Raw genomic sequence first — 115,343 nt, 5'->3', positions numbered from 1 at the left:
AATTGATCCAACAATGGGGTTATATGGAATATCTGATCCCGCAATGTCTTGGAGGCCAGTTTGTTTCACTAGACGTGGCATATTTTTTGGCAAAATCCATTTGTAGACGAGATGTGACCACCGGTATTGCCTTAGGCTTACCACTTTTGGGGGCGCTACCTCTTTGGATCGCAGGAAGTGAGGACCAGAAAAAAAATTTAGTTGCCTCTCTTCGACGCGGGGAAATCACTGCCTGCGCTTTAACTGAAGAAGCGCATGGCTCTGATATTATGGCAAATGAAGTATTTGCTCATTCTTCTAGTAATGGATGGATATTATCCGGGAAAAAGTGGTGTATTAATTTTGCTACTTTAGGGCATAATGTGACCCTTCTTTGTCGGACCCATCCTCGAGGAGGGCCGTTAGGTTTCTCGGTTTTTTTTATAGACAAATCGAAAATTCAATCTGGGTTTGTACCTACGCCTAAACTTCCTACACTTGGGGTCAGAGGTTTAGACATCAGTGGCTTTTCTTTGGATAAGGTTTTTTTGCCTCCAGAGACATTAGTTGGGGATGAGAAACGCGGATTAGAAATCATCTATAAAACCTTACAGGTTTCCCGCACTTTATGTGCATCTTTTTCTGTGGGTGCTGCAGATACCGCTTTGCGATTGGCACTTTCTTTTACTCAGCAACGCCAATTATATGGTAAAACGGCCTATGAAATTCCTGTTGTAAAACAACGTCTGGGAGAGCAATTTACTCAGTTACTTATTGCTGATTGTACTGCTTTAGCAGTCGCCCGGGCTTCCTCCATCATTCCTGAGAAATTATCGTTTTGGTCTGCCATCATTAAATTTCTTATTCCCAAAATAACCGAAGAACTCGTCGAACAATGCGGTACAGTGATGGGTGCTCGTGCTTATTTGCGTACCACAAAGTGGGCCATGTTTCAAAAAATCAGGCGTGATGTTCCAGTGATCGGTTTATTTGATGGAAGTAGCCAGGTTAATTTATCCGTGATTGCAGGTAGTTTATTACCACAAGCCGGAATGAGAGGAAGTTCTTCTTCAAGCCAGACACAACGGTTGGAACCTATCTTTAATCTCGACTGTATTTGTCCAGAATTCTCTATGGATGGTTTAGGTCTTTTTACCCATACTGAAGACGATATTTTGGCTGGTTTATTCCGATTACAATCACCGCAAATCGATTCATTAATTAAAGCAGTTCGTATTGAACTCAAACGATTGGATCGGCATGTAATTGCCTTACAAGAACAAAAACAATTCGATCCGCGCAGCTTGGCCGCTTTTCGGCTGGCAGAGCAGTATTGTTGGATTTTTGCAGCCAGTTGTTGCATTCATTTTTGGCATTATAATCAAAAACTAATGACTGAGGAACTCGGGGGGGTTGTTTGGATCAATTCAGCAATTCAATTCATTCTTAATAAATTAAATGCCCATTCAAGTGTTGATAATAAACTGCAGGAGTCTATGGCGGAGTATTTAGCTTTATTTTCTGAACAAAATAAAATGTTCTCTGTGATCCCCATAAAAATACCTGGTTAAAGTGCCTCGCTAGATTCAGGTTTTGCAGTTATTATTGTTTATTGTATTCATGTAGGTTAGTCAAAAGAATGAATTGGAAAAGATTATTAATCGCAGCAATCACTAGAAAAAAGTATCAGGCTTTTATTAAAGATACGAAATACCCTGAGCGTTCGCGCGAAAAATTGTGGCAACAAGAGATTATACCTTTATTAAAAAAATCTTCTTATTGGAGTGCTGCATTGAAAAGCATCCACACTTTAAACTTGGATGATTTTCCAATTACTACCTATGAAGATTATGAAGAAGACCTCTTGGCCGCACAATATAGCCTTATTCAGCCCTTTAATGGTGAAAATTTAATTTTTTGGTCAGAGACATCAGGAACAGCAGGTGTTCGAAAATATTTCCCAATAACTACTTCGTTCCAGACCCAGTTTCAACGTACGATGCCGCCTTATATCTATAACTTGACACAGCGATTTTCTGGATTATTTCAAGAAAAAATAATGTATCTGGTTGCAGTGGATGCTCATCGAACATCTCCAGCAGGCATTCCTTCAGGTTGGATTAGCAATTTCAATTATCGTAATTTACCTTCTTTTATTAAACGTTTTTATGCTCTACCTGATGAAGTATTTGATAATACAGAAGTCTATACACAATGGTCTGCTTTGTATGCTTTAGCATCGGATCTTAGCGCAATATTTGCAGTAACTCCTATGGTGATCGATGCATGCTTCGAGCGTTGTCTTAAAAGCTTTAAGCAGTTTTTACCTTATTTATTAGATGAAAAAGTACTGCCTGACTTTTTGCCGCCGATTCAAATTACAAAAAAGCGTCAAGAATATTTACGTCAATTAGCACAACAAGATCCCAAATCATTCAAAGAGTTTTGGCCCTCATTGAATGTAGTTGGATGTTGGATTTCTAGTCTTTGTGAATACCCCGCACATCAATTGCAAAAATTGTTAGGACCAGGGGTTGAGATGGTTGATGGCACCTTTTCTGCTACAGAAGGGTGGATTACTGTTCCGTTAGACAACCAACCAGGAGGAATCTTACATCCTAGTGCTCATATTGTTGAGTTTATCGAAGAGGGCAAACGAATTGAAAAGGAAAATCTTGTGCAATCTTGGGAATTAGAACAGGGCAAAAATTATGAGGTATTTTTAACTACAGCGATGGGTTTTGTTCGCTATCAGTTAAAGGACGTAGTGAAATGTACCGGCTTTTTAAATAAAGCACCAAGGCTTGAATTTTGTTATAAAACACAAATGTTAAAATTAGAAAGCTGTTCGATTTCAGGTCACGAGTTGCAAGAAATGTTGCATTATATTTCTTTTGAGATGGCACCATACTGGTATTTTGCTCGTAATAGTTTAGGGAACAGGGTTGTTTTGGTTACTGATGATTCAATTCAAATAACAGACTCCATATTATCAAAAATGCACGAGCGTTTAATGCAAATCAATGAACCCTACGCCCATGGTGTGATGACTAAAGAGGTGCTGCCCATGAGTTTATTCCAATTGCCCAAAGAGCAGTTATTAGTAGATAATCATGCGCAGACCAAACCAAAACTTATTTCTCAGCAAGTAATTACTGAAAGATGAGTACCAGTTTTCTGCATCACTCTCAATAATTGTGTTATCGTTTGGCTCTCGAGCCGGCAGCTATTAAAGAGGAACATCATATTATGACTGAGAAGAATAAAACCAAGGCAAAAAAAAAGACCCCCAAAAAGACTGAATTGACCACACCTATGCTCATCATTAGTGATATCGTTTCAATCTTATTTAGTTTGATGCCAGCGGTAGCTGCATTTAGTTTAACCGGTTTATTTATTTATCATGGTTATAATTATACCTGGTTGGTTTTTCCTATAGCCCCTTTTGTTTTATTTGCTTCCTTTATTACTATTATTGCTGCGATTAGATTGTGTTTGCCGCGCTTAAAGCCTGGACGATACAAGCGTGAAATGAATCGAATGACCGTTGCATGGTTTTGTCATTTTGCGCTAGCCCGTTCCGCTAAAGTGGTTGGTTTGATTCCTTTGTTGCAAACGTTCAACATCACCAAATTTTTTTATTGGCGGGCGCTGGGTGCCAAAGTTTCTTTTCACATTGTAAATTCTTTTGATATTGATTTTGTCGATTGTCCATTAATCACCATAGGAAAAAATGTCACTCTTGCGAGTGGAGTGTCAATAAGTTGTCATTCCGATGTGGGGAACTTACTTTTTCTTGCTCCCGTTCTTATTGAAGATGATGTATTTATAGGCATGGCAACCACAATTGGTCCGGGAACGACAATTAAAAAGGGATGTTGGATCGGTTATGGGAATACGTTTGTTAATCAGATGGTAGAGGAAAATAGCCGATTTGGTAATATCAGGCCCACACCGGATATACAATAAAAAATGGCTAGATTAATTTTTTATGGAGTGATCAAGGTAAAGAGGCTGGGTTGAGCGCCTACCTGAAATACTATAGGCATGTAGGGAAGGTTAAACAAGAAGAGTACCATTATAAAAAATAATGCAGAACTAATGTTACCTATCCGCACCCATTTTTGCTCCATAGGCTCAGGAAACCAGGCCGTAATCGCATAAGTGAAACTGAATAAAATTGCAGTAATGATGCAAATTACCACATTAACGTCCACAGAATAAGATTGGAAAATTTTATGAGTCATCATTAAAATTAAGAGGAATAAAATCACTCTATAAATACGTAACAATAATTTAAGCCAGAATGGAGTTCCGGATTCTACACTCCCATCTTGGAAATAGGCATTAAAAAATATAATTCCTAATGTGGATAAGGGGACTAAAATAATTAAAGGATTGATGTGTTCTTCACTACCACCTGCAGCATGGGTCAAATAAAGAACAAAATAAACCATACTTATCAGTGCTAAGAATGGGAATAAATAGTACATCATTCTTAAAAGTAATAAGCGTAAGCTATAGATGATTTTAATATTTTGCTGACCGACCCCTAATCCTATAAAGAACAAAGTAGAATTGGAAATCAACTGAAAATGGAAATTATTAGTATATAAACTCCATAACCAATCACTACCTACTGTTTTGAAAATAAATGCGCCCAATAGAATGAGCAGATTGGCTAAAGCGGAAAACAAAGAGGCGACAAAAAGCAAAGGAATCGTGTTCCATACTGCAGCAAATAGACTGTTATAACTTATACGCCAGGTATTATCCTGATGGTATGCATAATGGAACGAGTGACCCACATAGAGAAAAAGTGGAAAGGCGCGAAGAAAAGTAAACCAATGTTCAAGATGTCTGAATGTAAATTGTGCCTCTAAGGGAAGTAAGGGTAAAGATAAAAACAGAGCGATGATGAAGCTGCTGGCAATTAAACGAACGCAGTTTTTTTCATTAAAAGCCAGGGCATATAAAAGGGCAAAAAGGACGATCAACGCATAATCAAATACCTTAGTAACTTCATTGCGGACTAATCCATCTAGTGCAAATCCAAGGATTAAGCCAATTAAGGTGAAGAGATAGATTCCTTTTTTTGAGGGCATTTTTTTCTCCATAAGCCTATGAATTTAGGATAGTCGATTTTAAATAAACTTTCATTATTTCGTTAGATACTTCTTTGGGTATGTTTATTAGAACAATTGATAGATATTATGGTTTTATTTTGATCTGCGTTTTTGTAGAATGAATTTTAAGTAATTGATTAACTAACTCATTGAGTCGCTATGCTGAGTAAAATCGAACGTTTTAAAGAATGGCGTGGGAACAAATCAGAAGCAGAGCAGGATATCCTGGAATCAGCCTTGATTATGATTCATTATATTGACTCTGTAAGGAATCTTGACGACATCGCAACGAATGCGCAGGTAAAATATTATGAGTTTGATCAATATAAGAAACGCTCCTGGGGAACTGCAGTTTTCGCCAAGCTATTTATCGATGAAGCAATTGCGCATTTACCAAAAACAGCGGAAAAAGAAAGAGTCCTTCTGACTCAATCGAGTGAGGTTGTGGCCGCTTTATATGAAAATTGGAAAAAAAATACGATGGGAAATATTTTCACTTTAATTGGAAATATTGAAAAATTATTGGCTTTAAACAGTGTACCTTTCGAGGATAAAAATCAGTATAAAAAGTTTTTACTCTCTGCTGCTATGTTATTCCATATTATCAAACTCGGCATTGCTGAAATTGAAAGTGATTGGAAAGCGCAAATACTGCTTGCTTTCATAGATCTGAAACAAATAAAGCCTAAGATTGATCTTTTTTTGCAAAAAATAGAAGAAAGAATGGCGCAATTAACACAGCCCGCACACTTGCAAGTTCAAAATATCGCTACAGATCCTCTAAAACCAGTGAAAGAGCTTTTGGCTAAGCGTTATCTAAAGGTCATAGGAGTTCCTGTAAGGAATGGAAAAACACAAAGAATAACTGCCCCATATAGCTTAATACGAATTGCTCCAGCAACTCCTCAACCACGTCCGCCAGCACGAAGCATCCTAGAGAGTCTTTCTGCGCTTGAAACAGATATGGAGAAAGTTCATTTGGGTATTTTTAGTTTGATCGATCTAAGAACTAAAAAATTAGAGCTTGAAAAAACTATAGAGGTAGTGAGGGGATTGCTTTTAGCTGCCGAAGAAAATGATCTGAAAATCACTGGAAGAAAATATTTTTTAGATTTTATTGAAGAAAAAGAACAGTCAATCCAAATACTTTTAGAACATTCAGAGGAAACTCGAAAACAGGGTTTAGTTGAAAAAATCAAGCAATTAAAAAATATGGGGGAGTCTCCAGATTTGTCTTCAGAGGTAATACAAGGCGTAAGTTGGATGGCTACACCTATAACTGTTGTTTTTCGAACAGCTACGCCACAGAAGCTACAAAATATCATTGAATCTTCATTTCCCGCTACGTTAGACAGTTTGTGTAAGACTGAATTTAAAGAAATGGCAAAAGTATGTTTATTGGATTTAGAAACTAAATTAAAGAAAAAAGAAAAGCAAGTTGCTATTATAAATAATCGTTTTTTTAATCAAGATGAAGAGTTAAAATCGTTAATCGCAACTGAAACCTTGGAACGACTTGCTGTGCTTCAACAAGCAAACAAGGAAATGAGCGAAGCGGTGCAAGCGTGCTCTAAGTTACTCGCGACTGTAAAAGCAAATTCATTGTTTCTGTATGATCTGCAACAAAAAAGCCAAACCTTAGGTGAGTTTATTAAACTTCATGACGGTTTTTTTGTGAAAATTAGCAATCTTCTCGCTCAATACTTTACTTGCTTTAAAACTAAAACCGCAAGGATGATAGATGATGCGGCTCATTTGAAAATTAAAGTCGACGGACTTGCAAAAGAATACCGAGGGGTTGTAACTAAGGGAATAGGCCAAATTGACCATATACCCTCTTTAGATGAACGTATTAAAACGCATATAAAAAATCAATTTAAAGCTGAAGAATTCGAGATTTCTCAAGAAAAGCAAAATTACATGCGGCCTAATAAACGTACAGTTCGTTTATTAATGCAAAGCTTATCGAAGTTGTTCGCTACAAAACCGCAGCCCTGTAGAAAAGAAAAGAACAAAAATGAACAGGGTAAAGAAGAGCTGGTTTTAATCGCACCGTCTAAAGTTTCTTAACGCTCAAGACCTAATCAATGGCAATAACGATGATTATAAATTTTTTATGGACAGGACTAAATCTAATAATCCCAATACCTAATGGGCCAACTATTGGTTTATTGTAATCAAATCCTTTTTGCCATACCCTAAATAGTTACATGTTACTTGGCGCACCTATATGAATTACGAGAAAGTTTCGATATATATTAATGAAGCAGAGCAATGGCAGAATAGACCTTTGTATCTGGAACTTCTCGATATGCTAAAAAAGCAGAGTGTATTAGAGGGGATAATATTTCGAGGGGTAACGGGATTTCCTTGGGGAGAAAGTGCCAAACCTTCTCTTTTTCATCGAAATAAAAAATTATCTCTTGTCGTGCAATTTATTGATAATGTTGATGGAATTGACGCTCTGCTACCCGAGTTAAAGAAGATGGTTCCACATCATTTCATTCTGCGTAAGCCCATAGAAATAATAAATTGGCACGAATAAATTTGCGATCTTAAGCGTTTGCTCGGGCGGGAAAGAAGATTAAATGTTCTTTTTTTATTATCGTTATTAAATATTCTAAAGCTACAGTAACTTTTTCGGGATGATCAAAAAACTCGATAATGAGAGGAAGAGAAAAAGATACGTCCAAAAAGGAATCATGGTGTATACCTGTTTCGCCACTAAAGCCACTTATTGCACGAAAAACACTAATTCCTCGAATTTTAGCCTCGTTTTGTAAGTAATTTAAAATAATAGGTACATTCTCGGCTCGTTCTAAAGTATAGATTCGTACCACTGTAACTTCGACTGTTGCAATATCTAGCTTCTCGTTCACTCTTGACTCTCCCTAATACTTCTCAAGTTGAATATTATTATCATATGGCATCCTAGGAAATATTAATATCCTAAACTCCGCCCTAATATTACTAAATCTGTTGAAAGATGAAGAAAGAGTTCGATACACTGTACCTATTGATTCTTTTTCTACAATTTTGGAAATTTCAATTCCTTGTAGGGGCAGTCATAAGAATTAATCTAGGAAAACCAATTTAATCGATTATTAAAGGTACTCATGAAAAGGATATTTAAAGTCTCAAAAAGGGAGATTAATTTACCTGTTATCGTCATTGTATTGAGTATCTTAATTGGTATCTACCATATTCTTTCTTATTTAATTCCTTTTACAAGTCATGCTTTTGTAGTTACTAACGTTACTCCGATTGCAGCAGATGTTTCTGGTTTTATAACAAAAATCTATGTTCAAAATGGAAGTCCTGTAAAAAAAAATCAACCTCTATTTGAAGTTTATCGAAAACCTTATCGTTTAGCTTTTGATTCGGCAAAGGCGAGATATGAAGAAGCAAAAGAGCGTATTAAAGTAATTGAGCGGCAAACACAAAAAACAAAAACATTATTGGATGCAGCTAAGTATGAGTATCAAAAATCTCGCTTTGAATATCAATTAAAAAAAGCACCTAGTGTAAGCGAAGCTTTATCAAAACTTGAAGTACGAAAGCTAGATTATGATTTACTTTCAGTTAAAAACAAAATGGATTCACTTAATAAACAAATTGCAATCGAAGATCAGCAAATAATTCAACAAAAAAAATTGATTAAAGCGCTCAAAGCAGAAAAATATAAAGCGAAAGTAAATCTTGACCTAACTATTGTTAAAGCACCTACTGATGGTGTAGTCGATAATCTCTATATTGGTCCAGGGACTCCTGTGAAAATACACCAACCATTATTTTCCTTTATTAATACGTCAAGATGGTGGATACAGGCTAATTTTTATGAAACCGATTTACGCAGAGTAAGACCCGGCGATAAAGTTTATATCATGCTCCGAATGTATTATTTCAATAAAATCTTCCATGGCAGGGTAGTCAATACCTTATGGGCAGCAGGTCGACAAATTACTGATCCACGCACACAACAGCAGATGGTTAGCAGCAATAATCAATGGTTATTAGAGCCACAACGTTTTCCACTTCAGATAGAGATTCTTGATCCCGATCCTAATTTCCCATTACATCCTGGTGCGAGTGCTTATGTTTATATCGAAACTAATACGCATCATTGAGGACTATGATCCCTACGGAAATCATCGTGTTAATGGAGTAAAAGTCACTTATGTGTTGCTTATTCTTTTTGCAGTTAATTTTATTTTTTCCATTCCTAATCCCTATTTTTATTATTTTTACATTCCAATTACAGCTATGGCAGCAGAAGTAGTAGGGGATACGATAAAAAGAAAAAATTTGTTACTTTTTTATTGCATATGGTGGTCTGTTATAAGTGCATTTCTTTTTGATATTTTATCAATTAGTGCTTTTTTTCCCATTTTTGCATTCTTCTACTCGTTTTTTTTATATATGGTTGCCATTAAAAGCCGGATGCATACGATCATAATTGCGCCAGTAGCCTTAAGTTTGGGGGCATACTCCCTGCTGTATAAAGAGATAAATACCAGTTTTTATGCAATTATCAATAATTGTTTGAATACCTTCATCGCAATGGCAATAGTTTTTGCTGCTTTAGCTTTTTTTCCGAGGAGTTATTATTATCGGTTATGGTTAAGGGCTTTGCTATTACTCATCGCCCAAATTATCGAGCATTTATCCTTGATGGTGGAACGTAAAAACATCATTTTTAATCCAGTCAGAGGCCATACAAACCATCTAATTCGTTATGCTTCGATGTTGCCTCAAACATTTCCCCTTCGTTCCATTTGGAGAATTAATTTACTGATTAATCACTTGCATTTAGTGGTTTGCGTTATTGAATCAGAAACAATTATTCTGGAAAGTGAAAAAATTAATTTATTCATTAAACAACTTAATACTTTAAAAGAGGCAATTGAAAAGGAACAACCCTGTAAATTAGCTGAAACGCCATGGAGCATTTTAAATAAACTTATCTCTTCTTGGAATTATCTATGTTTAAAATTGTAGATTATCGAAAAACCAGAGCATTACAAATTTGCCTCGTTTTCTCAACTGCTTTGGCAGTTCAAAGTCTTTTAGGATACTCACATGCCGGATGGATTGGTTTTGCAGTAATGATGATTTATGCAGGCTTTGATCGAGGCGCCAGTTTGCAGCGAACTACTCATCGTTTTTGGGGGGCAGTTTTGGGGTTACTGTTGTCTTATATACTATGGTTTATTGGACAAATAGATTTTCGTTTTATCCTCATTATTATTCCTATTATCGTCTTTATGGCCTACTTTTCTTTGGGAAAGCGTTATGCATTTCCTACTATTTTCACAGTCACTCTAACCTCATTAGGAACAGATTATTATGGGAGAAATAACTATGCCGTTCCTAATTTCTTTTTTGATTATTTATTATCGACAATTGTAGCATTCTTGCTTTGTTTTATATTTGAAACGTGGGTATTTCGCAACAGCCAATTATCGAGAAAATTTTATATAGATTTACAAAAAAGAATTATTACTCATTTGCATAAACTGTTTGATATAGTAACCCAAAAACCATTACGAGATAGTGTTTATTTAAAAGAAAGTGTGGTGCTGAACACCAGTATGTTGGATTTATATGCTTTTGTTGATTCAGCCAAGTATGAATCTGATTTAGATGTTAACTTTGCAAATGAATTAGATGCTTTTGGCTCTGTAGTTCAACAAGCCTATCATAATATTCGCAGGCTTTTTGTTTTAGGAGCCCATAAAAATGAGGTACTCAAAATTGAGACTCGAAGTATATTGGAACAACTTACTCGAATAAATCAAAGCCAAAGAGTTAAATATATTGGAGAATAAATTGATTAGGATAATTGGCTTACTGATTTTGGGTTTCCTGTTGAGCTCTTGTACTCATCATCCCTCTAAGCCTTTACTTATTCCAAATCAATGGCCCGTTAACGATTCTAAATTCATAAATACCGATGAACATCTGCCTTGTTTTCCATGGTGGAAGCAATTTAAAGATCCTAATTTAAATATGCTGATTGACAAAGGCCTGGTTAATAATAACGATGTGAAAGTCGCTGTAGCTCATATTGAAGCAGCTCAAGGAGAATTAAAACGCGTCCAACTGAATTGGATTCCTGAAGTAACGGGAAATGCTGGTTATTCTTCGTTTCCTTATCTAGGTTTCCCGGGAGTACTCCTGACGGTAGTTCCCTCTTATACCATTAATATCTTCAAACAGATTAAAGAACAACAGAAAGCCAAGTATGAATTAAAAGCCACAAAAGCAATGTATTATGGCGTTCGACTTGCTGTAATAAATCAGATTGCCAGCAATTATTTTAATCATCAAAGCCAAATGGAACAATTATTTTTGTTGCATTCCTTAGCAACTGATCTTTCTAAATTAATCACTATCTCTCAGGCTATGTATCAGCGTGGGTTATTTGCACGAACCCAATTAGAGCTTGCTAAAACGGAACTCTCATTAATCCGCTCGAAAGAACGAGTTGTGCAACAAAACATCGTGGTTAGCGAAAATGCCTTACATTATTTACTGGATGAAAATCCAGGAGAATTACCCCTGAAACGCCATTTTAGGGACTTAAATAGTCAACAAATGATCATTGGTGCTCTTCCATTAACCATTATTGAAAACCGACCTGATATGATGCAAGCAAAGCAAGAATTTTGTGCTGCTAATGCGGGAATTGGCATCGCTTTTTCTCATTTCTTACCTACAATCAATTTAGCTATGGCACGTGGAGAAATTGCTAAAGTGGCCAATGGAGGCCAATTAGGCCAGGCGGTTCATTTTAATCAGGCCATTCTCGAGGTTCCTTTTTTAAGGGCATCTGCTTTAGGGCAACTACAAAAAGCTAAAGGATTAAATAAAGCATCCTATTATCGTTATACGGATACCTTACGTAAAGTACTTAGAGATGTGACCAACGATTTATCCGCGCATGAACTATATACAGAACGTCTTAATGATATAATGAGGGCAGAGCGCGAACTGAGAAGCGCTTATCAATTAAATAAGACTTTATATGAAAGAGGTATTATCAGCCATCTGATATTGATTGAAGAAAAAGTTAAATTAGATCAACTCGCTATTGAAGTAAACCAACACAAACTCGAACAATTAATGACTATTGTTAATCTGTATCAGGATTTAGCGGCTGGGTATAATTATGGTTCTTTTGCGCCACAATAAGGATAGCGTCCCATTCATGCATACCCTGAGGGTTGTAATAGACATAGGGATACTATAGAGCCCCCAGGGTCGCATGTCGTTCTTCAACATGGACTTCTCTCTTATTGTTCACATTAAAGAATAAAACATTATCATGATGATGTCTCACCGTAGAGCGATGTGCGATACTAATAATTGTTGTTTTGGGCAGAAGCTCTTTGAGCCGACAATATACATGTTCTTCCACATTTTCATCTAACGAAGCTGTAGCCTCGTCCAGAAATATCCAGTCGGGCTTTCTTAGTAAAACACGTGCAAAGGCAATTCGCTGCTGCTCACCTAATGATTTAAAACCAACGTGTTGATCTAATTTGTCAGAAAGCATTTCCAAATTTACGGCATTTAAAGCTGAAATCAACTCACTATCAGAATACACACAATGTGCATCAGGATAAGCGAGTACCGCTCTCAGGGTGTCATTCGGGAGAGTGGGTTTTTGCGGTAAGAAATAAATAGATTCTAAGCTATTAGGGATTAAAATTTCTCCTTCTCCAGATAACCAAGTTCCCGCTATTGCTTTAAACAGACTGCTTTTTCCTGTTCCTGACGGAGCCTGAATCAGCGTATGAATTCCCGGTTTAAATTGTAAGTTAAGACCTTTAACGATTAATTCATTACTGCCGTGTAAATGAAGATTTAAGTTTTGTACGATAAGATTCTTATTGTGATGGCCTATCGAGCGAATTATGTTCTTAGTGGATTCACTTTCATTATTTTTCTCCAAAGTTTCTTGTAATGTTATAATCCGGGCTAAACTCGTTTGGAATTTATTAATCATTTCAAATGAGTTAATAAACCAGTTTAAAGAGCGCGTTATCATAGAAAAATAATATCCTGCAGAATAAAATACATCCAAGGTAATTAGATCTGTGAAATATAAAGGTGCGGCCGCCAGGACTGGAATAATTGCTTGGAGTATCCCATTAAATAAATTAAATGAGGAGGTTTCATTTTGAATGGATAATCGTCTTCTAGTTTTAGTATTTAATTCATCTACCTCTTTTTCCAATCGGTTTTGGTAGTATTTCTCCGCGTGTTCAATTGCGATTTCTTCAGAGAAGATTTTAATATGTTGCAAATCTGAGCGTAAATTGGATTGAGCAATAGTCTCTTCGTTGGTGGACTCGCGTAATGATCGATTTATAAAATAGCCCATGAGCGAGGTTGCAATCCCTACTCCTAATGCCACTAAGACTAAAAATCCTGGGATTATTATAGTTCCTCCAAAAAGCATAAAGGATAATGAGCCTCCTGCCAAACTCAAAAGTACAGTATAAATAACGAGATTAAAAAAGTTATCGATAAAGCCTAATGACAAGTTTAGAAAGGAGTCCACCACTTTATCAATGTCCTCTTGGATACGTTGTTCCGGATTATCAATGTCACTATAAATTCGTGAAATTTCTAGGTAGTTTGTCTTATTATTTAAGTACTGATCTATTATTTTTTTTGTTAACCAGGAGCGCCAATTTACGTACAATTCATTTTTTAAAAAATTAGTTAAATAATTTAACCCCGCCATTGCACCCGAAATTAAAAGACAAGCTCCTACGCCCATTAACAAAAGAGCTGTATCTTTAACTATAAATGCGGCAAAAATATAGGGAAAACACCACCATCCTAAAACAAAGCTCAGACCAATTATTGTTAAAGTGCTCAAAGCACAACCCCCAAATAGAGCCCATGCCTTCCACTTATCATTGGAATTTAAAAAATAATCTGGCAAAAAATGTAGGGATTTTTTGAAGTAAGAGGGTTCGGTTTTGGAAGAGGTAGTCATTGAAGTATCAATAATGTTAAAAAAAAGACAAACATAATGCATATGCACTAAAGGATCAATTGATTTAGGAGAATGAAATTTCTGAGAATTAAACGACTAATTTTTTAACTATGACGTTCCTGACCAATTTCTCTGACAACCTGTTTTATAAGGTGCTTGATTTTTAAAAACTTAATGTTTAAAGTTCGATCAGAATTAACTGCATTAAGGAGGATTAAATGTTCGGTTTTTTTAATAAGGAAAATAAATGGCGAGCCGCCATGCAAGCTGCAAATGTAATTGGTTTATCGGTGGCTGCTTATAATTTATTGTCCAATCCTGACACAGCTTGGGAAAATGGTTTTCAGATGGTAATGCTGGCGATTAATGTAGTTACTTTCAGTAGCAATGATAATCCGTTGTCCAGCATAGGTAATGCTGCTCTTAATTTTACAGGTTTGGGTACCGCTTATGCAGGAGCTACATCAGGTTGCACTGCAAATTCGCTTCCCGTTACTGTAGGAAATGTTTTATTGCATGCGACCAACGCAGTGACAAGTATTTGTTACAAATATGAGCCCCATGAAGAAAACACTTCCGCAACACCTAATAAAGCCATGTAATCTATTTAGGTTGAGCTGGAATGCTCAACCTCATCAATGAATTCAAATTGTATAAGAACAAATCACTTAACGTTCATTAATATCAGTTGAAATGAAAAATTTGAGCTATATTAAAATACAGGATTTGAACAAATAACAATAAGGACAAATCATGAGCGCTCTTCTGCTATTATTTTTAGCAGTAACTATAAGCTATTTTCCGCAACTTCCTTTGGAGCTTCCTCAGATACGTACTATGAAGGATGATGCCCGTTTCATTAGTGAAATAGCACCGTTTCCAGGTATCGAGCAAATTAACGATCTCTACTTAAATGATATTAAATCATTGTTAACTCGTGAAGCGCCTAATTTAAATCCCTTAGTGGTTAACAAAGTCCTCACTACCCTTAAGTGTGCTACCTCATATAATGTGGTGCACAATAATATTTTAACCATTATTGATTATTCATTGCCTTCCAATGAGAAGCGTTTCTGGGTGTTTGATTTAAAAGCAAGAAAGTTATTGTATTATACTTATGTATCCCATGGTATCAAATCAGGCTCATTATTGACCAATTTCTTTTCAAATAAATTTAACAGCAAAGCAAGCAGTATTGGGGTTTATCAAACTCAACAAGCTTATTATGGTCGTGATGGTCTCTCATTACGGTTGGATGGGTTGGATCGTAGTTTTAATGATAATGCATCAGGTCGGTCTGTTGTAATGCATTCTGGTTGGTATGTAGAAGAAGGGTTTATTAAAAGATACGGACGACCTGGACGAAGTTGGGGGTGTCCTGCACTTCCTTTAGCGATATCTAATGGAATTATTAATACGATAAAAGATAAATCATTATTGGTTATTTACTATCCGAGTGATGCATGGTTTGCCAAATCAAAATTTTTAAATTGTGATAAAACGGCTGCATCTCAGCATACGAATGATTCAACGATACAAGTACCTGCTTCTGCTCCTAATGAACATCGCGATGCGATTTTATTTGTAGGAAGTGGATATAAAGGCAGTAAGAACGCTGAAAGTAAACCTGTAGCGGTTATTTCAGCAGATACTTATGAACGGGTATTTCATACTACTGCGCCATTAACCCGAATGTTAAGACGTCAAATTAACAATGCAGAATACATAGCTTTGAATGCAACAGAACTTTATTATTTGGCCAATAATAAGGCCGATAGTGCAACAGGTCAAAGTGAGAGTTTAAATGCCATCCATTTTGTTATTCCGGTGCTAAAAATAGTCCGAGGCGGTTATTATGAAACACAAATGCAAATCGTCAATTTAGGTAAAATCAAAGAAGTTAGAATTAATGGGGGTTTATCCAAAGAAAACGAACTTGCAAATAGCTTCACCGTTTATTTTGAGGGAAGTTCAACCGTTAATTTACATGCGAATAATGAATTTATCCGGTGGGTGGGATTATAGTTATAACTAGCTGAGTATAGCCCGAGAATAAAAAATTCTCGGGTCATAGATTATACTACATGAGCTCATTAGTTGAATCATCAAGTTCAAGCCACATAGCGTTTAAAATGGCGAAACAACAAGCAAGACCAGTACCTAAAATCCAGGAAAAATACCACATAATATACCTCCTAATAAGCCGTATCCGCATTTTTAATAAGTGTTTGCTCTGTTATTTTTCCACGTAATACACGATAAACCCAAGCGGTATAAAGCAAAATAATGGGTAGGAAAATAACCGTAGCTGCTAACATAATAAACAGAGTTAATTGACTGGAAGAACTATCCCAAACTAACAAACTTTGTCCGGGATTTGAGGAAGAGGGGAGTATGAATGGAAACATACTTACACCTACCGTGGTGATAATTCCTACAACAGAAAGAGCACTGCAAATAAAAGCCGTTTTAACATGTTTTGCGGCAATAAATGTTAATAAAGCTGCAATAACTCCAACTCCTGGAGCGAGTAAGGTTATGGGAAAACTACGATAATTAGAAAACCATGCATCAGCTTCTCGGATAACTGTTTTGTAATGTGGGTTTGAGGGACCATCATGAGCTAAAGCGCTGGTCAAACTATAACCATCAATACCATAATGAAGCCAAATTCCTGCACCAATAAAGATTAAGAAGGACAATAGAGCAGATATTTTCCCTGCATTTCGAGCTCGCTGTTGTAAATATCCCTCTGTTCTTAGGTTGAGAAAAAAAGCACCATGCATGGCAAGCATCAGTACAGAGAGTACTCCACATAATAGAGCAAAAGGATTCAATAAACCAAAGAAACTACCGGTATAAAATGGTCGTAAAGATTCATCAAAATAAAAAGGAACGCCTTGCAAAACATTGCCCACAGCAACCCCAAAGATCAATGCAGGGACAAAACCACCGACAAACAAAGCATAGTCCCAGAATGAACGCCATTGAGGATTAGTTAATTTTGAACGGTACTTAAAGCCAACTGGACGCAAGATAAGGGCCAATAATACCAACAGCATCGCCAAATAAAAACCTGAGAAAGAGAGTGCATATAAGATTGGCCAGGCAGCGAATATCGCACCACCCCCTAAAATAAACCAGACTTGATTTCCTTCCCAAGTCGCACCGATGCTGTTAATTAAAATACGTCGCTCAGTATCTGTTTTTGCAATCCAGGGTAGCCACATTGCCACACCCAGGTCAAAACCATCCATGACTGCAAAACCAATCAGTAATAAACCGAGCAAAATCCACCATATGATTCGTAATGTTTCATAATCCAAAGGCATAATTGAATCTCCTAGTGAGCCATATTATCAGGGCCAAGACGGATGTACTTAACCATCAAGAAAATTTCAACGACGGCAAGAATTGAATAAAAGAGAATAAAACCAGTTATTGAGGTCAATACTTGAGCATTACTTAATGTAGATGTACCCATAGCAGTAGGTAATATATCCTGGACTGCCCAAGGTTGCCGTCCGTATTCCGCAACGACCCAACCTAGCTCTGCTGCAATCCAAGGTAATGGCAAGGAATAAAATGCCATACGTAAATACCAACGGGTAGTATGTAATTTACGTCTCATAGATAAGTAGAAGCCTACTGCAAATAAAAGAATGAAAAAGAATCCACAGGCGACCATAATACGGAAGGAGAAAAATAAAGGAGCGACTCGCGGCTTCAGATCATGTGCGGCTTGATTAATTTGATCTTCAGTTGCGTCAACAACTTGTTCCGTATATTTTTTCAAGAGCAGACCATAGCCTAAATATTTATTGTGTGCGGTAAAATCTGCTTTTGCTTGTTCGTCATTAGGATTTTTTTGTAATCGAGTTAATGCTTCATAAGCAAGCATTCCTTCTTTGATCCGTTCTTTTCCTTGTTCAATCAATTCTGAAATACCTTCCAGGGGTTCCGAGAAGGTTCGTGTTGCGATTAATCCTAATGCATAAGGGATGGTTATTGCGTAATCAGTGGTCATTGTTTCTTCATTAGGAATACCAAAAACCGTAAGACCAGCTGGGGCCTTTTCCGTATGCCACATGGCTTCGATGGTTGCGAATTTCATTTTTTGGTTTTGATTATCCAGATAACCGCTTTCATCGCCTAACACAACTACTGCTAAAGCGGATGCAAGTCCAAAACTTGCAGCTACAGTGATTGAACGTTTGGCAAAGTTTATATTTCTGCCTCGTAATAGGAAATATGCACTGATGGATAATACAAAAATGGAGCCTGTAACGTAGCCAGCACTGATAGTATGAACAAATTTGGCTTGGGCAACCGGATTAAACATTACAGCAACAAAATCGGTGACTTCCATGCGCATGGTATGGAAATTAAATTCCGCTCCCACAGGGTTTTGCATCCAGCCATTAGCAATCAAAATCCATAATGCTGAAAGATTTGTCCCTAAAGCAAGTAACCAGGTACAAAACATATGTTGGAATCGACTTAACCTATCCCAGCCGAAAAAGAACAAACCGACAAAAGTGGCTTCTAAAAAGAAAGCCATTAGACCTTCAATCGCCAGTGGAGCACCGAACACATCGCCCACATAATGGGAATAGTAGGCCCAATTTGTTCCAAACTGAAATTCCATAGTCAATCCGGTAGCTACACCCAGTACAAAATTGATACCGAAGAGAATCCCCCAATATTTGACCATTTGTCGCCAAATATCACGACCAGTCATTACAAAAATAGTTTCCATAATGGCTAAAAGTAACGACAACCCCAGTGTGAGTGGAACAAAAAGAAAATGATAAAGTGCTGTTAGAGCAAACTGTAAACGGGATAGATCGACCAGATCACTACCAGGAATCATTACTCACCTCACATGTCATGTACTTATTGATAAAATCTTTAGATTCCCTATTTTGTCTTATAAAATGCTAAGGAATTCCCTAATTTATTTTTTTTCATAAGGAAGATATTCTTTTGCTTGAATTGTTCCTAATAGCCATTGTTCATTGCTTTGATGTGGTTTTTCCACGTTTTTAAAGCAAATTAACCATAATAAAATCAATAGACTAAATTTAATAATCACGGTGATAAGAATATCACGAGTCAAGGGCTTAAGCATGTTCTTTAACCCTCGTTTCTTGACTCAGTATTCCAAATTTTAAAGATTCTGCGATTAATGAAGCTTTGTGAACAAGTTCTTCTGCCTTTTCCCTGGGCAAATGGTGTGCCGCTTCTTTCTGGAATAAATCCAGCCAACGAACAAAATGTGCTTCTGTAATAGGAGTGACTTGTTTTAATAGGACATGTTTTTGATAGGCATTGCCATGATACTCATTGGTTTTCAACATGATGCTATTCCAAAATTGACACAGTAGGGTAATGTGTTCATCCCAATCAACGTGTGCCACATCATTAAAGATGGGGCCAAGGACCTCATCTTTTTGCACTTTTTGGTAAAAATGGGTCACAAGCTTTTCAATATGGGTTTTATTCAGCTCAGTCATGTCACTATCTGCTGATATAAATTGGGATAATGATACTTAAGTTTCATTTTAAATACAACTTTAAATTAGTACCAAATTTTATTATTTCTTTATTTTATTAATTAACTCAAGTAAAGCGATTGCATTATTAAACTTTTCGTTTTTAGAGCTGTATAACAAAGTTACAGTTTGGTGTTCTGCTTCCCTCGTGATCTTGGTAAGTTGCTCTTGCTTTTCAGCCAGCTCACCCGTGTAGCGTTTTTTAAATTCTTGCCATTTTTCAGGTTGATGGTGAAACCATTGACGTAGCTCGTTACTTGGGGCAATTTCTTTTAACCATAAGTCTATAGCAGCCTTCTCTTTGTTTACTCCGCGAGGCCATAATCTATCAACCAATATTCTGTATCCATCTGATGAATCAGGTTCTTCATAAATTCTTTTGATCTTTATTTCATGCATCATGCCTTTCTTCTTGAGGGGGAAGCTTGAGTAATGGGTAGAGCTCAATTTTATTTTGAATAATATCTTCTAAACTAAATTGTTCTAAAACTTCAAAAAAAGCTTTTTGTGCTTCCAGAAGAATTTTTCGTAATTTACATGTAGGTGCAATGCAACAATTTGCTTTATCTTGATTAAAACATGGGACTAAATCAAAGTGTGGCTCTAGTTTTAAAACAAGAGTTTTTAAATTAATCTCTGCAGGATTTTCAGCCATAATAATCCCGCCATTTTTCCCTCTAATTGTTTTAATAATTCCCATTTTTGATAAATTATGAATTATTTTTATTAAATGGTTATGTGAAATGGCATAAGCCGAGGCGATGTCATTAATGGTGCATGTATTTTGTTTGAGTGCGATATAAATTAAAGCACGTAGCGAGTAATCAGTAAATTGAGTGAGTTGCATTCAACACCCTAAATTGTAAATAAGAGCTTATTATTTCTTTTTATTAGATGTATTTCAAATGCAATTTCAAGTCGCCAAAAAATCGACAGAGATACTATTATTAAAGCGTACTTGAGCTATAATTAAACTTATGGAGTTGAGAAACGGGGAATGATTATGAGCAGAACTATTATGAGTAAAATCATATGCATTGGGATTTTTGCTCTAGGCTTATTTGCTGCTGGAATGAGTTCTGCTGGTGGTGGGTGGCACGGTGGAGGCTGGCATGGCGGTGGAGGCGGCTGGCACGGAGGAGGCTGGCACGGAGGAGGCTGGCACGGAGGAGGTTGGCACGGTGGTTACTACCATAATGGTTGGAACGGTGGTTATGGCGGCTGGGGTACTGGCGTTGTTATTGGGGTTCCTTACTATAACGATTATTACTATCCTTCATGTCAAACCGTTCGCGTATGTAATCAATATGGACATTGTTGGTTACAAGAATCGTGCTATTAAAACTATAAACTATTAATTTAACCCACAATAAGTCATGTGGGTTTTTTTATTTTAAAAAACATACAAAGTTTTTAGTCGTATATAGACGCCGCAAATTGATAAAAGGATAGTATCTATTGGTAAAAATTGGTACTATTTTTGATTGTTTTCCATTTAACATGAGTTTCTTATGAATAACACAATAGAATATTTGAAGCATCTAAATTGGGAACATATTGCTTTTGCTACGTTTTTACTCTTTTTTGGTTATTTTGTTGCAAAAAAAATCAGCCACTGGGTGGAAAAAATAATTGAAAATCGATTTTCAAAACACCTCGCAATGTTATCAAGTCGGGTGATTTATTACGGCTTTTTTTTGCTGTTTTCGATTTCAGCATTGCATGAGATGGGATTTAAATTAACTTTATTACTAGGTACTGCGGGTTTATTTACGGTAGCTTTAAGCTTTGCTTCCCAAACGGCCGCATCCAATCTTATTAGTGGCGTGTTTCTGTTATTTGAACGCCCATTTAAAGTAGGGGACGTGATCTCCATTAAAGAGACTAAAGGAACAGTAGAAACTATTGACTGGTTATCCACTAAAATCAAAACCAATGACAATCGATTAATTCGAATTCCCAACGAGGGGTTAATTAAATCAGAAATTACCAACTTGAGTATATTTCCTCAAAAACGAGATGAGATCATACTAAGAATTGATGCGGTACATGATGTCAATAATATTAAGTCCTTACTCCATAAAATTTGTGAGGAATGCAGTCATATTTTACCCACACCTAAACCTCAAATTTTGTTATCTCAGATGATTGATAGAGGCGGTGTTGAACTTAAAGTGTTGTATTGGTCAAAAAGCGATTTAGCTACAGTGCGTGATGAAGTGCTCTCTGCAATTAAAATAACTTTTGAACGAGAAGCAATTAGTTTTGTTAACGATCGAATTTACATACCAACACTTCCTTCCTCTGCGACATCATTACCTCTCTAGTTGAAGATAAAGACAAAAACGAAATCAAAATCAATTGTTCTCTTGCTAACTTTTTAAACAGGTTTCGTTTTGTTTTAGCTAAATTACAATATTAAGACCACTTGCGAGTCTGGCATACTAGGTGTATGTTGAATATGAATGGATTGGAAGTGGGAGTTGAAATGGAATCAACGATCGAAATTGTTGGCTATATTGCCTGTTGCTTGGTGTTGGCGACGTTCTATGTCAAAAGGATTTTGACATTACGTCTCATCGCAATTTGCTCCAATGTAGCCTTTATTATGTATGCACTTGGTAGTACTCTTTATCCGATTTTTGTTCTGCATGCGTTATTATTACCCTTGAACTTATATCGGATTTTTGAAATAAAGAGAGGGACACTTAACTCTGATTCGCGAATCTATATTAATAGACGATGAATGGTTAAGGAAATGTAAATAATAGTTACAAATGTCTAAAGAGATCAATGACATTTTTACTCTAGTTATTTTCATCATCAGAAAATGATTAAGTGGAAATATGCCTAAATTTAGGAATAAATTGAGTATATATGGGAAGTACTTCTGTTCAAAGCATGCATATAGAAGAAAGTTCTAATTGTGGGTGAAGTTTAACAAATCGGTTAATTTGAAAAATATTAAACCCAGGTTTCGTTATCCTTCACCCAGGATAATATTCTTTTGAGCAATCATTTATTTTTCTGTTCGTGCTCAAGGAGCCATTGTTTGCGTAAAGTCCCTCCACCATACCCACCCAGGTTTCCACTGGTATTAATGATACGATGACAAGGAATAATAATTGAAAGCGAATTTGCACCATTAGCATTAGCAACTGCTCTGTAGGCAGTGGGTTTACCTAAGGTTTGGGCTTGTTCCGCATAACTTCTCGTTTCCCCATAAGGAATTAGTGTTAAAGCATGCCAAGCCATTTTTTGAAAAGGTGTACCTTGCATTTGGATTGGAGTGTTAAATTTTTTTAGCGTTCCTGAAAAATAAGCTTTGAGTTCTTTTTCAATCGATCGAAGTGGCGCTGTATCTCCGGGAATAATAGCTGCCTTCATTTTATTTCTTAGTCGTTCTACCTCACGCTCTAAGCCTCTTCTATCTACGAACTCCAAAAGATATAAAGCTTCATCATCAGCTACTCCAATCATTGGTCCAAGAGGTGAATCGAACCAGGAGGCCTTTAAAACACTGAGATGTTTTGCTAACTGCGAAGGTGCCGCTCCCATGATTTTAGAAAAAGCATCGCGAAAACCACTACTGGATTCATATCCAACATTTAGTTGTGTTTCAATCACCACTGTACCCGCACGAATTTGTTTCATGGCTATACCCATTCTTCTTGCACGTGCGTAAGCAACAAAAGTCATGCCGAAGCGTTTTTTAAATTGCCTGCGTGCAGTTGATGTATCAACTCCTAACGCGGCAAAATCGCTGTCTTTCCATCTCTTTTCAGGATTGGCTTCTACAGCAGCAACCAATTTTTGAATTAAATGTGAAGCCTGATTAGGATAGGACAGTGGCTGGCAACGCATACACGGTCTATATGAAGCTAGAAGTGCTTCTTGAATTGTGCGAAAAAATTCACAGTTTTCAAATTTTGGTTTTTTTGCAGGACAAGTAGGCCGACAAAATATTCCAGTTGATTTTACTCCAACATAAAATTGACCTTCATATTTGGAGTTTTTAGTAAGTAAGGCCTGGTAATATTCTTTTTTTTCTGTATCAGTTAACATGTAATGCTCAAATCAGTTGTTTCAATAGTTACTATAGCTTTTTTTAAAAAATGTGCGACCGAAATTCAGGCATCGAATTTAAGACAGAATTTATCAATTATCCACGACCATTCAATTTTCAGAAATTTAGGATGAAAATCTCATTATTTGTTACTCATGCTAAGTCTTGAGGAATTCCTCATTGCGGTTATACATAACGCCACCACTATTATAGCTTGTGTTTAGTTTAGTGAAACACCTGTTCCTTGATAGACCTACAAACTATTGCCGCTAAAACACACAGGTTTTTCTATTTTTCCCTGAGATGGTAAATTTACTCGGGTCATACCGCACTGATCTGTTCTATAAAAAGGAATTTTTAATGAGTCCATAGTGGCCAAAGTTTTAGCATGAGGAAAGTGAAAACGATTATCAAAACCTAATGAGGCTATAGCATAGCGGGGGGTAACTTCGAGCAAGAATCGATAAGAAGACGAGGTTTTACTACCGTGATGAGGAACAATTAACACATCAGAAGCCAGTTGTTCTTGGTATGTTTTTATTAAATAATCTTCGGCTTCTTTTTCAATATCACCGGTTAACAATATCTTTCCCGCTTTAGTGCTTACTTGCAGGATACATGAATTATTGTTTTTATTCTTAAAATGATGGTTGATTGGAAAAAAAATAAAATGAATACCATCCCACGTCCACTGTGGATAATCATGGCATGATTCACCATGACCGTAATAACGAGGTTCATTGACTAATAGTTGCTCTATGTGCATTCCTTTTTCAAGAGATTTGAGTCCTCCACGGTGATCTTTATCTGGATGACTAATGACCACGGCATCAATTTTTTTTATCCCTAAGGTTTTAAGGTAAGGTAAGATCACCATATTCCCTAGATCATTGCCTTGAAAAAACAGATCTCCAGTATCATAGATCAACACATGATGTTGGCTTCTTATCGCAACGGCCAAACCTTGACCTACATCCAAAATATCAATTACTGCTTCTCCTGGAGATAATACAGTTCGGAATGGAAAAAATGGAAGGAGCGCCCAGAGTAACGCAAGCCATTGGAGGCGTTTAGTGGGTAATAAAATCCACATCAGTAAAGCGCCCATCAAGAGAATGACCCATTCAATGCTATGGACCGAATAATTAATATTAACAAATTCTAGATGTTCGATGAGGCTTAATCCGTTGAATAACAGTGCAATCAGAAATGATAAGGGCTTCATTAAGAGGACGGCAATATTGCATGAACTGAGAGCCATCGTTATTAGTGCTATGGGTACGATTAAAAAACCAACTAGAGGAATAGCAAATAAATTCGCAATAAAACCATTAATGGAACCATACGAATACCAGTATAGGGTTAACGGCATGAGTCCAATTAAGCAGCTTAATTGTAAGGCTAAACTTCCTTTATATCCTTTTAACCTCCAACGTTGTTGAGTTAAAAGCAAACACGCGACAGCCAAAAAAGAAAAATAAAAACCTTGCATGAATACCGCGTGTGGTTCGAGACATAAAACCCCAAAAAGAGCATATCTCCATATTTGCCAGGCTGAAAAACGCTGTTTTCCTAAACGATAGAAGGTATAAAAAAAACAGCCGATGAGTGCTCTTTGTACTGGGGGGGCAAATCCTGCTAAGAAAGCATATAATAAAGCCCCCAGGAGCCCGCTAACACTAGCAATATAGGGGGCTGGAATATACAAACAGCAGAAGGCGCTTTGAGACCATAGCCATCGAATCAGCCAATAAATCATTCCAGATATTAATGCAATATGTTCTCCTGAAATTCCAAATAAATGGGTGGTTCCTGTACGTCTAAATAGATCCCAACTTTGTGGGCTAATATGGTTGGTCAAATTTAAAGTTAATGCTTCAAAAATTCCTGCAGTAAATTGATTCGGTGCCAATTGGTTGAGTTTATTGCCAAGATGTTCACGTACTTGAAGCCAATTAAAATGAGAAGGAGATTTTGAGAGTAAGTGATTGTTCTTAGAGAGAATATAGCCCGTCCAATGAATATGTCTTGTATTTAGTGTGCCGACATAATCGGCGCTTCCTGGATTAAGATAATTTCGGGGTTTTTTTAACTTGGCGTTAAACTGCCATCGTTGCCCTACGTGTATTTCAGGAGCATTGTTATACCAGGCCAATTGAATTAATCCTTGGGCTGGATGCTGATCATATTGCTCAAGTGCAAATAGAAATTGTGTCTTAGAGAAATCTTGGTTAGGAATAGATGCAATTGTTCCTTGAATTATTACTTTAGGTATTACTGGACTATTGGGCATCCCTCTAGGTACAGTAAGCAATTGATGCAAGTATGCGACTAACACCCCTAGAATAAAAAAGAGAATCAAGGAGTACTTTGGACTGAGGAACAAAAAGAGTAGGCTAATTAGAGGCAAAGTACGATTGAACGTATACAGGTAAAGTATGCCTGTGAAAAAGCAAAAAATTTCCATTTCATTTTAAGTTGGACCGTCCGTTAAACGGAATAGTAGAGAAGAGGGTTTTGTTTGTAAAGTAAATTTTTACTATGGCCGTACAGATATGAAGAACACTTTTAATTTAGATTATGGATAGTTCAGTTTAAATCAGCTTGGATTCCAACAACTAGGTTGTACGGCTCCTGTTGAGTCTACAGCTGTTTTTATATTAGATTGATCGATACTCAAACTCGCACAAGTCGCATCCTTAGTTTGATAACCTATGGGTGTTGCTGTCAAAGTATAAGTAGTGGTTCCTAACTTAGCTATGCGAATACGGTAAAAGCCTTGAGTCGATGTTTGCGGAAATGAAAGTAATGGGCTGCAAAGAACATTATAAGAAAAATGTTCGGCATAACATCGTTCCAGAGTGAATTGAGCTTGTATAAGTGTGGAGATGGCATCGGAACGATGCCTTTTAAGCAAGAAATGAAGGTAGCAAGGGTAGGCGATTGCAGAAAGGGTGGCTATAACAAATAGGGTCATCATTAATTCAATCAAGGTGAATCCTTTTCTTCGCATTGGATTTACTTTGTACATCCTTATTACTATCCTTTTACAAGTGAGCCTAATAGTGACTGCTTTAATCCCATTCGATAAATTTCTCGATTTCCGCACTTGCTACCTTGTATTGCCGATGCCTATTTTTGTTCTGCGCAAAAACATGAGGTTTATTGCATTGAATTTGATTTTTAAATGTTTTTAATGCATCTTCTAAATTCACAAAATCATAACCATTTCGTTTATACAAATTTATAATATCAGGCAAAACATAAGCATTAAGTAAATTTGCATGAATTAATAAAATTTGTGCTTGCTCGGTATTTTGATGAAATTCATTGTGTTCCTCAGCACGAAGTGTTTGTTGCCAAATAAAATCAAGATAAAAAGGCTTCAACTCATCTAAATAGGTGCGTCGATTCACTTCAGGAACTGATAACAAGCGTTGATTAAAAACAAAATCTTTGGAATCAATAGTAATTGGGGCAACTTGGTAATTCTTTCGGGCAAGATAACAGAGTATTTCTTCTTTTTTTTGTCCAGAGCTCATCGCCAAGTAAGGATAACGAAAATATTTAGGTTTCGTTAAAACAGGATGTAATATCTTGTCCGCACCTCGAATTTCCTCAATGTATTCTTGGGTATCCATTTTATTTAAATTAGCATGCGTCAGGGTGTGATTACCTAAACCAAACCCAGCATCGCGGAATTTATGCAGTATTTCCCAATTATTTTTACGTACTTCACTGGCAATAATAAATCCAGTCGCAGGAATTTGTTCTTTAGTCATGGTTTCAATCATCATGTTTAAATGAAAATTTCGATATTCGCCAACAAAAGGTAAATCATCGATGGTGATGGAGACTATTTTTTTGGGGGAAAAAGATTTTTTAGGGGACTCTTTATTTTTATCGTAATTTTCTTGTGATTGATCCTCGGAATCTAAGATACTCACATTATTAGCGGAGTCCTTAGCAATGCGATGACCAAATGCAAAACTGGTACTCTGACTCGCTATTAAAAACAACAGAATAAATGATATTTCTTTAATAAATAATTTAATTTTCATTAGATGCAAGGTACAAACAAATAGGGAAACCGACATTGTAACAAAAAATTAGCCTAAATGGCTTATTAGAGACGGGTTGTTTACAAAAATATAGATAAGATGACCAAATTAGTCATCTTATCCTAAAGAGTAGGTTAAAAAGCGTGAAGATTAAACACTAACCGTTTTTGCTCTGACCTACCGTAGCTGGTGTATGTTCTAGTTCCTCATCACTGTCCTCTTCCTCTGTGGCTTTACTTCCAAAGAATGTTTTATTGAATGCAGAAGAGAAACTGCCTAAATATCCTTTAGATTCTTTAGGTTCTTTTTTGATTTCTTTTTTGGTTTCTTTTTTAAATTCCTCGACGGCAATTTTCAAGGAGGCCATGCGGCACTCAAAGATCATATCGATGAGTAAATTAAACGCTCCTTTTAGATTAAAGTCTGCAATTGCTGAAAACATATGGCTGCTACGAATTGCCTTCTTACCATTATTTTTCGGAGCTACTGTCATAAATTGCATAAATTGAGTTGCAGAGGTAACCAAGGTCTCAACATCTCGGGGTTTTACTTCATCTACACCAAGAATTTTACTTAATCCATTGAAGATAATGGATTGTTCTGGGCTCGTAAGGTATGAAGAGGAATATTCTTTTAGGATTTGTTTATGAACTAGATGCATGGATCCAGCTAAAATAGCTACTTTTTCAGATTCATTAATTTCTGAATGTTTTAATGTTTCTCTTATTGCGTTCAGAAAGCGAAGTTGAGCAATTCGCTCTGATGATTTTAACTTTTCAATCTTAGAAACATTTTTGTCCGCAAGTTCATCTTTGATTAATTCATCAAGAGCTTTATTGAGTTTATCCCAACCAACAAATCGATCGGTTGCAGAGGCAGGCGATTTTTTAATTGCTTTGTATCTACTGATTTCAGCATTTGTTTCCGCATCATTAGTAAAAGAAGCAACGATTGCTTTTTGGGCGTCTTTTTCAAGTTCATAGGATGTTTGAATGAATTTGTCTAAGCTTTCGGTTGGGATAGCTGTTAACATATGGTTTTTTGTAAATCCATTACGCGAATCATGCCCTTGAAAAACCTGATTTAGGAACCCGTTTATCGCGGTATAGAATTTAGAAACTTGATATATGTCAGGCTTGTCTTCTGCTTTGGCTTCCTCACTAATTCCAACTGCATCCTTAAGGCAAGCACTCAGTAAACCGGGTGAGTCAATACTTCTACGGTTGTTTTCGATGTCTTGGATTGTCGTTAACATTGCGCCATAAAAAGCATTTGTTAGATTTGTTACATTCTCAAGAGCTTTGTCTTTTTTTTGAATGTCTTCTGTAGATGGAGAGAACTTTTCTTTTTCTACTGATTTCTTCTTTTCGTATTCTTTTATGGTATCTAGAAAGGGTTCTGCTTGTTCTTCGATTTGAGAAAGTATTGCAGAAAGGTATTGTAGTTCATATTTTCTTTGAGGGTTGCTATTAAGGTCTTCAATTTTTCCTTTATTTTCACGTTTTAAGAAAATATCAACGGTATCATCAAAATGTTTTCTTAATTCACTTAGTTCCTTTAATACAAACGTCATGTTAGTCTCCAAATGTCCAATGGATATATGTAAGATCTTCTTACAAGGCCTCAGTGTAAACTAAAGTAAACCGCTCGTCATGTATTTTCATTATACAATTTCAGTCTTTTACTAAAAACATATAAAATTCATTACCTTATATCGCTAATTACAATTAAAATGAGGATGTTTTTTATTAATGAACATAAAAAAATTGTATTAATTAAAATAAAGGGTAATATTTCTGTCATTTTTTATTGAATGCTTTATCAATGCAACTTGATAAAGCCAGCGAAACTTCAGATTTATAGATTTTGCCTACATGCAAGAGAGAAGATTTTTAATGAGGATCTGTTTTGAATATTGAAAACGAAAAACAGTTGCAACACCAATTTTTTTATAATGCCCAATTTGCATTAGTCTTTCTTCTGGTCTGTCGAATAATTTCTATATGTTTTATTCCTTTGAATGATGTCTCCGAAGCACGTTATGCAGAAATTGCACGCAAGATGTTGGAAACCGGGAATTGGGTCACGCCTCTCCACGATTATGGCGTTCCTTTTTGGGCGAAGCCGCCGTTGTCTACTTGGTTATCAGCTTTTTCGATGAAACTTTTTGGGGTTAATGAGTTTGCGGTTCGCTTACCCGGTTTATTGTTATCTTTGATTACGATATGGCTTATTTGGTATGTGGTTAAAAGGCATAGTGGTCATGTAATTGCTATGGTCACAACAATAATACTTGCGGGAACATTGTATTTTTTCCTTGATGCAGGAACTGTAATGACTGATCCATCTTTAGTTCTTTGCATTACTTTGGTCGAGATCGCGTTTTGGCGAGCGGTGGTGGATGACAGCAAACTTTGGTCTTATATTTTTTTTGTAGGACTGGGGTTAGGTTTGTTAGCAAAAGGCCCTGTTGCGATTGTTTTATCAGGCATGCCAATATTTTTTTGGGTTTTATTACGAAAGCAGTGGCGTAATTTATGGAAGCGCTTGCCTTGGATAAAGGGCATATTACTCATGCTTGCTATCGCTCTTCCTTGGTACATTTGGGCAGAAATAAGAACGCCGGGATTTTTAAATTATTTTATTATTGGCGAGAATTTCAATCGATTTTTAAAACCAGGATGGGTCGGTGATAAGTATGGTTTTGCCCACCAGCAAGCTTGGGGAATGATTTGGGTATATGCTGTCATTGGTAGTTTACCTTGGTGTGTGCTTGGCGCTGCATGGTTTATTAAATACAAACATAATGCACGCAAAGTATTTGTCGATAACGATGGTTGGTTGAGTTATTTTTTTCTATGCACCGTCGTTCCAATACTCTTTTTTACTTTTTCTCGAAACATTATTTACACCTATATTTTTCCAAGCCTTCCTGCTTTTTCAGTGTTTTTTGTTACATATTGGGATCGCGTTGGTGCCATCACCAGAGCCAGACAGCTTATTACAGGCCTCTCTGTACTGGTCGGAGTACTCTTTCTGGGGGCGACTTTTTTATTTAATGCAATGCCAGAAGCAATATCCAAAACGGAAAAATTGGTAGTTGCTTCCTGGTTAAAGCAACATCCTGAAGCTGGAAGCTATCTAATTTATTGGAGTTTCAAAACTGAATTTTCCGCTCAATTTTACTCAGGAGGTCGAGTGAGATCTGCTCTGAATAATAAAGAACTTTGCCGATTGCTGGACAATGGACGAGAAAATTATTTAGTAATTAAACCCTATTATACGCCCGATGTTTCACCTGAGTTGTTTTCCAAAATGATTCTAATTCAGCGTGTGTATGCGGGTGATAAACGTTTTTTATTGATGCGTATACCCCCTTCAGCACAGATACCTTGTCGAAACATAAAAACAGCGGAAGCTGAATACTGGAAATATTATTACCTTGAACAAGGGGATATCTTAAGCCACGTAGTCACTCCAAATTTGTTCAATAAAGATACCAATTTATTTAGAGTTTTGGTATAATCGGGCGCAATTTTTAAGCCATAAGGAGTAACTGTGTCGCAATCTGTTGCAGTGGATTCGAGAGCTTTTGTGCCACGTGGTGATTTAATGGCCTGGGTTGTGTGTCTTTCCGCAGGACTCTTTTTTTTATATGAATTTTTTCAACTCAATATTTTTGATGTAATCAATCAACCTTTACGGGATGATTTTCATATTGATGCAACTCAATTAAGTTGGATGTCCAGTGCTTATTTGTGGGCAGATATTCTATTTCTTCTCCCAGCAGGAATTATTCTGGATCGTTTTTCTACACGTACAGTTATTTTAAGCGCGATGTTTATTTGTGTTCTTGGTACTGTAGGTTTTGCATTAACACACTCATTTATCTTGGCTTCATTTTGTCATTTTCTTTCCGGAATAGGTAATGCATTTTGTTTTTTATCCTGCGTAGTCTTGGTATCGCATTGGTTTCCACCTAGAAGACAAGCTCTTGTTATCGGGTCTTTGGTCACTATGGCTTTTGTTGGCGGTATGATGGCTCATACTCCTTTTGCGTATCTTTATGAATTATTTGGATGGCGCAAAGCTTTGTTAATTGATGGGGCAGTTGGTGCAGGATTGCTGCTGTGGATTTACTATATGGTAAGTGATAAACCCGCCGAGTCACCCCTGAAAATTCGTACCAATCAGGGACAAGTCATTTCGGGATTTATAAACGCATTATCTAATTCACAAAATTGGTTAGCAGGTTTTTACACCTCTTTTCTTAATTTACCCATTATGGTTTTATGCGCTTTATGGGGCGCGAGTTACTTGCAAGTAGTTCATCATTTACCCGAAATGGTTGCCAGCAATGTTGTCAGTTTGATTTTTATGGGAAGTGTTATTGGTTGCCCATTAGCAGGATGGTTGTCTGATTCTCAAGGGCGTCGGAAACCTTTAATGGTCTGTGGAGCTATTGCAACCCTTATTACTGTAATTCCCTTATTCTTAGATATCGTTTTATCGCAATTTGCTCTAAGTATTATCTTTTTTGCCTTAGGCTTTTTTACCAGTACACAAGTGATTTCTTATCCTTTAGTGGCTGAAAGTAATTCTGCTGAAAACACCGGGGCTGCTACAGGTATTGCCTCAGTAATTATCATGGGGGGAGGTGGTGTAGGCCAAGTACTCTATGGTTGGTTAATCACCCATCATGCTGGGTCGGCAGTAATAACTTATTCGGTGGCTGATTTTCAATACGCCATGTGGATGTTCCCAATAACTACGGTTGCGGCTTTAATTGCCGTATTAATAACCCGTGAAACATATTGCAAGCGATAAAGCTGAGGAGTAAAGATGCAAGTTGTGGATGAGTTTCAAGGATATAATGAGATAAAATCGTCATTATTACCCTGGATGGTGTGTTTTGCTGCGACCTTATTCTTTTTTTATGAGTTTATTCAGGGGAATATGTTTGCATCCATCGCTGCAAATATCATGCAGGATTATCAGATACAAGCGGATAAAATGGCATGGCTCTCAAGTATTTACTATCTTTCTAATGTATTGTTTCTTTTTGTCGCGGGGATGGTTCTCGATCGCTTCTCCATTAAAAATACTTTATTAATCGCAATGTTTTTATGTGTGGTGAGTACGTTTCTATTGGCTTATTCTCATTCTTTTTATATGGCCTTATTTTGTCGATTTATCACAGGCATAGGTAGTGCGTTCTGTTTCTTAGGGCCTGTACGTTTAGCATCTCATTGGTTTCCACCCAAGCGTATGGCTTTGGTGACTGGAGCAATAGTCACGATGGCAATGGCTGGAGGCATGTTGGCCCAATATCCGTTAACCAAGCTCGTTATTTTGGTTGGATGGCGTCAGGCAGTACAAGATGTAGGAATTCTTGGTTTTGCTATGCTGATTGTTATGTTTTTTTGGATAAAAGAAAGACCGCAAAAAGCAATAAGGCAAGTTGTTAAACCAATTAATGTTTTCTCAGCCGCTAAAAAGGCTTATTTGAATAGTCAATATTTGCGGGCTGCATTTTATGCCAGTCTAATGAATATGGCTATTGCCGTATTCGGTGCCATGATGGGGACTTTATATTTAGTGCAACGGCTGGACATTAGTTCTTCGCAAGCCTCGGTAGTAAATGGAATGTTATTTTTGGGGTCGATTGTAGGTTCTCCTTTAGTCGGTTGGATATCTGATAAAATGGGTTTACGAATTATGCCAATGAGAATTGGGGTAATTGCCTCCTTATTAACTTTGCTCGCAGTACTCTACCTCCCTGTCTCTTATAGCATGATGGCATTTTTGTTTTTCTTGCTGGGTTTCTTTACTTCAGCGCAAGTGATTAGTTACGCATTAGTGGCGGAGAGTAGTTCTCCTGCAATGACCGCAACTGCTGTAAGTGTCATTTCAATATTGACACAAGGCGGTTATATTGTGTATCAAAATATGTTCAGTTATTTATTAACGAATCATGGGGATATGCAGATGGTGAACGGAACCCCTGTTTATCTACTTGATGCATATCAATATGCTGCAATTATTTTACCTGTAGGACTATTAATTGCTTTCCTCATGTTGATGGGGTTAAAAGAAACACGCTGCCAACATACTGAGGTCTAAGATGACAGGGAGAGTTTGTATATTACTGATGGATTCTTTTGGCATTGGGGCAAGTTTAGATGCCCATCGTTATGGGGATGCGGGTGCTAATACATTTGTTCATATTCATGAAGCATGTGAACGTGATGAGTGCAATCGAGAGGGACTTCGCCAAGGCCCTTTAACTTTGCCTAATTTGGCCAAACTAGGACTTTACCATGCAACTCTAGCAAGTTGTGGATTGCGTTTTGTTGAATTGTCTAATTTTTCTGAACCTGTAGGCCATTATGGTTATGCAGTAGAACAGAGCTTAGGGAAGGATACTCCAAGCGGACATTGGGAGTTAGCAGGGGTCCCAGTGACGTTCGAATGGGGTTATTTTCCCGAACAACCATTTTGCTTTCCTAAAAAATTAATTGATACCTTTATTCAACGAACTGGGTTACCAGGGGTTCTTGGTGAGAAACATGCGTCAGGAACTACAATTCTTGATGAGTTGGGTGAAGAACACATCAGAACAGGAAAGCCTATAGTTTATACTTCCGCAGACAGTGTATTTCAAATTGCCGCCCATGAAGAACATTTTGGATTACAGCGGTTGTATGATATCTGTGAAATTGCACGTACTTTGGTCGATGAATATCAGATTGGACGGGTAATTGCCCGACCTTTTATTGGCCAACCAGGGGCATTCAAACGAACTCCACATCGTAAAGATTATGCAACGTTACCTCCCGAAAAAACCCTACTTGATTACATGAAAGAATCCGGTCGCGAAGTAATTGCCCTAGGAAAAATTGCAGATATTTATGCTCATCAGGGAATAACCCAAGTGATTAAGGCTGATGACAACATGGCCTTGTTCGATGCTACTTTGGCTGCAATGAAGACTGCTCCGGAGGGTAGTTTAGTTTTTACTAATTTTGTAGATTTTGATTCCTCATTTGGCCATCGTCGTGATGTAACGGGTTATGCTCATGCACTTGAAGCGTTTGATGCACGTCTTCCAGAGCTCGATGCTTTATTAAAGCCCGATGATCTAGTTGTTATTGCAGCCGATCATGGGTGTGATCCTACTTTTCCTGGTTCTGATCACACAAGAGAGCATATTCCTGTATTAGCATATGGCCCTAACATTAAAAGCCGTTTCATTGGACGTCGCGATACCTTTGCTGATGTAGGCCAAAGTATCGCACAACATCTTGGATTAGAGAATTTATCACATGGAGTATCTTTTTTAATCTGAATCGTAGGCCAAAAAAGTTGTTTACGGCCTGCGCCCACTTAAATTATTGTGACGGGTGAACGTCATAGTAGAAATCCAAAACCATAAATTCGGAATTTCCCTGGGTTACACCCCAGGTTACATTCTGATGTCACGGCATGAATAGTAATAATTTATTCATTTTGTGACCCCTTGTTTTTTTGTTTATCATCCCCATGTATAGGGTTCCGGTTTGATTTGAGGATTTTATTTTGGAACAATTTCGTGGGACAACCATACTTTCAGTACGACGCGGAAATCAAGTGGTTATCGGTGGAGATGGCCAGGTAACTCTAGGTAATACCGTGATGAAGGGGAATGCGCGTAAAGTGCGACGCCTCTATAAAGATCAAGTAATTGCTGGTTTTGCTGGCGGTACTGCAGATGCGTTTACTCTTTTTGAACGTTTTGAGAGCAAGTTGGAAATGCATCAAGGTCATTTGGTCCGTGCCGCAGTTGAGCTCGCTAAAGATTGGCGAACAGACAGAATATTGCGCCGACTCGAAGCAGTTCTTGCTGTTGCGGACGTCAAATCTTCCCTCATTATCACAGGTAATGGCGACGTAATCGAACCAGAGCAAAGCTTAATTGCAATTGGTTCAGGCGGTCCTTTTGCGCAAGCAGCTGCACGCGCATTGATGGAAAATACAAAATTATCAGCTGTAGAGATAGTGCGTAAAGCATTAAACATTGCTGGCGATATCTGTATTTATACCAATAACAATTTAACTATAGAAGAATTAAATAATGGCGACAAATAACAGCAAGATGACTCCTCGTGAGGTTATTCGAGAAGTGATGACTCCTCGTGAAATTGTCCAGGAATTGGATAAATATATTATTGGCCAGGATGATGCGAAAAGGGCAGTAGCAATTGCATTACGTAATCGTTGGCGACGTATGAATATTAAAGATCCCGCTTTGCGCAATGAAATCATGCCTAAAAATATTCTTATGATTGGGCCCACTGGTGTGGGTAAAACGGAAATTGCTCGACGTTTAGCTAAATTAGCACGTGCTCCTTTCATCAAAGTTGAAGCAACAAAATTTACCGAGGTAGGGTATGTTGGACGCGATGTAGATTCTATTTTGCGTGATTTGGCAGATATCGCGGTAAAACAAGAGCGTGAATTTGCGATGAAAAAAGTAGAGCACTTGGCTGAAGATGCGGCTGAAGAGCGTATTCTGGATGTATTGCTTCCGCCCGCCCGCGGCAGTTTAACACCTAGTGAAAAAGACAGTACAGCCAGACAAGTCTTTCGTAAGCAATTGCGTGAAGGGATTCTTAATGAGAATGAAATTGAAATAGAAATTTCAGCAACACCTATTGGCATTGAAATTATGGCTCCTCCAGGCATGGAAGAAATGACAAGCCAATTACAATCCATGTTTCAACAAGTGGGCACTCACCGTACAAAAACACGTAAAATGACTATAGGTAAGGCGATGCAGATTTTACGTGAAGAAGAGGCGGCTAAGCTCATTAATGAGGATGATATTAAGACTCATGCCATAGAAAATGTGGAACAAAATGGGATTGTCTTTATCGATGAGTTGGATAAAGTAGCACGACGAACTGAGAATGCAGGGGGCGGGGATGTTTCTCGTGAAGGCGTACAAAGAGATTTATTACCCTTAGTTGAAGGAACTTCAGTGACCACAAAATACGGTATGATTCGTTCGGATCATATTTTATTTATTGCATCTGGGGCATTCCATGTTGCTAAGCCGTCTGATTTGATTGCTGAATTACAAGGAAGATTGCCTATCCGAGTTGAATTATCTGCCCTTTCTGTTGAAGATTTCGTGCGTATTCTCACAGAACCTACTGCATCACTAACACTGCAATACAGTGCTTTAATGGCTACTGAAGGATTGACACTAACTTTTGATGAGTCAGGAATTAGAAGGATTGCCGAAGTAGCTTGGCAAGTAAACGAGCGTACAGAAAATATTGGCGCGCGTAGGCTTTATACCGTGATGGAACGGTTATTAGAAGTCGTTTCGTTTGAAGCTACAGATAAAGCAGGTGAATCTGTTCATGTGGATAAAGCATATGTTGAAAAAAATCTCGGACAGCTGGTAGCGGACGAGGATTTAGCCCGTTATATTCTATAATAGAGCAGTCTGAGACTCATATAGCGAACCCGTATTATGCAATAAATCTATTGTCCCATCACGGGTTTCGCTAGTTCTCTGATGACCTATCAACCCCCCTTCAAATCTTCAATGCTATAACCTTTAATGCGCGTTGTAATAAGCATGTCAATATAAGGAAAATTTTAGGCCTATCCGAGTACCCTTTTTTAATTTTCGCAGGACTTGATTCAATTGTAATTTTGGTATGTGATTAAAGAGAAACTGCAAGTTCTATAAAACGGCTGTTCTCACGGAGGAGAAAAAAATGTCACATCAACCGAGTTCTATTGCTACAATAAGAAGTGAAGATCTTGAGTTAGAAGAAGGCACCGATGATTCTTCCGAAAATGATGAATCTCATTCTTCCTGTATTGGTGTAAGAGCATATTCATTTTTTAATTCTCAAAAATTTTCCTTAGATTCCAAGGCTTATACCAATATTTGGGATAAAAGTAAGGGAAATTCCAATCATAGAAGAATCAAAGCATTGCTTATCGATTATACTAAAGAAAATTGTTTATTCGGTTCCTTCATTGGACGTATGATTGCAGGATATTGGAATAGACATCATGTTCGTGCAGTAAGTAAAATAATCGCGAATATGGCAGTTAATAATTATTATGATTCAGCTGATGATATTGTCTCTGATTTGAAAACATTAAAACCTAGAAAAGGAGGAGCTTTGTATCAGCTAATAAAGTTTATTGAAATGAAATTGGAAGCGCAATTAAAGTATGATTTTAAATTTTAACCTGGGAAAAGCAGTTGAGCCGTTATGATCAGTAAAAACCCGATAGGTTCTGTACTATTTGTTCAAGCCCAACTGCTTCCTCGATTTAAGGTAATGGAGTTGTTTGATGTCTAATCCTTATGTTTTAGTTTTATATTATTCGCGCACCGGTTCGGTAGCGCAATTAGCACAATATCTTGCGCGTGGTGTAGAACGTGTTGGGGGGATTGAAGCACGTTTAAGAACGGTTCCCCCTGTTTCTACTACCTGTGAAGCAGTTGATAAGACGATTCCAGATGAGGGGGCGCCTTATGTAACTTTAGATGATTTGCGACAGTGTCATGGACTAGCTTTAGGTAGCCCGACCCGTTTTGGAAATATGGCTGCTCCTTTGAAATATTTTCTGGACAGTACTTCCTCTTTGTGGCTGGCAGGTGATTTAGTAGATAAACCAGCTTGCGTTTTCTCTTCTTCTGCAAGTATGCATGGAGGCCAGGAAACTACATTATTAAGTATGATGTTACCTTTATTGCATCAAGGGATGATTTTATTGGGTGTGCCTTATTCGGAGTCCTCTTTGAATGATACAGTGAGTGGTGGAACACCCTACGGTGCGACGCATGTTTCTGGCGTTGCAAATGATCGACCTCTGAGTCAGGATGAAATTAATCTAGCCCGCCATTTAGGTGAACGTTTGGCACGAGCTGCTCTTAAATTGTGCAAAAATAAGGAGCATTAATTGGGGTAATTAAAAGCGTAGTAAAGAGTTTTTATGATAGCATCTGGGCGTTCTTGATTTGTCCGGGCTGCAATAAATAAATTGAGTGAAAAAAATGAAAGTAATTAGTTTTAATGCCAATGGGATACGTTCAGCAGCGCGTAATGGATTTTATGAGTGGCTTGCGATGCAAGATGCTGATTTTGTTTGTATACAAGAAACGAAGGCACAGCCAGAACAATTAATTCCGGAGGAATTATATTATCCACGCGATTATTTCTGTGATTATTATTCAGCACAAAAGAAAGGGTATAGTGGAGTGGCAATTTATGCACGGCACAAACCGAATCGTATCGTAAGAGGTATGGGGTTTGATTATTGCGATAATGAAGGTCGCTACATTCAATTTGATTATCCAAAATTTAGTATTGTCTCGCTTTATTTACCTTCTGGAACTAGTGGTGAGGAGCGTCAAACGGTCAAGTATGGTTTTCTCGAACAATTTGCTGAACATTTGATTCGATTAAAAAATGAGGGACGGGAGTTGATTGTGTGTGGTGATTATAATATTGCCCATAAACAAATCGATTTAAAAAACTGGCGAGGCAATCAGAAAAATTCTGGATTTTTACCTGAAGAACGGGCTTGGATGGATAAATTGTTTGGAGCCATGGGTTTTGTTGATGCATTTCGTGTGCATAATCAACAAGAAGAGCAATATACTTGGTGGTCTTTTAGAGGACGTGCATGGGACAAAAATGTTGGGTGGAGAATAGATTATCAAGTGGTTACTCCTGGGTTAACAGAACATGTAGTCGACAGTCGAATTTTTCGTGAACCCCGCTTATCAGATCACGCTCCTTTGTTAATTGAATATAAAGGAGATTGGTGTGCTTAAATTAGCAAGCTGGAATGTGAATTCTTTGAAGATACGGTTGGATCAAGTTTTGGAATGGTTTGATTCTTCGCGTGTGGATGTTCTTGCGCTCCAAGAAACAAAATTGCTTGATGAGAATTTCCCTATAACCCCATTTATAGAAAAAGGCTATCATGTTGTATTTTCAGGACAGAAGACATACAACGGCGTTGCTGTAATAAGTCGGTATCCTTTTTCTGATGTTCTCACGGATATCCCTGATTTCATTGATCCACAACGACGTATTTTGGTGGTTACGATCGCAGGTATTCGCTTGATCAATTTGTATGTTCCTAATGGGTCTGAATTAACTTCAGATAAATATCAATACAAATTAAATTGGTTGCAAAAAGTTACTGCTTTTATTCAGCAGCAAATGAGTGTTTTCCCCAATTTAGCTGTAGTGGGAGATTTTAATATCGCTCCTGAAGATCGAGATGTCCATGATCCTGCTGAATGGATTGGATCTGTATTGGTTAGTCCTGCTGAACGAGAAGCCTTTATGCAATTATTACAACTTGGCTTACATGACAGTTTTAGAAATTTTATGCAGGAGGAACAAATATTCAGTTGGTGGGATTATCGTGCGGGGGCATTTAGACGTAACCGAGGCTTACGTATTGATCATATTTTATTGAGTAAAACACTTAATGGGTTATGTAGGCAAGCAGTGATTGATAAGGAGCCACGTAAATCAGAAAGGCCTTCCGATCACGCACCTGTATGGGTTGAGCTCGATCTTAATGTGAGTTAAATGTAGCGGAGTAGAAATCGGGTAGGGTAGATGAGTTTATGAACCCGGGTTCCGGCTTCGCCTTCACCCAGGCACATTAGATTTTCATTACTTATTTTGCAAGGTTTCAAATAGAAACCAAATTCGTCGTTCTGTTTCATCAATATAAACTTCCAAGATACTCGTGGTAGCGAAATCATTTTTTTTGCTACATACCTCATGAACTTTTCGTAAATTTTTTAAGAACCCTTTATTATCTTCCAGTAGATTTTGCAGCATATCCTCTGCAGATAGGGTTTCATTGGTATCTCGAAGCGTTTGTAATTGTTTAATCTCTCCAATAGAGTGAATTGTCCGTTCTCCTAATTTGCGTACCCGTTCGGCTAAAACATCAATCATCGCAAAAATTTGTTCACTTTGCTCATCTAATAAAAGATGATAATCCCGATAATGAGGTCCTGTCATATGCCAATGGAAATTTTTGGTTTTAACAAATAAGGCAAATGTATCAGCCAAAAGAGGATTAACCGCCTCAGCAATTTTGCGACGATCCCTTATATCGAGGTCATTTGGTGTTTCAAGCTTATAGAGTTCCAGTTTTTTCATTTTAACTCCTGTTAAATTAATTCGTTTTTATAAGCGTAGACCAATCGTGCCTATTTTGTTTCAATGATGTTGAAATATTGAGATCATTGTTTCATTTAATAGACCAAGAGGGTATAACCGCGGTTTCCTTTTGATAAAAATTGCTTTACAACAGTTTTTCTGCTATTGTTTTGCGTCATTTGTACAGAGTATGGTGCCTGGCGTTGGGTTCAGGTGGCGATACTCATTTAAACTATAGAGAGTCGTATTATGAAGGCATCAATTCATCCAGAATATAAAAAAGTTAAAGTAATATGCAGTTGCGGTGAGGAATTTGAAACCCGTTCAACTTTATGTAAAGATTTGAACATTGAAGTATGCTCACAATGTCATCCCTTTTATACTGGTAAACAAAAATTAGTAGATACTGGTGGTCGTGTTCAGAAGTTCCGTGATCGTTATAGCCAGCGTTCTACTCAAGCTGCTAAAGAAGAAACGAAATAAGGCGCGCGTTATTTGCGCCTTATTTAAATATACTTCATTCGAAGTATATCTTATTGACAGATTGTTCCTGCAATGCTAATTTCGGTGTCGCAGGTTCTTGACGTCCAATTATTGTCTCCATCTTATCATCCATTGGCTGTTTCTCTTATATTTTATTAAGGGTTCATAGTCAGATGTTTGTGTGCCTGTAGCACAATGGTTGTACAATAAATTGAATAATGGTTGGTAGGATTTTTTGACCTTACTTAAGTTTTATTTCTGTGTAAGAGAGTGAGTACTTTGGATAATGACGTTTTAAAGCAGTGCGCATTGGATTATCATGAGTTTCCAACTCCCGGAAAACTTGGTGTTCATATTACCAAATCAACTGACTCTCAGAGTGATTTGTCTCTAGCTTATACACCGGGTGTGGCTGCCCCGGTGATTGCAATAGCAGAAAACCCCGAAGATGCTTATCGTTACACTAATAAGGGAAATTTAGTTGCTGTAATGACTAATGGTACTGCGGTGCTGGGTTTGGGGGATCTTGGACCTCTTGCGAGTAAACCAGTTATGGAAGGTAAAGCTGTTTTATTTAAGCGTTTTGCAGGTATTGATGTATTTGACATCGAAATTGATGCTCATGATTCTCAAGCATTTATCTCTACAGCCAAACGTATTGCCCCCACTTTCGGAGGAATTAACCTAGAAGATCTTAAAGCTCCGGAATGTTTTGAGATTGAGCAGGCGTTAATTGAGCAATTGAATATTCCTGTATTTCATGATGACCAGCATGGTACTGCTATAGTGGTTGCCGCAGCTTTGCTAAATGCCCTTGAATTGCAGCAAAAAAAATTATCTGATGCCAAAATTGTATGTATTGGTGCAGGAGCTGCGGGAATTGCTTCGATGCGATTGCTTGTTGCAATGGGCGCCCATAAAGAGAATATGTTACTTTTGGATACTAAGGGAGTTATCCATTCAGGTCGTGCCGATCTAAATGCTTATAAATTTGCTTTTGCACGTACGACTGAATGCCGGACTCTAGCTGATGCACTGGTAGATGCAGATGTATTTATTGGAGTTGCCAAACCGAATTTGTTGGACGCAGATCTATTAAAATTGATGGCACCTAAGCCTGTTATTTTTGCTTTATCTAACCCTGATCCTGAAATCAGACCTGAATTAGCATTTCAAGTACGTAATGATTTGGTTATTGCTACTGGACGTAGTGACTATCCTAACCAAGTCAATAATGTGTTGTGTTTTCCCTATATTTTTCGTGGTGCGTTGGATGTGCGTGCCAAGTGTATTAATCAATCGATGCAAATTGCGGCAGTTGAAGCTATCCGTCAACTGGTGCATGAGCCTGTTCCCCAGGTAGTGAAGGATAATTACCCAGGTGTTACGCATTGGGATTTTGGCCCTAACTACATCATTCCCAAGCCTATTGACCCTCGTTTAAGAGAACGAGTCCCTGCTGCTGTGGCTGAAGCTGCAATAGCAAGCGGCGCGAATCAAGTAAGTTGTAATTTAGAATAAAAGTAGCATCCCGAATGCATGAGGGATCTCAAGGTGTAGCAGTATGCCATGTGAGATGTTCCTGTTTTGCGCTCGGGGTAAAAATAGGTGAATTGTAGGTATGAATTTTACTGTTGAATTTTGAAACAGTGCTTGTTCTTGCCTAACAAATAGTTAAGGAGATTACTTTGCTTTCTGAAAACCGGAGAAATTACGCATTAATTGGATGGCTTATTTGTGGTCTTGGAGCGGTATTTTACAGTTACGAATATTTGCTTCGAATAGCACCTAGTGTCATGGAAACTGCTTTACGTGAGCATTTTAATTTGTCTGCAACAGGTTTTGGGCACATTTCATCTATATATTATTATGCATATGTCCCTATGCAATTACCTGTAGGGATTATGATGGATCGCTATGGTCCTCGAAGATTGTTAACTGTAGCCTGTTTCATTTGTGTTGTTGGAACATTTTTATTCACAGGTACAACCTCGTTTTGGGTTGCAGCTTCAGGACGATTTTTAGTAGGATTAGGCTCTGCTTTTGCCTTTGTGGGAGTATTAAAACTTGCTACAATTTGGTTGCCTGAGAATAAACTCGCTATGGTCTCTGGAATTACCTCAGCATTAGGAACAGTCGGTGCCATGCTGGGGGATAATTTTTTAGAGCTTTTCGTCACTAAATTGGGATGGATTAAAACCCTAAATATGACGGCATTTTTTGGGATCGTATTAACTTTTGTTTTATGGTTAGGCATCCATGATAAAAAAGGTAGGTATAGACAAAGTGGTACTGTTTCTAATTTTAAAATCGGCTTAATTGATTTAAATATAATATTGAGCAATAAACAAATATGGATTAATGGATTGTACGGTTGTATGGTTTATTTGCCGACAACTGTTTTTGCTGAGTTATGGGGCATTCCCTATTTAAGACATGCACACGGCTTATCTGCGCATGCCGCTGGTTTAGCAAACTCATTGCTCTTTTTGGGCTTTACCATAGGCGCCCCACTAATGGGTTATTTTTCTGACCGCATAGGGCGTAGAAAGTTACCTATGTTTCTAGGTGCAAGTATCGCTACTGTTCTTATGCTAGTCATTCTGTACTTCCCGGGTTTAACTGAAACTAATGTACAAATACTCATGTTTTTCTTAGGCTTATTTTATAGTGCGCAAGCGATTGTATTTGCGGTGGGAAGGGAATTGAGTCCTGGAGAGGCTGCAGGTACAGCTATGGCATTTACAAACATGATTGTCATGCTTGGGGGAATGTTATTACAACCTTTGGTAGGACATTTATTGGATTTCAGCTATTCCGTTCGCAGTGGAACCTCCCTTTCTTCAGCGTTGGTTGTTGAAAACGTAAATAAGCTTTATAACGTGACTGATTATCGCATTGCGCTGGCTTTCATACCTCTTAGTATGTTTATTGCTGCTTTATTAACTTTCTTTTTAAGGGAAACTCACGCACATGCACCTAAATAATACTGTATCAAGAAAACAAATGCTCTTTGGCATGTTTATCTGCTTCGTTGGGGCAATTTTTTATTGCTATGAGTTTATCTTACGCATAATTCCAGGTGTTTTGCAGACTGAGCTAAGTATTGCGTTGGGGCATATTTCAGCGACTACTTTTGGTCAAATATCTGCTTTATATTATTTCGCTTACTCGCCGATGCAAATGCCTGTAGGAATGCTCATGGATCGATTTGGTCCTAGACGGCTTCTAACTTTTGCCTGCATCTGTTGTACCGTGGGTTCCTGGATGTTTACCTTGACCTCCTCTATGTTTTTGGTTGGGGCAGGTCGCTTTCTCGTAGGATTTGGTTCTTCATTTGCATTTGTGGGAGTCCTCTCTCTGGCATTACATTGGTTGCCCCGACGTTATTTTTCTTTAGTTGCAGGCTTGATGACTACTTTAGGGATGTTAGGTCTTGTGTATGGTGAAGTGAAGATTACCGAGTGGTCTCAGAGCATTGGTTGGGAACATGTGTTGTTCTTTATTGCCATTGTAGGCTCGGGTTTGAGTGTGCTGATGTTTCTCGTGGTACGTGATGGTCCCGAAGGACATCACCCCAATAAACATCCTTTACCTGAATTTTTCAGAAATGTTCTTAAAGTATTAATGGCTCCAGAAGTTTGGGTTATCGGTTTTGTTGGAGCTTGTTTGTATACCTCTTTATCTGTATTCGGTGAGTTATGGGGAAAAACGTACTTGGAACAAGCGCACCATTTGACTAAAGTTGAGGCTGCCAGGACGGTCTCTGCAGTCTTCTTAGGTTGGGCGGTGGGTGCTCCTATAGCGGGTTATTTATCGGATCGTACTGGCAGACGTTTGTTACCTCTAGTGTTAGGTGCAATTTTGGCGTTGATTTGTATAAGTCTTGTACTCTATCTGCCTGGGTTATCCTATTTAAGTTTAAATGTCTTATTGTTCTTGTATGGTGTCTTTAGTGCCACGGAAATTATTGTATTTATTATGGCTAAGGAATGCAGTGGAGCTCAATTATCAGGTACGGTCTTTGCAGCCACCAATATGATCGTTACACTTGGTGGGGTTATTTTCCAACCTTTAGTAGGTAAATTACTGGATACTTTTGGTGATAGTGGCATTGTGGAGGGAGAGCATATTTATACAGTGGTAGATTACCAGGTAGCTTTATCTATATTACCCCTTTCATTATTACTGGTTACTATTCTTGCATTCTTTATCAAAGATCATAAAGATCATCAAATTAATTAATCCTGAAGCCTGGGTGAAGCGAAGCGAAACCCAGGTTTAATAAGGTTACTGATCCCGAGTTTCACTTCACCTACTCCTCCTCAGCTTTCAAATTAATTAAATATTGCAATTAACTCGTTTACTGGACGCCGTAGTGATCCTTGGCAATTAATAAAACGTGACACGGGAAAACTTTTAATTTCGGCTTTTCTGTAGTGGTAACGAGTAAATTCAGTATCGTGATTGGAAAGTATCACTGGAATTCCCCGAGCCGCTGTTTCTTTAGCTAATTCGGTCAATTCGATTTGATCTTCGGTTGTAAACAGCTTTTTAGTATAGGGTAAGTGATGTGATTTCTCTGAAAGAAGTACATAAGGAGGGTCGCAATAAATTACATCCCCTCGTTCTGCATATTCAAAAGTTTTTCTGAAATCATTATGAATGAATTCTGTTTGTTGGCTTTTTGAGTGAAAGAGCTGCATTTCTTTGCGTGGAAAATAGGGTTTGCTGTAAAGCCCAAAAGGAACGTTATAGATTCCTTTCGAATTATAGCGGCATAATCCATTATAACCGTGTCGGTTTAGGTAAAGAAAAAGCGCAGATTTTTGCGCAGAATGAAGAGAGGCATTAAAATCAGATCTTATTTGATAATATTTTTCTTTATGGTTGAATTCTGGGCTGAAATAGGTTTCGCATTGTTTAATGAACGCATCCCCTTGTTGCTGCAAGGTTGTGAAAAGATAAATTAAATCAAAATTACTTTCAGCTAACAAATAGGATGAATAATTTGTATTCATAAAAACGACGCCCGAGCCGGCAAAAGGCTCAATTAAGCGTTTACCTGGAGGAAGAAAGGGAATAATCTTTTCCAAACAGTTGTATTTACTCCCCGCCCATTTAAGAAAAGGCCTTATTTTAACCATAGGTTTTACCACGATTTATTCAGAAAGAAGTATTGCTTATTTTTAAGAAAAAAAACAGAATTTTTATTGTAAAAATTTGGTTGTTGTTTCTTTTTAAGGTAATAACTAAATAAAATTCTAAGACGAGACCTGTAATTTATACTGAGTTAAAGAGTTTAGGACTCCCAAACGACAGGAAATAAAGGATGGTCCATTTGTGCGCCTTCTGGAAGTTGCTCGCTTAACCCCGGAAAATCAGGGGAAGTAGCCCATTTTCGTGGTGCATGGATCGCATCATCACCGAGAAAACGTACTGAGAAAACTCGACGTTTCTGAGAACCTACTCCGCCTGCAGCATGAAGAGTAAGCATATGAAAGCAAACTACATCACCTGGAGTTATTTCCCACCCGATAATAGGGTAGTCTTCACGTTTTGAGTCAATATCAGGAAGCTCTGCGAGGCTTCCTTCTGGAAACCATTTTGCCTGGCTATCCATAAAGGATCGAGGCATAAACCACGGTCCTAAATGAGAGCCTGCAATAAACTCTAAGGTAGAAATACGAGATACTGGATCAACAGGGATCCATAAACTGCAATTTTGGGTTCCTTCAATATTGTAATAAGGCTGATCTTGATGCCATGGTGTTCGTTGTTGCGTGCTAGACTCTTTAACTAAAAGATGATCATGGTAGAGTCGTGATTTTTTACTTTCCATAAGTTTGGCTGCAATAAGGCTAACCGGCGATTCAAAGATGAATTGTTGGTAATAAGAATTGGTTTGCCAGGTACAAAAATCTTCAATAAATCGTCCTGGATCCTCACTTTTACTCGCAATTTTGACCCGTGGGCTTGGGGAGTTCAGATTGAGTTCGATACCATTACAGAGTAATTCTATTTCTATGGGGGTAAGAATTTGACGAATACAAACAGCCCCATCTTTTTTGTACGCTTCTATATGTTCTTGAGTTACGGCTGATTCTACTCGCCGAATAACTTGTTCAGAAATAATATGTTTTTTCATCTTGGACTGAAACAATGATCGATTTTATTGATGTTACTAAAATTCAGAAAAAAGAACTATTGAAGAAAATATTTAAACGTAAGGAGATGAGAGTTGGTTTAAAAAATTCATGTGAGCGAGGTAAAGTTATGGTATTTTACAGAAATTTTATGTGACAAGGATCTGCAAAATGCATAAGTCGAAATTAAAGTCTAATGAACGGAAAATTATTTTTCTTGCTTCTTTAGGTGGGGCGTTGGAATTTTATGATTTTGTCATTTATGTTATTTTCGCACCAATCATTAGTCAGATTTTTTTTCCAGAAACAGACAAATTTGCTTCATTGATGAGTGTTTATGCGGTTTTTGCCATTGGATATTTAATTCGTCCGTTAGGTGGTCTTGTCTTTAGTCATTTTGGAGATAAATACGGTCGCAAAAAGACATTCATTTTTTCAGTGCTCTTGATGGCTCTTCCCACGGTGCTTATTGGATGTTTACCCACTTATCAACAGATAGGGATTTCTGCGAGTGTTTTTTTAATTGTGCTTCGTTTATTGCAAGGACTATCAATTGGTGGTGAAATTCCTGGAGCATTAACCTTCACTTGCGAGCATGTTAATCCTCGTTTCAGAGCTCTGGCTTGTGGCATTATTTTCGCTTGCCTAAATTTAGGTATTTTACTGGGCGCGGTGATTAGTTTAATTTTAACCAACCAACTCTCAAATGCTCAATTATTAAGCTATGGTTGGCGGATTCCATTTGTTTTTGGTGGATTACTTGGTGTGTTCAGTTTCTATATTCGCAAACAATTGTCTGAAAGTCCCTTATTTCTTGCATTTAAAAATTCATCAGAAAATACACGAATTCCTTTTGTTGAGGCAATGACCCTTTACTGGCGCAATATTTTGCAAGGAATTGGTTTAACCTGTCTAGGTTCTGTAATGATTAATTTATTATTCCTCTATATGCCTACCTACCTCTCAACGGTTCTTGCTTATCCCACACAACAAGCAACCTTACTCAATACAATTAATTTAGGTTTTTATTCCTTGCTGCTGGTGTTTTTTTGTTGGTGTGGTGATCGGTTGGGCCGTAAAGTGATTCTTTTGATCGGATCGGTTGGGTTTATTTTGTTAAGTTATATTTTATTCGTTACTTTATCCCAACAGACCACTTTGTTGCTTATAGTAAGCTTATTTATTTTTGCTATATTAAGTAGCTCTATTATGGTTTATCCCAGCATACTTGTTGAGTTATTCCCGGTGCCGATTCGTTATACCGGGATTGCTATTTCTTATAATCTGGCATTCGCTTTTTTTGGAGGGTTAACCCCGTTTATTACGACTTATTTAATCCAGTCATTAAATAGTAATCTTGCTCCCAGTTTTTACCTAACTTTGAGTGCCATTTTTTGTTTCGTTGCAGTATTAACTATTAAAAAATTATATGTGGAATCGGGAGATGGATTATGAATTTTGCAAAACAAACGGTGGTTTTTATTTTCTCTTTATTATTTTCTTTAGCACATGCTGATAGACCTTTTATTATTGATACGGATGTAGGAATCGACGATGAATTAGCGATGTTCTATTTGTTAGCACAAAAAGATATCGAAATTAAGGCAATTACCGTGGTAGGTACTGGAGAATCACATTGCCCAGCAGGATTGCGGAATGTTGCTGGATTATTAGCATTGACGCATCATGAAAACATTCCATTAGCTTGCGGGCGCGATACACCCATGGTTGGTACCCATCAATTTCCTAATTGGCTTCGTAAACAAGCAGATGATTTAGCAGGTGCTGCAAATTTGTTGCCCAAAGTTGAAGTATCCAACTCACAAAGTGCAATGCAATTGTTGACATCTACTTTAAAGAATTCAAAAGATCCCGTTGAGATTTTAGCTATTGGACCCCTAACAAATCTGGGTGAGTTAGTGACTCAAATGCCCAGGATAAAGAATAAAATTAAAAGGATTTATGTTATGGGTGGTGCCGTAGATAGTACGGGGAATCTGATTGAGTTAGATCACTCAATTCGAAATAACACTGCAGAATGGAATATTTACGTTGACCCTCATGCTGCCGACAAAGTATTTCGTTCAGGAATTCCTATTACTTTGATTGGTCTGGATGTAACTAATCAAGTTCCGGTAACTAAAGAGTTTTATCTGAAATTAAAACAAAATCAAAATAGTTTGGGTAATAAATTTTTTTATGAGCTTTTTCATCGTAATGAAGCTGAGATATTTGACCATAAGTGGTATTTTTGGGATGTGCTTTCAGCAGTAGTAGCGCATGATAGTTCAATTGTTAAGTCAATAAATAAAAAATTGAGCGTTGTATTAAACCCGGAAGATCAATCAGGTACTACTAAAGTGGATGAAAAGGGGAATATTGTCCGTGTATGTACTGCAGTAAACCAGGAACAACTTGAAACGATCTTGATGGATACGTTAAAAAAGACTTCCTAAGGGATTGAAGTTAGCCTGGGCGCAACGAAACTTCACCCAGGCAACATAACTTTAATTGGGTACAGAACGTTCTTCTTCGAAAAATTGTACTTTTCCGGTTTTGATATCATGTAATCCTGCTACAATCCCTACTTGTTTTTTAGTAATTAAATCTTTAAGAATGGGACTTCGTTCTTGCATCTCTCTGACGATTCTAAGGGCATTGGCTTTAGCCATAGCATCAATTAATTTGGGATCCGAGCAATTTTTTGTTCCTTGCTCTTCCATGCTCATTTGTACCACAGGTTTAATTTTATTTATCACATCAGTCAAATGGCCGAGTTCTACACCACTGCATGCACCGCTTACAGCACCGCATGAAGTATGTGCTAAAACAACGATGAGTCGAGAACCCACTACTTTAGTTGCAAATTCCATGCTGCCTAGAATATCATCATTGAGTACATTTCCCGCAACGCGCAAGGTAAATAAATCAGCTAAGCCTTGGTCAAAAAATAACTCCGGAACACTGCGAGAATCCATACAATTAAGAACAACTGCAAACGGATACTGTCCGTAAGAAGATTGGTGTGCTTGTTTTAAATAATCTCTGGGAATGGAGGTATTGTTTAAAAATCGTTGGTTTCCATCTTTCAAACGTTGTAATGCCTGTTTGGGTGTCATGTTTTGTTGTTTGGCTTGAGTTATTGTTTTTCCTAAAATAGGTACTTCTGCAGCAGGTGCGCTTGCCATGCTTGTGATAGCCCATGTCAAACCAAAAGTTAAGGCCAAGATTTTTGTTAGGTATTGCATTGATATACTCCGTTTTTAATTAGAAATCGTCCTTCAGTGATAATAACTTAATCTTAAAAACGCATATACTTTTTTTAAAAATTTATTTTCCTTAGAAAACTGATGTAAATAATCGTATTTGTAGCCCTTGAATTTTAACAAATCGACTCTATGTTCCTAGATATGTAAAACAACATTAGGAGAGGGTTATGAGTATTGTAAGACGTGATTATTTTCCTGTATACAATGAAATCGGTTCGATTTTGGATAGTTTTTTCAAAGGGCAACAAGACTCTTCTATAGTAGATACGAGTACATGGACCCCACCTGTCGATATTAAAGAAGAGAAGGAGCGCTTTTTAGTTCTAGCGGATGTACCAGGTGTGGATAAGGATAACATCCAGATATCATTAGAGCATAATATTTTAACACTTCGTGGAGTACGCCATTTTGAGAAAACTGAAAACAAAAATGAGTACACACGAATGGAGCGCTCACAAGGTCAATTTTATCGCCGCTTTAGCTTGCCGCAAACAGTAGATGACGCAAAAATAAGTGCTAAATACAGACATGGGGTTCTGGAAATATCGATTCCAAAAAAGGAAATGGCAGTTGAGAAAAAAATTGATATTACAGTAGAAGAGTAATTCAGACTATTCATAGGAAATCTAAAGTGAAACTCAGAAGGTTGATGTAGGAGTACGATTCTGGGTTTCGCTTCTATTGATCGTTCTAAAAAGAATAAATTTTTTTATAACTCCCGTATTTACCGTGCTTATACGTATATCGAGTAATAGGCTTCATGTATTCTGAATTCTTTTAATCAAGATTGGATACTGCGCCTGGGCGCAGTATGTAGGCGGAAACAATTACGAGAATCTTGGCTTAGAGCGGATCAAGAGACACTATTATCGAGTTTCAATGAGAAAATACGAAGGCGATGGTTATCGGGATCCAACGCCACAAAGGTATAGCCAAAATCCATCATTGTTGGTGCTTGGGCAATTTGAATGTTTTCTTTTTGCCAGAGCGTGTGAAGTTCGTCAACTAAAGGGTCATTTTGGACTTGCAACGAAAGCTCACTACCCCCACCATTTGCTGCTGCAGGCGGCTCAACGGTGTGTTTTGACCATAAGCCGAGCCGCATACCTGATTTTAATAAGAACATGACAAAAGTAGGTGATGATTGAATAGGCTGAGAGTTGAATAAACGCTCATAAAATTGCTCGCTCACCTGAGGATTATCAACATAAAAAATTATTAAATTAGGATCAAGATACATTAAAGTCTCCTTTTAATTGAATGGAGATTTGAGTTTAAACGAGCGTACTGACAGTTTTTGTCAGTAGTGATTCGGTCTAATCATAAACATATGGATAACAAGGGTATTTGGTGATTTAATATCGCCAAAAATGCCCGCCCGATAGGCAGGATAGGAACTATTAATAAGGAAGTTGATCATGAATAATTTCTACGTCGATCCCGATATAGCAAAAGCGTCTACATTACCCTCACGTTTTTATACGTCAGTTGATTGTTTCGAACAAGCCAAAGAAAAAATATTTGCGAGAACTTGGCAGTTTTGCACCAGCACAGAAAGTTTGCGATTAGAAGGGCAGCTGGTGCCTTTTACTTTATTGCCTGGATTGCTCGATGAGCCCTTATTATTTGTCCGTGAGGAACAAGACCGTTTTCATTGCCTTAGCAATGTATGCACCCATAGAGGAAAAATTTTGATTGAAGCTCCCTGTTCGGTAGAAAAAATAAAATGCTCCTATCATGGACGTCGATTCAATCTTTGTGGGGAGTTTCTCCATATGCCTGAATTTGAAAAAACGTGTGATTTTCCAACGTCAAAGGACAATTTGGCAAAAATCCCTTTTGATTGCTTGGAAAAGCTATTTCTTTTTGCGTCACTCGCACCATTAGTTCCCTTTAGGGAAGTATTTGCAGATATAAGGGAACGTCTTTCCTGGCTGCCCATTGAAAGAATGCGTCTGGATATTCATCGTTCCCGAGATTATGTGGTTAAGGCACACTGGGCATTGTATTGCGAAAACTATCTTGAAGCATTACACATCCCTTTTGTTCATCATTCATTAAGAAAAGTAATTGATTGTACTACCTATACTACAGAGCTTTATCGTTATTGTAATTTGCAATTGGCGCTTGCGAGCCATGGTGAGGAACATTTTGATTTACCTAAAGACTCACAAGATTATGGCAAACAAGTCGCTGCTTATTATTACTGGATTTTTCCAAATACAATGCTTAATTTTTATCCCTGGGGATGCTCTGTGAATGTAGTGAAACCATTAGGACCGGCATTAACTAAAGTTTCATTTCTTACCTATGTGCTTGATGAAACCAAATTAGGCAAAGGAGCAGGCGGTGACTTGGATAAAGTAGAGCGTGAGGATGAGGCAGTTGTGGAATCAGTCCAACAAGGAATTCGTTCTCGTTTTTATGAAACTGGGCGATTTTCTCCTACCAAAGAACAAGGGACTCATCATTTTCATCGATTACTTTGTGAATTTCTTAATGATTAATAGATAAATGGATGGGGTCAATTATTAGGTGACCCTGCTATAAGAAAATAAACTCTTCTGTCTACGGGTCGGATTTATCCGCCGGGTACAAATTTCTAGATCCCCCAAATACCTTGTGGGACGTAGAGATAATAATGATAGTGGGAGTGCCTTACTCTTCTTAGATTCAAGGATTGATTGATGCACGATTTAGCACAGGAGCCTTCGCTGCAACGAAAGCTCAATGCGCGTATATTGGGAATGATAACCCTAGGTGGTTCTATTGGAACTGGAATTTTCTTAGCAAGTGGAAGTGCTTTATCTATAGCGGGCCCGGGAGGGACGCTACTGGCCTACTTGATTATGGGAATTATGGTCTATTTCCTAATGGGTGGTCTTGGGGAAATGGCGGCATTTATGCCGACCAGTGGTTCATTTTATGTTTATGCTGCTCGCTTTTTAGATCCTTCTTTAGGATATGCACTGGGTTGGAATTATTGGTATAGCTGTGCCATTTATATTGCCTCAGAAATTTCAGCTTCCGCATTAATTATGCATTTCTGGTTTCCTGAAAGCCCATCATTTATTTGGTGCTCCATTTTTCTCTTTTTGATTATTGGTTTTAATGCGATATCGACTAAAGCATTTGGCGAGGTGGAATACTGGCTTTCTTTTATCAAAATTTCCGTGGTGATTCTCTTTATTGTGACGGGATTTTTTCTAGTTCTTGGTTTTGCAGATTATAAAGCAGGTGGTTTTCAAAATTGGCGTATTGGTGATGCTCCCTTTCATGGGGGATGGATTGGTGTTCTGGGGGCTTTTATTGCTGCAGGTTTTTCTTTTCAAGGCACTGAATTAATTGGTGTAGCTGCAGGAGAGAGTTCCCATCCTCAGAAGACAATTCCTAAGGCAATCAAAATGGTTTTTTGGCGGATTCTCATATTTTTCATTTTATCCTTATTTGTTATTAGCCTTTTAATTCCTTATACCGCGTCACAATTAGTCAGTTCTGATGTAGTAATGAGCCCCTTTACCTTAGTATTCCAACAGTTTAATAAAACATTTGCCGCGATGATTATGAACGCTGTAATTCTTGTTGCCATTATTTCAACAGCCAATTCGAGTATGTATGTGGGGAGCAGAATGCTTTGGTATCTTGCCAAGGAAGGTCATGTTCCTCGAATTTTTTCTGTGGTGAACCGCAGAGGAATCCCTGTGTATGCTTTAACATTAACCAGTGCGGTTGCAATGCTGGCATTTTTATCTTCCGTTTTTGGTAATGGAACAGTTTATTTTTGGTTACTCAATGCAACAAGTCTTTCCGGGTTTATTGCTTGGATGGGAATAGCAGTTAGCCATTATCGTTTTCGTAAAGCTTATTTATGCCAAGGAAATGATCCAGCGAAGCTTCCTTATCTGGCAAAAGGATATCCTTTTGGGCCTTTGTTTGCTTTTAGTGTATGCCTCATTGTGATCGGCGGTCAAAATTATGCGGCGTTAATAAGTAAACCTGTAGATTGGTATGGTTTATTCATTTCTTATCTAAGTGTGCCCCTTTTTTTAATACTTTGGCTAGGACATAAATGGATAAAAAGAACCAAAATAATCCCCTTACATGAGTGTAAGTTGAACTTTGAATAAATCGTGTTACCGAGACTCTTAATACGGAAACACCTTCAGGCACACGTGCACAACATGCATTGTCCGTTTGGTTTTATGTGCATATTTACTTATTCTAAACGACTCATTAATATGAAAATATAGGGCAGGATTGTTACCATTTCTTAGACGGCTCCGGATAGTCTTTAAGAAGGAATTATAAGCAAATCCTACTATAATAATAATTTATTCCGCGGAAGAGTTTTTATGCCAAATAAAATTCATGTACCAAACATTATTATTGTCGGCGGTGGTGCAGGAGGAATGGAGCTGGCTGCACTGTTTGGTAATAAATATGGAAAAGAGGGTAAAGCCACCATAACTCTAGTGGATTGTTCTGCAACTCATATTTGGAAACCTTTACTACATGAGGTAGCTGCTGGAAGCTTGTTTACCAATGAAAATGAAATTGATTATCTTGCTTATGCTGCTACACATCATTTTCATTTTGTTTTAGGGGCACTCGAAGGTTTAAACCGAAGTAAAAAAGAAATTTATTTATCTCCTTTTTACAGTCATGACCGAGAAGTACTTCCAAAACGAGCACTTTCATACGATATATTAGTCATCGCAGTGGGGAGTGTTGCTAATGATTTTGGTATTTCTGGTGTACGTGAACATTGTTTGTTTTTAGATAATATTCCGCAAGCAGTTTATTTTCATCGTGAATTATTAAATCACTTCATGCGTCTTTCTCAGCAGTCAGAACAGGGAATATTTAATCTTGTCGTTGTCGGGGGAGGTGCTACTGGGATTGAATTAATAGCCGAATTAAACAGTTCAGTCCATGAGATTATAAATTATGGCATTGGCATTCAGCCCGAAATTATTTCTTTTACGCTAATTGAAGCAGCAAGCAGATTATTGACAGCACTTCCAGAACAGCTTTCAGAAAAAGTGTTTACTGAGTTAAGTAATATGGGTGTAAAAATCTGTGTTAACGAACAAGTTAATGAGGTTACAGAAAAAGGTTTGCATACCAAATCAGGACAATTTATTCCTGCAGATCTTATTGTCTGGACTGCTGGTATTAAAGCTCCAGATTTTTTGAGGCAGTTGGACGGTTTGGAAGTAAACCACATCAATCAATTGTTAGTGAAACAAACCTTACAAACAACCCTGGATGATTCTATTTTTGTTTTAGGTGATTGCGCCAGTTGTCCACAAACTCACTCGGATAAAACTGTGCCACCACGCGCACAAGCAGCACATCAGCAAGCACAATTTTTGTATAAAAACTTCGATAAATATTTAGAGGGGAAACCCCTTCCTGTTTATCATTATCAGGATCATGGTTCTTTAGTTACCATGAGCCACCATGTAGTGGGAAATTTGATGGGTAAAATTACTAATAGTCTGATGATAGAGGGTAAGCTAGCCCGTTTATTCTATCTATCTCTATACAAACAACATCAAATTTCTTTATATGGTTGGTGGCGAGTGTTCTTACTCACTCTATCAAATGTATTGAGTCGCAGAATAAAACCACGACTCAAATTGCACTAAAAGACGCATCAGAATGGTAGGCTGAAAAAGCAAAAACGGTATTGGGGATTATCCAATATACCTTCTCCTTTTTTATATAAAAATGATAGGACATAATATGTGGGAGCAGAATAAAAAAGAGTATTTAAAACGTCTGTCCAAAGTTAAGCCGTACCTGAAGGACACTAAATTTGTTGCAGCATGCGACCTAATCAACGTATTGTCCCAGCTCATTCACTCAGGTGATCGGGTATGTATCGAAGGAGATAACCAAAAGCAGGCTAATTTTTTGGCTGCGGCATTGACTCAATTGAATCCTTCCAAAATAAATCATTTACATATGATCCAATCCGCTATTGCCTTGGCCGAGCATCTCGATATTTTTGAAAAAGGAATAGCAGAACGAATTGATTTTGCTTATTCAGGACCTCAATCAATTCGTCTTGCGGATATGGTAAAAAATAAAAAAATCAAAATAGGAAATATTCATACTTATAATGAGCTATTTGGTAGGTTGGTTACTGATTTAACCCCCAATGTTTGTATGTTGATGGCTGATAAAGCAGATAAACAGGGCAATTTATTTACCGGAGCAAATACAGAAGAAACGCCCGCACTTATCGAAGCTACTAACTTTAAAAACGGCATAGTAATTGTTCAAGTCAATGAAGTGGTGCAACAATTACCGCGAGTCGATATTCCTGGAGATTGGGTTGATGTTATTGTTCAAGGTCCAGAACCCTCTTACATTGAACCACTTTTTACCCGGGATCCTGCACAAATAGATGAAGTGAAAATATTAATGGCGATGATGGTGATCAAAGGGATATATGCACCGTATCAAGTGAATCGATTAAATCATGGAGTGGGTTTCAATACCTGTGCCATTGAATTACTTTTGCCTACCTATGCGGCATCACTAGGGCTAAAAGGAAAAATATGCCAGCATTGGGTTGTAAATCCTTTACCTACCTTGATACCCGCTATTGAAGCAGGATTTGTAAAAACCATTTACCCGTTTGGGGGCGAAGTAGGTATGAATCGCTATGCGGCTGCTCGACCCGATATCTTTTTTACAGGTAAAGAAGGATGTTTGCGTTCGAATCGAATGTTAGGTCAGTTAGCGGGACATTATGCCTGTGATGTGTTTATCGGCGCAACATTGCAAATGGACCTTGAGGGAAACAGCTCTACAGCGGTTGAAGGTCGCATTGCAGGTTTTGGAGGGGCTCCAAATATGGGTTGTGATGCTCCTGGCCGGCGTCACTCCTCCTATGCTTGGTTAAAAGCAGGGCAAGAGCGCAGTGACGCTTTGGGAACAAAAATGCCTCGAGGAAGAAAATTGGTAATTCAAATGGTAGAAACATTCCAGAGTTCTACGCAGCCCACCTTTGTAGAAAAGCTGGATGCCTGGGCCTTGCAAAAATCAATGAATGCTGATTTGCCCGCCGTGATGATTTATGGAGATGATGTTAGTCATGTAGTAACCGAAGAAGGGATTGCTAATCTCCTTATGTGTCGAGATCTAGAAGAACGAGAACAGGCAATTCGTGGCATCGCAGGATATACTGAGATTGGAATGTTGCGGGATAGGAAAAAAGTGGATGAATTGCGTCAGCGAGGGGTCATTAAGCGTCCTGAAGATTTAGGAATTAAAACGTCCGATGCCACTCGAGATTTATTGTCAGCGAAATCGATTCGTGATCTTGTTGACTGTTCCAAGGGGCTATATGAACCGCCTGTAAAATTTAGAAATTGGTAGGACAATAATATGGAAATGATGGAATTTCGGTTTGCACTTTCTGGAGAACGTTTGCGAGGCAAAAAAACGATTTGTGGCGTTGTTGGCTCGGGTAATCTAGAAGTCATTATTGAGGAAAGTCCGAGTTCTGAAACACTATTTACGATTCAGACAGCAATTGAACATTACAAGCCTGTGTGGAAAATGGTCATCGGGGATTTTGTCAATCAATATCAACCCATTGGTTTGCAGTTTACTCTTAATGATAACGGAGCGACTCCCGCAGTTGTTTTATTACGTTTAAGTCAGGCATTGGCTGAATTTCAGGGTAACTGCAAAATAGGTACTAATTATGAAGAGCTTGATGCCCGTGAGCGAATTCAGGTTATTTTTGATGAGGGATCCTTTACTGAATGGCTCACTGATGAAAAGCAATACAGTCCTCATTTAGCTGCTTTAAATTTGCCAGGACAAGCCGATGACGGTATTGTCATCGGTTCGGCATTGTTGAAAAAAAATAAAGTAGTTGTTGCTGCCCAGCAAAAAGATTTCATGGGGGGGGCCGTTGGGGAAATTCATGGGGCAAAACTTACTGGTTTATTCAAAGCTGCAATTACAACCCAAGCTAAAGCAGTGATCCTCCTTATTGATAGCGGGGGTGTGCGGTTGCATGAAGCAAATGCAGGGGAGCTAGCAATTTCAGAAATAATTCGCGCTGTGTTCGAAGCACGCCATCATGGGATAACCACTATAGGTGTTGTTTGTGGAAGAAATGGTGCTTTTGGGGGTATGGGAATTATTTCTGCGTGTTTGGATTATCTTGTAATTAATGAAGTAGGACGCATTGGAGTCTCTGGCCCTGAGGTTATTCAAGCGGTCGCTGGAATTAAAGCGTTCAATTCCCAAGATAGGGCGTTGGTATGGCGTGTATATGGAGGTAAAACCCGTTATTTGCAGGATATTGCTCAAAGTTATGTGGGCTCAAATGTGGTCGCAATACGTTCTGAACTGATTGCAGGTCTTGATAAGTGTACTCCTTTGGATCTTAACTCTATAAAACAAAAGCATAACTTCTTAAAAAAACGTGTCCAGGAAACGCAGGGATACCAGGAAGAAGGAGCTTACCTTAATAAAGTTGCCCCAAAGTATGCTGCAACTCTTTTTGATATGAATGAAGAGGAATTTTTAAATGCAGCAAAAAGTATAAAATCGTAGCCCATCATCCCTCGCTGCGCTCGGGATGACGAGGTTTTCCGCTGTACGATTCATGCAGAAGGAATAAGAAAAAAATGATTGCATTAAAGGATCTTCTCAAACAGATATTTTCTCAGGAAATCAACTTAACAGAGAATCAATCTGTTGTTTACGGTCAGGGGACACTAAATAATGAACCGATTCATCTTCTTGGTGTAAAAGAATCAACTTTCCTGGGTGTAGAACAAGCGTTAATTATGGCTCAGCACCTAATCGATATTCTCGAGAGTCAATCAAAAGCTCCTGTTTTACTTTTAGTCGATGTTGCGGGGCAAGAATTAACTATGCGGGATGAATGGTTGGGGATGCAACAATATTTTGGCCATTTGCTTGAATGTCTGGAGTGTTTACGTCGCCAAGGAAATACTTTGATATCACTTGTGTATAATCAAGCATTAGGTGGCGCTTTTATTGCCTATGGCTTAATGGCAGATACCATTTTAGCCTTGCCCGATGCCCACTTGGCTGTGATGTGGCTGGAGGGCATTGCCAAGGTAACCAAAATAGAATTGAGTACACTTGAGGAGCTTAGTAAGACCCTACCTGTTTTTGCACCTGGCGTGCAAAATTTTTACGAACTTGGGGGAGTGCATGAGATCATAAATCCATCTGAACTTGCTGCAAAAATTGAAGGAGTTATTCAAAAAAATAGTAATAAGGATGATCGAGCACTATTGGGGTACAACCGGGGAGGCAGGAAGCTTGCTTATTCGATTATCAATAAAGTAGCCAATCATTTATGAATCCAAAACGACATCATTTAATTTATCTTCAACCTAATGCTGATTTTACTATTGCTTCATTTCATGAAGAGAAACAAATGATTGAAGAACAGGTTAGGCTTTGGCTGGTAAAAGGTTTGCCTTGTATTTATACCAGACAATTAGTTCCTCAAGAAACCGTCAGTCTTGGGGTAACTCTTTTGTTGGCTAATAAAAAACATCGAGTTGGTTTACGAGTTAATCCATCATTTGTGCGCCAACAAAGTCCACTTCCGCAACTCATCAAGATGGATAATTTTTTTTGCCGCTATTATGGAATCACGGAGTTATATCGTATTCTTGAATTGTATTTAATTTCTGATATCGCGGTGTACGGCTCATTTTTATTTCAATATTTAACCGAAGATTCTTTTGTTAGTCCGGATTCAGACCTAGATATACTTCTCAATTACCAAGGATATTCTCTAGTTGCCCTCCGCGAGTTAATTGACGCATTAACCCACAAATTTAATCGAGTGATTGATGGAGAGGTACGTTTTCCTGGTTTTGGTGATATTCCCATCAGAGAGTTACTCAATTTATCTGCAAAAAAGATGTTGTGTAAGAGTCTGCACAGGGTTAGATTATTATCAAGAATTGAACTTTATGAATACTATCCTATGTTGTGAACGCTCACTTGCCAAACTGGCGGTGCGAGCCCTATATTTTGAAGTTAAAGCCTATCCAAAACCTGGGTTAGTCAGTTTTGTGGATCCTGGTGCCCATCATGACATGAATGGTGAGACCTTTTACCGTAGCCTATTTACCTTACGGCATTACTTCTATCAACTTACAAAAAAGGGATTAATTAAAAATTCTTTTGCTGAATTAAAACAAGTGGCTATTAAGGCGGAACAGCGCATGCTGGAAAAAACGGGGGGAATCAACACCCATCGGGGGGCGATTTTTGCTTTGGGTATATTCTGTATTTCAGTGATGAGGTTGGCGCAGGAAAAGAAACAATTCACTCCTTTGGAGGTTCATCAGCAAATACTAAAAGATTGGCCAAAATATTTGGCGGACCATCTTGAACATCCCGAAAGCCACGGTGCATTAGTACGTCAGAAATATAAGGTGATTGATGCGAAGCAAATGGCGATGCAGGGTTATGATCTGATATTTCAATTACTACCAACCTTTATTTCACTTTTTATTGAGACTCAATCGTTGGATACAATTTGTTTATTTGCTTATTCAAAGCTTCTACTGCATGTGGATGATACCAACATTCTTCATAGAAAGGGTAAGTTGGGTTTAGATTATGCAAAAGAGAAGGCCGCAGAATTATTAGCAATTCAATGTGTGCAGACACGTCAAAAAAAGGCATTGGAATTACATCAACTTTTTTCCAAGTTAGGAATTAGTCCAGGGGGAGTGGCCGATTTAATCAGTGTATTATTATTTTTAGGACAATTGTTTTGCGACCAACTACGAGACTATTCTGATTCTAAAAAATTTTTAGAAAAGACAACTATACTATGATAAAAAGGCACCGCGTTTCTAGGATAATATCTTGAATAGGGAGAAAGTATATGGAACCTAGTAATAGTCTATCGCAAGCAGAAATTATACCTATTCTTTCTCGAGCCACTATTTTTACAGGTATCGGCTTTATTGAGCAAAAAATGCTTGCTGATAAATGTGTTATTGCTAACTATGGACCCGAAGAACTCGTTATAGAGCAAGGTGAAATAGGGGATAAGCTATATATTATTATTCGAGGTACTGTTCAAGTTTCTATAAAAACCCAATCTATGGGGTGGAAACGTATTAATACTTTGGGTCCAGGCGATGTGTTCGGGGAAATTGCAATTTTACGTAATATTCGAAGAACGGCGCGTATTAGTACCCTAACTGCTTGTCAGTTTCTTACGATTAATGCAAAGGATTTTTTGGGAGTTTATCAATATTTTCCTGCGCGAGCACGAGATAATATTCAATTGGTAGTGGCCAAGCGATTACAGGAAAGTGGAGCTCATGTGCGTTTGTAACTAGTCTTAGTATGTGTTTTACGCCAATTGACAATGCAGCCATGGATTTCAACTAACAACCAATGACCGCACCAGATATTGATAAAATGAATTGTGAGTTCCGGAAAGAAAATGGAAACAAATTTTATTAATATTATTTTAGGGTTTATAGAAGGATTTTGTTTAATAATTTCTCCTTGTATCTTACCGATTCTCCCTATTTTTTTAGCGGGTTCACTCTCCGGATCCAAAAAAAGACCTATGGGGATTATTGTTGGTTTTACTTTATTTTTTTCTTTATTAGTGTTCTTTTCTCATCAATTAGTGCGTTATTTAGATATTGATTTTAATTTAGTTCGAGAGATTGGTTATGCCATTTTGTTTCTTTTAGGCATTATCATGATTTCTAATTATTTAACTGAAATATTTGGGAAAATAACACAAGGGCTTACCCGTATAGGTAGCTTTTTTTCGGTTGCTAATAAACCCGAGGGTGGATTTTGGAATGGACTTTTTTTAGGAGGGATCATTGCAATTATTTGGACTCCTTGTGCAGGTCCCATTCTGGCTGCCATTATTGTGCAAACAGCTTTACAGGACACGACAATTATTAGTTTCTTTACGTTGATTGCGTTTGCTCTTGGAGCTGCAATTCCTATGTTTATTATTTCACTATATGGGAAAAAATTAATTAATACATTCACCTTTTTTAAAACACGAGCCACTCTTTTTCGTAAATTCTTAGGAGGGATAATTATTGCGAGTTTGGTGTATATGGTTTACTTTGAAGGAGGGGGCGTTTCATCTTCAGTGACTCCACAAACAGGAATTAAAACGTCAAATTCCCTTATCAATGGCTTATGGTTTACTTACCCAGCGCCACCCATCCAAGGTATTAGTGCCTGGATAAATTCGCCTCCTTTACGCTTAAATGATTTGCACGGAAAAGTAGTTTTAATCGATTTCTGGACCTATTCATGTATCAATTGTTTGCGCACCATACCTTACATCAAAGATTGGTATAATCGTTATCATGATAAAGGTTTAGTAATTATTGGTATTCATACGCCGGAATTTGATTTTGAAAAAAACTTAGATAATGTCAAAGCGGCGGTGAAGCGATATGGAATACTCTATCCGGTAGCACTTGATAATCAATTTGTAACCTGGAGGAATTATCAAAATCACTACTGGCCTGCGCATTATTTAATTAACGAAAAGGGCTATGTGGTGTACCGACATTTTGGTGAAGGTGAATATGATGTTATGGAGAATAACATCCGCTTTTTATTGGGGGTAAAAGATCTCAGCACTTTAAAATCTTTAAAAGGTATTTCTTTTAACCTTACCCAAACACCAGAAACCTATTTAGGGTATGCAAAAGCTGATCCTGAGTACAGTCCAGAGCTCATAAAAGATAAAACCAGCCAATATCATTTTTCCGATAAATTATCATCTAATGCATGGAGTTTGGATGGGCTATGGGAAGTTAACGCCCAAAACATTATATCTTCAGAAGCAAACGCTGCGTTAAAAATTCACTTTAATGCCCGGAAAGTTTATGCGGTTATGGGAAATAATACCGTAAATCCTATCACGGTTAAGGTCATAGTCACTGACCCATCCTCAGGAAAAAAATTACAAGAACGTACGATCGTTGTCGATAAATACTCCCTTTATGAGTTAATTTCGCAAAAAAAATTCACTAATGGATATTTACAAATTATTACTAGCGAGCCTGGAGTTAAAGTGTATACGTTTACCTTTGGAAGTTGATGATTCTTTCCTTATAAACCGTTCTGTTTCCCTGAGATCATGACTGAAATAATCAATAAATTATCTGTTCTTTATTTTTTAATAATGGAAAGAGTTTTTTTTACTTCAGCAACAATTTTTCCTTCTTTATCAGTTATAGGAATGATAAATTCTGAATCAATTTTTTTCGCTTCATTGACTTCATGCCGAATGTTTTCAACCTGTTGTGGAGAGAGTTTAAATTGTGCATAAAGGGTGCCTTTAGCAGGTATTTTATAACGAATTGACGCTGATTTATCCCAAACTACATACCCCTTCCCTAATAAATGCATTAACATCAACATATAAAAAGGATCAGTCATAGAATACATGGAGCCACCATAATGCGTTCCCACATAATTCTTGTTCCAAAAACGCATTTTCATCTGGACGACAATCTGACTACCATCAGAATGAAAACTTTTTACACTAATTCCAGCACCCCAAAATGGCGGCCAAAATCGTATCAGCCTTAATAGTGTTGAGAATTTCATTGGTTAATCCAGTTAAAATTAAAGGCTACAAAATCCTTATTTTTTATTTTAAATCAATTTCAATAAACATTATACTTCGTCCTCAACTCGATTTACTCTCCATGATCTATTAACTCATTCAGTCAATAAATTAAGGGATGCTTTGTGCTGATACGGCTTTTTCACAAAGTATGCGTAACGTAGATGCGATTTGTTTTAATTGTTGATCTTGTAAATGATATTTTTTACCTAATTGAATAGGATCAGTGAAGCTTAACCAAACCTGTCCCCGTTTATCTTCTGTAACCATGATTCGCAAGGGTAAATCAAGCGCAACGGCTGCATTTTCTTGCATCAATGCTGTTCCTTTCTCAGGATTACCTATGATCAGTACCTCAGTGGGTGGTAGTGTTTGATTCACCCTTTGAGCTTCACTACTGTGATCAATATGGGCAAATATTTTTCCCCCTTTTTGGGTAATCATGTCAGTGATTCGTTCTATAGTTTGAGATACTGAATAGGGGCTTTGCAGTGTTTGTGAACCTGCCCCTTCTGGAGCTGCCAGTTTAATATTAAATGCGGCTGCAATTTTACGGGCTAAGATATCTAAATCAAATAAATTCTCTTTGTTGGCTAAAAGAGTGACACATAAAAGCTCATCCGGTGCGGTAAAACGACTTAAAAAAGTTGAAAAACCAGGAACGTTGCCTTTTATTTCCATTAAGCCAGGATGGCCCGGGAATAACCAGCTCGCATTTCCGGGAATCACTGTATTATTATTTAAAGTAATACACTGATAGAGGAAATCCCTATGTTCTGCTTCTTTAATTAAAATACTTCCCGCCAGACCGATATCCCATCTGCTGATATTTTCTGCGGAAGCCATGATCCCACTATGCGCAAAAGTAGTTGTCCAAGTAAGCTCTGGAGCCGCCTTATTATCTGCTGTATAACCTACAGCGACCTCTATTGGATCTATATAAGAGGGGTTATGTAAAAACTCACTATGTTTAAAAGGGGTTGTTCCATTATTCACTTCATTGGCTATGGAAGAGGTATTTTTGATAAACGATGTGCATTTCAAACCAACGCGCTCAATCTGATTTTTGGTAACATAAGCTTCATAACTCATGCCACTGAGGTTTTCAATAATAATTCCTAGTAAATAATAATTTGAGGCACTGGGTTTCATTTTGGTGCCTGAAGTAAATAATAAATTTGGATCCTTAATTAAATTAAAAATCTCTTCAGGGTGATAATCTTTATGATATGAAAAACCTTCACATTCTGAATAGTCAGGTATGCCTGAACTGTGAGTTAATAATTGTCCAATGGTAACCGCTTGCCATTCTTGAGGTAAGGATGATATAGAAGCAGAAATCGGATCCTCTAAATGTAGTTTTCCTTCTTCAAGTAATTGCATTATAGCTACCGCAGTAAAAGCATGCGTTAATTGTCCAACAGGAAAGAGAGTATGAGGGGACACAAGAAGCTTTTTTTCTGTATTCGCAAGCCCATAGCCAATCACCCGAGTAATATAAGGCGCTTGTACAATGGCTAAAGACATTCCAGGAATGTTATTTTCTTCCATATATTCAATGATGAGATCATCTACAGAATGACCTTGGTACAGAGTATGAAAATCGCCGCGTCCACTACCTGAACGAGTATTCATTATTATTCCTTTGCTTGATCCAAAAACTATTTTTAGTATAGATGAGGATTCAGGAGTTGTAACTTTGCTTAGACGGTATCCTTTGACTAGTTTCTCGACCTTTTTTCTAACTGTTTATCTGTTCCTATTATTTACTTGGGATACCCGTGGTAAAAGAGAAATACAAGAGGTATCCTAATTTCTGTGATTAACTAAGTACTGCAAAATTAATGAGTATTAACATGATAAGAATTGAACTTCTGCAAAATAATCTTAATGCGATCCCTGAACTTGCTCTAATGTGGCAAGAAGGACTTGGAAAAATTTGGTTACCTGGTGTGCCCCTCCACGTTGTTGAACAGCGTTTTCTTGAGCATGCAAATAATGAAACCTTGCCAATGACCTTTGTGGCATTTGATGAGGAAAAAGCAGTGGGCATGTGCAGTTTACGTGAAAATGATGGGATACGCCCAGATTTAATGCCATGGCTAGGCTCTTTAACTGTAAAACCCGAGTATCAAAGACAAGGACTAGGTCAACGACTTATTGATGTTACTAAAGAACAAGCAAAAAAAATGGGATATGAAGTACTTTATCTCTTTGCTTTTGATCGAACAATCCCAAGCTATTACCAATCATTAGGATGGAACATTATAGGTAAAGACACCTTCAAAGGACATCCTGTAACTGTAATGGAAATCATAATATAAACCTTAATGATCTTCCAAATATACCCTTAGTAATCCTAGGATGGGCATTAATAGAACCCGGGTTTCTTAAATTGGTAAATTTGTTTTTTTGCGTTTTTTATAATTCTTTACTAGCCTTTAGTTTGCAATAAAGAAGATTTTTATTAGCAAAAATTATAAAGGAGAACAAAATGAACCAGAATATTTTTCAAGGTAAATGGATGGAAATTAAAGGTCAAATGAAGCAATTTTGGGGCAAACTCACTGATGATGACCTTAAACAAATTGAAGGCAACCAAGAAGAAATTTTTGGAAAATTAAGAAAACATTATGGTTATAGTGAAGAAGAAGCTAAAAAAGCAGTGAAAGACTTCCAAAACAAAATTCATCATTAATAGTTAGTTAGGAATTTAAAAGGAGTTTTAAAATGGAGAACAGAGGAATTGTAAAATCCGGAGAGATTACTGGGGCTAAAGTTATGAATTCTGCCCATGAAGACCTAGGTGAAATAGCCGAAGTTGTTATAGATAAAGAATCCGGAAAAGTGAATTATCTGGTATTAGATTTTGGAGGCTTTTTAGGCTTTGGAAACAAGTTTTTTGCTGTGCCCTGGAATTTATTTTTATACAATAATAAAGAAGACTGCTTTGTTCTAAATGTGGATAAAGAGCGTTTGAAGAAAGCCCCAGGTTTTGATAAAGACCATTGGCCCAATTTTTCTGCAGCTGAATTTAAAACTACGATATCAGGTTTTTATACTGGAGATAGACAATGAAAATTTTATCAGGACTCTTATTTAGTACGCTCGTTTGTTTCTCTGTAGCTTCATTTGCAAATGATGAAGCAACGAGTTCGAATTCTAAAACTAAAACTTCAATGAGTTCAAATTGGGTTTGTACTACCAATGCAAGCTCTAGTGATAAAAAAGCAGATCAAGATGCTGATAAGAGAATGTCAGAGCATGCTGGTTCTGCTGCTAAATCATTTTCTTTTGCACAAAAGCATTGTAGAGACTGTACACAAATCACATGCGACATCAAAAAATAGTCCAATTTACCTGCATTCTTTACAAGAATGCGGGTAATTTCTCTTAAAAATTATTGTTTTTCAAATAATTAAGTGTATTCCTTAGTTCACCTTGATTTACAAATCAATTATTTTTTAAATTGATTTGAAGAATTAAATAATTCTTCCTATGCTAAAAAGAGTTTTCAGTAATTCATTATATGCCAAAGGAATGCTAATGAACATTTTAAAAACCCAAGTTTTGAAAGGTCCGAATTATTGGTCGAACTACAGAAAAGAACTCATAGTTATCAAACTTGACTTAGGGAAATATGAAGAACTTCCCACAAATCGGTTAATTGGGTTTAAGGAGCGATTGATACAAAATCTACCTAGTTTAGACAAGCATCGTTGTTCTTTAGGCGTTGAAGGTGGATTTCTAAAACGTATAGAAGAAGGCACTTGGTTGGGTCATGTGATTGAACATATTGCCTTGGAGTTACAGTGCCTTGCAGGAATGGACTGTGGTTTTGGCAGAACTTATGGAACTAATGAGTATGGTGTTTATCATGTCATATATGCATACCAAATTGAAGAAGCGGGCTTGTATGCGGGACAGGTTGCAGTCAATTTCATTCATTCCCTAGCTGAAGGTAAAGAATATCCCCTTGATGAGGCAATTAATCATTTAAAAGAAATTTTTAAACAAAAAGGCTTGGGTCCTAGTACTAGGGCGCTGATAGAAGAAGCGACGAAACGCAAAATACCTTGGAAACGTCATGAGAATACTTCGTTAATTACACTGGGATATGGTCGAAACCAAAAAAAAATTTGGGCTTCAGTGTCTTCTAAAACGAGTTCTATTGGTGTCGATATTGCTTCTGATAAAGAACTTACAAAGCAAATTCTTAATTCAAATCTAATCCCTACGCCAAAAGGATTAATTATTAGTTCTGAAGACGAACTACACGATGCAATAGAATATTTAGGATTCCCATTAGTAATAAAGCCCCACAACGGAAATCATGGAAAAGGTGTAACTACGAATATTACTGATCTCAATAAAGCAATTTTCGGTTATGAGCTCGCGAAAAAAATCTCTAATGAATTGATAATTGAGCGATTTACTGTTGGAGAGGATTATCGATTTTTAGTAGTCAACTATAAAGTAGTTGCGGTTGCAAAACGTACCCCCGCTCAAGTTAAAGGGGACGGAAGACTTACAATTCGCCAATTAATTCAACAAGCGAATGAAGATCCTAATCGGGGTGAATCTCATGAAAATGTACTGACCACAATTAAGATTGATGAAGCTACTTTTTCTATTTTAAAACAAAATAATCTAACTTTAGAAAGCATTTTACCTAAGGATCATATTTTAGATCTAAAAGAAACTGCCAATTTAAGTTCAGGCGGCACAGCTAAAGATGTTACGGATATCGTTCATCCTTTTAATATTTTTCTTGCAGAGCGTGTTGCGAGACTTATGAATTTGGATATTTGTGGAATCGATGTAATCGCAAAGGACATCTGTTCTCCTATCAATGAAAATAATGGAGCGATTATTGAAGTAAATGCGGGACCAGGTTTGAGAATGCATTTATCTCCTAATGAGGGTACGCCACGCAATGTTGCAGAACCTATTATAAATATGCTTTATCCGTCTAATTTGACTTCACGAATCCCAATAGTTGCAGTTACAGGAACTAACGGAAAAACATCTGTTGTGCGAATCATTGCTCATCTTGCTCGTTGTGCGAATCATTACACAGGACATACTACTACGGATGGGATTTATATTAATAATAAGCTCATCTTTAGCGGGGATTGTAGTGGACCTACAAGCGCACAAGTAGTTTTGTATGATCCAGAAGTAGATTACGCAGTCTTAGAATGTGCGCGAGGCGGGATTTTACGTTCCGGCTTGGGATTTGATGAGTCAGATATTAGTGTGATTACTAATATCACCGGGGATCATTTGGGATTAAATGACATCCATACTCTTGAAGAATTGGCGGAGGTGAAAGCCGTTGTTGCACGGAGTACAAAAGATACAGGTTATGCAATTTTAAATGCGGATGACGATTTAACCTATGATATAAGGAATGATTTAACATGCAACATTGCCTTATTTAGTATGTTTGAAAATCCAAGAATTAGGAAACATTGTAGTTTAGGTGGGTTGGCCGCGTACATGGCTCAAGGAAGTATCGTAATACAAAGGGGATCGGAGCGGACAGTTTTAGCAGATATAAAATCAATACCTCTTAGTTTTCAAGGCAATGCTACCGCTATGATCATGAATATATTAGCAGCCACATTAGCTGGAGTGGTAAGTCATTTTTCGATAGAAAAAATAAAAGAAGCGCTCCAAATTTTCTATCCTACTGTTGAAAATCTTCCAGGTAGAATGAATCTGTTTAAATTTCCTCATTGCCAAGTGATGGTCGATTACGCTCATAACGAAGGAGCATTTTGCGAATTAAAAAATTATCTTCATTCACTGCACTGTGCTAAAAAAATAGGAATCATCGGAGTGGTGGGCGATCGGCGCGATGAAGATATTGAACAATTAGGTTACCAAATCGCTTCTATGTTTGATGAGATTGTCATTCGTCATGATAAGGACGGAAGAGGAAGAACACATCATGAAATGAATCGTCTTCTTGTTGCAGGCATACTTCGTTCTGATTTCAAACCCTCATTAAATATTATTTCAGATGAGATTGAGGCAATTGAGCATATGATGGCCATAGCTGAGCCAAATACGTTTATTTTTTGCGCCGTTGAGGATGTATTTGAAACAACTAATTTCCTCAAGAAAAAGGAAAAACAGGCGATGCTGGTGAACGAGGTTTATAATGACACCCAAAGCTAAGTTATTGATCATTGGAGGAGCGGAGGACAAGGGTGATGAGGAGCCTTTAGATATATTAGAGCAAAAAAAAGAATTTACTCGGTATGAAATCCTCAATGAATTATTGCCGCCCTCGAATAAGAAAATTGAAATTATTACCACTGGTTCTGAAATTCAGGATGAGGTAAAAAAAATCTATCAAAAAGTTTTTCAGAACATGGGTTATAACAATATAGGATTTCTTCCTATAAAAAAAAGAAGTGAAGCACGCCAAGATGAATATTTAAAAAGAGCAAAAGATGCTGGCGCTATTTTTTTTACGGGAGGGGACCAATTTCGTTTGTCCACGATATTAGGTGGAACCCCTATTGTCGATATTCTTAAAGAAAGATATCTGAAGGACAGTGAGTTTATAATTGCTGGTACCAGTGCCGGGGCAATGGTGATGGGAACCGTTATGATTACTGGTGGGGGATTATCAGAGGCTTTAAGATATCGAAATTTACTCACTTCTTCAGGTTTAGGAATTTTACAGTCTTGTGTTATTGATACACATTTTATCAAAAGAGGACGATTTAGTCGTCTTGCGCATGCCATTATTATGAACCCAGAACAATTAGGTATTGGTCTAGGCGAAGATACTGCCCTGGTAATTCGAAATGGATCCAATGCTGAATGTTATGGTTCAGGCATGGTGGTTATCATTGATGGGAGAAATATTGATCAAACGAATATTACAGAGGTTGAAGAAGGAGAGCCCGTATTTGTTGAAAATCTGATAGTCCATCTTCTGGTTAAAGGATGCCAATTTTCAATTGCTGATCGCACGCTGGCAAATCCTGCAATCCCTGTAAGTAAACAATCAAAGTGACGGAATGAGCCTTATGAACAAAATTGCAATCGCAGTACATGGTGGTGCTAGTGAAAATTATGCTTTTTTGCAAGAACATCAAAAGGAATTTGCAGAGGGTTTAGCTAAAGCAACGGAAACGGGTTATGCAGTGCTTGAAAAAAATGGCTCTGCTTTAGATGCAGTTGAAGAGGCGGTTGCTTTTCTTGAAGATAACCCCCTGTTTAATGCAGGAAGAGGATCCGCATTAAACTGTCTAGGCGAAGTAGAGATGGATGCTTCCATTATGAGTGGTTATGATCTTGACGCTGGTGCAGTGTCAATGGTTCGTACGGTAAAAAATCCGATTCGCCTTGCTCGAATAGTGATGGAGAAAACCCGGCATGTCTTTCTTTCTGGGTATGGTGCTTTAGAATTAGCTAATAAATATGGTATGGAACTTGAAGAGGAGTCTTTTTTTATCACCCCACATCAGTATGAGATTTACCAGAAGCTTAAACAAACAGAAACAAGGGAAGAAATTCAAAAAAAGAAAATGAAAGGAACTGTAGGTGCTGTGGCTTTAGATCGGCAAGCCAATCTTGCAGCTGGAACATCAACCGGTGGAGTTAGCAATTGTCTTCCTGGGCGAATTGGTGATAGTTGTGTAATTGGCGCAGGATGTTATGCCAACAATAGCACCTGCGCAGTCTCAGGAACTGGCGAAGGTGAATATTTAATTAGAAAGATGGTGGGGCATACCATATCCATGATGATGGAGTTTAATATGTCATTACAAGAGGCATGTGATTACGTAATTCATGAACGAAATAAAAAGTTAAATGGAGAAATGGGAATCATAGCTCTTAATAGAAATGGGGATTTTGGGATTTCTTTTAATACGGAAATCATGAAAAGAGCTTGGAAAAGTTCCACGCAAGAAATTCAAATTAAACTTTTTAATTAATTGAAAGCAACTTATGACCAGGTTGGGCAATCCCCGGGCTTCGGTTCGCGTTACCCGGGTTTACTATGAGTTATTATGGAGGAGGTCGACGAGCAAGTAACCCCATCACCAGGAATACGACAAAGATAACCAGAAACAAAAAGAATAATATTTTCGCAATTCCTGCTGCTGCAACTGCAATGCCTCCGAATCCAAAGAGTCCTGCAATGATTGCGATAATAAAAAATGTGAGGGCCCAACCTAACATGATAACCTCCTTGCATTTTTCATGAATGAGATATTCATTTCAATTATAGACCCTTAACGTTAACTTAGTAAAAAGAATAGAAAAGCATGCCAAGTGTAGTACTGCGAAACAGGACTGTGCAAGGAAGTTTCCTCGATGCGACTGTATGAAATTCATTCAACGATGACTTTAAGACAATGGTGAGCATAACTCAACTAAAGTTCCATCTGGACAACGAAGATAAGACACAAGTTGTCCCCAGGGTTTTTGCATGGGTTCTTGAATTGTTTTAGCGCCCGCTGCGACAGCATGCTCATGTGCGAGCGGAACTGAGTCAGTAACTAAAACAATTTCCATGCCCAAAGGTTGGCTGGATGAATCAGCTGCTATATAGCCATTTGGAAGATTGTAGGCTCCTAAATTATGCGATGCAAAAGCTAGAGTTGTTTGCCCAGTTTCGAGTTCACCATAGCCGGCCTCATGAAAGAAACGTGTTTTAATATTAAACGCCTCAGAAAAAAAGGCCAGAGAAGCTTTTACATCATTAACATAAATAATGGTATATCCGAATTTCATAGATTAATTCCTTTTTATTGCCTTATTTAACGCGTTGACTTGGGAAATAAGGAGGCTCTAGAATTTAGGTTGTATTTTTTTCCTATAATTTATTGCCTTGATCAAGTAAGGAAAACAATTTACGCATATGTCATTTAGCTCATAATCGCAATGATAAGTAAACCCATTGCAATGAAACCAATTAAAGCTAAACTGGAATTACCCCCGGGTACTAAATGAGTTTCTGTGGTAACTAAGCAAGATTTGCGTCCGCGCCATGCCATGATTGCAGGCAATAACAATAATAAAATAACGCAACAAATACCCGCATAACTTAGAGCGTGTAGATAGATACCTGGATTTAATAAGACTACTGCCAGAGGAGGAAGGAATGTTAAAGCTAAAGTATATTTTCCTTGGTTACCGGATTTTTTCAGTTTTAATCCATCTGCCAAAAAGTCAAATAACCCCAATGAAACTCCTAAAAATGCAGTAAGCATACAGATGGAAGTAAAAAAGCCAAAGAATCCACTTATCCATTGATTTTGCACCGATTGGCTTAAAGCTTCGGTTAACCCGCTTGTCGCATGTTCTGAATTCATTAGCGCCAGTAAGCCATTTTCTCCTTCACGAGAAACAACCCCCATAATGACTGCATCCCAAACAATATAACAGGCAAGAGGAATAAGTGAACCTAATAAGATGACACGTTTTAGGCTTCGTATATCGTCCCCAAAATAGTCGCGTAAACTGGGTATTATTGAGGCGTAACCAAAGGAAGTAATTAAGATCATTAAAGTGCCAGTGAAGGCACGTGCCGAACCATCCGTTAAACCTAAAGTTGATGCATGGGGGCTAATTATCGCGATTAATAAAACATAAATACCCAGCTTACCAAACATTAAACCGCGATTGACATAGTCTACTGAGCGAATACCTTTATAAACGATTAAACTAAATAAAAGTGTAAACAGAATTGCAGTGACACTATTAGGTAAGTCGATATTCAGCTTATGTAATAAACTATTGAATACATCACTACCCCCTGAAATATAAGCTGAGAGTAGAGTGTAAAGCAAAAATAGATAAGTGATCCATGCGATGATTTGACCGGGTAAACCCAATGTAGATTTAGCCATGGAAATCATATTGCTTCCTGCTGGAAGTCTTAGATTGACTTCCAAGATTAATAATGCGCCTGCTGTCATGATCAACCAGCAAAAAAATAGGAAAAAAATTGAATTGCTAAATCCCACTTCTGCTGTAGAAACAGGTAGGGCAAGCATCCCACCACCTATAGAAGTTCCTACTATAAGTAATATTCCACCTACTAGTTTTGAATTGATCATGAGATATAATCCAAAATTGTTTAAAAATAATTCAATATGATACTTTGTTATTCAATTTTAGTCAATGTATCACATAATCCCTGTCATGCTAAAATCCTGAGTGATGAGGATCTATTCTGATTATTTACAGTAAATTCAAAAGTTCGTGTATCAATAATCCGATAGAAACAACAATTACAGCACCCTGGGTCCATTTACCCCCTGGAACGATAAAAACAGAACGATGACTTTTTCTGCCAAAATAACACATTAATGCAGGTAAAAGTAGTAGGAGAATGATACAAAAGATACCGGCGTAACTTAATGCATGAATGTACGCGCCAGGATAATAAACAACGATAAGTAATGGGGGGGCAAATGTGAGTAAAAATAACCCGATGCCATGATTTCCTCGCTCACGTAACTTTAATCCATCTGCAAGAAAACTGTACAAGCAAAGGGATACGCCTAGGAATGCAGTTAGCATACAAATAGAAGTGAAGAAATTAAATAAAGCACTGATCATGGTATTTTGTACTTTATTCGAGAGTAGGCTTGCTAGAGCACTGGTAGTGTGTGGATTATGCATTAAACTCTCAAGATTTTGACTTCCTTCAGAGGGAAGTGCGCCTATAATTACAGCATCCCAAGCCAAATAACAAAAGAGAGGAATTAACGAACCAATAAAAATAACTTTTTTCAATTGTTTTACATCATCATCAAAATAATCTCTTAGATTGGGAACAATGATGGCAAATCCGAAAGAGGTAATTAAAATCATAATGGCACCTCCAATATATTGGATGTTCCCATGACGTAAATGTTCTAATTCAATATGTGGTGCAATAAATAATACTAGCAAGAAATAAACAGCCAATTTACCAAACATCAAGCCGCGGTTGACATAGTCCACATAACGAATTCCACCGTAAACAACTAGTCCAAAAAGAAGGGTGAACAACAAACTTGCTTGCCAATCAGCAAGGTGCAATCCTATTTTAAAAAGAAGACTGTTTAATACATCAGATCCCCCTGAAATGTATGCTGAGAGCAGGGTATAGAGTAGGAAAAGGTAGCTTATCCAGGCAGCAAGCAAGCCATAATTACCCAAAGTGGCTTGTGCCATGGAAACCATATGTTTTCCGCGAGGTAAATAAAGGTTTGCTTCAAGAATGAAAAATGCTCCTAAGGTCATAAATACCCAGCAAAGGAACAGAACAATCGAAGACTGCCAAAAACCCGTTGCTGCATTGGCAACGGGTAGGGCGAGCATTCCTCCGCCTATAGAGGTACCAACAATTAAAAGAATTCCACCAATAAATCTTGACTGCATTATTCGCCTTTACTTCATTGAATATACTACGGGCGATGGTACTGGAATTGGACATGTTGCACAAGTCTTAGTACCGTAATTATTGAACCACTGAATTTCAATGCGACGATTAAATGCACTACCATGTATTAATTTATTGTCACCTACATCATTTTTATCCCCATAACCCTCTGCTTTAAGAAGTTGGGCAGGAATGTTATTAGCCCATAAAAAGGTAAGCATGGTTTCAGCTTGAGCTTGGGATAGTAGTTTTTTATGGTGACGTGTACCTACATTGTCCGTAAATCCTGCAACATAAACAGGACTGTTGGGATAAAATTTTAATAATCTAATGATATTTTCCAAACCTGGATAACAAATCTCATTGAGGCGAGGGCTTTCAAACATAAAATATTTATCAACAGGGACAATTAAGGTAATCGTATCCCCATATTGTACATACTCGATATTTTCTTTATTTAATTCTTTAATAATGCTGCCTCTACTGGCTTTGTAAAGTCCTACGGCAGCGCCCAACGTGCCTCCGGCTACAGTACCTACTAAGGCTCCGGCTACAGTTCCTGTTGTTGCTGCGCCCACCGCAGTCCCTACAACAGCTCCAGTAGCAACTCTCCTCGGCATGGGGTGCACTGGCTTGAAATTATTATACGGAGGATGAAAACAACTAGTCAGTAAACATGCAAGTAAACTACTATATAGAATTCGTACCTTAGCTAATTTGAGTGACATGTTCACTCCCTTGTCCCGTGATTTTATCATTATTAAACATCTGGTTAAATTTCGCAATTGTAGCAAGTGTTATAAAAAATTTAGCCTGGGTCAGCAAAAAGCGAAACTTCATTTTGCATTACCCCCCAGGCTACTCTATAGAATATAGACGACGGAATTTAGTTGGATACTGCACTAAAACAACAAGAAGTATCTAACTCCTCCTTTTCAGTTTGGTAAAGTGCTTTTTCTTGATGCTTTGGTTTAAAGAATGAAACCAAACTTATCTCATTCGTGTATTCAGTATCATGACGACTTAATGATCTTAATTCTGTGAGGCAATTACCGGCTTTGTATATTGCTCCCAACATTGCTCCTACAATGGTTATTCCGACGGCAACACCTAAAACTGGTTGGACAATGAGTACGGGTAGAGCGATACCAAAGATACCTGCGTACAGCGAAAATGCTGTTGCTGCATAGAACATAAATTCGCATGCTTTAGCAAGATTATGGAATAAAACACCAATTTTTCTGGACTCACAAGCACTTCCAACTTGTTCTGCTGCTTCTTTGGGATTCAGTTCTCCATTCTTTACATTGGTTAAGCGATCTACGAATGATTCATAGCTGGCAGCAATTTGTTCAACCCTTTGCGCAGAAGTTGCTTTGGTATAAGAAAGGTTATAATAATCGTTTACTGCATTTACTTGGTGTTGTAATTTTACATCTTCAACATCAGCAAACAGAGCGCGTAATTTTTTGTTACAAGCTTTTAAACGTCGTTCTAATTTCGTATGATTAAAAGGCATGATTCATCTCGTTGTTATTATTAATAATAGGGAAACCATGGGGATTAAAACCACTTCAATTGTGTTTGAATGGGTTAAAAGTCTTATAACATAATTAACAAAAGTGCGACATCAAAATAAGATTATTTTTATGTCAAAGTCAAAATTGAATATTTACTCTTCTACTTGAAAACGACATAAACTCTGAAAATCACATTGTTGACAAATAGTTAAATGAGAGGGTTGCGGCGCGCAGTAACCTTCTTGGAATTCTTGTGCTAAATCAGTGAGTTGTTTTTGCCAGATATTCCTATATTCCGTCCATGTTTCATCTTTCTTTAAAGAGGTTATTCCGCTTATACTTTGTTTTTCTTCGCTAAAACCATAGCAGCTAATTTTCCCGGTTTTCAATTGTAAGAGTAACAGCGTATTTATTTGCTCATCAAGCAATGCATACACCAATAATTGTGATTCTTTAGGTCGTTCTTCATTCCAGGGTTTACTGGTTGGTAGAGTGCTTTTATAATCAATAACCCATTTCTTGTCTTCAATTTGATCTAAGCGATCAACACGCACTTGAAAATCAATGCCAGCTAAATTAATTTCATAAGATTGCTCAAGAGCTGCGACTGTAAAAGGAGCACGCTTTTTTTCCCATTCAAGGCAGGCGTGGACCAAACGTTTTAAACGGGTATATTCTATCTCCCTGATTTGATTCGTGGAGTCACCATACTGGTTATTTAATAAGGCTAAAGCCCCATGAATAGCTTCATCAATATGCAGTTCCAACAGCTCTTCGCTTAAATGACTCAATTTATAGTGGCTCTCCAATTTTTGCCATAACAGCTCCATTACCTTATGAATGATTTGGCCGCGTTCTTTATGGTCTAAACCATCTCTTGTTTGTAAAAAGGTTTTAGCACGCAGGCGGTGTTCAGCAAATGCTTTAAAAGGACATTTGGCTTGATTTGATAGAATTGCTGTCCCTCCATGAATTTTCTCTTCGGGTAATACAGGGATGTTAAAGTGTTCTTCTAGAGTTATTAATTCAGATAATTTTATCTCAGAAGATTTTGATAGAGGTTCAAATTTAGGGAAATGAGTAATTAATGAACAAGGTAAATTGGGGGTATCCGCCTCTAACTGAGCATAGCTAAATACTATAGAGTCGGCACTTCTTTGTAATCGTTGCACGATCTGATGAGCAAACTGTAATTCACGAGCAGGCAAGCTATGAGGCATGCATAATTGACGTTGTAACGGCGGTGGAATAAATGCGGATAATTGAACTTTTTGAGGCAAACATTGATCGGTTAATCCCGTGATCCATAAACTATCAAACTCACATCCTGAAGCCTCCAGAAGACCTGAAATTTGAATGGGGGCATTGGTTTTTTGTGCCTGAAAAATGGTGTTGTCCGTGAGATGCCGTACTGCCTCTAACGCCTCTGATTGTGTGAAACTTGATTTGAGTAAAGCAAATTGTCTCAGTTCATCAAAAACAGCAATAAAACGATTTAGACACTGATAATTTTCCGAGCTAAGGGTATATTCACCTGGAAATCCCAAAGTATTTAGACGTTTTTGAAATAGGTTTATCCATTCCTCAACCGGAGCTTCAGGAGGATAAGGAGTAAGATTGTCTAATAAATCAGCAAGATGTGGGGAGCCTCGATGCAGGTCCTTTATCAAACTACTTAAAGGGAGCGAATGATTTGCTAATAATCCACCCTCTTGTAAGTACTCAGAGCGTGCGATGAATTCTTCTTTAGAGCCACCTAAATAAGGTGATTGAAGAAGCAAGTTTGCTTGATGTGAACTGAGATGGGCATCCAATCTAAGCCAGCATAAAGCATGGGCGACTAAAGGGAAATCGCTTAGAGATTGTCCTAAAGAGATGTTAAAGGATGTAGGTTCAAAATGCTGCGTCAACATTCTTTGTAGTGAAGGAGATTCTCGCTCTAGATTGGGTACCACGACTCCGATGCGTTGGTTTCCTTCTTGTATTTTTAAATGAAGCCAGGACATAAGCTGTTGATATTCTTCTTTGCTGTCTTTCGCCGCAAATACTGAAGTAGTGGATAATTTTTCTTCCAAATCATATTGGTATTGCCTAAATCCCTTTTTATCAAGATGTTCCTGCAGAAGTATTTGCTGAGGAGTAAAATCATCAAAACATACCCAAACCATATCTTGGGAAAAAAAAGAACTATTAGCATTGAGTAAATAAGGGATTAAGTGATATTCAGTAATTAAATGGAGTTCTTTTAATTGATTATCAAATAATTGCCACCACTTTTGAAATTGTTGGGTTTGCGTAGTGTAGTAAAAAGTCGGATCTTCCATGCTAATTTGCCAGAGTTGGCAACGTTCCCAAGCACTCATTATGGACTCGAGCAGACCCTCGCTATAGGTTATATCAGATTCAGACTGAATTATTTTTCGCCATAAATACTGGCATTGAGTGTTGTTCAACAAAGTGGGATGAGAACTATTGGGATTGATACAGTTGAGCTGTTCATAGACCTTAACGAGCGCAACCCTATAAGGCATGCATCGCGGTTTTTTAACAGTTTGTTTTTTAGATTGCGCGAAATACTGTTGAAGTATCGCTTCACTGAGGCGATTATTTGGGGTGAGAACAGTGTTGTTTTGAGCTAATCGAAGAAAAAGATCCTCTTTATCAGTGAAAGTACATGTAGGCATAAAAGTCCAAAATCAATTATATTCAGGGTGCTTTAAAGCCTAGGTGGCACGAAAGTGGAACCCCAGGAATCTCAGATAGGATCCCTGGTTAGGTTTGAACTTTCCCTCAGGCAAGAATGCGATGACAAGCAAAGTAAAAGAAGATTTTACTTAAGTTTTTTTGCGCTGCAAAGTACGAGTTTTCGGTGCTGATTTAGATTTGGTTTTTTTTCTTGCCTTTACATATCGAGGTAAGCGATGACTTTCCCTCTTATCCGTATACAAAACATGCTGGACAAATCGGCCGCGTAAATAGATTGAGGCTAATCCCGATGCAATGGCGAGTAAGAATCCAAAAAGAATATAGCTGTAAGCAAGGATCACACAATACGCATATAGAAAATCGCTAAAACTATTCACTCTCAATGCCTGGTTTTCTGTTGTGTCCATAAAAAGCAATATACCGAGATCAAAGAAAGGTAGTGAAAGTAGAACCATGATAAAACCTAACATAAATGTTTTGAGTTTATAAGGTTCAGGGCAATGGATGATTCGTTCTCCAAATATAGCTCCAGTGATAGAAGCTACAATCATTCCCAGAATAACGGCTTTAAATAGAGGTACAAGCTCGACATAACCAATTGTTGTGAGAAAAGCATTAATGAGAATCGTTCCGACAACAGAGAGTAATCCATAATAAACACTTGCCAGTAAACGCGGGTTGGAAAATTCAAGTGCAGGATCTTGTTTTTTCATTTGGCACTCCATAGCTCCACCTATATATATGTATCATTTTAGTATAAATAATTACATCGTGGTGTGGATTATTGGTTTTTTATCATTGTTGGATTAATGGGCTAGATTCCTAGGTGAGATAGAGGTGTATCAACATGATAATTTGTATATACTAAAAAGAAATAATTATTGATTTTGATTATGAAAAAATTCGGTCGTTTTATTTTAAAACTATTTGGATGGAAAGTTGTCGGCGAATTACCAGAAGATAAAAAGTATTTGGTCGTCGTTGCTCCTCACACCAGTAATTGGGATTTTGCCGTGGGGTTGTTTGCCCGTTTTTCCTTGGGTGTTAAAATTAACTTTTTGGCAAAAGATCAATTGTTCTTTTTTCCTTTAGGTGTGTTGTTGAAGTTCTTGGGTGGAGCCCCTGTAGACCGTTCTAAAAAAAATAAGACTGTAGATGAAGTAGTAGAAATATTTCGTTCCCGTGATGAGTTTAAGCTTGCGATTACTCCTGAGGGTACGCGTAGTGCAGTAACCCGCTGGAAAGAGGGGTTTTACCATATCGCATGCCAAGCAGGGTTGCCGATAGTTATGGTAGGTCCAGATTATTCAACAAAAGAACTTCGAATTCATAAAAAGTTCCAACCCTCGGGTAATATTGATAAAGACTTCCCTATGATTCTTGATTTTTTTAAAACAATAAAAGGCCGATATCCTAAAGAAATCCCAGATTATCATTCTAAAAAAAATAACTAGCATTAGAGTGAGGATAAGTACAGTGAAGCGAAACCACTATACTTCGTATAGTTCACCGCACTCAACCTCTCCTTTTAAAAGGTTTAATTATAAGTGTTTTATCATTTTTACCATTTTAAACTTGTTTCCATCGGGGAGGGAAAAATATTCTGATTCAATAATTTGATAGCCACAAACCTGATATAGTTTTACGCCAGGTAAGGTTGCCATCATTTCCGTTTTTGAGAATCCATGAAGCAATGCTTGCCGTTCACAATATTCCAAAAGCATTGTTCCCAAACCTTTCCGAGCGTAGTTTGGATGCACAAAGAAAGCCCTGATCTTGGCATAATCTGTTTGTGGGTTTAAAAAACCTTCTACTCGTGCGTTACATTGATCACCACCGAATAAGGTGCTGCGTTTACTCCATCCACCACAGGCAACTACAGTTCTTTCATCTTCTATGACGTAATAGGTTTGATCTTGGATAAGCTCTTTATCTATTCCAAAAATAAAATGAATTGCTCCTTCAATTTCCTTTTCTGAATAGTCTTCTTGGCTCAACCGACGTGCAGAATGCTCAATGAGTTTATTTAAGTTATCAATTTCATCAATCCGCGCATTTCTTATCATAATTGTTTCCTTTTAGAGCTTTTGTCGGAATTAAAATGTAACATGAAATAAAAATAAATAAATTTTTTATTTCATGACATTTTATTTCAATTTATAATGTGAAATTTTAGATTATGGGTAATATATGAAAAAAAATGCGGAAAAAATGTCAGAAAATAAGGTTGAAAAAGTCCATTTGGATAAAATTGATCGCAAGATTTTAAATTTACTGCAAAAAGATAACCAAATTACCAATCTGGCCCTTGCTGAAAAGGTAGGAATTTCTGCTCCTCCATGTTTTCGTCGTGTGAAACGATTACGTGATGAGGGCATCATTGTAAAGGACGTTTCTTTGGTCGATCCTTTTAAAGCAGGACGTGGGCTTATAGTCTTTGCAAATATTACCTTAGAAAAGCAAAGAGAGGATTTGTTGGCACATTTTGAACGTAAGATGGCGGAACAAGAAGAGGTTAAACAATGCTATTTTGTTTCAGGAGAGACTGATTATTTATTAATAATTCATGTTGCGGATATGACTCACTATAACGAGTTTGCACGCAAAGTATTTGCTAATGAAGCAAATATTAAAGTATTTCGAAGCAGTTTTTGTCTTAATCGCACCAAATACAACACAAATATTCATTTTTCGGAAGATTAGTGTTTTGAAGCCGCGGGAGTGGACCTGAGGTCCAGAAGAAATGCTAGCCCGGGTTACGGCTTTCGCCCAGGCTACAAGTTAAAATGGAAAAATCTATCTTTTTAATATGGATTTTCCTGCATAAGGTAATGCGGCAATTTCATTAATGCGTAACAGTTGATTGTATTTTGCAACCCGATCGGTGCGGCATAGGGATCCTGTTTTAATTTGACCACATCCTGTAGCAACGGCAAGATCTGCAATAAAGGTATCTTCGGTTTCACCTGAACGATGTGACATTACACAACGATAGCCATTTTGGTGGGCTAACTGAATGGTTTGTCGCGTTTCACTCAAGGTTCCGATTTGGTTTACTTTAATGAGGATGGCGTTGGCCACTTTTTGAGTGATACCTTCTTGTAAAATTTTTGGATTAGTCACAAATACATCATCACCTACCAATTGAATTGTTCCACCCAATTGGGCGGTTAAATGACTCCATCCGCTCCAATCCTTTTCATCCAGGCCATCTTCAATACTTACTATAGGATAATTAGCAACGAGATTAGCATAATAATCAATAAGTTGCATGGAGGTAAATTTTTGATTTTCCGAAGTAATATGATACATGCCCTGGTCATATAGTTCGGACGCAGCGACATCCAAAGCAAGTACGATCTCATCACCTAATTTAAATCCTGCTTTTTCAATTGCTTCACAAAGTAGATCTAGTGCTTGACGGTTCGATTTTATATTGGGTGCGAAACCTCCTTCATCTCCCACAGCGGTATTTAAACCTTGTTTTTTTAAAACAGATTTTAATTCATGAAAAATTTCCGTACCCATTCTTAAGGCAGTAGGGAAATCTGCAGCACCCACAGGCATAATCATGAATTCTTGAATATCAACATTATTATCCGCATGCGCACCCCCATTTAAGATATTCATCATAGGCACGGGCATGCACATTTTTTCACCTTGGTTTAAAGCAGCATACAAAGGCAACTTATGCTCATTTGCTCGCGCTCTTGCAGCTGCAAGAGAAACTGCGAGAATGGCATTGGCTCCAAGACGTGATTTATTCTCTGTACCGTCTAACTGACATAGTTTATGATCCAAAGCATTTTGATCTTCAATGGAAAAAAGATGTAAGGCTTGGTTGATTTCATGATTAACATAAGCTACAGCGTGTTGCACGCCCTTACCATTATAGCGTTTGGGGTCCTGATCCCGGAGTTCACAGGCTTCGCGACTTCCTGTGGATGCTCCGGATGGAACACTAGCTCTTCCTTGGGTTCCATTTTTTAAAATAACATCTGCTTCAACAGTAGGGTTACCCCGAGAATCTAGAATTTCACGGGCTTGTATTTTAGAAATTTGCATGTTGAGTCCTGATTACGATTAAAATTTTTTTCAATCTGAATGCAGTTGAGTCTGCTTTTTCAATTGAAGTATTGTTTTGATCTGTACTTAATTTGTCAAGAGATAGATAGTTTTCCTGCTGTTACTTGATCCAAGTATTCATATTCGGCTGAGGTTTCTGGTGATTGGCAGTATCCCAAAAGATAGCTAATAAGTCTTTTAAATTGTTGAAGCAAGGATTCATCTTGCTTGTCTTGGTTTTTGATCTGCAGTGTATTTTGCATCTTTGCCAAGATTTCACTGGGAGAGAATTGGTTGAGTTGCTCTAAATGAGTTTTTAATTCATAGATCCCTTGTGGAACAGGTACCTTTTTATCGTTTCTATTTATTTTATGACGTGAGCCAAAATATCCGAGCGCCCATGGAGGCGAATTTTGGTTTAGGGCTTGATCTATTTTTTTATCAAGATATTTATTAATTTTAAGTAATAAATCGCGGATCGCAGAATTTTCTTTTTCGACAATGAAAACGTTATCAACCTCATTTTGTGCCTGCTGTTTGAGTCGTGTAAAAAGATTAGATAGCTCAAACGTATACTCACGGCCCCCTAAAACCTGGGCTAGGGACTTAATGAGCTCCGGGTCTTGGCGCGTCATATCCGGTAATTGATGGTTAGGGATTTGTGCAATCAGTTTCGGAGTTTGAATAATGAGTAAAGCTGATGATTTATTTTTTAATGCTTCCTCAATAAGTCCACTTGGATCCAAAGAAAATAAAAATTTTAAAGATTTTATTTGAACCAATTTTAACTGTAACTTCTCTCTATATTCTTTTTGTCGGTCAATTTCTCGAGCAATCCGTGGATTCAACTCCCACGTGTTGTTGGTATAGATTTCAGCGGCTTTTAAGTGCTCTTCATAAACTGTGGCTTGCTCTTGAACAGTTTCCATCATCTGTTCATACAGTTCGATAAGAGCATCATGGTCATTTCTTAACTCTAACTCGGCAATTCTCTTTTCAGCAGTTATTTTAAAAATGGCACATGTTTTCATATAGTTGGTGAATTTAGTTTTAAATTCAAACAAACTTAATGCCGGTGATTGCCTAACATGATTTTCAAGTTTTCCTTCCATTACTCTCAATGCCATAAGGTAGTGATAAAGAATCATAACAAAATGATCTTAATAAATACAATAATTCGTAAGCTTATGATTTTTTTATTTTTTATGTCTGAGTTGATGTATACCGACCGAGGAAAAATACCATCTTTTTGGGAATCATTGGTTGCGCATTTGCTTTCCAGTTAATTCATAACTGAGCTTTGAATCAGAAACTAACTGCACCCACTTTCAGTAGTGCGTTGGATAAAGGGAGTAAAGGTAAACCTAAAATGGTATCTTCAGTGCCCTGGACTTCTTTAAATAACCATTTACCTTGGCTTTCATACTGATAGCCCCCACAACTATGATAAGGCTTTTCACTTTGCAAATAAGCTTCAATTGTTTTTTCACTTAAATGATGCATTGTTAAATGCGCTGTTTCATGATGTTGCCATAGGAGTTCATTATTTTTTGCAATGCAAAGACAGGAAATTTGCAGATGTTCCTTGCCGCTTAATAAACGCAAATGGTCTATAGCAGTAGGATGATCCAACGGTTTGTTCAGCAGAGTTTTACCAATCAAACAAAGTTGGTCTGCGCCAATAACATAATGTTCCGGGAATTGCTGGCTTACAGCCAATGCTTTACTTGCTGCAAGCGCATACCCTAAACCCAGTGCGCTTTCTGAGTGACAGGAAGCTTTGATTGCATCTTCATCACAGTGAGAAGGAATCACAGAAAATTCAATACCAAGAGATTGCATCAATTTTAATCTTATTGGAGAGCTGGAGGCGAGGATAATTGGTTTCTGTTGTAATAATTTAGACATAAATCGCCACCAACGCCATAAGTGAGAAGCCTATAATCACGAAACTGAAATCTTTAAGATTACAACAACGCTCTACCATAACACAGCGTTCTAAGCCATGTAAGGTTCCTAGATAGAGAAATGTCCCGGCTGAAGCAGCAAGTAAAATTGGGTCAAATAAAGAATCGGTTTCTACTCCATGACCAAAGTACCAACCTAAATAAATACCCAGCGGAGTCATCAAGCTGAATAAGATGAAAAAGACAAGGCTAGTATTCATGCTCATAGAACTTTTATTCAATTGCACTGCAACAGCAAAACTTTCTGCCCATTTATGGGTAATTATTGCAAGAAAGATCATAATGATCATGGAGTTATAATGTGATAACCCTAATGCTGCGCCCAACATAATTGAATGAACAGATAGCATCCCCCAGGCTAAGAGGGCAAAGGCAGGATGTTTTGTATTATGATGATGATAAAGTTCTTTACCCAAATGTTCAAACCAGAGAAAAATTAGAAATACGGCACCGGTAATGATGTAAGCAAAAGGGTAGTTATATCCCATTTTTTGAAATAATGAATTCGCATCGGGAAGCATATGCAACAATCCAGCCCCTAAAAAAACTCCGGTAGCTAAAGTTTCTCCCACAGGAAAATCAATATGCTGATCGTCTTTAATTCGTTTTCTAAACGGATACCAGCCAGCAATTAAAATGACTATAAAAATGGAACATGCAAAAAAAATCTTTAAGCTGGTAGGTGATACCATTGTTTATCCTATTCTTTATTCTAGAATTTTATAGTTTAAATAGTGATCCAGTCGCACTACAGCTTAGGTGAATTGAAGTGAGACTCGGGAATTTTATGGACTTAAATAAGTTTTTTAAACCCCGGATTTCGCTGCTTCACCCAGGTCATAGTTTACCTAGAAACAACTAGACTTAATTAAATCCCGTAGTTTAGTGGGGATGCATGGCCTCATGCAAGCTAAATAAACGAACTTCTACAATATCGGATTGCAGTTTTAATGCCCGAATTATTCGCTTATGTAATTCTTGCCACTGACTGAAAGTATCATCGCACACTATATCTATCCCAATTTTGCCATCCAGATAATGTAAATTCCAAAATTGAATTTGAGGGAAATCAATATGCACTTCCTTAAGTAATAATTCGTGCAATACTTTTCTGCTCGGTAAATGCAAAGAGGGACAGCATTGCTCATCATCTTCGGGATCAACATGCACAATTACATCTTTAACGCTTTCTATTTGGTCTGCAAGTGCATGGTGGACGTGTTGGGCTATGTAATGTCCTTCAGAAACGGAAATTTTAGGTGAAACTAAAATATGTACATCAATTAATACATCTTCTCCCATAGATCGAGTTCGTAATTGATGGATTTTTTCAACTCCATCCACATTTTGAATTACTTCTTCAATGCGTGCCAATAACTCGGGACTGACTGCGGTATCTACTAGTTCCTTTACACTATTCCAAGCATAATCCCAACCCATTTTTACAATCATAAGACCGACTATAATTGCTGCTACGGCATCAAGATAACTAAAACCGGCAATACTTCCAACCAAGCCTACTAAGACAACCAGCGAGGATGCTGCATCTGAGCGATGATGCCAGGCATTTGCTGTAATTAATTTGGAATTAATGCATCTTCCTATATACAGGGTATAGTGGAACAAAATTTCATTGCTTAGGATTGAAATGCTAATTATTGGCAGGGTAAACCAGGTGGGGGTGATGAAATGGGAGTGGAGTAAGTCATATATTGAATCCCATGCAATGCCAATACCTGCGAAAATAAGTAAGAGAGATAACAACAAAGTCGCAGCTGTTTCAATACGTTGATGGCCATAAGGATGACTGGCATCCGCATCAAGACTGCCATATTTGGAAGCAAACAAAACCATTGCGTCTGTTATGAGATCAGACAAAGAATGAACTCCATCTGCTACCAGTGCATGAGAGTGAAAAAAATATCCCCCAATAAGTTTAATGAGGCCAAGTAGAGCATTTGAAATAGCTCCCAAAAGCGTTACTTTTTTTGCCTGTAAATATCTATCGTTATGAGCCATATGTATTTTGAAGTTAATGTTACCTAATTAAAAATGAAATGGGATTTTTATTCAAATTCAAGATTCAATTTTGTTTATTTGTTATTGGGTCTATTTAAACATGGTTATGAATTTTTTTATATTAAAACTTATACTCAATGATGTGAGCCGGAGTAGTCTGGGTAAGGGGAGGTGCACCTAAATAAATTGATTTCACATGATGTTATGCATACTATTCACAGGATTATCCACAGATTTTGTGGATAAATGGTTTTTAGTTGAATAATGAACCAATGTTGAATAAGCCTTATAGAATAATAATTTCTTGAAGAGGGAAATAAGTCTGGTTTTTTATTTGGCGCTATGAAGAAAGATGTTATCCACAGATGTGTTTTTAGGGGTAAGAATTTTTTCTTGGATATCTTATCAAAGAAAAAAATAAAAAACAGTCTTGACTTGAGTATTTTTTTTAAAAAAATCTTGACCTTAAGGAATGCCCTTAGATTGGTTAAAATCCCTCTGTACTTGGTAATGAAAAAAATAAAAAAATCGAGTTTTAAACCTAAATTTTTTCGGAGAGCACTTTGGAGAGTTCTGAAGCAACTGCAAATGAAGCTGATTTCATATGGTGTTTTACATCATGTACACAGGATTATCCACAGATTTTGTGGATAAATGAATTTAGAAAATAAAATAGCTAAATAAGCAATAAGCCTTATCCAATAAGGGTTTTCAAAAAATATGGAGAGGTCAGAGCTTTTTACCGAATGAAATGAAGAGGTAAGTTATCCACAGGTTGTGTTTTGTGGGGTGGAAGAATTTTCCTGGATATCTTAACAAAGAAATAAATAAAAAACAGTCTTGACTTGAGTATTTTTTTTAAAAAATTTCTAACTTTAAGAAATGTGTGAATTTGGTTAAAATTTATTCATTATTCAAACTTGATAAAGTAATGAGGATGATTTTTACCTAAGCACTGAGGAGCACTTTGGAAAGTTCTGAAGCAAGTGCAAACCAAGCTGATTTTATATGGGGTTTTACATGATGTTCACAGCATTATCCACAGATTTTGTGGATAAAAGATTTCAGGCATTAGAAAAATCAAATAAGCCATAAGTCTTAGGGGATAAGGATTTTTTGAGGAAATACGAGGAACTTGGATTTTTAGCAAACCATATTGTGAGAGAGTTATCCACAAATATGTGTTTTGGAAAAATAAGAGGATTAGCTCCGCTATCTTAACAAAGAAAAAAATAAAAAACAGTCTTGACTTATATTTTTCTAAAAATATTTTACCCCTGCAAAAATTGCTCAAAATTTCCTAACCAGCGTTGGGTAATGTTGCGGGCAGTTTGTGGTGACTCCTCTAAAAGTGTTTTTGCTATAGTGGGCAAAAGTGGAAGTACATTGCGATCCCGTTGGATATCCGCAATTTTAAATTGTCGATAACCAGTTTGCCGAGTTCCAAGGACTTCGCCTGCTCCTCTTAGCTCCATATCTTTTTCCGCAATAATAAATCCATCATTAGTTGCTCGCATTATTTTTAATCGCTCAGCACCTTGTTGTGATAGGGGTGCTTGGTAAAGCAAAATACAATGAGATTGGGTACTTCCTCTACCTACTCGGCCACGTAATTGATGCAGTTGCGATAAACCCAAACGTTCTGCATTTTCAATAATCATAAGACTGGCATTTGGGACATCTACTCCAACTTCAATTACTGTGGTAGCAACCAGTAAATTAATTTCACCCTCTTTAAATGCGGCCATGGTTGCTTCTTTTTCTAAAGCTTTCATTCGCCCATGTACAAGGCCCACCCGTGCTCCAGGGAGTTGTTCTTGTAAGGCGTGGGCGGTTTGAGTAGCCGCCATACATTGTAATTTTTCAGATTCTTCAATAAGGGTACATACCCAATAAATTTGTCGACCACTGGCTATCGCTACTTCTAATCGTTCAATGACTGCTTCTCTTTTGTTCTGACTTAATACAGCGGTAGAAATCGGCATACGTCCTGGGGGTAATTCATCGATAATTGAAATATCCAAATGGGCAAAGTGGGTCATCGAAAGTGTTCTTGGAATAGGAGTGGCTGTCATTAATAATTGATGAGGAATGAGATGTTCCTGTTGCCCTTTTTGCTGCAAAAGCAATCTTTGTTCCACTCCAAATCGATGTTGTTCATCAATAATTACTAGACCTAAACGGGCAAAGTGGACTGCTTCTTGAAATAACGCATGCGTGCCAATAATTAGCTGACAACTATGATCAGCTAACGCAGCAAAGGCTGTACGACGTTCACTGAGTTTCATTTTTCCACTAAGTCTTAAAATTTTTATTCCCAAAGGCTCTAGCCAACGGATCAAATTATTCGCGTGTTGCTCGCTAAGAAGATCTGTTGGAGCCATAAAAGCCACTTGTTGTCCATTAGCAATAGCTTGTAATGCTGCAAGGGCAGCAATGATGGTTTTTCCTGCACCCACATCGCCTTGTACTAAGCGTAACATGGGTTTATTTTGGGTTAGATCCTGGCTAATCTCTTGGGCAACTCTATGCTGCGCGTTCGTGAGTGTAAAGGGGAGAGAATCTAGAAAACGTTGATTCAAATTTTGGTCTATAGGCAGGGCAACAGCATGTAAGATGTTCCGTGCTTCTCGGGCGAATTGCAGACTTAGGCGCTGCGCTAACAATTCATCAAAAATTAATCGTTTTAACGCTGGATGCTGGCCTTCTTCTAGAGATTGCACCGAGATATCTGGGGGTGGATTGTGTAAAAGCTGAATTGCCTCTCCTAAAGGAAAAAAGCCATTTTCCTGTAATTGTGTCTCACTCATCCATTCCAATTGTTGAAGCTCGTTTTTGCAACTATTTATGGCGACATTGACCAACTGTCTAAGTCTTGATTGGCTTAAGCCTTGGGTACTTGGATAAATTGGAGTAAGTGTTTCATTCACTTGACATTCGTTTTCATCATCGAGCAACTGATACTCCGGATGAGTCATGGTTAGGATATTGCTGAACTCACGAACTTCTCCAAAGGCATGTATCATTGTGCTGTTCTTTAGATTATTGATTTGAGTTTTATTAAAATGAAAAAACTGCAGTTTTATTATTCCGGTTTTGTCTTCCACATAACAATGCAGCATGGCACGTTTGCCGGTTTTAATTTCCGTTTTACATACTCGCCCTGCAATCACGCTCCACTCATTAGCGCGTAAATCCTGGATGGGTGTTATTCGGGTTCTATCTTGGTAACGATAAGGTAAGTGGAACAGTAAATCACACACAGAATGGATACCACATTTTGCAAGTTTTGCTGCAAGTGTTGGTCCGATACCGCTTAATGATTCACACGAGTTTGATAACACAGTATTAATGATGTTGAAAAGAGTGAGTATTTAAGTGTAACTCATAGTTCATATAGGAACAATTTGCTGTTTTTTAATAAGAGAGCAAATTGTGTTGCATAAGGTATATAAAACCTTTTCATATGGTACAAAAAAGCGCATAATAGTATCATTTTTTGATGGAAAACTAAGTCGCATGAAACATACTGTAGAGCAGCTTTTAAAACACGCTTTAATATCATTACAAAAGTCAGGCGAGGTTCCTACTGATTTGGATGTTGATATTAAGGTAGATCGCTCAAAAGATTCTGCTCATGGTGATTATGCCAGTAATTTGGCCTTGGTTTTAGCTAAACCGTGTCGTCAGGCACCGCGTAAAATAGCCGAACTTTTAGTTCAAGCGATACCGGCTGATCCTTCCTTGGACAAAGTGGAAATCGCTGGGGCAGGCTTTATTAATTTCTTCATCCGCAGTAGTTCTCGCTCTCAAGTTATTGCTGAAATACTGGAACAAGGCGAGCTTTTTGGGCGGAGTACTATTGGTCAAAATCAAAAAGTTTTGATCGAGTTTGTTTCTGCTAATCCAACAGGCCCTTTACATGTAGGGCATGGACGTGGTGCTGCCTTTGGAGCTACTTTAGGTAATGTTCTAAAGGCTGCAGGCTATGATGTAACTTTAGAATATTATGTTAATGACGCTGGCAGGCAAATGAATATTCTTGCTGCCAGTGTATGGTTACGTTATCTCGAACTCGCTGGGGAACCAGTAGTTATTCCTGCTAATGCTTATAAAGGTCAGTATGTTTCTGAAATAGCTCAGGAATTTTGGGCAAAACATGGTAAAGAATATGTACATCCATGGACTAGTGTAGTTGAAGGGTTACCTCTTGATGAACCTCATGGCGGAGACAAAGAAATTTATATCGATGCTTTAGTCATGCGTGCAAAACAACTTTTGAGCATCGAGGTTTTTACCCTATTTCATCAACATGCATTAAATACAGTGCTTGATGATATCAAAGATGATCTAGCTGATTTTGGTGTGAAATACGATAGCTGGTTCTCAGAACAGTCCTTGTTTGAAGATGGTTCGATCCAAAAAGGGATTCAGGCTCTTAAGAATAGTGGTCATACCTTTGAAAAAGAAGGGGCCCTTTGGTTTAGAGCGACTGATTTTGGTGACGAAAAAGATCGAGTACTGGTACGTGCCAATGGCCATACTACTTATTTTGCTTCGGATGTTGCCTATCATTGGAATAAATATGATAGGGGTTATGATCGGGTAATTGATATTTTTGGTGCGGATCATCATGGCTATATCACTCGATTGCGCGCTGTGGTTAAAGCATTGGGACATGATGAAAGCGCACTGGATGTATTGCTCGTGCAATTTGCCATTTTATATCGTGGTTCTGAGCGAGTACAAATGTCTACGCGAAGTGGTTCTTTTGTCACTTTAAGAGAACTTCGTAATGAGGTAGGAAACGACGCTGCACGTTTCTTTTATGTAGCACGTAAGTCAGAACAACATATGGATTTTGATTTGGACTTGGCAAAATCAGAATCAAGTGATAATCCCATTTATTATATTCAGTATGCTCACGCAAGGATATGTTCTGTATTGAGACAATTAAAGGAACGAGGTTTGTTGTGGGACAAGGCAATTGGTCTAAAACATATTGACTTATTGGAGCAATCTCACGAAACTCATTTGATTTCTTTAATCAGTCGGTATCCAGAAATTGTGGAATTAGCAGCTGCTCATTGTGAACCTCACCAAGTGGCCTATTATTTACGCGAAGTAGCCAACGGCTTGCATAGCTACTATAATGCTGTTCCGCTGTTGTGTGAGCAAGAGCAATTACGATGTGCTCGCCTTTGTCTGTTAGAGGCAGTACGTCAAATATTAAAAAATGGTTTGGAATTATTGGGCGTAACCGCTCCAGAGAGTATGTGATGGCAAAAGAATATGGAAATAGGCGTTCTTCACGGTCGCGTGGCGCTGCACCGCATCAGTTTTTAGTGATAACGTTGACTTTTTTATTTGGGTATTTAACCGCTTCTTTTTTGGATATAGAAACCGTAACCAAGTGGGTTAATTCCCAAGTTTTAGCCCATAATGAAATAAAAAGGGAATCTACTAAGCAACCTGCGGCACAACATGCCGCGATTCCTCCTAAACCAAAATTTGAGTTTTATACGTTATTGGCCAATGAAAAAGTTCCAAATTCACAACCCAATGCTAACTCTACTGCTTCCGTCCAATCCGCTGCAAATGCTACTGCAGCAACCGTTGCTGCCACAACCACGCCAATTGCTGCTACTTCAGCGGTTAAGACAACGGTCAATGTCCCCAGTGGAGCCGCAACAATAAAACCAAATGTTGCGAAAGTACAAGTGGCTGCTAACACGATACCTGTAGCGAAACCGGCTACTTCAGATAAAGGGAAATATTTAGTGCAAGTAGCTTCTTTTAAAGCGCGCCGAGATGCAGAACAAATGAAAGGAACATTGATACTTAAAGGTTTTAGTGTATATATTATTCCTGTGAGTCATGCTACAAAAGGTAATTGGTTCCGAGTGGTAGTTGGTCCCTATTCAAATCGTGCACTTGCGCAAAATGCTCAAATGATTTTGGCAAAAAATGAACGTCTGAATGGTATGGTTACCAGTGGTGGATAAGCGCTCCATTAGCATTTAACTCAGGTTTAATTGTTCATTTTAGGATTACTCAACGACGAACTATTACCTGAATGTTTTCAGCATTCTTGATTGCATGAGGTTTACTAATTCCGACAGTAATTTGAGTGACGAGAAATTCCTTTTTGATTAAATCTGCAACTTCATTAGCAACGGTTTCAATCAGTTGAAAAGATTTTGACTCAACATAGTCGGTTACACACTCACAAACTGCTTGATAATCTATAGTCTTGGTCAAATCTTCCTTGCATGCACTGAAATCCATATCAATACTGATATCAATCTTTAGTTGTTGATTAATACGTTGTTCCCATGCGTAAACGCCAATTTTAGTACTTACATTAAGAGCTTTGATATTTAAGGTATCCAACGTTTTTTCTGCCTATCAAGAGTAATTTTATCGTGATTTTATCTAAATAGTTAACCGTATGTATAGAGGGGTGTTATTTAAGTTAATGAACCTGGATCTTGAAATTGTCTCATCCCGGGTTTCGCTGTATGAAGTAACCCGGGAACTCTTTTTCAGGGTAATTCTACCCTTATTTCTATACCTTTAACTCAGTTTCAGAATGCTCATCTTCCTCATTTGGAGTCGGAGTGCATGTATTCGAAAGAAGACTTGCTGCTGTATCGTATCCTAGTATGGGTAGCGCAAGTCCTAAGGTCAAAGATAAGCCAAGAATCGTTTTACTTAATAAAATAGGCCCAGCGACACTACCTGCCAATACGCGAAACGAAGTGTGAACGTTTTCATTCAATGCAACACGCCATAAGTAAGTAGCGATGGCGGGCAATAAGGTCAGGTCTAATAAGCCTAAAGCAGGAAAACCGGTATATTCATCATCAAATTGTTTGCCTGTAATCGCATGATAAGCGCTTTCAAAACGCTCAGCCAAGCTGGATGAGGGGGAAAATAATAGACCTAAATGACGATAACGGCTTTCGCTAATAAATTGGCCAATTTTTTTGACACTGAAATGCTCTATATCCTCTTTCTTTAAAATTTGTGAATGAATTTGCTTTTCATCAGCGTCCAGGTAAATTCTGGTAATGGAGTTGTGCTCTTGTTCGGCAGGAAAATTATATTCCACTGCACTAGCAATCAATCGCCCCATAATCACTGATCCTTGCTCATTAGGTTCAATTTGTAACGTATGCTTTCCACCCAAAGGATTTAACGAAGAAGTCGTATCCACAAAAACAATTTCTTTTTCTTTAGTAGCTACATAGGCAAGGATTTCTCGATAGAGTTCATTCATGGTTTCTTCAACCACAGTAAAAGGAGGACGGCCTTTTCCTTCTGCTCGTGCTAAATGAGAAAATCCAGTATAAATAAAATAAGGAGTTAATTGGGTAATCGAGGGATAATATTGGGATAAAAGAACAATACGACTGAGTTGAGGATTATTCTCAATTAACTCATCAATAATTTTTTTATAATCACTCAGTATCTTAGCTTTTACTTCATTAAATGCTAAGGTAATCGCAGGTTTTGCATGATCAGGCGTAACTCTTAAGAGGAGTTGAGGATAATTCATTTCTTTCAACAAGGTATTTGCCAGAGCTTCTCGATAGTTATTACCCCCAACGCTTAGGACTGCAACCTCAGCCTTCCATTCTTTAACTGCATTTAGCTGATGTACATAAGAGCCATTATGATCTTTATCTTTGGGTAATACTTTATCTAAGGGACAATAAGTCAGTAGATCTTGTGTGGTCGCGCCATCAACGGCAAAATTACCTATTTCATAAGAGTTTGTCGAATCGTTTTGGGCGAGAGCGACTGCAGTTTGATGCGTTACGGTTTGGTTTTTTTGATCATAAGGTTTTCTTTTATTGACCCAATATCCATTATCTAAAGTGGAGTCGCCCATTAAAGCTATTTTATGGGGACATTTTGTAGAGTTTCCCTGCACAAGTTTTAATCTACCTGTGTTTTTAGGATATCCTACTCCTATCGACTGTGAAGAACTTTTTATTGATCCCATAATAAACCCTGTAATCGTAAAATAGAGGCAGATTATGTTTCTAATCTTGTTTCATAGTCAATTAGCAACAATTCTTGTATTACTGAGAGTGGATATTGCATAAATATGTTAGCATTAATGTATTTGATGATGCTGGGATAATATGATGTATGATCTGGATCAATCTTTGTTTCTTCGTGCTTTAAGACGACAACCTGTAGAACGAACTCCCGTATGGATGATGCGTCAAGCGGGGCGTTATTTACCTGAATATCGAAAGACCAGAGAACTTGCGGGTGATTTTTTAAGTCTGTGTAAAAATCCAGAGCTAGCGTGTGAGGTTACATTACAACCCTTACGTCGATATGCTTTAGATGCTGCTATTTTATTTTCTGATATTTTGACCATTCCAGATGCAATGGGATTAGGGTTGTATTTTTCTGAGGGTGAAGGGCCTTGTTTTCAGCGTCCATTGCACGATAAACAGGCAATTACTAATTTGCAAATTCCAGAATCAGGTACTTTAGCTTATGTAATGGATGCAGTACGGCTGATCCGTCAAGAAATGCCAAAAGAACTTCCTTTAATTGGTTTTGCAGGTAGCCCATGGACGTTGGCATGTTATATGGTTGAAGGTAGAAGTACTAGAGACTTTAAACGTATTCTGCATCTAATTTATACAGAAAAGGAGGCGGCTCAGATATTGCTGCATAAGTTAGCAGTATCCGTAGCAGATTATCTTATAGAACAAATCAAGGCTGGTGTAAATTCAATCATGCTTTTTGATACCTGGGGAGGAATTTTAACACCCGAGAATTATCAGATATATTCCTTGAAGTACATGCATTACATCGTCCAGAAAATTAAAACGAATTACCCTAACATACCCATTATTTTGTTTACCAAAGGCGGTGGTCAATGGTTGGAAAAAATGCTGATTACGGGTTGTGATGCTTTGGGGATTGATTGGACCTGTGATTTAGGTGAAGCGCGTCGACGAGTTGGCAATCAAGTTGCCTTACAGGGAAACCTTGATCCATCGGTGTTGTTGACCTCAGAACAGTGTATTCGCGAAGAAGTGAAGAAGGTGTTGGCCTCATTTGGTATAGGTTCTGGACATGTTTTCAACCTCGGTCATGGAGTTACTCCTGACGTGCCGCCTGAGCATGTTGCGGCTATGATTGAGGCTGTTCATGAGTATAGCCCTAATTATCATCAACAATAGTATCCAATATAGCCTGAGTTTCCCGGTACCCAGGCTATAATTAGCAAAAATATTAAATATGGATAAAATTTATTGTGTCAAACATTGGCTTACACTCGATGGAACACAATCTTCTGACAATTCCATCATCACATTGGACTCTTTGTGGAAGGTAATGGAGTATTCTTCTTCTACTGCTTGTTTGAGTTTCTGATATCGCTTGTCTTTAAGGATATGCACTTTTTCTATGAGTTGATGATACGAAGCTATATCGGATGGAGTTGGAGGAAGTGTTAATTTTCTTAATCGGTCCGCGTGTTCTAAATCTTCCTGAGATGGGAAAGTGTATTTTTCCGACTTTTGAGAAAACAGTGAAAAAAGAGAAAAAGAAGACCGAGGCTGAAGTGCACCAGACTTTTGTTCAGGATCCTCCGAGGAAGAACTAGTCTGATGCTCTTTTAATTTTTTACACGATTCCTGGGTGCTAGATGAAACTAAAGAAGTAAGATTTAATGATTTTCTATTTGACCGGGTTGAGAAGGATTCATTGGCATTAATACTAAAAGATGATGTTAATAAAGAGTTACCCTGTGGCTGCTCTACCCTTTGATAACGAGGCGATAATAATGGATCAATAGAACTCGTGATCTGTAATTTCTTTTGTTTTCCTGAAGAGGAATGTACTTCGGCCCATTCATAAATAATCTTACCTACATTCTCCATTTTCTTTGCTAAAAGTGCTTGCCTTGGCCCCCAGGGCTCAGGAGGGGTTAGCGAGTTTACCTTCTCCCATTTCAGTACAGCGTTATTGAACGCCTTCTCTCCAGTCCTGGCTTGCTGAATCCCCTCATCTCCGAGGAGACCAGGGAGAATTCTAGTTAAAATGAGATTTGCCTTGTTTATTGTATCCAGCATTAATCTTTCTGGGGTGGTCTCTGAATGTTTCAACGATTCCAGGTAGATTTTAGGGATGTCCATTAATCGCTTTCTTACCTTGAGATTGTTTAATAATTGCAGTTCTAAAGAAATTTGTTCAATCATTTTCTTACCTTCTTTAGCAGCACTTTTAAATCCTGAGTTTGCGTTCCAAACACTAGATAAGGATATATTTAAATGAAAACTGCCTTGTTCATTAATGCATTCTGTCCAAATCTCATTAAGAAGAGAAAATGCTTGTTGAAGTGTTTGTTCTGCTTGGGGTTGATATTTTTCGTGCAGAAATTTCTGAAGCTCATCATCTGCATCCAGTAGTTGTTCTTTGGCTTTGCTCAATTCAATGTATTTTTTTAGATAGATAAGATATTGATTGAAACGCTCTAAAAAAAACAATTGATCTTCTATGAACGACGCAATGGCTGCGGCTTGAAAACCGGCACGCAAAGAAATATTAGGCATGTTTAGCCATTCTTGGACAGTATGACTTTCTTTGCCAATTGTTAGATTTTTTTGTAATAAACTATCGATTTTTAATATGCTTTCTTCCTGAAGAAGTGGGGATTGAACTTGCGAATTTAAGTTTTGGTTGCTCGTTATCAATTAGGGCCTCTTATTTTTCATACTGAATTAATTAGGCGCCGATTTTTGCACGATACTTGAAAAAAGCAAGCTAAGTGTCTGAGCTCATGAGCAAAATTTAGTTCCTATAATTCTCTGGATTTGAATTTTAGTAACTTACCCGCTATGTTAACAGTATGGATGCTTCTCTATCGAATCAATAAAACGGATGTTACACACCATGGCGCACTCTCATAAAATTACTCATGATGTTCTTATTGACTTAGCGCTACAAGGTGGGGGTGCTCATGGAGCTTTTACCTGGGGCGTGTTGGACCGTTTATTAGAAGAAAGAAAACTGCGAATCGATGGTATATCAGGAACATCTGCTGGAGCTATGAATGCAGCAGTCCTGGCTGATGGCTACACCAAAGGTGGCTCTGAGGGAGCACGCGATATGCTCGAGTTGTTCTGGAGGAATGTCTCGGAAGCGGCACGGTTTAGTCCTTTACAACGCAGTCCTCTTGATATTATATTGGGCCAGTGGTCGCTGGATTATTCCCCTTTTTTTATCAGCATGGATATCTTGTCACGATTGTTTTCACCCTATGATCTCGATCCGTTCGGAGTGAATCCACTCCACACTATTTTAGTGAAAACTATTGATTTTAAAAAATTGTCAAGTAGTCCAATCAAATTGTTTATTACTGCAACCAATGTGAGTACGGGCAGGGGAAGAGTATTTCGCAATGAAGAAATCACTCCCAATGTTCTTCTTGCATCCGCATGCCTGCCCACTCTTTTTAAAGCGGTGGAGATCAATGGAGAGCACTACTGGGATGGAGGATACTCAGGGAACCCCACAATTACACCGCTGGTTCGTGAATGTAAATCAAAGGATACAATTTTAGTGCAAATTAATCCTGTCAGCCGGCCAGATATTCCCCAGTCGGCGAGAAGCATTCTTAACCGTTTGAATGAAGTTTCTTTTAATGCGGTATTACTTAAGGAGCTTCGCATGATTGCTTTACTGCGGCAGCTTGCCCATTCAGGCGATTCTGAAGGAGCAAAATGGGCAGGTATGCGGATACATCGAGTAAGCAGCGATATTATGCTTGAGCTGGGTTATTCCTCCAAACTCAATGCTGAATGGGATTTTTTGCTTATGCTACGTGATGAAGGACGCCAAGCTGCTGACGCCTTTCTCTCAGAACATGCGAAGGACCTTGGCAAACGTTCATCTCTAGATCTTGATGTATTACTTGAGGGAGTTTAACGTCATTCATTTCTAAACTGTCTACTCAATTGAATGGCCATTTCTATTGACTGTTCATAGTTGAGTCGAGGATCAACCAGACTATGATAGGCTTTTTTCAGATCATCTGCGGATAATCCGCGAGCACCACCAATACATTCTGTAACGTTATCACCAGTAAGTTCAAAATGAACACCACCCAAATAACTACCCATATTGCGGTGAATTTCCAAAGCTTGTTTGAGTTCTAAAAGAATGTTATCGAAGTGACGAGTCTTAATGCCATCCACTGTGGTTTCTGTATTTCCATGCATAGGATCACAAGACCAGGTCACTGGAATTTTTGTTTTCCGCACCGCTTCAATAAGCGGAGGAAGCAGTTTATCTATGTGCCGCGCTCCCAATCGAGTGAACAATAAAAGTCGTCCTTCTTCACGCTGAGGATTTGCACGATTCAATACTTCTTCTAACCATTCGGGAGTAGCACCGGGGCCAATTTTGATGCCGATGGGATTTTCGACACCTCGTAAAAACTCCAAATGTGCACTGTCAGCTTGTGCAGTGCGCATACCAATCCATGGTAGGTGAGTAGAGAGGTTATACCATAAGCCATCTTCCATTTGACGAGTCAAGGCTTGTTCATAATGCAAATGCAAGGCTTCATGAGAGGTGTAAAAATCTACTTTAGCTAAATTACTGGATTGTATTCCACCTATAGTTTCTAAAAAATCCAAGGTATCGGAAATTGATTTAACCAGAGTTTGATACTCATCTTTTTGTTTGGAATGTTCAACAAAACCCAAATCCCACTGCTGAGGATGATTAAGACTCGCAAAACCACTGTCGAGCAAACTACGAATGAAATTTAAAGTGATTGCGGAGCAGTTGTAGGCTTGTAATAATAATTTAGGCTTGGGTTCGCGTGCTTCCTGTGTAAATTCAGGGGAGTTAACCAGATCCCCTCGATAGCTTGGTAAAGTAACACCCTGTAGTGTTTCATAATCGGAAGATCGAGGTTTTGCATACTGCCCAGCAATCCGACCCACACGAATAATGGGTTTTCGTAAGCCATGTAATAAAATCAAACTCATTTGTAGGATGATTTTTAATTTATTGCTAATAATTTCTGAACGACAATCATTAAATGACTCAGCGCAGTCGCCACCTTGAAGGATAAAGGCTTCACCACGTCCAGCACGTGCAATTTCTTTTTTTAGATTCTTTACTTCACTACTGGTAACCAGCGGAGGTAAAAGGCTCAGTTGTTTTACAATTTTATTTAACTGTTCTTCGTCAGAATAAGTAGCAGCTTGTAAATACGAATACTGGAGCCAAGACGTAGGCGACCATTTTTGCATAAAAAAACCTATGTAACTTTTTTGAGTCTAAGTATGGAATAAATGAACACATACTGCAAGCGAACCGGGCCTTAAATGATAAAGCTTTTATCCATCTTCTCTATACGCATAAAAACTTTAGGGGCTTTGAGGGGGCAAATAGAAGAAGGGGTATGCTTGCTTATAATGAGCAAAGCACCTGACAACCTCTGTTGCTATGAGGTGCTTGAAGTCATTACTAACTTTTGTTCGGGGTAAAATCACTAAGACTTTCCATTGTATCCTTCACCATAGACCCTATTGTATCTCGTTTCGCATACGCGACGCCGCCCAAAAAGAGAGTACCTACGGCAAAGATGGAGAATTTTATCAAAGAGCTCTTAGAAAAAAAGGGTTTTTTCTCTTCAGGTAAAGTAATTTCTTTTTTGGTATCATACCAATCTGGTAAATTATCTCTGTCATATAGCTCATGAGAGTCAGTATTATCTAATACAAAAAAAGAATAGGTATCTGCATTATTAATTGCCCTTGCTGTAACTCTAGAACATTCTGCTTGAGTCGTTCTGGGTAACAATCGAAAATCGTCCGGATAAGGGCGTTCTTCAGTACTGTTTTTTACTGGTTTTCTTCCATGGTAGTATCCTCTATCATTGACAAAACCATATCGATGTGAAGACTCATGCAGCAATGTTGCTAAAGCCTTGGCAGGATGATTTGTAAGCATTCGATAATCAATATGGATTGGACCAAAATAGTCTCTTACGAACAATACCTCTCCCAAATCACTCTTTACCTCATGACCAAAAACATATCCAACGACTGTATTCTTAGGATTATTTAATAAAGACTTTCTGATATTACTGATATACACCTTATTAGGCTTAGACTCCACATTTTTGGCATGATAAAGCATTAAGTCTCTAAGTAATAAATGATAATTCAGTTTTGCGCCTTCAACCGTTGATTGCGTGTTAATTTGAGGAATTAGCTCATCAATATTGTGTTCTACCGGGTTATCTTTCGTATTTTCAAAATAAAATAAATACCATTGATTATTTGCTCTTACCAGCACATAAGTCTTTTCTTCGAGTGCCGCGATTTCATGCTGCAAGGGCTTGTGATCCATGATTTCAAGAGAGATGTTTAATTGCCTGTTTAATCCTTTATAAGTTTTGAGTAGGTTGTTTTTAATTGATTCGATGTTATCAAGAATATTATTTATAGAATGCCCCCCAGTAATGGGAACATAAAAATGTCTTTTTAACATTCTTAAAGCATGTAAAACTTTAGGAGGGGCATTATCATCAATGAACATCTGTTTAATATTTATATTTTTCTGATGTTTAATCCCTTGATCACAGTTATTTAAATAATCTTGGAGTTGAGTTAATAAGTATAGAGTTCTTTCCAGCCTCATTACGGATTCATTATAAATTTGATTAAGTGCTTCTTTTTCTTGTTTTGTTAAGAGTTCATCTTTAGACTTTAATGAAACAATCGTTTGATCCTGTGCAATATACTCAGGTTTTTTTTTGGAATTTTTATGATTTTTTGGCATTTTGGTTTCCTTGATACAGCTGGAACTCAGTCCAAATTAAATTCAATACTTGATACTATAATTGTACAATATTTAACCTTAATGAATTATTAAATTACACTTTGGGGTAAAGTAATAAAATCAAATGCATTATTGAAAAGCTTTTGATGGCGGAATTAGGGCTTAATCAGCAGTACACCTTTATTAGTACCTAGTTATTTATTGGTAAAATTAGTGGTGTTGTTGAAAATACTTTTTTTAATTTTTATTACAGTGATTTGCATGAATTTGCTGGAATAAAAATTTAATAACCCTTGAAATCTTATTAGGTGCCCCCATCTCTGGTTTTCACAATAGCTAAGCCGTGGAGAGGAGCAATTGCATGAGTAAGAAACAAGATAAAAATTGGCATCAATTTAAAGAAGAACATGAATCAAAACACGTTGAAAATGCGGAAGAGGCTGTCGACTTACCTGAAGAAATAGAACACTCAGAACCCTCTTTAGCTCATCCAAGTTACATAGAGTTGAGTGAAAAGCTGACTCTTGCAGAACAGCAATCTCATGAAAATTGGGAAAAAGCAGTTCGTGCTCAAGCTGAATTGGAAAATGTTCGTCGTCGTGCGGAACGTGAAATAAGTAATGCTCATCGCTATGGTGTTGAGAAGATAATTACTGATTTATTACCGGTAATTGATAGTCTAGAACAAGCTTTGCTACTCGCTGATAAAGCAGAAGATACAGCAATGCGCGAAGGCTTAGAATTAACTCTGAAACTGTTTTTGGATGTATTGAAAAAATTTGAAATTCAGCAAATTGATCCCATGGGTATGCCTTTTGACCCACAGATTCATGAAGCGATGTCGATGCAAGCGGTACCTGATGCTGAACCCAATACCGTGTTAGCAGTATTCCAAAAAGGATACAAACTAAGTGAACGAGTGATTAGACCAGCTCGTGTGGTCGTGTCAAAAAAATAAAAATGTGAGTTCTGTGGGTTGAAATAGGCAGGTTATGCCCCATATAAGAATCATTGCATTAGAAAACTACTACTTTGGAGCAAGAATAGAATGGCTAAAATTATTGGAATAGACTTAGGTACCACCAACTCATGTGTTGCCGTAATGGAAGGTGATAAACCTAAAGTAATTGAAAACAGTGAGGGTCACCGCACAACGCCTTCGATTGTCGCTTTTACTGATGATGGTGAGGTATTGGTTGGACAAGCTGCAAAACGTCAGGCAGTAACTAATCCTGATAATACTTTATTTGCGATTAAACGATTGATCGGTCGTCGTTTTGATGATGCAGTTGTTCAAAAAGATATCAAAATGGTTCCTTACAAGATTATTAAAGCAGACAATGGAGATGCTTGGGTCCGTGTTAAAACTCAGGACAAAGCCCCACCACAAGTTTCTGCTGAAGTATTACGTAAAATGAAAAAGACTGCAGAAGATTACCTTGGTGAAGAAGTGAAAGAAGCAGTGATTACAGTACCTGCTTATTTCAATGATTCTCAACGTCAGGCAACTAAAGATGCAGGCCGTATTGCGGGTCTTGAAGTAAAACGTATTATAAACGAGCCTACCGCTGCAGCTCTTGCTTATGGTATGGATAAAAAACGAGGTGATTCAATCATTGCTGTATATGACTTGGGTGGCGGTACGTTTGATATCTCGATCATTGAAATTGCAGAAGTGGATGGAGAACATCAGTTCGAAGTGCTGGCAACAAATGGTGATACGTTCTTGGGTGGTGAAGACTTTGACTTGGCATTGATTGAGTACCTGGCTTCTGAATTCAAAAAAGATACAGGTATTGATTTACACAGTGATCCATTGGCCTTACAACGATTGAAAGATGCTGCTGAAAAAGCAAAAATTGAACTTTCTTCAGCACAACAAACAGATGTTAACCTGCCTTATATTACAGCGGATGCTTCTGGACCAAAACATCTAAATATTAAATTAACTCGGGCTAAACTGGAGTCTTTGGTTGAAAAACTGGTCGAGCGAACAGTAGAGCCCTGCAAAATCGCATTGAAAGATGCTGGATTGACTGTATCACAAATTAACGAAGTCATTTTAGTTGGTGGTCAAACACGTATGCCTTTAGTACAAAAAACAGTAGAAGAGTTTTTTGGTAAAGAACCACGTAAAGACGTTAACCCCGATGAAGCCGTTGCTGTAGGTGCTGCTATTCAAGCCGCTGTTTTATCTGGTGAGGTAAAAGATATTCTGTTGCTTGACGTAACTCCATTGTCTTTAGGTATTGAAACTATGGGTGGCGTGATGACAAAACTCATTGAGAAAAATACCACAATTCCAACTAAAGCCAATCAAGTGTTCTCTACAGCGGATGATAATCAAACAGCAGTTACTGTGCATGTACTCCAAGGTGAAAGAGAGCAAGCCTCAGCGAATAAATCTTTAGGTCGATTCGATTTAGGTGATATTCCTCCTGCTCCACGTGGTGTACCACAAATTGAAGTCACTTTTGATATCGATGCGAACGGTATTTTGAATGTTTCCGCTAAAGATAAAGCTACGGGTAAGGCACAATCCATCGTTATTAAAGCATCTAGTGGATTGAGTGACGAAGAAGTCGAGGCAATGATAAAAGATGCCAAATCGCACGCAGAAGAAGATAAGAAGTTTAAGGAAATGGCAGAGTTACGTAATCAGGCGGACAGCTTGATTCATAGCTGTGAAAAATCAATGAAAGATTTGGCTGCTGAACTTGCTGAAGATGAGAAGAAAGGTATAGAAACAGCAATTGCTGAATTAAAAGAAGCGATTCAGGGCACTGACAAAGCACAAATCGAAGAGAAATTAAAAGTGTTAAACGATGCTTCTTCTAAAATGGCGGAACGAGTTTATGCTAAAAAGGCATCCGAAGGACAACCAGGACAAGCTGAGGCTCCTCAGCAAGAGCAAGCGCAAACTCAAGAGTCAGCTAAAACTGATGAAGGAGTTGTGGATGCTGAGTTCGAAGAGGTTAAAGACGATAAGAAATAATTGATAGTATCGTTGACTTAATAGCCTAGGTGCAATTAGCCTGGGTGCAGCAAGGCGAAACCCGGGATTTCTGGATATAAAAGAATCTATTAATCCCAGGTTTCGCTTTGCTGCACTCAGGCCAAATTGCCTATTGTTAATTTTTAAATATTGTGAGTAGTTATGGAACAGCGGGATTATTATGAACTTTTAGAAGTAAGTCGAACTGCAAGTGATGCCGAAATTAAAAAAGCATATCGCAAGTTGGCAATGAAGTATCACCCAGATCGCAATGCTGGTGATTCTGCTGCAGAAGAAAAATTTAAAGAAATTCAATACGCTTACAGTATTCTCTCAGATCCGCAAAAACGGGCCGCCTATGATCAATTTGGACATGCAGGCGTTGATCCTTCCATGCGAGGTGGTCAAGGTTTTGGGGGTTTTGGAGGTTTTGGTGATGTCTTTGAAGATATTTTTGAAAATATCTTTTCGGGCGGACGAGGTACCGGACGACAATCTCGTGGGCAACGAGGTGCTGATTTGCAATTTAATGTGCAGTTAACACTCGAAGAAGCTGCCCAGGGTAAAGAAGTGCAAATTACCGTTCCTAGACATGGGGCGTGTTCTACCTGTAGCGGTAGTGGTGCTAAAAAAGGAACCCAACCTAAAACGTGTGAAACCTGTAATGGAATAGGACAAGTTAGAATTCAACAAGGTTTTTTCTCTATTCAACAAACTTGCCCTAGTTGTCATGGTGAAGGAAAAATTATTTCAGATCCTTGCCAAGATTGTCATGGCCAAGGCCGGGTCCGTGAAAGTAAAAAACTAACCGTTAAAATTCCCGCTGGTGTAGATAATGGTGATCGGGTTCGATTAAGTGGAGAAGGGGAAGCCGGAACGCATGGTGGTGGCCCAGGTGATCTATATGTACAAATCAACGTAAAAAAACATACTATATTTGAACGTCATGAAAATGATTTACATTGTGAGGTACCTATAAGTTTTATAATCGCTGCAATGGGTGGTTCCATAGAAGTACCAACCCTTGAAGGTCGGGTTACTTTAAAGATCCCTGAGGAAACGCAAACCGGAAAAGTGTTTCGTTTGAGAGGTAAGGGAATGAAATCGGTTCGTGGTCATGGGCAGGGTGATTTATTATGTAAAGTAGTTGTAGAAACTCCTGTGAATTTATCACGAGAACAAAAAGAATTATTGACTAAATTCCAAGAATCACTGGAAAATGCCAAGGGAAAACACTCTCCACGCTCAAATTCCTGGTTTGCAGGTGTGAAAAAATTCTTTGAAGACATGAAATTTTAAGCTAAGTAAGTTACAATGCTCACATTTATCTAAATGTGCATTTTTTGAGCTTGATGACTAAGGGATTTGTAATCGTTATGACTCCATATCAAAAGGAGACATTGTAACCCGGGTTAGGTGTAGAAAACTTCCGGGTTACGGTTCGCTTCACTCAGGCTACTGGAGGCACATTGACAACCAGACTAATAGAGTAGAACCATGATGAACCAACCAGCAATTTTAGTATTAGCCGATGGAACTGTTTATGAAGGTATTTCGGTAGGGGCAACAGGCGATTGTGTCGGAGAGTTGGTTTTTAATACTTCTATGACGGGTTATCAGGAAATGCTCACTGACCCTTCTTATACACGGCAAATCATTACTTTGACTACCGCACATGTGGGGAATACTGGATGTACGCATGAAGACATGGAGTCAAATAAAGTTTGGGCTGCAGGCTTAGTTCTCCGGAATTCTTCAATAATCCATAGTAATTATCGCGCGGAACAATCGCTCACAGATTGGCTCAAAAAAAATGGTGTGGTTGCAATTGCTGGAATTGATACTCGAGATTTGACCTTGCGTTTACGAGAACACGGTGCCGTGGGAGCTTGCATCAGTACCGATGTAGAGAATCCTGAAGCGGTTTTAGCGAAAGCAAAATCCTTCTCTGGATTGCAGGGTGTGGATTTGGCGCTAGAGGTTTCAAGAAAAACTATAGAACGGTGGCATGAAGGTCAAGGTGAGTGGGGGACAGACTCTCAGCCCCAAAAATTTCATGTAGTTGCTTATGATTTTGGAGTAAAGCACAATATCTTGCGTATTTTACATGATAAAGGGTGTCATCTAACTTTAGTCCCAGCAAAAACTTCTGCTGCAGAAGTTTTGGCTATGAATCCTGATGGTGTATTTTTATCAAATGGTCCTGGGGATCCACAGGCATGTGATTATGCAATCCGCGCCACCCAAGAGTTTTTAAAGCATAATATTCCTCTATTCGGGATTTGCCTGGGTTTTCAAATTTTGGCTTTAGCTTGTGGTGGAGTAACCAAAAAAATGAAATTTGGCCACCACGGCGCCAATCATCCTGTCATTGAAACGGAAGGGAAAAAACGTGTTTTTATAACCAGTCAAAACCATGGTTTTGCAGTGGATGAAGAGAGCTTACCTGACTGTCTTTCCGTCACGCACCGTTCATTATTTGATAATACTCTTCAAGGCATTAGACATAAGGAAAAGCCAGCATTGGGCTTTCAGGGACACCCAGAAGCAAGCCCTGGACCTCACGATATAGAAATAATATTTAATGAATTTATACAATTGATGAAATAGGATATACACATATAATTAGAGGATTAACTAATGAATGAAAGTCACGTTTTTACTTCTGAATCAGTTTCTGAAGGACATCCTGACAAAATAGCAGATCAGATTTCAGATGCAATTTTAGATGCTATTTTAACGCAAGATCCTGCTGCCCGTGTTGCTTGCGAGGTCTTCGTTAAAACAGGTATGGTGTTAGTTGGTGGTGAAATTACTACTAAAGCATGGGTTGATGTGGAAGCCGTAACGCGACAAGTCGTTAAAGATATAGGTTATAACAGCTCACAAATGGGTTTTGATTGGGAGTCTTGTGCAGTACTTTCTGCCATAGGTAAGCAATCCCCTGATATTGCACAGGGCGTAGACAATAAAGAAACTAAAATGCTGGGTGCCGGAGATCAAGGTTTAATGTTTGGTTATGCCAGCCGTGAAACCGATGTGTATATGCCTGCTCCAATCGCTTATGCACATCGTTTGATGGAAAAACAGGCTCATTTGCGTAAATCAGGAGCATTACCCTGGTTGCGACCCGATGCTAAATGTCAAATAACCCTAAAATATGAAAGTGGTATACCCGTTGAAGTGGATACCGTTGTTTTTTCAACACAGCACGCAACTGAAATTGGATATAATGATTTAGTTGAAGCGGTGCGTGAAGAAATTATTAAAACTACATTACCCAGCGAATGGTTGACTCATAAAACACGTTATTTCATTAATCCAACAGGTCGTTTTGTTATTGGTGGCCCGTTAGGGGACTGTGGATTAACTGGTCGTAAAATTATCGTTGATACTTATGGTGGTATGGCGCGACATGGCGGAGGATGTTTTTCAGGTAAGGATCCCTCTAAAGTGGATCGTTCTGCCGCTTATGCAGCACGGCATGTGGCAAAAAATATTGTAGCGGCTGGATTGGCTGATAAATGTGAGCTACAAATTTCTTACGCGATTGGGGTTGCAGAACCCACGTCAATTTTTGTTGAAACATTCGGTACCGGTCGTTTATCAGATAATGAAATTATTGAATTAATTCACTCTCATTTTGATTTAACACCACAAGGTATTATCGAATATCATGATTTGCTTCGTCCGATCTACAAGCAAACCGCAACTTATGGCCATTATGGACGTGAGAATTTTCCTTGGGAACGTTTGGACAAGGTGACGGAGTTAAGCAAAGCTTTATAAGGAGAGCTAATGGAACTAGTCAATAAGGTAGAGGCAGGGAGCAATATGACGAAAGATTATAAAGTAGCTGATATGTCACTGGCTTCGTGGGGACGCAAAGAAATTGCGATTGCCGAGACTGAAATGCCAGGATTAATGGCTTTGCGTGAAGAGTTTGCTGCAACCAAGCCATTAAAGGGTGCTCGGGTTGCAGGTTGTTTGCATATGACAATACAAACTGCAGTGCTGATTGAAACGCTGACTGCGTTAGGCGCCGAAGTTCGTTGGTCTTCATGTAATATATTTTCTACCCAAGACCATGCTGCTGCAGCTATTGCCGCAAAGGGTATTCCAGTATTTGCCTGGAAAGGTGAAACTGAAGAAGAATATTGGTGGTGCGTGGAGCAAACTCTCATTGGACCCAATGATTGGTCTCCTAATTTGTTGCTTGATGATGGTGGCGATTTGACACAAATGGTTCACCAAAAATTCCCAGAACTATTAACAGGAATTAAAGGGGTTTCTGAAGAAACAACTACAGGCGTTGCGCGGTTATATGAAATGGCTAGAAAGGGTGATTTAAAAATCCCAGCGATTAATGTGAATGATTCAGTAACTAAATCCAAATTTGATAATATGTACGGTTGTCGTGAGTCCTTGCTTGATGGAATAAAACGTGCGACCGATGTAATGATAGCTGGAAAGGTCGCTTTAATTTTAGGTTATGGAGATGTAGGGAAGGGATGTGCGCAAGCATTACGAGGTCAAGGTGCAAATGTTCTAATTGCAGAAATTGATCCCATTTGCGCGCTGCAAGCTGCAATGGAAGGATATCGGGTAGTAACTCTGGATGATGTTGCTGAACAGGTAGATATCGTTGTGACCGCCACGGGTAATTACCATGTAGTGACTCACGATCACATGAAACGTATGCGAAATCAGGCTATTTTATGCAATATTGGTCATTTTGATTCTGAAATCGATGTGCACAGCTTAAAGAAATATCAATGGGAGAATATAAAGCCCCAAGTGGACCACATTATATTCCCAGATGGTAAGCGATTAATCCTTTTAGCTGAGGGACGATTGGTCAATCTAGGATGTGCTACAGGGCATCCAAGTTTCGTGATGTCAGCATCTTTTTCCAACCAAATTTTGGCGCAAATCGAATTATTTAAAAATGCTGCTCAATATGATCGACAAGTTTATGTTCTTCCCAAGTTATTGGATGAAAAAGTAGCTCGCTTGCATTTGGAGAGAATTGGAGCAAAATTAACCCCACTCACGAAAGAACAAGCAGATTATTTAGGCGTGGAAATCAATGGTCCTTATAAGCCAGAGCAATATCGCTATTGATTTGTACTGCGTAGCAGAGTGACCCCGGGTTTTTCTTAATTTCTTCCCGGGGCTACGCCTTGCGCCTTTACCCAGACTGCGAGTCTAATTTTTCTCAATGAGACAGGATGTGCAACAATTCACCATCTGTCTGATTGAGCGTTTTGAGAAAAATATTCATCCAGTCTACGCTTTGTTCCCGGACTCACCAATTCAGGCAAATTATGGTAATCGAACCAAGCCATTTGTTCAATTTCGTAAGAATGAGTTTTTATGGAATTAAAATGTTTAATGATAAAAACAATCGGATAGTCATGGACTCCCATGTAGATATGAAAATAAATCCCAAATAATTTCGGTTCTTCAGTTGGGATTATTCCAACCTCTTCGTTTAATTCACGTATTAAGGCTTCTTTTACCGTTTCACCTTTTTTTACCCCGCCACCTGGAAGAAACCAATAGGGTTCATAAGTGTGTTTTACCAACAGAACTTGATTTTCCTGATTTAGAATAATAGCGCGTGGCCCCATAGTTATGATTCCAAATAAGGATTGCACTTTTCGTATGCATTGAATGGCCATGTTATAAAATAGATTTCGTAAGTTCATAAACATTTTTTAAAATAAACGAAGGATGAATGCAGTATATAAAGTGCATTAAGAATTTCAAAATCTATTTTAAGCATAATACATTAAGAACATTAGCGTAAAATTTTGGGATATGGTTCATCTTGTTTTGCTTTTTTTCTTATAGCATACTGAATTTCGATGTATTTTTATAAGGAGATTGTGGCATGTTTAAATCAGGGATTTTAGGTTTAGGTCTTTTAATTATTACACAAGGTATTTTTGCCGCTTCGGGTGAAGATACAGTGCGAGTAATAATCAAATATAAAGAACAAATGACAAGTGTTTCATCTTTAAAAACACAAATAAAACAGATAACCCAATTACCGGTTAAAGAATTAAATCCTATGGCCAATGGGGCCTTTTTACTAATTTTAGACTCAACAAACAGTACTTTGGTTCAAAACGATAATGAAGATCCTACGTCCTTGGTTTTAGAACGTTTGCGCAACAATCCTCAAGTTTTATATGCAGTTAAAGATAGAGTAAGTTATTTTAAACCGGTTCCGGATCCTGAGATTTTAGGTGCCGGTGATATATTATCTCATGAAAGTCAGTGGGATGAATTTTCTCGACCCGCAGGAATTATGTTGGAGTCAAAGCCTGGATTTAGAGATGGTGCTTGGGCCTACACCACGGGTCTTTCCAAAAAGCCCATAGTAGTTGCAGTCTTAGATACGGGAATTGCTTTAAATGACAGTTTAATAAATAACCTAGTAAAAGATAGTTCAGGTAATTTATGGGGTTGGAATTTTGCGGGAAATAATAATAATTTGGTTGATGAAACCCGCTCGTACCATGGCACTCATGTTGCTGGGACGATTGCTGGTTATGGCAGTGTGATGAGTGGGATGGGTGAGGATTTAAAAATCCTTCCTTTAAAAATTCCTGCAGCTAATGGAATGTTTTATGAAAGCTACGTCATTAATGCCATATATTGGGCTGTAGGTGGCGACGTCCCTGGAATACCACCAAACATTCATCCAGCAAAGATATTGAACATGAGTTTTGGAGTCGATAGAGGTCCTAAAGATGAAATAGACTATTGTGATCAAGCATTACAAGAAGCAGTCTTTTTTGCACGCAAAAAAGGTGCGGTATTGGCTGTCGCAGCGGGAAATGACAACGTTTGGGAGCATTTTAATGCACCCGCGATTTGTAATGGAACCATTAAAGTAGCTTCTACAGGACCCGAAGGCCTTAGATCCTATTTTTCAAACTATGGTCCAAGTGTTACTTTAGCTGCTCCAGGAGGAGACAAGCGTTATGGCATTTGGGGAGGAATTTTATCCACAGTGAACCCTGGAGGTGGATATAATGGCTCGGGCTTCGATTTTTATCAAGGTACCAGTATGGCAACCCCTCATGTTGCCGGAGTTGCCGGATTAGTTTTTGCTGCAAGTGAGAAAGTACTTAGTCCAGAACAAGTAGAACAATTATTGTATTCAACAACACATGATTTTGGAGTCAGTAATGATGCGAATAAATCTTGTGTGGGTAAAAAACCTTGTGGGCATGGTATTTTGGATGCTGAAAACGCAGTAAAAGCGGCGGCAGCTGGTTATGATCTAATTTTTTCAGCCCCCAAAATAGAGCATTTGGTCATTAAAAATTGTGGAAATAACCGACTGAGCCCAAGTAATGCGCGTATTGTTTCAAAAGGGGGAATTTGGATACAAGATCATGCTGCCTGTGAGCGTTCAGAGGACTATCGAAAACCTCAGGTAGAGCAAACTAAAAATGGAACCATTATTGCCAATTATGGTTCTGTACGTTATCGACTTGAGCAAAGCGCTTATAAGTCATGTCATGTAATTGGTTATGATGGCATTGGTTGTTATTTGTAACCATTCACGCGACGATGTCAACGTAAACTTGTAGCCTGGGTGAAGCGCAGCAAACCTGGGCTCTCAGGTAAGCGTTGCGTTGTCGGCTACGAGACCTCATCTCTAATTGAAAAAAGGTCTTAATCGTTTGGCTGCGGCACGCTGTTCTAATTGCTCAGGCGATGGTGCTCTTGGTAGCGTTAGTGTGCTGCTTGGTTGAGTCAAGGTATTACTTGGAGGGGTCAAAGTATAATGAGGGTGCGGTTTATAAATTGAAGGCATAATATTGAGCACTTCTTCAGCTTGTTTTAAGAGAATCTCCACTTTTTGATTCAACAACTCGTTCTTATTAATTTTTTCATAAAGCTCTTTCGCTACCCCAAGACCATGTAATGTGGCTTGATAAAATTGGGATATGGGACCTCTGAGCGCGGCTATATGATCAAAAAGTGGTCCTACGGATTGATACTCTAAAAGGAGGGTCACATTTTCTGCTAGTTTACGCATCAAGTTTAAAAAATGATCGTGTTGGAAAATCAGTTTTTGCATTCCTTTAATAAATGTGTTTTGCTTGATGTGTCTACCTTGATGTGCTTTTAATTCAAAATTTAAGTGATCTTTTTGATAACGGTGGGTAATTCTTAGTAGAGAATTAACGAGTGACGTAAGCACATGAATGACTTGTTTTAAATCTTCATTTCCCAAAGCATAGGCAAGACGATCCATATTCATTTTAGATGAATTTCGCGGCTGAATATCCAAGAGATAAAGCAAGTTTTGATCAATGCTTAAAAGTAAAGCCAGAGTATCTTGATTACTTAAACGATATTGTAGAACTAATTGGATGGAACAAATTGTATCTTCCATAGAAGAATCTTCTTCTATAGGTGCATTCTTTAATTCATCAAGAAGACGTTCTGAGGATTTAATACTTTTTGTTGCTTCATCCAGTAGATTTTTTAATTGTTCTACATTGATCTCATTCATTCTAGATAAGTCACCACGTTGATTAATAAAAAACCATCCTTATTTTAATAATAACATTGAAATGCGCTTTTAAACTATAATTTAAAAAATTAACAGGACTTTCTTAATTTGTATGAAAAAGTATAAGAAATTTAAAAACTTTGATGAGTTCTATTTATTTTATCTCAATGAGCATCAAACACGCATGTGTCGGCGCTTGCATGCTTTAGGCACTCTTCTAGCTTGTTTAAGTTTTATTTTTTTTCTTTATACTGGCCATGGTTATTGGCTCATTTTGATGCTTATAGCTGGCTATGGATTTGCCTGGATTGGGCATTTTGTTTATGAAAAAAATAAACCCGCGACATTTCATTATCCCTTATATAGCCTGATGGGTGATTTCGTCATGTTTTGGCAGATTTTAAGAGGAAAATTAACGATCTAGTTTAATGATTCCCTATCACACTCCTGTATTTTTGCTCAAAAATAGTCTAAATTGCAATTAAATGTTCCATTACAAGGAGTGTGTAATGATACTTGAAAGCCCTGCATTTGTTCATAATGAGTTTATTCCCAGAGAATATACTTGTGATGGTACTGATCATTCGCCACCCTTGGTGTGGAGCGATATACCCAAAAATACTCAATCTTTTGTTTTAATCATGGATGATCCAGACGCGCCAATGGGTTTATGGGTACACTGGATATTATTTAATGTACCTCCTGATTGTCATGAGCT

At 37.9% G+C, this 115,343-nt stretch carries 107 protein-coding genes (2 of these 107 only partly in view); 63 read left to right on the top strand and 44 right to left on the bottom strand.

What is annotated here, in order from left to right; all coding sequences use genetic code 11:
- The 3 genes from ACWTE2_RS04930 to ACWTE2_RS04920 all read left to right on the top strand — a co-directional run.
- Positions 1–1,550, top strand: the 3' portion of a protein-coding gene (locus ACWTE2_RS04930; RefSeq protein ID WP_454784443.1) for an acyl-CoA dehydrogenase family protein. It extends 142 nt beyond the left edge of the window; the window shows 1,550 of its 1,692 coding nt (coding positions 143–1,692); its start codon lies off the left edge, out of view; its stop codon occupies positions 1,548–1,550.
- Between the two features lie 68 nt (positions 1,551–1,618).
- Positions 1,619–3,145, top strand: a complete 1,527-nt coding sequence (locus tag ACWTE2_RS04925) for a GH3 family acyl-acid amido synthetase (RefSeq protein WP_454784393.1) — start codon at positions 1,619–1,621, stop codon at positions 3,143–3,145.
- Positions 3,146–3,228: 83 nt separating this feature from the next.
- A complete protein-coding gene (locus tag ACWTE2_RS04920) occupies positions 3,229–3,948 on the top strand; it encodes a DapH/DapD/GlmU-related protein (protein WP_454784392.1) in 720 nt (239 codons plus the stop codon).
- Between the two features lie 20 nt (positions 3,949–3,968).
- Here the strand turns inward: ACWTE2_RS04920 and ACWTE2_RS04915 are convergent, their stop codons facing one another.
- The gene (locus ACWTE2_RS04915; RefSeq protein WP_454784391.1) at positions 3,969–5,084 is read right to left on the bottom strand and encodes a hypothetical protein; all 1,116 of its coding nucleotides are present in this window, start codon (positions 5,082–5,084) and stop codon (positions 3,969–3,971) included.
- A 180-nt stretch (positions 5,085–5,264) separates the two neighbouring features.
- On the opposite strand from ACWTE2_RS04915, the gene ACWTE2_RS04910 reads away from it, so the two are divergent.
- Both ACWTE2_RS04910 and ACWTE2_RS04905 read left to right on the top strand, forming a co-directional pair.
- Positions 5,265–7,175: a hypothetical protein gene (locus ACWTE2_RS04910; RefSeq protein WP_454784390.1), complete on the top strand. Its 1,911-nt coding sequence runs from the start codon at positions 5,265–5,267 to the stop codon at positions 7,173–7,175.
- A 160-nt stretch (positions 7,176–7,335) separates the two neighbouring features.
- Positions 7,336–7,650, top strand: coding sequence for a DUF190 domain-containing protein (locus ACWTE2_RS04905; RefSeq protein ID WP_454784389.1), 315 nt, complete (start codon positions 7,336–7,338; stop codon positions 7,648–7,650).
- A 10-nt stretch (positions 7,651–7,660) separates the two neighbouring features.
- Here the strand turns inward: ACWTE2_RS04905 and ACWTE2_RS04900 are convergent, their stop codons facing one another.
- Complete coding sequence (locus ACWTE2_RS04900) at positions 7,661–7,984, bottom strand: DUF190 domain-containing protein (protein WP_454784388.1); 324 nt, start codon at positions 7,982–7,984, stop codon at positions 7,661–7,663.
- Positions 7,985–8,221: 237 nt separating this feature from the next.
- On the opposite strand from ACWTE2_RS04900, the gene ACWTE2_RS04895 reads away from it, so the two are divergent.
- The 4 genes from ACWTE2_RS04895 to ACWTE2_RS04880 are packed head-to-tail and all read left to right on the top strand — an operon-like array spanning position 8,222 to position 12,299.
- Positions 8,222–9,232 (top strand): HlyD family secretion protein, encoded by a 1,011-nt coding sequence (locus ACWTE2_RS04895; protein ID WP_454784387.1) that lies wholly within the window; start codon positions 8,222–8,224, stop codon positions 9,230–9,232.
- Complete coding sequence (locus ACWTE2_RS04890; protein ID WP_454784386.1) at positions 9,201–10,103, top strand: hypothetical protein; 903 nt, start codon at positions 9,201–9,203, stop codon at positions 10,101–10,103. The genes ACWTE2_RS04895 and ACWTE2_RS04890 overlap by 32 nt, the downstream gene beginning before the upstream one ends.
- Positions 10,088–10,933: an FUSC family protein gene (locus ACWTE2_RS04885; protein WP_454784385.1), complete on the top strand. Its 846-nt coding sequence runs from the start codon at positions 10,088–10,090 to the stop codon at positions 10,931–10,933. Before ACWTE2_RS04890 ends, ACWTE2_RS04885 begins: the two co-directional genes overlap by 16 nt.
- Before the next feature lies 1 nt (position 10,934).
- Positions 10,935–12,299 (top strand): TolC family protein, encoded by a 1,365-nt coding sequence (locus ACWTE2_RS04880; protein WP_454784384.1) that lies wholly within the window; start codon positions 10,935–10,937, stop codon positions 12,297–12,299.
- Between the two features lie 52 nt (positions 12,300–12,351).
- Here ACWTE2_RS04880 and ACWTE2_RS04875 read toward each other — a convergent pair whose 3' ends face one another.
- Positions 12,352–14,118, bottom strand: coding sequence for an ABC transporter ATP-binding protein/permease (locus ACWTE2_RS04875; RefSeq protein ID WP_454784383.1), 1,767 nt, complete (start codon positions 14,116–14,118; stop codon positions 12,352–12,354).
- Positions 14,119–14,336: 218 nt separating this feature from the next.
- Here ACWTE2_RS04875 and ACWTE2_RS04870 point away from each other — a divergent pair, with 218 nt between their 5' ends.
- Together ACWTE2_RS04870 and ACWTE2_RS04865 are read left to right on the top strand one after the other, a co-directional pair.
- Positions 14,337–14,720: a hypothetical protein gene (locus ACWTE2_RS04870; RefSeq protein ID WP_454784382.1), complete on the top strand. Its 384-nt coding sequence runs from the start codon at positions 14,337–14,339 to the stop codon at positions 14,718–14,720.
- Positions 14,721–14,871: 151 nt separating this feature from the next.
- A complete protein-coding gene (locus tag ACWTE2_RS04865; RefSeq protein WP_454784381.1) occupies positions 14,872–16,143 on the top strand; it encodes a murein L,D-transpeptidase catalytic domain family protein in 1,272 nt (423 codons plus the stop codon).
- Positions 16,144–16,198: 55 nt separating this feature from the next.
- On the opposite strand, the gene cydX is transcribed toward ACWTE2_RS04865, so the two are convergent.
- The 7 genes from cydX to ACWTE2_RS04830 form a co-directional block, all read right to left on the bottom strand.
- On the bottom strand, positions 16,199–16,306 hold the full coding sequence (gene cydX, locus ACWTE2_RS04860; RefSeq protein ID WP_454782069.1) for a cytochrome bd-I oxidase subunit CydX: 108 nt from the start codon (positions 16,304–16,306) through the stop codon (positions 16,199–16,201).
- Positions 16,307–16,313: 7 nt separating this feature from the next.
- Complete coding sequence (gene cydB, locus ACWTE2_RS04855; protein ID WP_454784380.1) at positions 16,314–17,450, bottom strand: cytochrome d ubiquinol oxidase subunit II; 1,137 nt, start codon at positions 17,448–17,450, stop codon at positions 16,314–16,316.
- Between the two features lie 11 nt (positions 17,451–17,461).
- Positions 17,462–18,991, bottom strand: a complete 1,530-nt coding sequence (locus ACWTE2_RS04850; RefSeq protein WP_182391368.1) for a cytochrome ubiquinol oxidase subunit I — start codon at positions 18,989–18,991, stop codon at positions 17,462–17,464.
- Between the two features lie 84 nt (positions 18,992–19,075).
- Positions 19,076–19,249: a cytochrome oxidase putative small subunit CydP gene (cydP, locus tag ACWTE2_RS04845; protein WP_182391367.1), complete on the bottom strand. Its 174-nt coding sequence runs from the start codon at positions 19,247–19,249 to the stop codon at positions 19,076–19,078.
- On the bottom strand, positions 19,242–19,634 hold the full coding sequence (locus ACWTE2_RS04840; RefSeq protein WP_454784379.1) for a group III truncated hemoglobin: 393 nt from the start codon (positions 19,632–19,634) through the stop codon (positions 19,242–19,244). The genes cydP and ACWTE2_RS04840 overlap by 8 nt, the downstream gene beginning before the upstream one ends.
- 81 nt (positions 19,635–19,715) lie before the next feature.
- Positions 19,716–20,075 (bottom strand): DUF488 domain-containing protein, encoded by a 360-nt coding sequence (locus ACWTE2_RS04835; RefSeq protein ID WP_454784378.1) that lies wholly within the window; start codon positions 20,073–20,075, stop codon positions 19,716–19,718.
- A complete protein-coding gene (locus ACWTE2_RS04830; RefSeq protein ID WP_454784377.1) occupies positions 20,065–20,520 on the bottom strand; it encodes an Rrf2 family transcriptional regulator in 456 nt (151 codons plus the stop codon). The genes ACWTE2_RS04835 and ACWTE2_RS04830 overlap by 11 nt, the downstream gene beginning before the upstream one ends.
- 156 nt (positions 20,521–20,676) lie before the next feature.
- Between ACWTE2_RS04830 and ACWTE2_RS04825 the strand changes: the two genes are divergently transcribed.
- The 3 genes from ACWTE2_RS04825 to ACWTE2_RS04815 all read left to right on the top strand — a co-directional run bounded on the left by ACWTE2_RS04825 (position 20,677) and on the right by ACWTE2_RS04815 (position 22,419).
- Positions 20,677–21,015: a hypothetical protein gene (locus ACWTE2_RS04825; RefSeq protein ID WP_454784376.1), complete on the top strand. Its 339-nt coding sequence runs from the start codon at positions 20,677–20,679 to the stop codon at positions 21,013–21,015.
- A 169-nt stretch (positions 21,016–21,184) separates the two neighbouring features.
- Positions 21,185–22,000 carry a mechanosensitive ion channel family protein gene (locus ACWTE2_RS04820; protein ID WP_454784375.1) on the top strand — a complete coding sequence of 272 codons (816 nt, stop codon included), beginning with the start codon at positions 21,185–21,187 and terminating at the stop codon, positions 21,998–22,000.
- Between the two features lie 161 nt (positions 22,001–22,161).
- Complete coding sequence (locus tag ACWTE2_RS04815; RefSeq protein ID WP_182391362.1) at positions 22,162–22,419, top strand: hypothetical protein; 258 nt, start codon at positions 22,162–22,164, stop codon at positions 22,417–22,419.
- A gap of 269 nt (positions 22,420–22,688) precedes the next feature.
- On the opposite strand, the gene ACWTE2_RS04810 is transcribed toward ACWTE2_RS04815, so the two are convergent.
- From ACWTE2_RS04810 to ACWTE2_RS04790, 5 genes are all read right to left on the bottom strand, one after another.
- Positions 22,689–23,738 (bottom strand): bifunctional transcriptional activator/DNA repair enzyme AdaA, encoded by a 1,050-nt coding sequence (locus ACWTE2_RS04810; protein ID WP_454784374.1) that lies wholly within the window; start codon positions 23,736–23,738, stop codon positions 22,689–22,691.
- Positions 23,739–23,992: 254 nt separating this feature from the next.
- A complete protein-coding gene (locus ACWTE2_RS04805; RefSeq protein ID WP_454784373.1) occupies positions 23,993–26,206 on the bottom strand; it encodes a DNA internalization-related competence protein ComEC/Rec2 in 2,214 nt (737 codons plus the stop codon).
- Positions 26,207–26,338: 132 nt separating this feature from the next.
- On the bottom strand, positions 26,339–26,770 hold the full coding sequence (locus tag ACWTE2_RS04800) for a type IV pilin protein (protein WP_454784372.1): 432 nt from the start codon (positions 26,768–26,770) through the stop codon (positions 26,339–26,341).
- 43 nt (positions 26,771–26,813) lie between these two features.
- Positions 26,814–27,800 (bottom strand): polysaccharide deacetylase family protein, encoded by a 987-nt coding sequence (locus ACWTE2_RS04795; protein WP_454784371.1) that lies wholly within the window; start codon positions 27,798–27,800, stop codon positions 26,814–26,816.
- Positions 27,801–27,957: 157 nt separating this feature from the next.
- Entirely contained in the window at positions 27,958–29,373 is a 1,416-nt protein-coding gene (locus ACWTE2_RS04790) for a hypothetical protein (RefSeq protein ID WP_454784370.1), read from the bottom strand.
- A gap of 335 nt (positions 29,374–29,708) precedes the next feature.
- Here ACWTE2_RS04790 and ACWTE2_RS04785 point away from each other — a divergent pair, with 335 nt between their 5' ends.
- The 10 genes from ACWTE2_RS04785 to xth all read left to right on the top strand — a co-directional run bounded on the left by ACWTE2_RS04785 (position 29,709) and on the right by xth (position 40,423).
- Positions 29,709–31,325, top strand: a complete 1,617-nt coding sequence (locus ACWTE2_RS04785; protein WP_454784369.1) for an ArnT family glycosyltransferase — start codon at positions 29,709–29,711, stop codon at positions 31,323–31,325.
- A gap of 33 nt (positions 31,326–31,358) precedes the next feature.
- The gene (locus ACWTE2_RS04780) at positions 31,359–32,627 is read left to right on the top strand and encodes an MFS transporter (protein ID WP_454784368.1); all 1,269 of its coding nucleotides are present in this window, start codon (positions 31,359–31,361) and stop codon (positions 32,625–32,627) included.
- A gap of 15 nt (positions 32,628–32,642) precedes the next feature.
- The gene (locus ACWTE2_RS04775) at positions 32,643–33,923 is read left to right on the top strand and encodes an MFS transporter (RefSeq protein WP_454784367.1); all 1,281 of its coding nucleotides are present in this window, start codon (positions 32,643–32,645) and stop codon (positions 33,921–33,923) included.
- A 1-nt stretch (position 33,924) separates the two neighbouring features.
- Positions 33,925–35,148 carry a phosphopentomutase gene (locus tag ACWTE2_RS04770; protein WP_454784366.1) on the top strand — a complete coding sequence of 408 codons (1,224 nt, stop codon included), beginning with the start codon at positions 33,925–33,927 and terminating at the stop codon, positions 35,146–35,148.
- A gap of 230 nt (positions 35,149–35,378) precedes the next feature.
- Positions 35,379–35,927 (top strand): ATP-dependent protease subunit HslV, encoded by a 549-nt coding sequence (gene hslV / locus ACWTE2_RS04765; RefSeq protein WP_182391354.1) that lies wholly within the window; start codon positions 35,379–35,381, stop codon positions 35,925–35,927.
- Positions 35,914–37,284 (top strand): ATP-dependent protease ATPase subunit HslU, encoded by a 1,371-nt coding sequence (gene hslU, locus ACWTE2_RS04760; protein WP_454784365.1) that lies wholly within the window; start codon positions 35,914–35,916, stop codon positions 37,282–37,284. The genes hslV and hslU overlap by 14 nt, the downstream gene beginning before the upstream one ends.
- Before the next feature lie 286 nt (positions 37,285–37,570).
- On the top strand, positions 37,571–38,056 hold the full coding sequence (locus tag ACWTE2_RS04755) for a DUF5617 domain-containing protein (protein WP_454784364.1): 486 nt from the start codon (positions 37,571–37,573) through the stop codon (positions 38,054–38,056).
- A 106-nt stretch (positions 38,057–38,162) separates the two neighbouring features.
- Entirely contained in the window at positions 38,163–38,774 is a 612-nt protein-coding gene (wrbA, locus tag ACWTE2_RS04750) for an NAD(P)H:quinone oxidoreductase (RefSeq protein ID WP_454784363.1), read from the top strand.
- 94 nt (positions 38,775–38,868) lie between these two features.
- Entirely contained in the window at positions 38,869–39,651 is a 783-nt protein-coding gene (locus ACWTE2_RS04745) for an exodeoxyribonuclease III (protein WP_182391350.1), read from the top strand.
- On the top strand, positions 39,644–40,423 hold the full coding sequence (xth, locus tag ACWTE2_RS04740) for an exodeoxyribonuclease III (RefSeq protein ID WP_454784362.1): 780 nt from the start codon (positions 39,644–39,646) through the stop codon (positions 40,421–40,423). The genes ACWTE2_RS04745 and xth overlap by 8 nt, the downstream gene beginning before the upstream one ends.
- An 87-nt stretch (positions 40,424–40,510) precedes the next feature.
- Here the strand turns inward: xth and ACWTE2_RS04735 are convergent, their stop codons facing one another.
- A complete protein-coding gene (locus ACWTE2_RS04735; protein ID WP_182391348.1) occupies positions 40,511–41,008 on the bottom strand; it encodes a Dps family protein in 498 nt (165 codons plus the stop codon).
- Between the two features lie 249 nt (positions 41,009–41,257).
- Between ACWTE2_RS04735 and rpmE the strand changes: the two genes are divergently transcribed.
- The 4 genes from rpmE (at position 41,258) to ACWTE2_RS04715 (ending at position 45,736) form a co-directional block, all read left to right on the top strand.
- Positions 41,258–41,491: a 50S ribosomal protein L31 gene (gene rpmE / locus ACWTE2_RS04730; RefSeq protein WP_182391347.1), complete on the top strand. Its 234-nt coding sequence runs from the start codon at positions 41,258–41,260 to the stop codon at positions 41,489–41,491.
- Positions 41,492–41,770: 279 nt separating this feature from the next.
- Positions 41,771–43,012 carry a malic enzyme-like NAD(P)-binding protein gene (locus ACWTE2_RS04725; protein WP_182391346.1) on the top strand — a complete coding sequence of 414 codons (1,242 nt, stop codon included), beginning with the start codon at positions 41,771–41,773 and terminating at the stop codon, positions 43,010–43,012.
- 167 nt (positions 43,013–43,179) lie between these two features.
- Positions 43,180–44,478, top strand: a complete 1,299-nt coding sequence (locus ACWTE2_RS04720) for an MFS transporter (protein ID WP_182391345.1) — start codon at positions 43,180–43,182, stop codon at positions 44,476–44,478.
- Positions 44,465–45,736, top strand: coding sequence for an MFS transporter (locus tag ACWTE2_RS04715; RefSeq protein WP_182391344.1), 1,272 nt, complete (start codon positions 44,465–44,467; stop codon positions 45,734–45,736). The genes ACWTE2_RS04720 and ACWTE2_RS04715 overlap by 14 nt, the downstream gene beginning before the upstream one ends.
- 92 nt (positions 45,737–45,828) lie before the next feature.
- Here the strand turns inward: ACWTE2_RS04715 and ACWTE2_RS04710 are convergent, their stop codons facing one another.
- A complete protein-coding gene (locus ACWTE2_RS04710) occupies positions 45,829–46,638 on the bottom strand; it encodes a DNA adenine methylase (protein WP_182391343.1) in 810 nt (269 codons plus the stop codon).
- A gap of 155 nt (positions 46,639–46,793) precedes the next feature.
- Complete coding sequence (locus ACWTE2_RS04705; protein WP_454784361.1) at positions 46,794–47,639, bottom strand: phytanoyl-CoA dioxygenase family protein; 846 nt, start codon at positions 47,637–47,639, stop codon at positions 46,794–46,796.
- Positions 47,640–47,808: 169 nt separating this feature from the next.
- Here ACWTE2_RS04705 and ACWTE2_RS04700 point away from each other — a divergent pair, with 169 nt between their 5' ends.
- Both ACWTE2_RS04700 and ACWTE2_RS04695 read left to right on the top strand, forming a co-directional pair.
- Complete coding sequence (locus ACWTE2_RS04700) at positions 47,809–49,092, top strand: MFS transporter (RefSeq protein ID WP_454784360.1); 1,284 nt, start codon at positions 47,809–47,811, stop codon at positions 49,090–49,092.
- Positions 49,089–50,093, top strand: a complete 1,005-nt coding sequence (locus tag ACWTE2_RS04695; protein WP_454784359.1) for a nucleoside hydrolase — start codon at positions 49,089–49,091, stop codon at positions 50,091–50,093. Before ACWTE2_RS04700 ends, ACWTE2_RS04695 begins: the two co-directional genes overlap by 4 nt.
- Positions 50,094–50,144: 51 nt before the next feature.
- On the opposite strand, the gene ACWTE2_RS04690 is transcribed toward ACWTE2_RS04695, so the two are convergent.
- Positions 50,145–50,885 (bottom strand): carbonic anhydrase family protein, encoded by a 741-nt coding sequence (locus ACWTE2_RS04690; RefSeq protein ID WP_454784358.1) that lies wholly within the window; start codon positions 50,883–50,885, stop codon positions 50,145–50,147.
- 188 nt (positions 50,886–51,073) lie between these two features.
- Here ACWTE2_RS04690 and ACWTE2_RS04685 point away from each other — a divergent pair, with 188 nt between their 5' ends.
- Entirely contained in the window at positions 51,074–51,511 is a 438-nt protein-coding gene (locus ACWTE2_RS04685) for an Hsp20/alpha crystallin family protein (protein ID WP_182391338.1), read from the top strand.
- 248 nt (positions 51,512–51,759) lie between these two features.
- On the opposite strand, the gene ACWTE2_RS04680 is transcribed toward ACWTE2_RS04685, so the two are convergent.
- Positions 51,760–52,146 (bottom strand): VOC family protein, encoded by a 387-nt coding sequence (locus ACWTE2_RS04680; protein ID WP_454784357.1) that lies wholly within the window; start codon positions 52,144–52,146, stop codon positions 51,760–51,762.
- Between the two features lie 178 nt (positions 52,147–52,324).
- Between ACWTE2_RS04680 and ACWTE2_RS04675 the strand changes: the two genes are divergently transcribed.
- From ACWTE2_RS04675 to ACWTE2_RS04630, 10 genes are all read left to right on the top strand, one after another.
- Positions 52,325–53,413, top strand: coding sequence for an SRPBCC family protein (locus ACWTE2_RS04675; protein WP_454784356.1), 1,089 nt, complete (start codon positions 52,325–52,327; stop codon positions 53,411–53,413).
- Positions 53,414–53,593: 180 nt separating this feature from the next.
- On the top strand, positions 53,594–55,033 hold the full coding sequence (locus ACWTE2_RS04670; protein ID WP_454784355.1) for an amino acid permease: 1,440 nt from the start codon (positions 53,594–53,596) through the stop codon (positions 55,031–55,033).
- Between the two features lie 225 nt (positions 55,034–55,258).
- Positions 55,259–56,557, top strand: coding sequence for an NAD(P)/FAD-dependent oxidoreductase (locus tag ACWTE2_RS04665; RefSeq protein WP_454784354.1), 1,299 nt, complete (start codon positions 55,259–55,261; stop codon positions 56,555–56,557).
- Between the two features lie 97 nt (positions 56,558–56,654).
- Positions 56,655–58,298: a malonate decarboxylase subunit alpha gene (mdcA, locus tag ACWTE2_RS04660; protein WP_454784353.1), complete on the top strand. Its 1,644-nt coding sequence runs from the start codon at positions 56,655–56,657 to the stop codon at positions 58,296–58,298.
- A 9-nt stretch (positions 58,299–58,307) separates the two neighbouring features.
- Entirely contained in the window at positions 58,308–59,492 is a 1,185-nt protein-coding gene (locus ACWTE2_RS04655) for a biotin-independent malonate decarboxylase subunit beta (RefSeq protein WP_454784352.1), read from the top strand.
- Between the two features lie 74 nt (positions 59,493–59,566).
- Positions 59,567–60,274, top strand: a complete 708-nt coding sequence (locus ACWTE2_RS04650) for a biotin-independent malonate decarboxylase subunit gamma (RefSeq protein ID WP_454784351.1) — start codon at positions 59,567–59,569, stop codon at positions 60,272–60,274.
- Complete coding sequence (locus tag ACWTE2_RS04645; RefSeq protein ID WP_454784350.1) at positions 60,271–60,921, top strand: phosphoribosyl-dephospho-CoA transferase MdcG domain-containing protein; 651 nt, start codon at positions 60,271–60,273, stop codon at positions 60,919–60,921. The genes ACWTE2_RS04650 and ACWTE2_RS04645 overlap by 4 nt, the downstream gene beginning before the upstream one ends.
- Positions 60,899–61,774 carry a triphosphoribosyl-dephospho-CoA synthase gene (locus ACWTE2_RS04640; protein WP_454784349.1) on the top strand — a complete coding sequence of 292 codons (876 nt, stop codon included), beginning with the start codon at positions 60,899–60,901 and terminating at the stop codon, positions 61,772–61,774. Before ACWTE2_RS04645 ends, ACWTE2_RS04640 begins: the two co-directional genes overlap by 23 nt.
- 50 nt (positions 61,775–61,824) lie before the next feature.
- The gene (locus ACWTE2_RS04635; protein ID WP_182391327.1) at positions 61,825–62,283 is read left to right on the top strand and encodes a cyclic nucleotide-binding domain-containing protein; all 459 of its coding nucleotides are present in this window, start codon (positions 61,825–61,827) and stop codon (positions 62,281–62,283) included.
- 111 nt (positions 62,284–62,394) lie between these two features.
- On the top strand, positions 62,395–64,038 hold the full coding sequence (locus tag ACWTE2_RS04630) for a cytochrome c biogenesis protein DipZ (RefSeq protein WP_454784348.1): 1,644 nt from the start codon (positions 62,395–62,397) through the stop codon (positions 64,036–64,038).
- 71 nt (positions 64,039–64,109) lie between these two features.
- On the opposite strand, the gene ACWTE2_RS04625 is transcribed toward ACWTE2_RS04630, so the two are convergent.
- Both ACWTE2_RS04625 and ACWTE2_RS04620 read right to left on the bottom strand, forming a co-directional pair.
- On the bottom strand, positions 64,110–64,550 hold the full coding sequence (locus ACWTE2_RS04625; RefSeq protein ID WP_182391325.1) for a DUF4442 domain-containing protein: 441 nt from the start codon (positions 64,548–64,550) through the stop codon (positions 64,110–64,112).
- A gap of 130 nt (positions 64,551–64,680) precedes the next feature.
- The gene (locus ACWTE2_RS04620) at positions 64,681–66,204 is read right to left on the bottom strand and encodes a serine hydrolase (RefSeq protein WP_454784347.1); all 1,524 of its coding nucleotides are present in this window, start codon (positions 66,202–66,204) and stop codon (positions 64,681–64,683) included.
- 221 nt (positions 66,205–66,425) lie between these two features.
- Between ACWTE2_RS04620 and ACWTE2_RS04615 the strand changes: the two genes are divergently transcribed.
- From ACWTE2_RS04615 to ACWTE2_RS04585, 7 genes are all read left to right on the top strand, one after another.
- Positions 66,426–66,893 (top strand): GNAT family N-acetyltransferase, encoded by a 468-nt coding sequence (locus ACWTE2_RS04615; RefSeq protein WP_454784346.1) that lies wholly within the window; start codon positions 66,426–66,428, stop codon positions 66,891–66,893.
- A gap of 170 nt (positions 66,894–67,063) precedes the next feature.
- Positions 67,064–67,267, top strand: coding sequence for a CsbD family protein (locus ACWTE2_RS04610; protein WP_182391322.1), 204 nt, complete (start codon positions 67,064–67,066; stop codon positions 67,265–67,267).
- Positions 67,268–67,299: 32 nt separating this feature from the next.
- A complete protein-coding gene (locus tag ACWTE2_RS04605; protein ID WP_182391321.1) occupies positions 67,300–67,647 on the top strand; it encodes a PRC-barrel domain-containing protein in 348 nt (115 codons plus the stop codon).
- Positions 67,644–67,919 (top strand): hypothetical protein, encoded by a 276-nt coding sequence (locus tag ACWTE2_RS04600; protein WP_454784345.1) that lies wholly within the window; start codon positions 67,644–67,646, stop codon positions 67,917–67,919. The genes ACWTE2_RS04605 and ACWTE2_RS04600 overlap by 4 nt, the downstream gene beginning before the upstream one ends.
- 196 nt (positions 67,920–68,115) lie before the next feature.
- Entirely contained in the window at positions 68,116–70,755 is a 2,640-nt protein-coding gene (gene cphA / locus ACWTE2_RS04595) for a cyanophycin synthetase (protein ID WP_454784344.1), read from the top strand.
- Positions 70,739–71,605, top strand: coding sequence for a cyanophycinase (locus ACWTE2_RS04590; RefSeq protein WP_182391318.1), 867 nt, complete (start codon positions 70,739–70,741; stop codon positions 71,603–71,605). The genes cphA and ACWTE2_RS04590 overlap by 17 nt, the downstream gene beginning before the upstream one ends.
- A gap of 13 nt (positions 71,606–71,618) precedes the next feature.
- The gene (locus tag ACWTE2_RS04585) at positions 71,619–72,530 is read left to right on the top strand and encodes an isoaspartyl peptidase/L-asparaginase family protein (RefSeq protein ID WP_454784343.1); all 912 of its coding nucleotides are present in this window, start codon (positions 71,619–71,621) and stop codon (positions 72,528–72,530) included.
- A 73-nt stretch (positions 72,531–72,603) separates the two neighbouring features.
- On the opposite strand, the gene ACWTE2_RS04580 is transcribed toward ACWTE2_RS04585, so the two are convergent.
- The 8 genes from ACWTE2_RS04580 to ACWTE2_RS04545 form a co-directional block, all read right to left on the bottom strand.
- Positions 72,604–72,777 (bottom strand): DUF1328 domain-containing protein, encoded by a 174-nt coding sequence (locus tag ACWTE2_RS04580; protein ID WP_182391316.1) that lies wholly within the window; start codon positions 72,775–72,777, stop codon positions 72,604–72,606.
- Positions 72,778–72,945: 168 nt separating this feature from the next.
- Positions 72,946–73,332, bottom strand: a complete 387-nt coding sequence (locus ACWTE2_RS04575) for a VOC family protein (protein ID WP_182391315.1) — start codon at positions 73,330–73,332, stop codon at positions 72,946–72,948.
- A 134-nt stretch (positions 73,333–73,466) separates the two neighbouring features.
- Entirely contained in the window at positions 73,467–74,660 is a 1,194-nt protein-coding gene (locus ACWTE2_RS04570; protein ID WP_182391314.1) for an amino acid permease, read from the bottom strand.
- Positions 74,661–74,784: 124 nt separating this feature from the next.
- Positions 74,785–75,972, bottom strand: a complete 1,188-nt coding sequence (locus tag ACWTE2_RS04565) for an amino acid permease (protein WP_454784342.1) — start codon at positions 75,970–75,972, stop codon at positions 74,785–74,787.
- Positions 75,973–75,981: 9 nt separating this feature from the next.
- The gene (gene cmpA, locus ACWTE2_RS04560) at positions 75,982–76,701 is read right to left on the bottom strand and encodes a C-OmpA-like family protein CmpA (RefSeq protein WP_454784341.1); all 720 of its coding nucleotides are present in this window, start codon (positions 76,699–76,701) and stop codon (positions 75,982–75,984) included.
- Positions 76,702–76,859: 158 nt separating this feature from the next.
- The gene (locus ACWTE2_RS04555) at positions 76,860–77,492 is read right to left on the bottom strand and encodes a DUF5638 domain-containing protein (protein WP_454784340.1); all 633 of its coding nucleotides are present in this window, start codon (positions 77,490–77,492) and stop codon (positions 76,860–76,862) included.
- Between the two features lie 153 nt (positions 77,493–77,645).
- The gene (locus ACWTE2_RS04550; RefSeq protein ID WP_454784339.1) at positions 77,646–80,177 is read right to left on the bottom strand and encodes a PD-(D/E)XK nuclease family protein; all 2,532 of its coding nucleotides are present in this window, start codon (positions 80,175–80,177) and stop codon (positions 77,646–77,648) included.
- 150 nt (positions 80,178–80,327) lie between these two features.
- Positions 80,328–80,912 carry a hypothetical protein gene (locus ACWTE2_RS04545; RefSeq protein ID WP_454784338.1) on the bottom strand — a complete coding sequence of 195 codons (585 nt, stop codon included), beginning with the start codon at positions 80,910–80,912 and terminating at the stop codon, positions 80,328–80,330.
- Positions 80,913–81,092: 180 nt separating this feature from the next.
- Here ACWTE2_RS04545 and ACWTE2_RS04540 point away from each other — a divergent pair, with 180 nt between their 5' ends.
- Positions 81,093–81,653 carry a lysophospholipid acyltransferase family protein gene (locus ACWTE2_RS04540; RefSeq protein ID WP_454784337.1) on the top strand — a complete coding sequence of 187 codons (561 nt, stop codon included), beginning with the start codon at positions 81,093–81,095 and terminating at the stop codon, positions 81,651–81,653.
- A gap of 87 nt (positions 81,654–81,740) precedes the next feature.
- On the opposite strand, the gene ACWTE2_RS04535 is transcribed toward ACWTE2_RS04540, so the two are convergent.
- Positions 81,741–82,265: a GNAT family N-acetyltransferase gene (locus ACWTE2_RS04535; RefSeq protein WP_454784336.1), complete on the bottom strand. Its 525-nt coding sequence runs from the start codon at positions 82,263–82,265 to the stop codon at positions 81,741–81,743.
- A 124-nt stretch (positions 82,266–82,389) separates the two neighbouring features.
- On the opposite strand from ACWTE2_RS04535, the gene ACWTE2_RS04530 reads away from it, so the two are divergent.
- Entirely contained in the window at positions 82,390–82,902 is a 513-nt protein-coding gene (locus ACWTE2_RS04530) for an Lrp/AsnC family transcriptional regulator (protein WP_454784335.1), read from the top strand.
- Between the two features lie 93 nt (positions 82,903–82,995).
- Here the strand turns inward: ACWTE2_RS04530 and eno are convergent, their stop codons facing one another.
- The 6 genes from eno to recG form a co-directional block, all read right to left on the bottom strand.
- A complete protein-coding gene (gene eno, locus ACWTE2_RS04525; protein WP_454784334.1) occupies positions 82,996–84,264 on the bottom strand; it encodes a phosphopyruvate hydratase in 1,269 nt (422 codons plus the stop codon).
- 95 nt (positions 84,265–84,359) lie between these two features.
- Positions 84,360–85,376: a hypothetical protein gene (locus ACWTE2_RS04520; protein WP_454784333.1), complete on the bottom strand. Its 1,017-nt coding sequence runs from the start codon at positions 85,374–85,376 to the stop codon at positions 84,360–84,362.
- A 193-nt stretch (positions 85,377–85,569) separates the two neighbouring features.
- Entirely contained in the window at positions 85,570–86,172 is a 603-nt protein-coding gene (locus ACWTE2_RS04515; RefSeq protein WP_454784332.1) for a Maf family protein, read from the bottom strand.
- On the bottom strand, positions 86,165–86,923 hold the full coding sequence (locus tag ACWTE2_RS04510) for a ZIP family metal transporter (protein ID WP_182391302.1): 759 nt from the start codon (positions 86,921–86,923) through the stop codon (positions 86,165–86,167). Before ACWTE2_RS04510 ends, ACWTE2_RS04515 begins: the two co-directional genes overlap by 8 nt.
- Positions 86,924–87,113: 190 nt before the next feature.
- A complete protein-coding gene (locus tag ACWTE2_RS04505; protein WP_454784331.1) occupies positions 87,114–88,250 on the bottom strand; it encodes a cation diffusion facilitator family transporter in 1,137 nt (378 codons plus the stop codon).
- Positions 88,251–89,521: 1,271 nt separating this feature from the next.
- A complete protein-coding gene (gene recG / locus ACWTE2_RS04500; protein WP_454784330.1) occupies positions 89,522–91,594 on the bottom strand; it encodes an ATP-dependent DNA helicase RecG in 2,073 nt (690 codons plus the stop codon).
- A gap of 175 nt (positions 91,595–91,769) precedes the next feature.
- Between recG and argS the strand changes: the two genes are divergently transcribed.
- The gene (gene argS / locus ACWTE2_RS04495; RefSeq protein WP_454784329.1) at positions 91,770–93,530 is read left to right on the top strand and encodes an arginine--tRNA ligase; all 1,761 of its coding nucleotides are present in this window, start codon (positions 91,770–91,772) and stop codon (positions 93,528–93,530) included.
- Entirely contained in the window at positions 93,530–94,255 is a 726-nt protein-coding gene (locus ACWTE2_RS04490) for an SPOR domain-containing protein (protein WP_454784328.1), read from the top strand. Before argS ends, ACWTE2_RS04490 begins: the two co-directional genes overlap by 1 nt.
- A 49-nt stretch (positions 94,256–94,304) precedes the next feature.
- Here ACWTE2_RS04490 and folB read toward each other — a convergent pair whose 3' ends face one another.
- Positions 94,305–94,643 carry a dihydroneopterin aldolase gene (folB, locus tag ACWTE2_RS04485; RefSeq protein ID WP_454784327.1) on the bottom strand — a complete coding sequence of 113 codons (339 nt, stop codon included), beginning with the start codon at positions 94,641–94,643 and terminating at the stop codon, positions 94,305–94,307.
- 175 nt (positions 94,644–94,818) lie between these two features.
- On the bottom strand, positions 94,819–96,261 hold the full coding sequence (locus tag ACWTE2_RS04480; RefSeq protein ID WP_454784326.1) for an SGNH/GDSL hydrolase family protein: 1,443 nt from the start codon (positions 96,259–96,261) through the stop codon (positions 94,819–94,821).
- Between the two features lie 145 nt (positions 96,262–96,406).
- Between ACWTE2_RS04480 and hemE the strand changes: the two genes are divergently transcribed.
- Positions 96,407–97,465, top strand: coding sequence for a uroporphyrinogen decarboxylase (hemE, locus tag ACWTE2_RS04475; RefSeq protein ID WP_454784442.1), 1,059 nt, complete (start codon positions 96,407–96,409; stop codon positions 97,463–97,465).
- A gap of 69 nt (positions 97,466–97,534) precedes the next feature.
- On the opposite strand, the gene ACWTE2_RS04470 is transcribed toward hemE, so the two are convergent.
- Positions 97,535–98,980 carry a hypothetical protein gene (locus ACWTE2_RS04470; protein ID WP_454784325.1) on the bottom strand — a complete coding sequence of 482 codons (1,446 nt, stop codon included), beginning with the start codon at positions 98,978–98,980 and terminating at the stop codon, positions 97,535–97,537.
- Between the two features lie 199 nt (positions 98,981–99,179).
- On the opposite strand from ACWTE2_RS04470, the gene ACWTE2_RS04465 reads away from it, so the two are divergent.
- Complete coding sequence (locus tag ACWTE2_RS04465) at positions 99,180–100,214, top strand: patatin-like phospholipase family protein (protein WP_454784324.1); 1,035 nt, start codon at positions 99,180–99,182, stop codon at positions 100,212–100,214.
- A 2-nt stretch (positions 100,215–100,216) separates the two neighbouring features.
- Here the strand turns inward: ACWTE2_RS04465 and ACWTE2_RS04460 are convergent, their stop codons facing one another.
- Together ACWTE2_RS04460 and ACWTE2_RS04455 are read right to left on the bottom strand one after the other, a co-directional pair.
- Positions 100,217–101,551, bottom strand: coding sequence for a 3-deoxy-7-phosphoheptulonate synthase class II (locus ACWTE2_RS04460; protein ID WP_454784323.1), 1,335 nt, complete (start codon positions 101,549–101,551; stop codon positions 100,217–100,219).
- 217 nt (positions 101,552–101,768) lie between these two features.
- Positions 101,769–103,088, bottom strand: coding sequence for a hypothetical protein (locus ACWTE2_RS04455; protein WP_454784322.1), 1,320 nt, complete (start codon positions 103,086–103,088; stop codon positions 101,769–101,771).
- A 361-nt stretch (positions 103,089–103,449) separates the two neighbouring features.
- On the opposite strand from ACWTE2_RS04455, the gene grpE reads away from it, so the two are divergent.
- The 6 genes from grpE (at position 103,450) to ahcY (ending at position 111,207) form a co-directional block, all read left to right on the top strand.
- Positions 103,450–104,046, top strand: coding sequence for a nucleotide exchange factor GrpE (gene grpE, locus ACWTE2_RS04450; RefSeq protein ID WP_454784321.1), 597 nt, complete (start codon positions 103,450–103,452; stop codon positions 104,044–104,046).
- 90 nt (positions 104,047–104,136) lie between these two features.
- On the top strand, positions 104,137–106,083 hold the full coding sequence (dnaK, locus tag ACWTE2_RS04445; RefSeq protein ID WP_454784320.1) for a molecular chaperone DnaK: 1,947 nt from the start codon (positions 104,137–104,139) through the stop codon (positions 106,081–106,083).
- A gap of 162 nt (positions 106,084–106,245) precedes the next feature.
- A complete protein-coding gene (gene dnaJ / locus ACWTE2_RS04440) occupies positions 106,246–107,382 on the top strand; it encodes a molecular chaperone DnaJ (RefSeq protein WP_182391288.1) in 1,137 nt (378 codons plus the stop codon).
- 198 nt (positions 107,383–107,580) lie between these two features.
- Positions 107,581–108,693: a glutamine-hydrolyzing carbamoyl-phosphate synthase small subunit gene (carA, locus tag ACWTE2_RS04435; RefSeq protein WP_454784319.1), complete on the top strand. Its 1,113-nt coding sequence runs from the start codon at positions 107,581–107,583 to the stop codon at positions 108,691–108,693.
- Between the two features lie 30 nt (positions 108,694–108,723).
- Entirely contained in the window at positions 108,724–109,872 is a 1,149-nt protein-coding gene (metK, locus tag ACWTE2_RS04430) for a methionine adenosyltransferase (RefSeq protein WP_182391286.1), read from the top strand.
- Between the two features lie 9 nt (positions 109,873–109,881).
- Positions 109,882–111,207 carry an adenosylhomocysteinase gene (gene ahcY, locus ACWTE2_RS04425; RefSeq protein WP_454784318.1) on the top strand — a complete coding sequence of 442 codons (1,326 nt, stop codon included), beginning with the start codon at positions 109,882–109,884 and terminating at the stop codon, positions 111,205–111,207.
- Positions 111,208–111,326: 119 nt separating this feature from the next.
- On the opposite strand, the gene ACWTE2_RS04420 is transcribed toward ahcY, so the two are convergent.
- Positions 111,327–111,716, bottom strand: a complete 390-nt coding sequence (locus ACWTE2_RS04420) for an NUDIX domain-containing protein (RefSeq protein ID WP_454784317.1) — start codon at positions 111,714–111,716, stop codon at positions 111,327–111,329.
- Between the two features lie 263 nt (positions 111,717–111,979).
- On the opposite strand from ACWTE2_RS04420, the gene ACWTE2_RS04415 reads away from it, so the two are divergent.
- On the top strand, positions 111,980–113,659 hold the full coding sequence (locus ACWTE2_RS04415) for a S8 family serine peptidase (RefSeq protein ID WP_454784316.1): 1,680 nt from the start codon (positions 111,980–111,982) through the stop codon (positions 113,657–113,659).
- Between the two features lie 102 nt (positions 113,660–113,761).
- On the opposite strand, the gene ACWTE2_RS04410 is transcribed toward ACWTE2_RS04415, so the two are convergent.
- The gene (locus ACWTE2_RS04410) at positions 113,762–114,625 is read right to left on the bottom strand and encodes a hypothetical protein (RefSeq protein WP_182391282.1); all 864 of its coding nucleotides are present in this window, start codon (positions 114,623–114,625) and stop codon (positions 113,762–113,764) included.
- Between the two features lie 112 nt (positions 114,626–114,737).
- Here ACWTE2_RS04410 and ACWTE2_RS04405 point away from each other — a divergent pair, with 112 nt between their 5' ends.
- Complete coding sequence (locus ACWTE2_RS04405; protein WP_454784315.1) at positions 114,738–115,049, top strand: Mpo1-like protein; 312 nt, start codon at positions 114,738–114,740, stop codon at positions 115,047–115,049.
- An 85-nt stretch (positions 115,050–115,134) separates the two neighbouring features.
- Positions 115,135–115,343: the start of a YbhB/YbcL family Raf kinase inhibitor-like protein gene (locus tag ACWTE2_RS04400; RefSeq protein WP_182391280.1), read on the top strand. 238 nt of this gene lie beyond the right edge of the window; the window shows 209 of its 447 coding nt (coding positions 1–209); the start codon lies at positions 115,135–115,137; its stop codon lies off the right edge, out of view.

This window comes from Legionella nigrisilvae (assembly GCF_977063395.2).
This window is presented reverse-complemented; position numbering and strand designations above follow the sequence as displayed.

Bases quoted from the DNA above. Each gene is read 5' to 3' on its own strand.
- ACWTE2_RS04810 (WP_454784374.1), bottom strand. From the start codon at position 23,738: ATGTTAACTGATACAGAAAAAAAAGAATATTACCAGGCCTTACTTACT.
- dnaJ (WP_182391288.1), top strand. From the start codon at position 106,246: ATGGAACAGCGGGATTATTATGAACTTTTAGAAGTAAGTCGAACTGCA.
- ACWTE2_RS04850 (WP_182391368.1), bottom strand. From the start codon at position 18,991: ATGATTCCTGGTAGTGATCTGGTCGATCTATCCCGTTTACAGTTTGCT.
- ACWTE2_RS04515 (WP_454784332.1), bottom strand. From the start codon at position 86,172: ATGTCTAAATTATTACAACAGAAACCAATTATCCTCGCCTCCAGCTCT.
- hslU (WP_454784365.1), top strand. From the start codon at position 35,914: ATGGCGACAAATAACAGCAAGATGACTCCTCGTGAGGTTATTCGAGAA.
- ACWTE2_RS04480 (WP_454784326.1), bottom strand. From the start codon at position 96,261: ATGGGATCAATAAAAAGTTCTTCACAGTCGATAGGAGTAGGATATCCT.
- ACWTE2_RS04535 (WP_454784336.1), bottom strand. From the start codon at position 82,265: ATGATAAGAAATGCGCGGATTGATGAAATTGATAACTTAAATAAACTC.
- cydP (WP_182391367.1), bottom strand. From the start codon at position 19,249: ATGCTTAAGCCCTTGACTCGTGATATTCTTATCACCGTGATTATTAAA.
- ACWTE2_RS04545 (WP_454784338.1), bottom strand. From the start codon at position 80,912: ATGAAAAAACAAGATCCTGCACTTGAATTTTCCAACCCGCGTTTACTG.
- ACWTE2_RS04925 (WP_454784393.1), top strand. From the start codon at position 1,619: ATGAATTGGAAAAGATTATTAATCGCAGCAATCACTAGAAAAAAGTAT.
- ACWTE2_RS04455 (WP_454784322.1), bottom strand. From the start codon at position 103,088: ATGCCAAAAAATCATAAAAATTCCAAAAAAAAACCTGAGTATATTGCA.
- ACWTE2_RS04550 (WP_454784339.1), bottom strand. From the start codon at position 80,177: ATGCCTACATGTACTTTCACTGATAAAGAGGATCTTTTTCTTCGATTA.
- ACWTE2_RS04685 (WP_182391338.1), top strand. From the start codon at position 51,074: ATGAGTATTGTAAGACGTGATTATTTTCCTGTATACAATGAAATCGGT.
- ACWTE2_RS04460 (WP_454784323.1), bottom strand. From the start codon at position 101,551: ATGCAAAAATGGTCGCCTACGTCTTGGCTCCAGTATTCGTATTTACAA.
- ACWTE2_RS04650 (WP_454784351.1), top strand. From the start codon at position 59,567: ATGATTGCATTAAAGGATCTTCTCAAACAGATATTTTCTCAGGAAATC.
- metK (WP_182391286.1), top strand. From the start codon at position 108,724: ATGAATGAAAGTCACGTTTTTACTTCTGAATCAGTTTCTGAAGGACAT.
- dnaK (WP_454784320.1), top strand. From the start codon at position 104,137: ATGGCTAAAATTATTGGAATAGACTTAGGTACCACCAACTCATGTGTT.
- ACWTE2_RS04885 (WP_454784385.1), top strand. From the start codon at position 10,088: ATGTTTAAAATTGTAGATTATCGAAAAACCAGAGCATTACAAATTTGC.
- ACWTE2_RS04540 (WP_454784337.1), top strand. From the start codon at position 81,093: ATGAAAAAATTCGGTCGTTTTATTTTAAAACTATTTGGATGGAAAGTT.
- ACWTE2_RS04865 (WP_454784381.1), top strand. From the start codon at position 14,872: ATGAGCGCTCTTCTGCTATTATTTTTAGCAGTAACTATAAGCTATTTT.
- ACWTE2_RS04745 (WP_182391350.1), top strand. From the start codon at position 38,869: ATGAAAGTAATTAGTTTTAATGCCAATGGGATACGTTCAGCAGCGCGT.
- ACWTE2_RS04775 (WP_454784367.1), top strand. From the start codon at position 32,643: ATGCAAGTTGTGGATGAGTTTCAAGGATATAATGAGATAAAATCGTCA.
- ahcY (WP_454784318.1), top strand. From the start codon at position 109,882: ATGGAACTAGTCAATAAGGTAGAGGCAGGGAGCAATATGACGAAAGAT.
- ACWTE2_RS04415 (WP_454784316.1), top strand. From the start codon at position 111,980: ATGTTTAAATCAGGGATTTTAGGTTTAGGTCTTTTAATTATTACACAA.
- ACWTE2_RS04640 (WP_454784349.1), top strand. From the start codon at position 60,899: ATGAATACTATCCTATGTTGTGAACGCTCACTTGCCAAACTGGCGGTG.
- ACWTE2_RS04600 (WP_454784345.1), top strand. From the start codon at position 67,644: ATGAAAATTTTATCAGGACTCTTATTTAGTACGCTCGTTTGTTTCTCT.
- ACWTE2_RS04805 (WP_454784373.1), bottom strand. From the start codon at position 26,206: ATGGAAATTTTTTGCTTTTTCACAGGCATACTTTACCTGTATACGTTC.
- ACWTE2_RS04870 (WP_454784382.1), top strand. From the start codon at position 14,337: ATGTTCGGTTTTTTTAATAAGGAAAATAAATGGCGAGCCGCCATGCAA.
- ACWTE2_RS04575 (WP_182391315.1), bottom strand. From the start codon at position 73,332: ATGAAATTCGGATATACCATTATTTATGTTAATGATGTAAAAGCTTCT.
- cydB (WP_454784380.1), bottom strand. From the start codon at position 17,450: ATGCCTTTGGATTATGAAACATTACGAATCATATGGTGGATTTTGCTC.
- ACWTE2_RS04570 (WP_182391314.1), bottom strand. From the start codon at position 74,660: ATGATCAATTCAAAACTAGTAGGTGGAATATTACTTATAGTAGGAACT.
- argS (WP_454784329.1), top strand. From the start codon at position 91,770: ATGAAACATACTGTAGAGCAGCTTTTAAAACACGCTTTAATATCATTA.
- ACWTE2_RS04465 (WP_454784324.1), top strand. From the start codon at position 99,180: ATGGCGCACTCTCATAAAATTACTCATGATGTTCTTATTGACTTAGCG.
- ACWTE2_RS04770 (WP_454784366.1), top strand. From the start codon at position 33,925: ATGACAGGGAGAGTTTGTATATTACTGATGGATTCTTTTGGCATTGGG.
- ACWTE2_RS04565 (WP_454784342.1), bottom strand. From the start codon at position 75,972: ATGCAGTCAAGATTTATTGGTGGAATTCTTTTAATTGTTGGTACCTCT.
- ACWTE2_RS04830 (WP_454784377.1), bottom strand. From the start codon at position 20,520: ATGCAACTCACTCAATTTACTGATTACTCGCTACGTGCTTTAATTTAT.
- ACWTE2_RS04530 (WP_454784335.1), top strand. From the start codon at position 82,390: ATGAAAAAAAATGCGGAAAAAATGTCAGAAAATAAGGTTGAAAAAGTC.
- ACWTE2_RS04895 (WP_454784387.1), top strand. From the start codon at position 8,222: ATGAAAAGGATATTTAAAGTCTCAAAAAGGGAGATTAATTTACCTGTT.
- ACWTE2_RS04915 (WP_454784391.1), bottom strand. From the start codon at position 5,084: ATGCCCTCAAAAAAAGGAATCTATCTCTTCACCTTAATTGGCTTAATC.
- ACWTE2_RS04510 (WP_182391302.1), bottom strand. From the start codon at position 86,923: ATGGTATCACCTACCAGCTTAAAGATTTTTTTTGCATGTTCCATTTTT.
- ACWTE2_RS04555 (WP_454784340.1), bottom strand. From the start codon at position 77,492: ATGCCTTTTAATCATACGAAATTAGAACGACGTTTAAAAGCTTGTAAC.
- ACWTE2_RS04705 (WP_454784361.1), bottom strand. From the start codon at position 47,639: ATGAAAAAACATATTATTTCTGAACAAGTTATTCGGCGAGTAGAATCA.
- ACWTE2_RS04920 (WP_454784392.1), top strand. From the start codon at position 3,229: ATGACTGAGAAGAATAAAACCAAGGCAAAAAAAAAGACCCCCAAAAAG.
- ACWTE2_RS04405 (WP_454784315.1), top strand. From the start codon at position 114,738: ATGAAAAAGTATAAGAAATTTAAAAACTTTGATGAGTTCTATTTATTT.
- ACWTE2_RS04735 (WP_182391348.1), bottom strand. From the start codon at position 41,008: ATGAAAAAACTGGAACTCTATAAGCTTGAAACACCAAATGACCTCGAT.
- ACWTE2_RS04520 (WP_454784333.1), bottom strand. From the start codon at position 85,376: ATGGAAGGAAAACTTGAAAATCATGTTAGGCAATCACCGGCATTAAGT.
- ACWTE2_RS04590 (WP_182391318.1), top strand. From the start codon at position 70,739: ATGACACCCAAAGCTAAGTTATTGATCATTGGAGGAGCGGAGGACAAG.
- ACWTE2_RS04605 (WP_182391321.1), top strand. From the start codon at position 67,300: ATGGAGAACAGAGGAATTGTAAAATCCGGAGAGATTACTGGGGCTAAA.
- ACWTE2_RS04420 (WP_454784317.1), bottom strand. From the start codon at position 111,716: ATGGGGCCACGCGCTATTATTCTAAATCAGGAAAATCAAGTTCTGTTG.
- ACWTE2_RS04905 (WP_454784389.1), top strand. From the start codon at position 7,336: ATGAATTACGAGAAAGTTTCGATATATATTAATGAAGCAGAGCAATGG.
- cphA (WP_454784344.1), top strand. From the start codon at position 68,116: ATGAACATTTTAAAAACCCAAGTTTTGAAAGGTCCGAATTATTGGTCG.
- ACWTE2_RS04700 (WP_454784360.1), top strand. From the start codon at position 47,809: ATGCATAAGTCGAAATTAAAGTCTAATGAACGGAAAATTATTTTTCTT.
- ACWTE2_RS04635 (WP_182391327.1), top strand. From the start codon at position 61,825: ATGGAACCTAGTAATAGTCTATCGCAAGCAGAAATTATACCTATTCTT.
- ACWTE2_RS04790 (WP_454784370.1), bottom strand. From the start codon at position 29,373: ATGACGTTTGTATTAAAGGAACTAAGTGAATTAAGAAAACATTTTGAT.
- mdcA (WP_454784353.1), top strand. From the start codon at position 56,655: ATGTGGGAGCAGAATAAAAAAGAGTATTTAAAACGTCTGTCCAAAGTT.
- ACWTE2_RS04825 (WP_454784376.1), top strand. From the start codon at position 20,677: ATGAGCAGAACTATTATGAGTAAAATCATATGCATTGGGATTTTTGCT.
- carA (WP_454784319.1), top strand. From the start codon at position 107,581: ATGATGAACCAACCAGCAATTTTAGTATTAGCCGATGGAACTGTTTAT.
- ACWTE2_RS04670 (WP_454784355.1), top strand. From the start codon at position 53,594: ATGCACGATTTAGCACAGGAGCCTTCGCTGCAACGAAAGCTCAATGCG.
- ACWTE2_RS04840 (WP_454784379.1), bottom strand. From the start codon at position 19,634: ATGACTGAGCTGAATAAAACCCATATTGAAAAGCTTGTGACCCATTTT.
- ACWTE2_RS04490 (WP_454784328.1), top strand. From the start codon at position 93,530: ATGGCAAAAGAATATGGAAATAGGCGTTCTTCACGGTCGCGTGGCGCT.
- ACWTE2_RS04890 (WP_454784386.1), top strand. From the start codon at position 9,201: ATGTTTATATCGAAACTAATACGCATCATTGAGGACTATGATCCCTAC.
- ACWTE2_RS04655 (WP_454784352.1), top strand. From the start codon at position 58,308: ATGGAAATGATGGAATTTCGGTTTGCACTTTCTGGAGAACGTTTGCGA.
- ACWTE2_RS04715 (WP_182391344.1), top strand. From the start codon at position 44,465: ATGCACCTAAATAATACTGTATCAAGAAAACAAATGCTCTTTGGCATG.
- ACWTE2_RS04620 (WP_454784347.1), bottom strand. From the start codon at position 66,204: ATGAATACTCGTTCAGGTAGTGGACGCGGCGATTTTCATACTCTGTAC.
- ACWTE2_RS04580 (WP_182391316.1), bottom strand. From the start codon at position 72,777: ATGTTAGGTTGGGCCCTCACATTTTTTATTATCGCAATCATTGCAGGA.
- cmpA (WP_454784341.1), bottom strand. From the start codon at position 76,701: ATGTCACTCAAATTAGCTAAGGTACGAATTCTATATAGTAGTTTACTT.
- ACWTE2_RS04630 (WP_454784348.1), top strand. From the start codon at position 62,395: ATGGAAACAAATTTTATTAATATTATTTTAGGGTTTATAGAAGGATTT.
- rpmE (WP_182391347.1), top strand. From the start codon at position 41,258: ATGAAGGCATCAATTCATCCAGAATATAAAAAAGTTAAAGTAATATGC.
- ACWTE2_RS04815 (WP_182391362.1), top strand. From the start codon at position 22,162: ATGGAATCAACGATCGAAATTGTTGGCTATATTGCCTGTTGCTTGGTG.
- ACWTE2_RS04615 (WP_454784346.1), top strand. From the start codon at position 66,426: ATGATAAGAATTGAACTTCTGCAAAATAATCTTAATGCGATCCCTGAA.
- hemE (WP_454784442.1), top strand. From the start codon at position 96,407: ATGTATGATCTGGATCAATCTTTGTTTCTTCGTGCTTTAAGACGACAA.
- ACWTE2_RS04835 (WP_454784378.1), bottom strand. From the start codon at position 20,075: ATGATGCATGAAATAAAGATCAAAAGAATTTATGAAGAACCTGATTCA.
- ACWTE2_RS04910 (WP_454784390.1), top strand. From the start codon at position 5,265: ATGCTGAGTAAAATCGAACGTTTTAAAGAATGGCGTGGGAACAAATCA.
- ACWTE2_RS04610 (WP_182391322.1), top strand. From the start codon at position 67,064: ATGAACCAGAATATTTTTCAAGGTAAATGGATGGAAATTAAAGGTCAA.
- ACWTE2_RS04625 (WP_182391325.1), bottom strand. From the start codon at position 64,550: ATGAAATTCTCAACACTATTAAGGCTGATACGATTTTGGCCGCCATTT.
- ACWTE2_RS04755 (WP_454784364.1), top strand. From the start codon at position 37,571: ATGTCACATCAACCGAGTTCTATTGCTACAATAAGAAGTGAAGATCTT.
- ACWTE2_RS04695 (WP_454784359.1), top strand. From the start codon at position 49,089: ATGAATTTTGCAAAACAAACGGTGGTTTTTATTTTCTCTTTATTATTT.
- grpE (WP_454784321.1), top strand. From the start codon at position 103,450: ATGAGTAAGAAACAAGATAAAAATTGGCATCAATTTAAAGAAGAACAT.
- eno (WP_454784334.1), bottom strand. From the start codon at position 84,264: ATGCAAATTTCTAAAATACAAGCCCGTGAAATTCTAGATTCTCGGGGT.
- wrbA (WP_454784363.1), top strand. From the start codon at position 38,163: ATGTCTAATCCTTATGTTTTAGTTTTATATTATTCGCGCACCGGTTCG.
- ACWTE2_RS04710 (WP_182391343.1), bottom strand. From the start codon at position 46,638: ATGGTTAAAATAAGGCCTTTTCTTAAATGGGCGGGGAGTAAATACAAC.
- ACWTE2_RS04800 (WP_454784372.1), bottom strand. From the start codon at position 26,770: ATGTACAAAGTAAATCCAATGCGAAGAAAAGGATTCACCTTGATTGAA.
- ACWTE2_RS04505 (WP_454784331.1), bottom strand. From the start codon at position 88,250: ATGGCTCATAACGATAGATATTTACAGGCAAAAAAAGTAACGCTTTTG.
- ACWTE2_RS04585 (WP_454784343.1), top strand. From the start codon at position 71,619: ATGAACAAAATTGCAATCGCAGTACATGGTGGTGCTAGTGAAAATTAT.
- ACWTE2_RS04795 (WP_454784371.1), bottom strand. From the start codon at position 27,800: ATGAAAATTAAATTATTTATTAAAGAAATATCATTTATTCTGTTGTTT.
- ACWTE2_RS04875 (WP_454784383.1), bottom strand. From the start codon at position 14,118: ATGACTACCTCTTCCAAAACCGAACCCTCTTACTTCAAAAAATCCCTA.
- ACWTE2_RS04690 (WP_454784358.1), bottom strand. From the start codon at position 50,885: ATGCAATACCTAACAAAAATCTTGGCCTTAACTTTTGGTTTGACATGG.
- ACWTE2_RS04410 (WP_182391282.1), bottom strand. From the start codon at position 114,625: ATGAATGAGATCAATGTAGAACAATTAAAAAATCTACTGGATGAAGCA.
- ACWTE2_RS04680 (WP_454784357.1), bottom strand. From the start codon at position 52,146: ATGTATCTTGATCCTAATTTAATAATTTTTTATGTTGATAATCCTCAG.
- ACWTE2_RS04675 (WP_454784356.1), top strand. From the start codon at position 52,325: ATGAATAATTTCTACGTCGATCCCGATATAGCAAAAGCGTCTACATTA.
- ACWTE2_RS04820 (WP_454784375.1), top strand. From the start codon at position 21,185: ATGAATAACACAATAGAATATTTGAAGCATCTAAATTGGGAACATATT.
- ACWTE2_RS04665 (WP_454784354.1), top strand. From the start codon at position 55,259: ATGCCAAATAAAATTCATGTACCAAACATTATTATTGTCGGCGGTGGT.
- ACWTE2_RS04645 (WP_454784350.1), top strand. From the start codon at position 60,271: ATGAATCCAAAACGACATCATTTAATTTATCTTCAACCTAATGCTGAT.